The following is a 101,110-nucleotide window of genomic DNA, read 5'->3' as shown; positions in this document are numbered from 1 at the left end:
CCCCCAACCCCACCCCACCACCAACTACGCAACCCCGTACTCCCCCACCCCCTGTGAGCACCCTCACCCAACCACCACCCCAAATGTCCGAAATGCCCCCCACGGAGAACGCCTCGCCGGTCGGTTCACGGGTCCGGAAGCGCTCCGAATCGTCCCGAAGCACCCGCGCGAGTCCCTCGCCATGCACCTCGGCCACGCAATCGGCCCCCTGCCCCACCCTTGCGGGCGGGACCGGGGGCCGAGAGCAGGAAGAGGGAGAGGGGATGAAGGGAGAGGGGGAGAGCGGCGCGGCGCCGCTCAGGCGTCGACGACGCCCGCGCCCAACAGGCCGAAGAGCAGCACGCCGACCACGATGCGGTAGATGACGAAGGCGTTGAAGGAGTGCTTCGCGACGTACTTCAGCAGCCAGGCGATCGAGGCGTAGGCCACCACGAACGAGACAACGGTGCCCACCGCCAGCGGCAGGAAGCCGACACCGCCGCCCAGGGCGTCCTTGAGCTCGTAGATCCCGGCACCGGTCAGTGCGGGGATGGAGAGGAAGAAGGACAACCGGGTGGCCGCGACCCGGTCGAGGTCACGGATCAGGGCGGTGGACATGGTGGCGCCCGAGCGGGAGAAGCCGGGGAACAGCAGCGCGAGGATCTGCGAGGAGCCGACGATCATGGCGTCCTTGAGTGTGATGTCCGCCTCGCCGCGCCGGTGCCGGCCCATCTGGTCGGCGGCCCACATCACCGCACTGCCCACGATCAGCGAGCCGGCCACCACCCAGAGCGAGGCGAGCGGGCCGTCGATGAGGGGCTTGGCCGCCAGGCCGACGACCACGATCGGGATGGTCGCGTAGATGACCCACCAGGCGAACTTGTAGTCGTGGTTCGCGCGCTGCGCCGGATTGGCCAGACCGCGGCCCCACGCCGTGGCGAAGCGGACGATGTCCTTGAAGAAGTAGACGAGGACCGCAGCGATCGCACCGACCTGGATGACGGCGGTGAAACCGACGACAGCCGGGTCGTCGACGGGGATGTCCATCAGACCCTCGGTGATCTTCAGGTGGCCGGTCGAGGAGATCGGGAGGAACTCCGTCACTCCCTCGACGATGCCGAGAATGACGGCCTGGCCTACACCGATTGCGCTCATCTGCTGTGTCCTCGCGGTGGTCTGGACGGTCGGGAACCCGGACGGTCCTGAATCTGGGCCGCGGGAACGCAGCCCGGCCCGCACGACCGGGCTGATGCCGGTCGCGCGAACGTCTACAGGCTTGTAGATGCTAGGGGATGATCCTTCGGTCCCGACCCCGGGGTCCGACTCGTCCGGCCGAGGCCCGCGCCGACCCCCCACCGGCTCCGCGAGGAGCTCGTGGATCACCCTCGCGATCGAGCGCGAGGGCGGTCACCTGAGGGAGTTCGGCTTCCCCGAGGGCGAACTCTACCGTCGCCCACCGGCCGTCAGACCCGGCACCGATCTGTCGCATGGCCACGGACACGCGACGGCTCCGAAGGCGGAGAAGCCCACGGGCGCACGGCATCAGGACGTCGGAGCACCGGGACACCCGGGTATCAGGCTCCGGCCGTCGAAGGGCGCCGACCCCCGTCAGCCCAGGTCATGGCCGTGCGCCGAGCATCCGCAGCACCAGCTCGCCGTAACGCCGGCCGAGTTCCTGCGGGGTCTCGCTGCTGCGGTCGGTGTACCAACGGGAGACGTCGATACCCAGTGAGGTGACGGCCCGAGCGGCGGTCTTCACCTCGGCGACCTCGAACACGCCCGCCTCGACACCGGCGGCGATGATCCCGCTCACCGTTCGCTCGATGTCCAGGCGGAGCCCGGCGACCACGGTGTAGTCCTCCGGCGGCAGCGCGTGCAGCTCGTAGTTGACCACCCGGCCGACCGTACGGCCCCTGGCGTGCCAGACGGTGAAGTCCTCGACCAGGCGCCGCATCCGCGCCACCGGGTCGTCGCCGCTGTCGGCGGCCGCGCGGACCAGGGCGAGGGTCGCGGCGTGGCCGGCCCGGCTGATCTCGGCGAGCAGCGCGGCCTTGGAGGGGTAGTGGATGTACAGCGCGGCGGGGCTCATCCCGGCGGCGGTGGCGATGTCGCGAGTGGTGGTGGCGTGGTAGCCGCGTTCGGCGAAGGACTCGACGGCCGCCTCCAGCAGCCGGTACGCGGCCTCGGGGCGGGCGTCCGCGCCGGGGGGCGGGGTGGGCCAGAGGTCGGCGATCGGCGTGCTGCTGGTCATGGCGCCATCCTCCCAGAAGGGTCGTGCGGGCTTTTGACCGGCACGACTGCCGGGCTCAGGGGGCATCCGGGCCTCTGCCGAACCCCCGGCGGCGGGGTACGGCGGGTCATTGCGACGGGGGCTTAGACGAGGGCGCCGCAAGGGCTCTGCGGGGCTTCGACGAGGGCTGGGGCAGGGGTTTCGGCGGGGCCGGATTGTTGACAGGGTCCCGCACTCGCACCATGCTAAGCAAGCGCTTAGTCATATCCTCCCGCTCACGGGCAGCACGCCGTGAACCCGCAACCGCCCGGCAGGCGCCGCACTCCCCCCGGCCCGCCGGACGCGAAAGGACCCTCAGTGGTGCACTCGTTCAAGGGCCAGGTGGCCGTCGTCACCGGAGCCAGCCGGGGCATCGGCCTCGGCATCGCACGGGAACTGGTCGCCCGGGGCGCCAAGGTCTGCATCACGGCCCGCAAGCCCGAGCCGCTGGCCCAGGCGGTCCTGGACCTCGGCGGGCCCGAAGTCGCGATCGGCGTAGCCGGTAAGGCCGACGACACCTCGCACCAGGACGAGGCGGTCACCCGGACCATGGAGGCCTTCGGCCGGCTGGACCACCTGGTCAACAACACCGGGATCAACCCCGTCTACGGCCCGGTGCTGGAGACCGACGAGGCGGCCGCCGCCAAGATCCTCGCGGTGAACGTGCTCGCGCCGCTCGCCTGGACCCGCCGGGTGCACGCCGCCTGGATGGGCGAGCACGGCGGCTCGGTGGTCAACGTCGCCTCGATCGCCGGCATCCGCACGTCCGCCGGCATCGGCATGTACGGGGTCAGCAAGGCCGCGCTGATCCGGCTGACCGCCGAGCTGGCCGGCGAGCTGGGCCCGGACATCCGGGTCAACGCCGTCGCCCCCGCAGTGGTCAAGACCAGATTCGCCGAGGCGCTGTACGAGGGCCGCGAGGAGAAGGTCGCCGCCGCGTACCCGCTCGGCCGGCTCGGCGTGCCCGAGGACGTCGCGGGCGCCGTCGCGTTCCTGCTCTCCTCCGACGCGGCCTGGATCACCGGGCAGACGCTGGTCGTCGACGGCGGAGTGACCCTCGGCGGCGGGCTGTGAGCCCCGCCGCGGGCCCGGGTCCCGAGGGGAGCCTCGCCGGGCAGGGCGTGGTGGTCACCGGTGCGGGCCGCGGCATCGGCGCCGCGCTGGCCCGGGCCTTCGCCGCAGCCGGCGCCCGGGTGGTGGTCAACGACCTCGACGCCGAGGCGGCGGCCGCCGTCGCCGAGGAGTGCGGCGGGACGGCCGTACCCGGCGACGCGGCCGGCGAGGCCGGAGTCGAGGCCCTGGTCGGGCGGGCCCGCGCCGTGCTCGGCGAGATCGACGTCTGGTGCGCCAACGCCGGCGTCGCCCCGCTCGGCGGCGCCGACGCGCCCGCCTCGGCCTGGAGCACGGCCTGGGAGGTCAACGTACTGGCCCACGTCCGGGCCGCCGACCGGCTGCTCCCCCGCTGGTTGGAGCGCGGCGGCGGCCGCTTCATCGCCACCGTCTCCGCGGCCGGGCTGCTCACCAGCCTCGGCTCAGCCCCGTACGCGGTCTCCAAGCACGGGGCCCTCGCGTTCGCCGAGTGGCTCTCCGCCACCTACCGGCACCGCGGTCTGCGGGTGCACGCCGTCTGCCCGCAAGGGGTGCGTACCGACATGCTCACCGCCACCGGCGCGATGGGCGAGGCGCTGCTCGCCCCGACCGCGATCGAGGCCGAGGAGGTCGCCACCTCCGTCCTGGCCGCGGTACGGGAGGAGCGCTTCCTGGTACTCCCGCACCCCGAGGTCGCCGACTACTACGCCGTCCGGGCCACCGACCCGGACCGCTGGATCGCCGGGATGAACCGGCTCCAGCAGGGGCTGGAGAGGAAGGGCGAGGCATGAGGGCCTGGCAGGTCGACGAACTGGGCGAGCCTCGCGAGGTGATGCGCCTGCGGGACGGGCTGCCGCTGCCGGCGCCCGGCCCCGGGCAGCTGCTGGTGCGGGTGCGCGCGGCCGCCGTGAACTTCCCCGACGCGCTGATGGTCCGCGGCCAGTACCAGGTGCGTCCGCCGCTGCCCTTCACACCCGGCGTCGAGCTCTGCGGCACCGTCGAACGGACGGGCGCGGAGGTCGGCGGGTGGTCTGCGGGCGAGCGGGTGATCGGCAACCCCGTACTGCCCGGCGGGGCGTTCGCCGAGTACGCGCTGCTGGACGCCGCAGCCGCCTTCCGCGCCCCGCAGGCGCTCGACGACGCCGAGGCCGCCGCCCTGCACATCGGGTACCAGACCGCGTGGTTCGCCCTGCACCGGCGGGCCGCGCTGCGCCCCGGTGAGACCCTGCTGGTGCACGCGGCGGCCGGCGGTGTCGGCAGTGCGGCCGTGCAACTGGGCAGGGCCTCCGGCGCCCGGGTGATCGCGGTGGTCGGCGGCGCCGAGAAGGCGGCGGTGGCGCGGGAGTTGGGCGCCGACCTGGTGGTCGACCGGACGGCCGAGGACTTCGTCACGGTCGTCAAGGAGGCCACCGGCGGGCGCGGCGCGGACGTGGTGTTCGACCCGGTGGGCGGCGACGCCTACACCGGCTCGACCCGCTGCGTCGCCTTCGAGGGGCGGATCGTTGTGGTCGGCTTCGCCGCCGGCCAGATCCCGGCCCCGGCGCTGAACCACGCCCTGGTGAAGAACTACGCCATCCTCGGCCTGCACTGGGGCCTGTACAACACCCACGACCCGCAGGCCGTCCGCGCCACCCACGAGCAGCTGACCGAGCTCGCCGAGCAAGGCGTCGTCCGCCCGCTGGTCAGCGCCCGCCTCCCGCTCGGCGAGGCGGCCGCCGGCGTCCAGCAGGTCGCCGACGGCCGCAGCACTGGCCGGGTGGTGATCCTCCTCGACACCTGACGGGGTGTCGGTGCGGAGTGGGAAGTCGGCCGGTCCGGCTTCCCACTCGGGGCAGCTGTCAGACTGGTGGGTCAGCGGGCGTACTCCATCTCCGGGTATCGTGCCGAGGGCCCGTCCAGCAGGTGGTCGTCGTGGCCGCGCAGCCAGCGGTCGAAGAAGGAGGCGACGTACGCGCGGGTCGCCGTCACCGCGCGCTGCGGCGCCACCGTGCCGATGTCCTCCGTCAGGCGGTCCGCCGCGATCGCGCCCTGTTCGGCGAGCTGCGGGAGCAGCGCCTGGGCGTCGGTGTACGAGCCGTGCTGCGACCCGGTGAGCGTCACATCGGCGTGCCAGCCCCGGGTGTTGCTCCAGAACGCCTGCCAGGACGGCTGGTGGTGGTAGTCGCCGGAGTCCGCGCTCTGGGTGCCCATCAGCAGGAACGGCCGGTCCAGGCCGTCGCGGGCCACGGTGCTCAGGGTGCTGCCGCCGGCGTCGGGGCCGGGGAATTCCAGCTGCCCGTCCAGGTTGATCCCGGCCTTGATCCGGGGGTCGTCGTGCATGGTCTGGGCGGCGGTGAAGCCGCCGGCGGAGTGGCCGGCCATACCGATCCGCCCGAGATCGAGGGCCGTCGGCAGACCGGCAGGCAGACCGCTCGGCGGAGTGCTCGCCGCGGCGGCACCGGCGCGCCCGCCCTTGAGCTCGCCCAGCTGGTCGAGCACGAAGCGGGTGTCCTCCACCCGGGTCCGCATCACCTTGCGCAGCAGCGCGTTGACGTCGAGGTCCGGCTGCTTCGCCAGCTCGGGGAGGACCGACTCCACCAGGTGCCCGTCGGGGTACTGCACCTCGGACGCGTCATAGGGGTGGTCGACGGTGACGACGACGTAGCCGCGCGAGGCCAGGTCCTCGACCAGGCCGGTGTTCCAGGTCCGCGGGTCGCCGAGGCCGGCTGAGTAGAGGATGACGGGCCGGGGGCCGCCGCCGCGCAGCACGGGCGCGCCCTCGCGGGCATGGGTGCGGGTCGCGGACCAGTCGGTGCGGCCCGGCAGCACGTGGTAGTTGAAGACGCCCGCGCCGCGCTCTCCGCCGAAGTGCACCCCGGCCTCCGGCGTCATGTACGCGGCGCGGTCCGCGGGGCCGTTGCCGCGCTCCGCCGGGTACCAGAAGCTGATCATCAGCTCCCGCGTCTGCCCGGGCTGCCACGGGTCCTGCCGGCTGTCGTCGCGCAGCCGGAGCGTGGTGGTGCCGATGGCGTACGGCCCACCGGGCGCGGGCAGGCTCACGACGGCCTGCCGGTCGGCCGTACCGGCCCCCGCCGCGCCCGGCGACGAAGCGGCCGGCCCGGCGGCGGCCGCGTCGAGCGCGGAGCCGAGCACGACGCCCGCCGCGAGGAGGCCGGCGACGAACGCCCGGCCCCGCACCCGACGCGATGGGCGGCTGTCCCCGGGGCGGGGGTGCCGGTTGAGACCGGCGTGGCCCGTGAGGTGGTGGTGGTCCCCGAGGTGGTGGTCCGTGAGGTGGTGGTGGTCCATGAGGTGGCTCTGCTCCTCCCGTCGCCCGCCGCGAGTCGGCGGGCCGCTGACACGGACCCTACGAATCAGGTACGGGCGACGGCGTCATACCCGGGTGCCAACACGCGGCCGGTACCCGGGTATGACGGTGGCTCAGGCCGCCGGGGCGGGCAGCTCCACCAGCGCGGCCAGCGCCTCGCGGTGCCGGCCGGGGGTGCCGAGTGCCAGCTGGTCGGCCTTGGCGCGCTTGAGGTACAGATGAACGGGGTGCTCCCAGGTCATCCCGATGCCGCCGTGCAGTTGCACGGCCTCCTCCGCCGCCCGGACGGCCACCGCGCCGCAGTGCGAGGCGGCGACGGCCACCAGGACGGCGGCGTCGTCGGTCTGCCGGGCCAGCGCGTCCGCGGCCGCCCTGGCCGCCGCCCGCGCCCCGGCGATGTCCAGCCAGAGTTCGGCGAGGCGGTGCTTGAGCGCCTGGAAGGAGCCGACCACCCGGCCGAACTGCCGCCGCTCGCGCAGGTGGGAGACGGTGGTGTCCAGGCACCACTGCGCGACGCCCAGCTGTTCGGAGGCCAGCAGGCCGGCGCCGGTGAGCAGCGCCCGGCGCAGCACGTCCGCCGCCCGGTCGGGGCCGGCCAGCAGCCGCCCTGGGGCGCCGTTCAGCGCCAGGTCGGCGAGCGGGCGGGTGAGGTCCAGGGCGACGCGTGGCCGCACCGTCACCCGTGCCGTGTCGACGGCGTACAGGCCCGGGCCGTCCGGCCCCCGGGCCGGGACGATCAGCAGATCGGCCGCCCGGGCGTCGGCGACCGAGGTGACGGTACCGGTCAGCTCCCCCGCGGCACCGGCCCGGACGCCGCCGGGGAACGGCCCGTACGGCGAGTTCGAGAAGGGGACGGCGAGCGCGGCGGTGCGCTCGCCGGCGGCGAGCGGGCCGAGCTCCTCGGCGCCGGTGGCCAGCAGCACGCTGGTGGCCAGGACCGCACTGGTGAGGTAGGGCGTCGGGGCGCAGGCCCGGCCCAGTTCCTCCAGGACGACCGCGCTCTCGCGCAGTGAGGCGCCGGCGCCGCCGAGTGCCTCGGGCACCTGGAGGCCGGCGGCCCCGATCTCGCGGGCCAGCGCCCGCCACAGGGCCGGGTTGTAGGGCTCGGGCCCCTCGCAGCGGGCCGGCAGGGCCTGCGGCGGGCAGTGACCGGCGAGGGCGGCCCGGACGGCGGAGCGCAGGTCCTGCTCCGCCTGGGAGTAGAGCAGGTCCTGGTCCGGCTGGAGCACGTCGGGGTCGGTCATCGGGACAGCTCCTTCCATGGCACGTCCTTGTCCGTGCGTGGCTCGGCGGGCAGGCCGAGGACGCGCTCGGCGATGATGTTGCGCAGGATCTCGGAGCTGCCGCCCTCGATCGAGTTGCCCTTGGCGCGCAGGTAGCGGTAGCCGGCGTCGCGGCCGGTGAAGTCGACCAGGTCCGGGCGGACCATCGTCCAGTCCCCGTAGCCCAGGCCCTCCTCGCCGAGCAACTCGACCTCCAGGCCGCTGAGTTCCTGGGCGAGCCGGGCGAAGGCGAGCTTGGCGGCAGCGCCCTCGGGGCCGGGCTGGCCGGCGGCCAGCTGCTGGCCGAGTCGCTCGCCGGTCAGCCGCAGCACCTCGGCGTCCACCCAGCCGGCCAGCAGTCGCTGGTGCAGTTCGTGGGTGCGCAGGTCGGGGCGTTCGCGCCAGATCCGGGCGAGGATGCCGATCATCCCGCCCTCGCGCGGGGTGCGCCGGCCGCCGATGGCCACGCGCTCGTTGTTGAGGGTGGTCTGGGCGATCGTCCAGCCCTGGCCGACGGCGCCCAGGCGGTGGGCGTCGGGGATGCGGACGCCGGTGAGGAAGACCTCGTTGAACTCGGCCTCGCCGGTGAGCTGGCGCAGCGGCCTGACCTCGACGCCGGGGTCGCTCATGTCGCAGAGAAAGTAGCTGATGCCCTGGTGCTTGGGTACGTCCGGGTCGGTGCGGGCGAGCAGGATGGCCCAGCGGGCGACGTGGGCGCTGGAGGTCCACACCTTCTGCCCGGTGACCACCCAGTGGTCGCCCTCGCGGACGGCGCGGGTGGCGAGCGCGGCGAGATCGGAGCCCGCGCCGGGTTCGCTGAACAGCTGGCACCACACCTCCTCCCCGGTCCAGAGCGGGCGCAGGAAGCGGGCCTTCTGCTCGTCGGTGCCGTAGCGCAGGATGGTGGGGGCGGCCATGCCGAGGCCGATGCCGATCCGGCGGGGGTCGTTGTCGGGGGCCGCCGCGGCGGCGAGCCTGGCGTCGACCCGGGCCTGGAGGGAGCGCGGTGCGCCGAGGCCGCCGAGGCCGGGTGGGAAGTGCACCCAGGCGAGGCCGGCGTCGAAGCGGGCCCGCAGGAAGTCCAGCGGTGCGGTGCCGGCCGGGTCGTGGGCGGCGAGCAACTCGTCGACCAGGATGTCGAGTTCCCGGGTGCTAGTCATCGGGCGCCGCCCGCGTACCGCTTGAGCTCGCGCCGGGCGAGCGAGCGCTTGTGCACCTCGTCGGGGCCGTCGGCCAGGCGCAGCGTGCGGTTGCCGGCCCAGAGTTGGGCGAGTGGGGTGTCCTGGCTGACGCCGGCCGCGCCGTGCGCCTGGATGGCCTTGTCCAGGATCCACTCCACGGCCGTCGGGGTTGCGATCTTGATGGCCTGGATCTCGGTGTGTGCGCCGCGGTTGCCGACGGTGTCCATCAGCCAGGCGGTCTTGAGCACCAGCAGCCTCAACTGCTCGATCCGCACCCGGGATTCGGCGATCCAGTCCTGTACCACGCCCTGCTCGGCGAGCGGGCGCCCGAAGGCGACACGGTCCAGGGCGCGGCGGCACATCAGCTCCAGCGCCCGCTCGGCGATGCCGATGGCGCGCATGCAGTGGTGGATCCGGCCGGGGCCCAGGCGTGCCTGGGCGATGGCGAAGCCGGAGCCCTCCTCGCCGATCAGGTTGGCCGCGGGCACGCGGACGTCCTGGAAGAGCACCTCGGCGTGGCCGCCGTGGTCGGCGTCGTCGTAGCCGAAGACCCGCATGCCGCGCCTGACGCTCACTCCGGGGGTGTCGCGGGGCACCAGGATCATGCTCTGCTGCCGGTGCGGCGCGGCGTCGGGGTCGGTCTTGCCCATCACGATGAAGATCTTGCAGTCGGGGTTCATCGCGCCGGTGATGTACCACTTGCGGCCGTTGACGAGGTACTCCTCGCCGTGCCGCTCGATCCGGGTGGCGATGTTGGCGGCGTCGGAGGAGGCGACCTCGGGCTCGGTCATCGCGAAAGCGGAGCGGATCTCGCCGTTCAGCAGGGGCTCCAGCCACTGCTTGCGCTGGTCGGCGTCGGCGAACTGGGCGAGCAGTTCCATGTTGCCGGTGTCGGGGGCGGCGCAGTTGAGCGCCGGCGGGGCCAACTGCGGGCTGCGGCCGGTGATCTCGGCGAGCGGGGCGTACTGGAGGTTGGTCAGGCCGGGGCCGCCCTCCCCCGGCCGGCTGTGCGCGTCCTGGAAGAACAGATTCCACAGCCCGCGCCGGCGTGCCTCGGCCTGGAGCTGCGCGACCACCGGCGGCACCGCCCAGGGCTGGCGGGCCGGGTCTGCGAGCTGCGCCTCCAGGACGGCTTCGGCGGGGTACACGTGCTCGTCCATGAAGGCGAGCAGCCGTTCGCGCAGTTCGAGCGTCCGGGCGTCGTAGGAGAAGTCCATGTCAGCGCTCCTTGAGGGAGGTGAGGCCGTGTCCGACCAGGATCGGTGCCATCTCGCCGGCCTTCTCGAAGCCGGCGCCGAGGGTGCGGCCCTGCCGGTAGCGGAAGTGGATGCCCTCGGCGACGACGGCGAGCTTGAACGAGGCGAAGGCGACGTACCAGCCGAGGTCGGCGACCTCGCGCCCGGAGCGCCCGGTGTATCGGGCGAGGAGTTCGCCCGCGGCGGGGAACCCCTCGGCGGTGGGCGCGGCGGGGATGATGCCACCGCCGGCGCCGGCGAGTTCGGTGTACATCACGAGCAGTCCGAGGTCGGTGAACGGGTCACCGAGGGTGGACATCTCCCAGTCGAGTACGGCGGTGATCCGGTCCCCGTCGTCGACGAGGACGTTGTCCAGCCGGTAGTCGCCGTGGACCAGGGTGGGCGCCGGCGAGGCGGGCAGCCGCTCGGTGAGCAGGCCGTGCAGTTCGTCGATGCCGGGCAGCTCGCGGCTGCGCGAGGCCGCGAGCTGGGTGCTCCAGCGGCGCAGCTGGCGCTCCAGGAAGCCCTCGGGGCGGCCGAAGTCGGCGAGGCCCACGGCGACCGGCTCGATGTCGTGCAGCCGGGCCAGGGTGTCGGCCAGGCCCAGGCCCAGCGCGTGCACCCGGTCGGGGCCGAGGGCGGCGAGAGCGGTGGGGTCGCGGTGCGCGACGCCGGGTACGTACTCCATCAGGTACCAGGGGGCGCCGAGCACCTCGGGGTCCTGGACGAGCAGCAGGGTGTCGGGGACGGGCACCGGGGTGTCGCGCAGGGCGCTCATCACCCGGTACTCGCGGCCCATGTCGTGGGCGGTGGCGAGCACGTGGCCGAGCGGGGGCCGGCGCAGGACCCAGCTCTGGACGCCGTCGGAGAGGACGTAGGTGAGGTTGGAGCGGCCGCCCTCGATCAGCTCGGCCCGGAGCGGGCCCTTGACGGTACCGGGCAGCTCGCGGTCCAGATGGGCGCGCAGCCGCGCCAGGTCCAGGCCGGGCGGGTCGGCGGTGGTGTCGGGCATCGGCTCACTCCGGGGCTCGGTGTCGGGGGTCGGTGTCGGGGGTTGGTCGGGGTTGGGTCGGTGTCCGGGTCGGCTAGGCGTCGGGATCGGTCAGCGGGCCGAGGTCGGGCTCGGTGCCGCACCCGGCCGGTGACTAAGCGCTTGCTTAGCATTCAGCCGATGGGCCCGGCTGTCAACGCCCGCCCCCGCGACCGGCGGCCGCGTCGCCCCCGGAACGCCGCCGAGCGCCACCGCCACGCCGCCGCCGAGCAACCACCTGGCCGCCACCCGCGCCGCCCTGTCGGCCCCCGATCATCACCGGGCCGCCCGCCGACCTGGACAATGACGCCATGAGGTTGATCTACACCCTGCTCGGCGTGGCGCTCCTGCTGCTCACCATCGCCAGCATCCTGCGCACCCTGGTGGTGCCGCGCGGCCTGTACACCGGCCTGGTCTACCGGCTCTGGGCGGTGCTGCGCCTGCTGCTGCGGCTCGCCGCCGGGCCCCGCGGTGCGTACCGCGCGCAGGACCGCGCCCAGACCTGGCTCGCGCCACTGATCCTGATCGGCATGCTCGGGGCGTGGCTCGCCTCGATGCTGCTGGCGTACACGCTGCTGATGCACGGCACGTCCGAGCTGGCCTGGCGGGTGTCCTTCCGGGAGGCCGGATCGAGCCTGTTCACCCTGGGATTCGCCAGCGGGGACCGGCTGAACCTGTCCGCGCTGGACTTCCTCGCCGCCGCCAGCGGCCCGCTGGTCATCGCGCTGCAGATCGCCTACCTGCCGACCCTGTACGCCGCCTACAACCGCCGCGAGGTGGAGGTGACGCTGCTGCAGTCCCGGGCCGGCGAGCCCGCCTGGGGCCCGGAGCTGCTGGCCCGGCAGTCCCTGGTGGACACCGAGAAGGCGCTGCCCCAGCTGTACCAGAGCTGGGAGCGGCTGGCCGCGGACCTCGGCGAGAGCCACTCCACCTACCCGGTGCTGCTCTCCTTCCGCTCCCCGCAGCCCAACCGCAGCTGGGTGGTCGGCCTGGTCTCGGTGCTGGACGCCGCCGCGCTGCACCTCGCGATCAGCCCGCGCTCGGCCCCGCCGGAGGCCCGGCTGGTGCTGCGCGCCGGGTTCACCGCGATGCGCGACATCGCGCGCTCGCTGCGCATCGACTTCGACCCCGACCCGCACCCGGAGAGCCCGATCCGCCTCACCTACACGGAGTTCGACGCGGCGGTGGCCATGGTCGCCGCCGCCGGCTTCCCCAAGGAGCGGTCGGTGCAGGAGGCCTGGCCGCACTTCAAGGGCTGGCGGGTCAACTACGAGGCACTGGCGTACGAGCTTGCCCGCCGCACCGACGCCGTACCCGCGCTGTGGACCGGCCCGCGCGACTTCACGGCGGCCCCCATCCCACCGCGCCGCCCGGCGGACCGCCGGCCGGACGGCGTCGGCGGAGGCAGCGGCACCCGCTGACCGGACGGCCGCAGCGGCCGCTACCCGTGGCGCGGGTACCGGCCGGGGCGGGTACCGGTCACAGCCCCCACAGGCCTTGCCCAGGGTGGTCAGCCCGCTGCCCAGGGCGAGCAGCAGCACCAGCCGCCTGGCGGGCCGCTCCGGCACCCGGGCGGCCAGCACCCGGCCGATCCCCGCGCCGGCCCCGATGCCCGCCACGACCAGCGGCCAGGCCTGCGCGGCCAGCTGCGGCACGCCCTCCCGGCGGGTGACCGCAATCACCGGCCAGGCTGTCACACCGCCCGCTCAGACCTCCACCGGCCCGCCGTCCGCCAGCGACCGCTCGGCCCCGGCGAGGATCTCCACCACGCGCAGACCGAAGGCCGCGTCGCAGGGGTGCGCCTGCCCCGTGTCCGCCGACCGGAGCAGCGCGTCGACGGCCCGGTGCAGTGCCCGCACCGGGCCCTCACCGCGCTCCGGCAGCTGGACGACCCCGGCGCTGCCGCGCAGCTCCATGCACGTCCCGCCGGCCTCGGCGGGCGCGGTCAGGCTGAGCGCCAGCGTGCTGGAGGCGCCGCCCGCGTGGCGCAGCACCAGATGCACGGTGTCCCTGGGTCCGCGGACGGCCGTCACCTGGACCGCGTCGCCGAGCACCGGCAGCAGCAGGGACAGCGCGTGCGGGCCGACGTCCCACAGCGCGCCCTTGTCCGCCCGCCAGGGCGAGGCCGCGTACGGGCTGGTGCTGCCGGCGGCGAACACCGAGCCGAGCCAGTCCGAGCGGCCGGTGAACCAGCCGCCGGTGGCCGCCTGCTTCTCGATCCAGGGCATCTGCTCGCCGCCGAAGCGCACGGTGAAGAAGACCACCGAGGCCAGGCCGTGCCGCTCGACGGCCTCCGCCACGCGTCGCGCGTCCGGGACGGTGAGGGCGACCGGCTTGTCCAGCAGCAGGTGGCAGTCGGCCTGCGCCGCGCGCACCGCGAGGTCCGCCTGGACGGTGGGCGGCAGCGCGATGGACACCGCGTCCACGTCGGCGAGCAGCTGGTCCAGGTCGGCGTACGGCCGTGCGCCGTGCGCCCGGGCGAGGGTCTCGGACGCCTCGGGGCGCCGGCCCCAGACGCCGGCGAACTCGATCCCGGGGTGCTCGGCGAGGACGGGCGCGTGCACCCGCTCCGCCCAGGGCCCGGTGCCCAGCAGTCCGATCCGCACGTGCCACTCCCTCCGGTGGTTCAGCCCTGTACGCGGGCCAGCGTGAATCCGTCGTAGCCCTTGGTGCCGACCGTCTGGACGGAGGTCGCCGACACCCGGGGGTCGGCGGCGATCAGGTCGTGCAGCCGGCGGGTGCCGATCACGGAGGGGTCGGTGCTGTCCGCGTCGGCGACCACGCCGCCGCGCACCACGTTGTCCACGATGATGAGCGTGCCCGGGCGGGAGAGCCTCAGCGCCCGGGCGAAGTAGTCCGGGTTGCCGGGCTTGTCGGCGTCGATGAAGACCAGGTCGAAGGGTGCGGCGCCCTCGCGCTCCAGCGCGGCGAGGGAGTCCGCCGCGCGGCCGAGCCTGACCTCGGCGACCTGCTCCAGGCCGGCGGCCTTGAGGTTGCGGCGGGCGACCTCGGCGTGGGCGGGGTCGATCTCCAGGGTGATCAGCCGTCCGTCGGCGGGCAGCGCCCGGGCCAGCCAGATCGCGCTGTAGCCGCCGAGGGTGCCGACCTCCAGGATGCGGCGGGCGCCCTGGGCGAGCGCCAACAGGTGAAGCAGCTTGCCCTGGTTGGGGGCGACCGCGATCGGGGGAAGTCCGGCGGCCGCCGAGGCGGCGAGCGCGCCCTCCAGCACCGGGTCGTGGCCGACCAGCGTGTCCGAGAAGTACGCGTCCACCGCGTCCCACTGCTGCTGGCTCACAGGGCCCTCCACGTGCTGCGACGTCACCGCCGGGGGTACGCCCCGATGCTACAACGGCGCCCCTGCCGGGCCGTCAGTCCGTCGCGGGCGCGGCGAGTGTCGTGGCGGGCCCGCCGCCCGGCGCGGTGGTGTCCGCAGCGGTGGTGTCCGCAGCGCCGTCCGCGATGGCGGTCTCCGCGGTCGCGGCGGCCTTCTCGGCGTCGATCTCGGCCTTGACCTTCGCGGCCCGGCGCTTCATCAGCCAGGCCATCAGCGCGCCGCCGAGCACCGCCACGATCAGACCGATCCAGGAGAAGCTCTTCAGCCACTTCTCGGCGACCTTGCCGACCTGGTACACCAGCAGCGTGGTACCGCCCGCCCAGATGACCCCGCCCAGCACGTTGGCGATCAGGAACTTCCAGTACGGCATCCGCAGGGCGCCCGCCAGCGGCCCGGCGAAGATCCGCAGCAGGGCGACGAAGCGGCCGAAGAACACCGCCCACATGCCCCACTTCTGGAACGCCCGCTCGGCCGTCTCCAGGTGCTCGGGCCCGAAGTGCCTGGGGAACTTCCGGCCGAGCTTGTCGAACAGCGGCTTGCCGCCCTTGCGCCCGATGGAGTAGCCGATCGAGTCACCGATGATCGCGCCGAGGATGGCGCAGAGCGCGATCCACTCGGGGCGGACCACTCCCTGCGCCGCGAGCAGCGCGGCCGTGACGAGCGCGATCTCGCCGGGCAGCGGGATGCCCAGGCTCTCCAGCCCGATGATCAGACCGATGAGGGCGTACACCGAGCCCGGTGGGACGCTCTCGATCCAGGCGTCAACGTGCAGCAAAGCCGGTACCTCCGTGGCAGGACGAGACGGCGGTCTCGACGATCCGAATAGCGGTGGGGCCGCTCCCCCCGTCAGGGCAGCCTAATCCCCCGGGCCGCCCGGCGGCGCCGTCAGCCCAGGTGTGAAACGCCTCGGAGGGCTTTCCGGTTCCTTGAAGATCCTTTGACTTCCGCTTGCCCCGCGCGGAGCCGCCACCCGGCGCTGCGCCGCCCTACCGCCGGGTGCCGAAGCGCAGGGCCACCACCGACGGACGCCTGGCCGAGAGCACCGGCAGCCGGCCGGCGACCGGCAACAGCCGGCGCAGCACTCCCCGGCCGCCCACCGGGTACACGTCGCGGATCTCGGTGATCGCCGGGTGCGCGGTGGCCAGCTTGTGCTGCTCGTCGGCGTCCATGCCGAAGGGCATCGGCGGGGCCTGGTAGTGCCGGTCGCGCATCTTGCCCCGGACGGTCAGCCGGCTGAACCAGCGCGGTACGGAGTCGAAGACGAACGTCGCACCGGGGAAGCGCTCGGCGCAGGCGGCGATCAGCTCGCGCACCTCGGCCGGGCGCAGGTACATCAGCAGGCCCTCGGCGGTGATCAGCAGGCCGCGGGCCGGGTCCACCTCGTCCATCCAGCGCGGGTCGGTCGCGGAGCAGGCCACCGAACGCCGGCGCGGGTCGGGCGGCAGCAGCCGCTCGCGCAGCGCCACCGACTCCGGCAGGTCGACGCCCAGCCACCGGGCGCGGCCGTTGTCCACCCGCCAGAACTGCGTCTCCAGCCCCTCGCCCAGGCAGACCACGGTGCCGCGCGGATCACGGGCCAGGAAGTCCGCCACCTCGCGGTCGAAGCAGGCCGCCCGCAGCGCCTGGAGCTGCGCCGAGAGACCGCCGCCGGGGCCGAAGCGCTCCTCGAACGGGAAGTCGAGCCGGTCCACCAGTTCGACGGCCATCGGGTCGGAGAGCACCGAGTCGGGGCGGCGGGCCTCGACGGCGCGGTGGTAGAGGGTCCAGAGCGCGGTCTCGGGGACGGCGTCCAGCTCGGCTCTGACCGGCATGCCGTCGGGCGGGACGGCCGGGGCGGAGGAGGACGGGCGATCGGCAGTCATGGTCGTGCGCTCCTTCGGAGGGGGCTCGATCGGAGAGGGCTCGATCGGGGCTGGCCGGACCCGCCGATTCTGGCACCACGGGTACCGGGCTCCCGCACCCGGCACCCCGACGCGCCGACGAACCGTCAGCCGTCAGCCGTCAGCCGTCAGCCGATGCTGAACGCGCCGTCCGGCGGTGGCGGCGACGGCCGGGCCTCGGAGTCCAGGACGGGGGCGGTGCGGCCGACCAGCTCCGCCAGCGCGTGCGCGTCGCACAGCCGGGCCGGGAAGGGATCACCGGCCAGGCTGCGGCTCAGCTCCTCGACGGGCAGCGGCCGGTCCGAGCCGATCAGCAGGATGTTGCCGTAGCGCCGGCCGCGCAGCACCGAGGGCTCGGCCACCAGGCAGGTCTGCGGGAAGACGGCGCGCAGCGTCGCCGCCTGCGCGCGGGCGAAGTCCAGCGGCGGGCCGTCGGCCAGGTTGGCGGCGTAGCAGCCGCCGGGGCGCAGCGCGGCCGCGGCCAGCCGCAGGAACTCCACCGAGGTGAGGTGCGCCGGGGTCCGCGAGCCGTGGAAGACGTCCGCGATCACCAGGTCCGCCGAGCCGGGCGGCGCGGCGGCCAGCGCCTCGCGGGCGTCGCCGGGGGCGGCGGTGATGTCGGCGCCGGGGCCGTGCCACGGCAGCTGCTCCTCGATGAGGGTGAGCAGCGGGCCGTCGATGTCCACCACCTGCTGGCGCGATCCCGGCCGGGTGGCGGCCAGGTAGCGCGGCAGGGTGAGGGCCCCGCCGCCCAGGTGCAGGGCGTCCAGTGGCTCCCCGGCGGGGGCCAGCGTGTCGACCAGATGGCCGAGCCGCCGGACGTACTCGAACTCCAGGTGGGTGGGCTCGGCGAGGTCGACGTAGGACTGCGGGGTGTCGTCCAGGGTGAGCAGCCAGCCGCCCTCGCGGTCGAGGTCGGGCATCAGCTTGGCCGTGCCGAGCGCCACCCGCCGCTGGACGGGCAGCGGATCCGCCGGGCTCACTTCGGCACCGGCAGGTACGCGGTGAGCCAGCGGTCGAGTTCGGTGAAGAGCTGCTCGCGCGCGGATTCTCCGGACAGCACGAGGTCGTGCATGCCGCCCTCGATCCGGACGGTGGTGACGTGGCCGCCCAGCCGGGGGCCGAGCGCGGCGATGTCGTCGGCGCGCAGGACGGCGTCGGCGTGGTGGAGCGCGGCCTGCCACTTGCTGGTCGCGACGGAGGCCGTGGAGGCCATCAGCAGCACCGGGCAGTCGATCGCCAGGCCGCGCCGGACCTGCCGCTGGCCGCGGTCGATGGCGGCGAGCCAGCCGGCGTACAGCGGGAAGCCCTCGGCGGGCTTGAGGGCGAGGTCGAAGTCCCAGGCGCCGCGGTGGTCGCGGTGCAGGCTGTGCACGTAGTGCGGGTTGAGGGTGGAGGGCAGCTTGCGGGTCGCGGACACGCGCGCGAGGGCCTGCACGGCGGGCGCGCTCAGGGCGCGGACGGGGGCGGCGGCCGGCATGGAGAGGAAGGGGCTGTTGAGGAACAGCGCGTCGACCAGGCCGCGCCCGGCGCGGCGGTCGGCCCAGAGCGCGGTGACCAGACCGCCGGTGGAGTGACCGTTGACCAGCAGCTGCTGGTGGCCGTCGACCTCGCGGATGATCCGGACCGCCTCGTCCAGCTCCTCGTCGTACGCGCGGAGGTCGCGGATGAAGTTCGGCGAGTGGTGCGGACGCAGCGAGCGGCCGTACTTGCGCAGGTCGAGCGCGTAGAAGGAGTACCCGAGGCCGACGAAGTGGTCGGCGAGGTGGGTCTGGAAGAAGTAGTCCACGTAGCCGTGCACATAGAGCACGGCGCGCCTGGGCCCACCGGTGTCGGGGGCGAGCCTGCGGACCAGGGTCGCGCTGACGGCGCCCTCCTCGTCGGCGGCGAGCGGCAGTTCGGCGGCCTCGTAGGGGGCGCCCAGGATGTCTGTTCGGAACTCCACGGCCCGACTGTACTGGCTGGTACGCCCCTTCGCCGCCGCACCACGGACGGTGACGATGTGACGTCAGCGATAGTCGCGGCGGGCGGGGCCGTGGGGTGCCCGTCCGGGCCCCGCACGCGCTGCTCGCGTGCGGGGCCCGGACGGACGGCTCGGGTCACCGGGCCGCTCGGGTCGGCGGGCGGCTCGGGTCAGCGGGCGGGCACGCCGGTCAGGGGGCGGTGATGCCCGGCTGGGCGCCCGCGCCGAAGGCCCAGCCCTCGACATCGCCCGGGGCGGGGTCGTGGCTGCCCGCCCCGAAGGTGCTGTAGGACCAGGCGCCACCGTGCGCGGCGTGCCAGTACGACCAGTAGGCGGTGGCCGGGGCGCCGTTGCACGGGTTGGGCAGGGCGTTGATCCGGCACACCATGCCGGGGAAGCGCGGGTGGAAGGCGTAGCCGAAGCCGGCGCCGGTGAGGGCCGCGAGGCCGGTGGCGGGGTCGCCGGGGGCGCAGCCGGTCTGGATGCCACCGCCGAGGGCGGTGAAGTCGACGACGACGGTGACGCCGGAGGTGCCGGTGCAGGCGGCGGCCTGGGCGGCGGGCGCCGTGGTGACGGCGGTGCCGAGCAGACCGGCGGTCAGGGCGGCAGCGGCGGCGGCCGAGCCGAGGGTGCGGCGCAGCGGGCGGCGCGTCGGGGTGCGGGTGTCTCTCACGGGTGGGCCTTTCGGTGAGGTCGCTCGGGCGCGGGGCTGCGCAGGGGTCGGGCAGGCGGCGCGGGTGGTACGGGTAGTACGGGTAGTACGGGTAGTACGGCTGCCGGGTGGTCAGCTGCCGTTGGGGCAGGCGAGGGCCGGGGCGGCGGGGCGGGAACCGTGGGCGGTCAGCTCGGCGAGGCCCGTGCCGGCCAGGCCGAGCACCGCCTGGGTGGTGGCCCGGGGCGCGGTGGCCGCGTTGAAGCCGGTGCCGTCGTACGCGACCGCGCCGCGGTCGGCGGGCGCGGCGGCGCAGCCGAGCTGGAGCTTGGTGAGGTAGCTCCAGGCCTTGAGGCCCGCGCCGAGGCGCCCGGCGGAGAGCAGGGCCTGCGCGGCGAGCCCGGTGCTGTTGGCGTTGGCGGTGGCGGCCCCGGTGGCCGCGAAGCCGCCGTCGGCGCCCTGGTGGGCCGTCAGCCAGCCGAGGCCGGCCTGGGCCTTGGCCTGACGGCCGGTGGCGGCCAGCGCCTGGGCGGCGAGGGCGGTGGCGTCCACGTCGGAGGTGCAGGTCGGCTGGCCGAAGGAGAGCGGGTAGCCGCCGTCGGGGCACTGGCTGGCGGCGAGGAAGTCGGCGGCCTCGGCGGGGGCGCCGCCCGGGGTGCGGTCGAGGGCTATCAGGGCGAGGGACTGGCCGAAGGAGTTGCTGTAGTCGCCCCACTGGGAGCGGTCGGAGAAGCGTCCGCCGGTGCTCTGCAGGGAGCGCAGCCGGGCGGGGAGGTCGACCCCGCCGAAGGTGGTCGGGTCGCTGCCGCGGACCTCGGCGGCGAGCAGGAGCTTGGCCGTGGCGCCGGCGTACGCCTCGGTGGTGCCGTCGCCGAGGTAGCCGGTGAGGACTCCGGCTTGGCGAGCCAGGTGGTGGCCTTGGTGGCGTACTGGTCGCCGGTGCGGGAGGCGGCGAGGGCCAGCACGGCGTCGACGGTGAGGCCCTGGTCGGGGTAGGTCACACCGTTGAAGGTGGCCTCGAAGTGCTCGCCGTCGACGAGCTGGCGGGCGAGCCAGCCGGCGGCCGCGGCGTCGGGGCGGTGGGTGGTGGCGTCGGCGCCTGCGGGCGCGGCCTGCGCGGTGGCGGCGGGCAGCAGCGCGGTCAGGGCCAGGGCGGCGGCGAGCAGGGTGGTGGTCCGGTGACGGACGGGCATGGTGGGCCTCTCCGGGCCCGTGGCACAGCGCGCCCGGGCTGCCCCTGGCGGCCGGCAGCGCCGTGGGGAGATGCCCGGGGGCTCCGACCCGCGGACCGCGACGGGATTGGGGGAACCGCTACTCCGGCGATGGGCATTCGGGCTCGCCGCCGACCTGGGTCGGTGGTCCTACCGTTGCGGGTCAGCGCCGGATTTGGACCGGACTTCCCCCATTGTCGGATTCGTCATCATTTGTGACGCTTCATCATCCCGTTCGACCGGCGGACCGTCAAGTCCCTTGCCGTGGGCGGGAACCGGTACCACCGCGGGCTCGGGGGACGCCGTCCGCAGGATGCGGATCGGCGCTCCGAAGGCGGCCCGGTCCATGGCCCGGCGCAGGGCCTGGAGCAGCCTGGGGCCGGCCAGCAGGACGAGCGAGGCGTTGAGCACACCGCGCGGGAGGTCCCAGCCGAGCGAGGTGGTGGCGTAGAAGGCCGCGTACCGGTGCAGGTTGCCGAGCGGCCCGGCCTGCGGGTCGTAGGCGACCGCCGAGGCCGGGTCGATGCTGAGCGGCCAGAACCACAGGTTCATCACGATCCCGTAGCCGAAGCCCGCCACGACCGCGTAGCCGGCGAGCATCGCGACCTCCCGGCGCCCGCTCACCCGCCGGGGCAGCAGGCCCGCGCCCAGGCCCACCCAGGAGGCGGTGAGCATCTGGAACGGCAGCCAGGGGCCGATGCCGGAGGTGAGCAGCGCGGAGGCGAACATGGCGGTGCTGCCGAGCGCGAAGCCGAACGCCGGGCCCATCACCCGCCCGCCCAGGATGAAGATGACGAACATCGGCTCCAGCCCGGCGGTGCCCGCGCCCAGCGGGCGCAGCGCCGCGCCCACGGCGGCCAGTACGCCGAGCAGGGCGACGGCCTTGGCGTCGGCGGCGCCGTCCAGCAGTGCGGTGAGGACCACCGCGAGGACCAGCACGGTGAGGGCGGCGAACAGCCAGGGCGCGTCGCCCTCGTGTGCCACCTTGGAGTCACGGTCGGCCAGGAAGGGCCAGCCGAAGCCCGCGATGCCGACCAGGGTGGCGAGCAGCAGCGCGAGGACCGAGCGCGGGCCGAGCCGGGGAAGGTCCGGGGTACTGGCCGCCAGGTGCAGCCGGTGCGCGGGGTGGTCGGTCGGGGCGCTCATGTGCGCTCTCCCTCCAGGCCGGGCAGTACGGCGCGGACCTCGTCGACGGTGAGCAGCTCCGCGGGGGCCAGGATCTTGGCGGTCTGCGGTGCGAAGGCGGGTGAGGCGGCCAGCGCCGGGGCGGTGTCCTCATCGGTGACCAGCTCGCCGTCGGCGAGCACGGCCACCCGGTCGGCGGCCGCGGCGGCGAGTTCCACGTCGTGGGTGACGAGCAGCACGGCGTGGCCCTGCGCCGCGAGGTCGCGCAGCAGCCGGGTCGTCCGGCGCTTGGCCGGGTAGTCCAGCCCCCGGGTCGGCTCGTCGAGCAGCAGCAGACCGGGGCGACGGGCCAGCAGCACGGCCAGCGCCAGGGCGAGGCGCTGCCCGCTGGACAGGGCCCGGGGGTGGGCCGCCGGGTCGATGCCCGGTACGAGGCGCTCCAGCAGGGCCGCGGTGGTGCCCCGGGTGGCGCCGGCCTCGCGGTCGGCGGCGGAGCACTCGTGGTCGACCCGGTCGGCGAGCAGCAGGTCGCCCGGGTCGGCGGGCACCATGCCCACCAGGGTGGCGGCCTGACGGCGCCGCAGCTCGGCGGGCTCCAGTCCGCCGACGCTGACGGTGCCGCCGCTCGGGCGGTGCAGTCCGGCCAGGCAGGCCAGCAGGGTCGACTTGCCCGCGCCGTTGCGCCCCATCAGGGCGGTGATCCGGCCGGCGTGCAGGGTCAGGTCCACGCCGCGCAGCGCGGGCACCGGGCCGTGGTGCGCGACCAGGCCCCGCACCACCGCAACCGGCTCCCCGGCGGGGGCGGCCGGCCGGCGGACGGGGGCGGCGGCACGCAGCGGGTGACCGGCGGCGCGGCGGCGGGCATCGCGGACACTGAGTGCGACGGGCTGCCAGCCGAGCAACCGGGAGAGCTCCACGACGGGCGGAGCCACCGGCGCATCGGCCAGGACGTCGGCGGGCGCGCCGTAGCGCACCGGCCGCCCGCAGCCCGGGACCAGCAGCGCGCTGTCGGCGTACTGGGCGATCCGCTCCAGCCGGTGTTCGGCGAGCAGCACCGTGGTGCCGAGGTCGTGCACCAGCCGGGTGAGCGCGGCGAGCACCTCCTCGGCGGCCGGCGGGTCGAGCGCACTGGTGGGCTCGTCCAGCACCAGCAGGCTCGGCTGGGCGGCGAACGCGGCCGCGAGCGCGACGCGTTGCTGCTGCCCGGCGGAGAGCGCGGTGAGCGGGCGCGAGCGCAACTCGGCGAGCCCGAGCAGGTCGAGGGTCTCCTCGACCCGGCGGCGCATCACCTCGGGCCGGAACGCCAGGCACTCCAGGCCGTAGGCGATCTCCTCCTCGACGGTGTCCGCGACGAAGGCGTCGGCCGGGCGCTGCGGCACCACGCCGACGGCGTCGGCGAGCTCGCGCGGCGGATGGTCGGCGGTGTCCCGCCCGGCGGAGCGGACCCGGCCGTACAGGGTGCCGCCGGTGGAGTGCGGCACCGCGCCGTTGACGGTGCGCAGCAGGGTGGACTTGCCGCTGCCGGTGGCGCCGAGCACCAGGCACAACTCGCCCTCGGGCACGGCGAGATCGATATCGGCGAGGACGGGGGCGGTGGCCCGCGGGTAGCTGAACGAGACCTGCTCCCAGTGGACGGCGTTCACGGCTGCTTCCTCGCTGGGGTCGGCTGGTGGTCGCTCTCGTCGGGCGGCGGCGGGGTGAGGTGGGCGGGCAGGAGGGCGAGCACGATGCCGGCCACCGCGAGCGGCGGCAGGCCCGGGAGCTGAAGGCTCCACGGGTCGGGTGTCAGGCCCGCGTCCGGTCCGCCGAGCGTCCCGGTGAGGAGGAAGCAGGCCGCAGCGGCGATGCCGCTCAGCGCGGTGAGCCACTCGGGGGCCACGAACGGGTCGGGCCGGTAGCGGGTACGGCGTACCGCGCTGCCGCCCAGGCGCATCCCGGCCACGCAGCCGACCAGGCCGAGTACCAGCAGCACCGGGCCGGCGCCGCCGGTGGTCACCGTGCCGAGCCGGCCGGCCGGGATGGTGGTGGAGGAGTCGAGCAGCCCGTACAGGCCGACCACGACGGCCGTCAGACCGCCGAGCAGCAGCAGGTGCACGGCGGCGCGGCGGCGGGCGGGCACGGCCTCGCGGCGCCCGTAGCCCCGTGCGTCCAGGGCGGCGGCGGTGACCAGCGAGCGGTCCAGGGCCTCCTCCAGGACGGGCACGACGATCGACAGCAGGCCGCGGAGCCCCTTCACCGGCAGCGCCCGCAGCCGACGGGCCCGCCGCACCCGGGCCACCGCGGTGACCAGCTGGGGTGCGGCGCTCAGCGCCACCGTCACGGCGACGCCGAGTTCGTGCAGGGCGCGGGGCAGCGCGCGCAGCAGCCGCGCGGGGCTGGCCAGGGCGTTGGCGGCGCCGAAGCAGAGCAGCATGACCGCCAGCTTCGCGCCGTCACCGAACGCGCCGTACGCCGCCTCGGCGGTGATCGGGCCGCCGAGCTTGACGCCGGCCATCCAGCCGGGCAGTGGGATCTCCGGCAGGTCGAGCAGCACGGTGGCACCGCCGGAGCCGACCAGCAGCGACTGCAGCACCACCCGCAGCACCACGATCGTCACCGCCAGCCGCAGGAACACTCCGTACGCCCGGGCCCAGGGCGCGGCGGTGCGGCGGGAGGCGACCACATAGCCGGCCGCGGCGGCCAGCAGGACCAGCAGCAGCACGTTGGTGGTGCGTCCGGCCGCGGCGGCGAGCCCCAGGGCCCACACCCACCAGGCGACGGGGTGCAGCTGACGGGGCAGCAGCAGCCGGGCGACGCCGGGCAGGCTCACCGGGCGCCGCCCGGGGAGCGGCCCCGGTTACGGGCGCGGTGGTAGGCGGCCACCCCGAGGGCGCAGGCCGCGGCCAGGCCCAGCGCCACCGGCCACCAGGACGAGCCGGCCGGACGGTTCACTTCGAGTGCCTGGGAGCCACCGTCGCCCGGTGGGGCCGGTACGGGCTGGGAGGCCTGCGCGGTCGGCTCGGCCGGTTCGGACGGGGTGGGGGCGCCGGTGCCGGACGCCGTCGGATCGGCGGTGGGCGAGGCGCCGGCGGACTCGCTCGCCGTCGGCGGCCCGCTCGCGGCGGAGGCGTCGGGCGCCGGCGCGTCCTGCTGGGCGGGCTGCCCCGAGGGCTCGGCTGGCACGGGCTCGGGTGCGGTGCCGGGGGCGGAGGTGCCCCGGGTGGGCCGCGCGGGCCGGCCCGGGGCCGGGCCGCCGGTGCCGCCTGCCGTACCGGTGCCGCCGGTGGTGGTGGATCCGCCGGAGCCCGCGCCGGCGGTGCCACCACCGCCGGGCTGCGGGGGCTCACCGGCCGGCGGGGGGTCACCCGGGCCCGGCGGCGGCGTGGCAGGACCGCCGCCCGTCCCGGGCGGGGGCGTGGCGGGGGCGGTGGAGGGCGCCGGGGCGGGCGGCAGGGCCGAGCGGGGCTGCGGCGGCCCGGGGCTCCCCCCGCTCTGCCACACCCAGGCGTCGATGCTGCCGCGCGGCGGCGTGCGGTTGCCCACGCCCAGGTCGCTGAACACCCACTCGCTGGTCCCCGGCAACATGTACCAGTACGACCAGTACGTCTCCAGGGTGACGGCTCCGCAGCCGTTGCGCGGCGCGCCGTCGAGCGCGCAGACGAAGCCGCCCGCGTACGGGCCCGTCCCCAACCGCACCGCGAAGCCGGCCTGTTGGAGTGCCTGGATGCCGGTGCGCGGCGAGTCCGAGCAGCCCGTACGGGACTGGTAGCCCGGGTTGTCGGCCACCGCCCGGGTCTCGACCACGACCAGCACACCGTCACAGCCCTCGGCCGCCGACGCCGGCCGGGCGGCCGGCCCGGCCAGGGTGGCGCCGAGCGCCGCGAGCGCCGCCAGCGCGGCGCCACCCCGGCGGATCATCGCTCCGAGCCCTGGGTCCGACGGCGGCGGGCGTACCCTGCGCAGGCTCCGCCGGCCAGCAGCAGGGCGGTGGCGGCCGCCGCCACCGGCAGCGGCGAGGAGCCGGTCGAGGCGAGCGGGCCGCTGATACCCGTCGCGGTGACGGCGTAGTCCGTGCCCGAGTAGCCGGTACCACCGAGGTCGCCCGCGCCACCGGCGCCGCCGTTGCCCACGCTCAGGCCGCGCGGAGCGGGGCGCGAGGTGGTCGCGGACGGTACGGGCGTGCCGGTCACGGTGGGCACGCCGGGGGTGGGCGTGCCAGGGGCGGTGGTCGCCGTCGCCGGCGCGGAGGGGCCGGCAGTCGGGGTGGCCGAGGCCGTCGCCGAGGCCGAGGCCGTCGCAGTGGCCGTGGCGGTCGCCGAGGCCGTCGCAGTGGCCGTGGCGGTCGCGGACGCGGTCGCGGTGGCGGTCGGTGACGGGCTCGGTGCGGCGCAGCCGAGCGTCGGCAGGCCGATTGCGGCGCCGGCGCCGTCCACCGCGGCGAGCGGGACACCGGCGAGCGCGGGGATCGCCTGCGCGGTCGCCCGCAGCGTCGCGCCGTCCACCAGGGGCTTCTGGTAGCCGATCGCGCCCCGGTCCTCCGCCTTGCCCGTGCAGCCGATCTGCTGGGCGAGCAGCCAGGCCGCGCCCTTGTCGGCGGCGCCGGCGTGGCCGCCGGCCCGCAGCGCCTGGGTGGCCAGCGCGGTCGAGTTGGTGTTGGAGGCGGCCGTCGGGCCGGAGCCGCCGAAGCCGCCGTCCGGAGCCTGCCGGCTCTCCAGCCAGCCGAGGGCCTTCTCCGCCTCGGCCTTCCGGCCGACGGCCAGCAGCGCCTGGGCGACGATGCCGGTGCCGTCCGCGTCGGAGCCGCAGTTGGCGGGCCTGTCGGGGAAGGCGACCGGGAAGCCGCCGTCGGCGCACTGGCTGGCGAGCAGGAAGTCCACCGCCGGCTGCGGGACGGCCTGCGCGCCGCGGCGCTCCAGCGCGAGCAGCGCGAGGGACTGCGAGAAGGTGTTGGAGTAGTCGGAGACCTCCTCGCCGCCGAAGGTGAAGTGGTCGGTGTAGCGGCCGTTCGGCTGGAGGCGGCCGGCGAGCGTGGCGAGCAGGTCGAGCTGTCCGAACGCGGCCGGGTCGCGGTGCTGGGTCTCGGCGACCAGGGCGAGCTTGGCGGCGGAGCCGGCGCTCACGTCTCCCGGGGTGTCACCCGTGATGTACGAGGAGGCGTTGGCGGCGAGCCAGTCGGTGGCCGCGGCGCTCTCGCCCTTCCCGGCGCCGACGGCGGACAGGGCCAGCACCAGGTCGGCGGTGAGGCCGAAGTCCGGCCCGAACGGGCTCTCCACGTGGGTGCCGCCGGTGAGTTGACGGCCCGCCCAGCCGGCTGCCGCAGAGGCGGCGTCGGCCGGCACGGCGGTGGACGGCAGGGCGGAGGCCGGTGCCGTGGGCACGGCGACGGCGGCCGCCGCGGCGGCGACCAGCAGGGCGGCGGCGATGTGGGATGTTCTGCGCACGGGAACTCCTGGGGGCGTCTCCTGGACGCACCCCGGCGGTGACGCGCACGGCCTGGCGGCAACGGCGTCAGCACCAGGCATCGTCCCGTAGACCACGACGGATGAGAGCCGGTTACCCGGGCAGGCGATCGGGCTCGCCGCGGACGACACCTGGGTGCCGCGCGGCCCACCGTTGCGGGTCAGCGCCGGAATTCGACCGGACTTCCCCTGCCAGAGCGAGTCGAACGGTACTGCCGCCGGGCCCCGGTCTCAATCCCGGCGGCCGTTATGTGACACGCCCCACGTCCTGGGGTGCAGTCGCCGGGCGGGCACGCTCGCAGGGGCGCCGGACAAGGGAGGTGATCCGACGTCAGGGTCCGGACGCCTTCCGTCCGGCGGACCGGGCCGGCCGACGGCGGGTCCGGGTGTTCGCGCGGCACGGCGGCGGCACGGCGGCTCGCCGCCCTGCGGGAGTGGCGGTAGCGCGAGTCGGCCGCCCGCGCGCGCTGTCGTGTGCGCCGGGCGCGGGCTGCGGCCTCACCCGTTCCCGCCTGGCCTTTTGCAAGCCAACGGATCCGGTGACCGGCCGGATCGCCGGGCATCGACCCCGGCAGTGTGGCTTCGTCGCCCGGCCGGCCCGGGCGTGAGGGCCGGCCGGGCGACGGCGGCGGGTTCAGCCGTCGAGGCTGTCCAGGAAGCCGACCAGGGCCTCGTTGACGTCCTTCGGCCGCTCCTGCTGGGTCCAGTGTCCGCAGTCGGGCAGCCAGCGGACCTCCCGCAGCCCGGGGACGAAGTCCGCCAGCTCGGCCAGCCCCGCCCTGGCGTGCGGGCTGGAGACCACCAGGTCCTTCTCCCCCACGATCAGCAGCGCCGGCGGCGTGATGCGGGCCGCGTGCCAGGCCGCCGTGAGCTCCCAGTTGCGGTCCAGGTTGCGGTACCAGTGCAGCGGCTGGGTGAAGCCGTTGGGCTCGAACTCGGCCGTGAAGACGGCGATGTCCTCCTCGGTGAGCCAGTCGGGCAGCGCGGTCGGGTCGCGGAAGAGGTCGAGGAAGCCGCCGCCCTCCGGCACCAGCGGCGGGGCGTCCGCGCCGAGCACGGCCGATCCGGCCAGCAGCCGCCGGAACGTCGTCGGGATGTCCCGGGCCAGTTCGGCCTCGGGCAGGTCCGGCTGCTGGAAGTAGAGCATGTAGTAGGAGTCGCCGAGCAGTTCGCGCAGCACCGTGGTCGAGGCGCGCGGGCCCCGGCGGAACGGCGGCACCGAGAGCCCGACGACACCCCGCACCACGTCCGGGCGCAGCATCGCGGTGTGCCAGGCGACCGGAGCACCCCAGTCGTGGCCGACCACCACCGCCCGCTCCTCCCCGAGCGCGTGCACCAGGCTGATCACGTCGCCGGTGAGGTGCAGGATGCTGTACTGGTCGACCTCCTCCGGCCCGCCCGTGCGGCCGTAGCCGCGCTGGTCCGGTGCGACGGCGTGGTACCCGGCCTCGGCGAGCGCGGTCAGCTGATGGCGCCAGGAGTACCAGCTCTCGGGGAAGCCGTGCAGCAGAAGCACCAGCGGGCCGGCGCCGGCCTCGGCGATGTGCATCTTCAGACCGCCGGCCGTCTCGACGAATCGGTGCGAGATGAAGGTCATTGACGCTCCCTCGGTAGTCGTGCCACGGGCCGTCGGCGGCGGCCCGGGGTCAGGTCTACCTCATTCGGCGGCCCGGTTGAAGGCCGCCGCCGGCGCGGGCCCGTCGGGCCTGCGGACCGCCCTGGGCCGGGGCCGCGCGAAGGTTCGGCTCGGCCAGCGGTCCGCCGGGGCCGGTCCTAGACTGGCAGGGACCGTCGCCAGAGGGAGGGTGCCATGCGCCGCCCGTACAGCTTTCACCGGGACCACTGCGGACACTCGATCACGGTGAACATCCGCGCGGGCCGGATCACCGAGACCGAACTGCTGGTCGACGGCAAGGAGGTCGGCTTCCAGCGCGAGCACGGCCTGGGCACCCTGCCGCGGGTGCTGGCGGGTGAGCTGCCCAACGATCCGGCCGGCGCGTTCCAGGTGCGGATCGACCGGCCCGCGCGCGGATCCACCGGGCTGGCCTGCGTCCTGGTGATCGGCGACGACGAGTTGCCGATGGCGGACCGCACCGTACCGCCGCACGACAACGCGATGATGCTGTAGCGGCGTTCAGTACCTGGGCGCTCGGTACCTGGACCTCCGGGACCTGGGGGAGGCTCCGCGTCAGAGCTCCGAGGTGTCCTCCGTGGTCCGGAGCGGCTCCGTGCGCCGCGCCGCGCCCGGTGAGCGATCCCAGTAGAGATCGTCGGGCCCGGGCCCCGTCTCCTCCTCGGGGGACGTACCCGGCTCCGCCTCGCCGTGCGCGCCGGAGCGCCCCTGGAAGAGGTCGTCGTCGGCGAGTTCGTCGAGGCTCTCCAGGGGCGTCGACGATCCGTCCCGATTCCGCTGACCGGTCATCGCCACTCCCGCAGCTGGACGCCCCGGACAGGGCAAGCCTACCTCCGGCCGATCCGCCCACCGAGTGCTCCTTCCGGCCTGCCAACCTCACCCTGACACCCATCGCTCTCCGGAATCAAGCGATCACTCCAAGTGTGACGTAGCACACAGTTGCGATTCGGTTGCGGTGTGCAATACTCACCACGGCAAGACCCAAGGCCTTCATTTCCAAGGGAGTTGATGAAGTGCGCGCTCAGATCGCAGCTCTGACGGTCGCAACGGCAGGCATACTGGGAGCGATGGCCGTTCCGGCCTCGGCCACCCCGAGCACCGGCGCGGCGGTGGTGAAACCCGGCTGTACCACCGTCGCGAACCAGCCGTGCGCCTGGCTGGAGCGCGACGGCGGATCCGTCACCGGCCTCGCGCACGTCGCGGCCCCCGACCCCGGCCAGCTCACGCTGGCCCGGGTCGAGATCAAGGTGCAGCGCGCCTGGGGCAAGCCCTGGGAGACGGTGGCCTCCTCCACGCTGGTGCGGGCCGGCTCGATCCAGCTGGCCACACCGAAGATCACGACCGACTTCCGTGTCATCGTCTGCGCGACCGGCGGCCCCGCCCTGGACGCGACACTCCAGGCGAGCACCTGCACCTCGCCGTTCTGACCTCGGGCAACCCGCCCTCGCGGCACCCCGGAGCCCGCGCCGGTCCACCCCCGCGCCGCTCCCCCGCCCGGCCGGGCGCCGCACGCCGCAGCGCCGCGCAGCCCAACCCCGCGCCATCACAGCCGATCTGACGGCGCGAGGTGACCCGCGGCGAGGCGGCGCACAGGATTCCCGATGCGAGCGCCATGTACATGCTCGGCTACAGTAGGTAGTGTCAGCCTCTGTCAATCAGAACCTCTGTCAACCAAGGAGGGGACCACCGTGGCTGACCTGCCCTCGACACCCCGGCGGATCGTGGCCGGACCGACCTTTGTGACCGACCCGGAGGAGGACCAGAACGCGGCCACCGCGTTCGACTGCCCCCGGGCCTGCTGCCACAAGGACGCGCCGGACGACTCACCGCCGCGCTACTGGGGCTGGCGCCGCGAGAAGTAGCCGGGCGTACGAGGCAGCGAGACGGCCTCGGTACGACGAATCCGGGTGCACGAAGCAGCCCGGTGTACGACGAAGCTCCGCCCGCCGGTCCGGGGGCGGAGCTTCGCGCCGTCCGGCACCCGGGGGGCTGCCGGGCCGCCTGCGGCTGCGGATGCCCCGACCGGGTGCGCAGCCATGCAGGCGGCACGCCCGCTGGATAGACTGGCCGGGCTTTCCAGCGCGACCACCGAGCCGCCGGCCTCGGCCGAGCGGCCACCGTCAGCGGTGCCCACCCGGGTGTGGGCACCCGGCAAGAACCCGACCCCGGCCCGCCCCGACCCGGGCCGCGCGGCCACCACCGGGTACCGGGTGGTGCGGCCCGGCCGTACCACCCGGTCGGGACAGTCCCGGCGAACATCGGGACAGTCCCGGCGAACAGGAGCTCAGGCGCCAAGGCGAGCAACCGGCCCTCGGCGCACATCCCGGGCCGATCGAGCGGTGCCGGCACCCCCGGTACCACGAGCACATGGACTGCTTCGAGTACTTCGAGCGCCTCGCCCGGCGACCGGCCCGGCCACCGGCCATCCATCCCCTGGGAGCGGCCATGGCGGAACCCACCGCGTCTTCCCTGGGCGGCTACGACTACGACCCCCGTACCGTGCCCGCCCCTACCGGCCCTGCCCTGCGGCCGCCCGAGGACGCACCGACCGCCGCCACCGACCGGCTGGCCCTCAACGGCATGGGCAGCTTCGACTGGGACCTGGACACCGGCACCTACCAGCTCGACCAGGTCGGCCTGGAGGTGTTCGACCTGCGGGCCGACGAGTTCGACGGGCGGCCGGGCACGCTGGCCGCCCGGCTGCCGGCCGAGGACCGCGCCCGGCTGGACGAGGCCGTCTCCCGGGCACTGCGCCAGGGCGACCTCACCTTCGCGTCGTACTTCCGCCTCACCCGCCGCGACGGCAGGCCCCGCTGGGCACACACCCAGGGCCGCATCCTGCGCGACACCGAGGCCCACCCGTACCGGATCGTCGGCATCATCCGCGACGCCGAGGAGGAGCTCGCGCACGCCGCCGCGATGCGCACCCTCGCCGCGGACCGGCGCCGGCAGACCGACTCGGTGCGCAACACGACCGAGGCCCTGGCCCGCGCCCTGACCGTCAAGGACGTGACCGGCGTGCTCACCGACAGCGAGGGACTGCGGCGGTTCGGCGCCGACGGGCTCGCCCTCGGCCTGGTCGAGGGCGGCACGATGCGCCTGGTCGGGGTGACCCAGCAGCCCTCCCCCGCGCTCAGGGCCCTGGACGACCTCTCCGTCACCCGGTTGGAGGACCAGCTCGGCCTGGCCGAGGCGGTGCGCCGAGGGCGCCCCCGGTTCATCGGTACCGTCGCCGAGCTGACCGCGCGCTATCCGCGGATGCGCCCGTACGCCGACCAGATGGGGATCCGGGCCGCCGCCTTCCTGCCGCTGGCGGCGCAGGCCCGCTCGATCGGCGCGCTGGGTCTGTTCTACGGGGAGGAGCAGCGGTTCAGCAGCGAGGAGCGCAACATCTGTATCGCGCTGAGCAGCGCCGTCGCGCAGTCCTTGCAGCGGGCGATGCTCTTCGACCAGGAGCGGGAGTTCGCCACCACCCTGCAGACCACCATGCTGCCGCGGCGGCTGCCGGAGATCGTCGGCGGCGAGGTCGCCGTGCGCTACCGGGCCAGCCGCAGCGGGCGGGCGGTCGGCGGTGACTGGTACGACGTGGTCTCGCTGCCGCGCCGGCGGGTGGCGGTGGTGATCGGTGACGTCGAAGGGCATGACAGCCATGCGGCCGCGATCATGGGCCAGCTGAGGATCGCGCTGCGCGCGTACGCGGCCGAGGGGCACACCCCCGCGACGGTGATGGCGCGAGCGTCCCGGTTCCTGGCCGAGCTCGACACCGAGCGGTCGGCGACCTGCATCTACGCCGAGGCGGATCTGGAGACCGGCACCCTGCGGCTGGTCCGGGCCGGGCACCTGGAGCCGCTGGTGCGGCACAGCAGCGGGCGGACCAGCTGGCCGGCGGTACGCGGTGGCCTGCCGCTCGGGGTCGCCACGCTGTTCGCCCAGGACGAGTACCCGGAGACCCGGCTCGACCTGAACCCCTCCGACACCCTGCTGATGTGCACCGACGGTCTGGTGGAGCACCCGGGCCGGGACATCTCCGAGGGCCTGCGGGCGTTGGCGGCCGCCGCGCGCTCGGGGCCCTCGGACGCCGAGGAGCTGGCCGACCACGTGAGCACCACGCTGCTCGAACAGTTCGGGCCGGACGACGACGACATGGCGCTGCTGCTGCTGCACCGGGCGGCCGTCCCGGGGATGCACGCCGAACGCCGGATGATCCAGCACCTCCACCAGGCCGACCCGGAGGGGCTGGTGGAGACCCGTACGATGATCCGCCAGGCACTGGCCGCCTGGGGGGCCGCCGCCCTGAGCACCGACATCGAGCTGGCCGCGGACGAACTGCTCACCAATGCGCTGGTGCACACCGACGGCGGCGCGAAGCTCACGGTCGAGCTGCTGGGCCGCCCGACCCGGCGGATCCATCTGGAGATCCAGGACCGCTCCAGTGAGTGGCCGCACCGGCGGATGCCCGGCGAGACCGCCACCTCGGGGCGCGGTCTGCTGTTGGTCGACGCGCTCGCGACCAGTTGGGGCGTGGAGCCGCGCGGTACCGGGAAGAGCATCTGGTGCGAGTTCGCCCTGCCGGGCGACGGCTTCGGGGCGCCGGCTGCGGAGCCCGCCGGGCCCGCGAACGGGCCCGGCGGCTGAGCCGGCCACCGGCCCCGGCGGGCCGGGTGGGGGTCGGGCGGAGTGAGCCGAGGCGGGGCGGGTCGAGGTGGGGTGGGTCGGGGGCTCAGCCGGCGGAGCGGCGGCGCGCGCGCATCGCCGCGATGATCGCCACGGCGCCGGCCAGGCCGGCCGCGGCGGCGACGCCCGCGAGGATCCAGTCACCCGCCGAACCGCCGGAGGACTGGGCCTCGGCGCTCGGCGCGGCGGAGACGGACGGGGCGGCGGCCTTGGCCGCCGCCGGGGCGCCCGGCTGGGCGGAGGCGGAATCAGCGGCGGGTGCGGCGGCGGAGGCAACGGCGGAATCGGCGGCGGGGGCCGAGGGCCCGGCCACCGCCGGCGCGCTCGCGCCGGACGCCGCCTCCACCGTCAGGTCACCCTCGCCGCGCCCGAGCGAGGGGAACGCGGACTCCACCGTCACCTTCCACTGCCCGGCGGGCAGCGCCTCGCTCGTGGTGTACATCCCCGTGCCGCCCTGGACCGGGATCAGCCGCCACGGCCCGACCGTACGGCCGTCCGCCGAGACCGCGCTCAGCGTCGCCGAGACGGCCTCGTCCACCGCGTCGCCGTCGTTCGCCCAGCTGGCCGCAGCCTGGGCGTGCCCCTGCTGCTGGCCGCCGATCTTGAACTTGATGGTGTCGCCGTGGGCGCCGGCGGGGGCGGCGAGCCCGAGGACGAGCAGGCCGGACAGCAGCGGGGCCGCGAGCAGGGCGGTACGGGGGGTACGCATCGAGGGATGACTCCTCATCTGGTGCAGGGAGGGTGGAGCAGCAGACGCGCCGCCCGGTACGGCTCGGCGGGGAGCCGAGCCGTACCGGGCGCGCCGGCCACTACGGCGCAAGCCGCAGGGCCTGGGGTGGGCCGGACCTCAGATCAGGAGGTCGGCTGGACGGTCCAGTTCTGGTAGCCCTGGCTGTCGGGCTTCTGGAGCTCCAGCAGGCGGCCGCCGTAGTACCAGCGGCTGCTCTCGCCGAGGACCACGTCGGAGCCCTTGGCCGTGAGGGTGTACCCGCTGCCGCTGGCCGTCAGCTTCCACTGCTGGGTGGCCGCACCGGTGTTGCACGGCTGCTGCATCACGTACTGGCCGGCGACCGCCTGGCCACCGATCTGCAGGCACTTGCCGGAGACCGCCGACTTGATCCGCAGGTAGCCGTCACCCGCGTCGTCGAACAGCCACTGCTGGTTGGCGTAGCCCGTGCGCTGGTAGGCGATGAGGACGGCACCGTCGTTGGTGGAGCTGCCCCACATGTCGGCCGAGTGGCCGGTCAGGCTGTTGAGCATCAGGTAGCGCTTGCCGGGCTGGGTCGGACCGGTGCCGCCACCGGCCGCCAGGGTACGGAAGGCCGCGGCGCGGCCCGGCTTGGAGACCTTGCCCTGCTGGTCCTTCACCGCGATCGCGAAGGAGTACTGGGTGTTCGGCTGCATCTGGACGACGCGCACGACGGTCGAGGTGACGGTGGCGAGCGCCTTGCCGTTCAGCTGGATCTCGTAGCCGGCGACGCCGTCGACCTTCGGCCAGCTCAGCACGGCCGAGTTCTGGGTGATCTGGCTCGCGGTCACGTCAGGGCCGGTGCTGGGGGTACCGGTCGGCGTGGAGGTCGGGGTCGGGGTGGGCTGGGTCGGGGTGGAGGTCGGCGTCGGCGTCGTGGTGGGCGTCGGCGAGCCGGTCGGGTTCGGCTTGGTCGGGGTCGGGCTGGGGGTGGTGGTCTTGGTGGGGGTCGGGGTGGGCGTCGGGTTGGGGTTCGGGTTGGTGCCGTTGCCCGCGATCAGGAACTGGTTGTTCGCGACGTTCCAGTGCGTGGTGAGGTAGCTGCCGGGCTGCGGCGAGGTGTTGTAGTAGTCGTCGTGGTTGCAGTCCAGCCGCTCGTCGTGGCCGCGGTCCGGGCAGAGGGTCTGCATCTTCGGGTAGTACGGGGTGTCCGAGTAGCACATGATGTCCCACTCGTCGACGCAGTGGCCCGCCCGGCTGGTGTGCGGGGCACTGTTGTTGACCGCGCCGAGGTTGTGGCCGAGCTCGTGGGCGGCGGTGGAGCCACCCCAGCAGCCGGAGTCGGTACGGCCGTAGGACGGGCCGAAGTTGCTGCGGTTGTCCTGGCTCGGGCGCTCGTCACCGGCGAAGGTGCCGATGCCGCAGTACACCTGGGCGTCCGCGAAGATCATGTACTTGCGGTCGCGGCGGTTGAAGCCCTGGGAGGCGAGGGCGTCGTTGGCGGCACCGAACTCGCGCAGCGCCCCGGCGGAGACCTCGACGTTCAGCACCGACACGGTGCAGTCCGGGCCGGTCACGTAGCGCACGTGGCGCACGCCGCCGGTCTCACCGGCGCTCGCGTTGTAGATGGCGTCGGTGTCCGCGGCCCACTTCTTGAACGAGGGCAGGTACTGGGCGAAGCGGTCCTGGCCGGGGGCGTGGACGTAGAGCACCTGGACGCGGTTGCCGGTGGTGCCGTCACCGTCGCACTGGACGCTCGCGTCGGCCGCGGGGCTGGTGCTGCCACCGGCCGGGCCGGCGGCCGGAGCAGCGGCGGCGGCAGCCGCAGCGGCCGGCTTCGGGGTGGAGTCACCGACGGTGGCGCCGCTCTGGGCGTCGAGCACCGGCGGCAGGTCCTTCAGCAGGTCCGAGGCCGAGGGCGCGGGCGCCTTGCCGTCGCCCTGCAGCACCGGGGCCTTGTCCGTGGCGGCGACGGCCGGCGCGGTGTCCTTGTGGATGTCGACGCCGGACGGCGGCTCGTCGGGGCCGTGGGTGCAGAGGGCGGCCTGGGAGACCTTGTAGACGCCCTCGCACGGGTCGTCCTTGGGCGCGGCCTGGAGGCCGGCGTAGACCAGCCCCTTATCGGGCTCGCTCTTTGGTATCTCCTTGATCGGCGTCGCCGCCTGGTTGTGCTGCGGCTTCGCCGCCGGCGTGGGGGCCTTCGTCGCTACACCCGACACCGCTTCGCCGAGCGCCGACGCGTCCAGGTCCGGCACGCCGCCGGCCTGGTTCCCGCTGCCGAGCGCGTCGGCCGAGACGGTGCCCGGGCGCTGGGCGCCGGTCACGCTCTGGATCCCGAACACGCTCGCCGCCAGGGCGGCGGTCACCGCGACCGCGGTGATGGCCAGCTTCCGGTTGTTACGGCGTTTGCGATCTGCACGCCTTCGCGCCATGTCAAATGGTCCTGTCTGCTTGTTCGGCAACTGGTCAGGGCAGGCCCGACCAGGAGGGGTTGGCCAAGAGGCAAGGTTCATGGGTGGGCGGCCGGGCCGTGGGGGCCGGTCCGCCGTGCTGCTACGGGCAGCTTCCGGTCAGCGGGGGGTGCCGAAGTCCTGTGTCCACCAGGGCCCGCCTGGGCCGAAGCGGACGCCGACACCGATGTCCTTGAAGGCGCAGTTGAGGATGTGCACCCGGTGGTCCGGAGTGTTCATCAACTCAGCGACCAGGACTTTGACGTCCGAGCGGCCGTAGCCGATGTTCTCGGCGTAGTTGCTCCAGCGGTAGCCGGCGGCGGTGATCCGCTGCGGGGCGGTGACCCCGTCGGGACTGGCGTGGTCGAAGAAGCCACGGGCCGCCATGTCGTCGGAGTGCCGCTGGGCGGCGGCGTGCAGCTGCGGATCAGGCCGCAGCGGGGCACAGCCCGCCTTCGCCCGCTCACTGTTGATCAGGTCGATGACCTCCTGTTCGAAGGGGCTGAGCAGCACCACCGGTGCGATCTTCGGGCTCGCGGCCGGGCTGCTCGCCGGTGGTGCGGTCGTCGCCTTGCGGGCGGCAGACCGTGAGGCGGCCGGCGTCGGCGACGGGCTCGGGGGCGGCGTCGTCGGTGCCGGTACGGGGGTGGCTGTGGGGGCGGCGACGGGCGCCGGGGGTGGCGGCTCGCTCGCCTCGGTCGTCGGCGGCCAGCTGGTCGGGGCGGGTGGCTCGGGCACGGTGGCCGCGCGGGCGGCGGGCGGCGCGGTGGTCTCCGGGGAGATGAGCGCCACGGCGTCGGTGGGCGCCGGCGTCTCGGGGATCGCGTACGTCAGGCAGGCGAGGGCCGCCACCGCGGCGACCCCGGCGAGCACCGCCGGTACGGCCGGGGCGCCGCCGGCGTGCCAGAGCACGCTCCGCCCGAGGCGGGCGGCGCCGCTGTGCGCGGAGTGGCCCGGTCCGGACAGCCGGCCGGCGAAGTGGCCGTGGTGGCCGGGGACTGACGACCCGTGCGGGAGGGACGACGCGGAGCCGGGGTCGACCGGGCCCGCGGAGCCCGGGTCCACCGGGGCCTGGTGGGCGGGAGCGGCGGCGTGCACCGGCGGGGCGGCCGGGGCCGCGGCGGGCGCGGCCAGGTGCGGCGGCAGCGGGACCACGGCCAGGCCGGCCAGCAGCCCCTCCGCGGGCACCAGGCCGTCCCGGTGCTCGCCACAGGCGTCACAGTCCCGGGCGTGCCGGGCTATTCGCTTGCGCCACAGCGGCCCCGGGTCGCCGTCCCAAGTGGCCGTCAGCGTCTCCAGCTCCGGGCAGCCGGGCACCGCCGACAGCGCCCGGACGACCATCCGGGCGGTCTCCAGCTGCGTCTTCATCCGCTGGATCCGGACGGTCACGTGCTGCTGGGACTGCTCCAGCGCGGTGGCGACGTCCGCCCGGCTCAGCTCGCCGGCGGCCTCCAGCCACCACAGCGAGAGCAGCTCCCGGTCGGTGTCGTCCAGCCAGCGGGTGGCCTCCGTCACCTCCCGGCGCTGCCCGGACAGGCCCAGCCGGACGATCGTCAGACCCACGAAGTCCGCTGCGGGATCGGCGACCTCCTGGGCCTCGTACAGCCCGTCGCAGGGCACCTCCGCGCGGTGGGCGCGCTGGTGGCGGCGGACCTCGTTCATCGCGACGGCCACCAGCCAGGAGCGGAAGCTGCCGGCCTCGCGCAGGCTGGGGAGCCCGTCGATGACCCGCAGCATGGTCTCCTGCACGACGTCGTCGACGTCGGGGTGACCGCTCAGCGCCCGGCCGACGATGTTGTAGACCAACGGCAGGTACTCCGCGATCAGCTCGTCCTGCGCCCGCTCGTCCCCGGCCTGCGCTGCCGTGACCGTAGCGGTCCCGTGTGCACTGTTCACCTGCGTCCGCTCCCCGTGGGCCTGCCCGAAAACGCTCCGACACTTAGGAGACCTCCGGGCGGGACGGGGATAACAGAAAATCCGGTTCCGCTTTCAGATTGGTTGAGATCGACCCCTCGAACAGGGTTTGACGAGGCGTTTCGCGGGCACATGGGTCGGCCCCCGGACCGTGGTCCGGGGGCCGAGGCGTGCGGCAGGGGTGGTGAGCGGGTCAGCCGGCGGGCCGGCGGAAGCTCGCCAGGATGCGCTCGGCCGCCAGGGTGGCGGTCAGCGCGCCGTCGCGGACCTGCTGTTCGAGCCCGGGGGCGAGGCTGCGGACCTCCGGGTGCTCGCGCAGCTGGGAGAGCAGCTGGTCATGGACCATCGCCCAGGTCCAGTCGACCTGCTGGGCGCGGCGCTTGGCGTCCAGCTCGCCGGTGGCCTCCAGGATCTGCCGGTGCTGCTGGAGGCGCTCCCACAGCACGTCCAGGCCGGCGCCGTCGCGGCCGCTGCAGGTCAGCACCGGCGGGGTCCAGGAGGCGTCCGGGGCCTGGAGCAGGCGCAGCGCGCCGGCGAGTTCCCGGGCGGCCGCGCGGGCGTCCAGCTCGTGCGGGCCGTCCGCCTTGTTGACGGCGACCAGGTCGGCGAGCTCCAGGACGCCCTTCTTGATGCCCTGGAGCTGGTCGCCGGTGCGGGCCAGGGTGAGCAGCAGGAAGGAGTCGACCATGTTCGCGACGGTGGTCTCCGACTGGCCCACCCCGACCGTCTCCACCAGCACGACGTCATAGCCGGCCGCCTCCATCACCACCATGCTCTCGCGGGTGGCGCGGGCCACCCCGCCGAGGGTGCCCGAGGTGGGCGAGGGGCGGACGAAGGCGGCCGGGTCGACGGCGAGCTTCTCCATCCGGGTCTTGTCACCCAGGATGGAGCCGCCGGTTCGGCTGGAGGAGGGGTCGACGGCGAGCACCGCGACCCGGTGTCCGAGGCCGGTGAGCATGGTGCCCAGGCCCTCGATGAAGGTGGACTTGCCCACGCCGGGCACCCCGGTGATGCCGACCCGGACGGCCTTGCCGGAGTGCGGCAGCAGCTCGATCAGCAGCCGCTGGGCGAGTTCGCGGTGGTCGGGCCGGGTGGATTCCACCAGGGTGATGGCCCGCGCGATGTACGCGCGCGAGCCGTCGAGCACACCCTGGAGGTACTGGTCGAGGTCGATCGTGCGGGCCGCCATCGGCTCACAGCTCGTGGCCGAGCGACGCGGCCAGCGTCCTCAGCAGGTCGTGGGCGGCGTCCGGGATCACCGTGCCGGGCGGGAACACCGCGGCGGCGCCGGCCTCGTAGAGGGCGTCGAAGTCCTGCGGGGGGATGACCCCGCCGACCACGATGGTGACGTCCTCGCGGCCGGCCTCGGCGAGTTCGGCGCGCAGCGCGGGCACCAGGGTCAGGTGGCCGGCGGCGAGCGAGGAGACGCCGACGATGTGCACGTCGGCCTCGACGGCCTGGCGGGCCACCTCGGCGGGGGTCTGGAAGAGCGGGCCGACGTCGACCACGAAGCCGAGGTCGGCGAACGCGGTGGCGATCACCTTCTGGCCGCGGTCGTGGCCGTCCTGGCCCATCTTGGCGACCAGGATGCGCGGGCGGCGGCCCTCGGCCTGCTCGAACGCCTCGACCAGGTCGCGGGTGCGCTGCACGGCGGTGGATGTTCCTGCCTCGTCACGGTACACACCGGAGATGGTACGGATCTGGCCGGAGTGCCGGCCGTACACCTTCTCCAGGGCGTCCGAGATCTCGCCGACGGTGGCCTTGGCGCGGGCGGCGTTCACCGCGAGGGCCAGCAGGTTGCCGTCCAGGCTGCCGCCGCGCTGGGGGCCGGCCTCGGCCGAGGCGGTGAGCGCCTTCAGGGCGTCCTGACAGGCGGCCTCGTCGCGTTCGGCGCGCAGCCGGCGCAGCTTCTCGATCTGCTGGGCGCGCACCGAGCTGTTGTCGACCTTGAGGACGTCGATCTGCTCGTCGTTGGCGACGCGGTACTTGTTGACGCCGATCACGGGCTGGCGGCCGGAGTCGATCCGGGCCTGGGTACGGGCGGCGGCCTCCTCCACGCGCAGCTTGGGGATGCCCGCGTCGATGGCCTTGGCCATGCCGCCGGCCGCCTCGACCTCCTGGATGTGCTGCCAGGCGCGGCGGGCGAGGTCGTTTGTGAGCTTCTCGACGTACGCGCTGCCGCCCCAGGGGTCGATCACCCGGCAGGTGCCGGACTCCTGCTGGAGCATCAGCTGGGTGTTGCGGGCGATCCGGGCGGAGAAGTCGGTGGGCAGCGCCAGCGCCTCGTCGAGGGCGTTGGTGTGCAGCGACTGGGTGTGGCCCTGGGTGGCGGCCATCGCCTCCACGCAGGTGCGGGTGACGTTGTTGAAGACGTCCTGCGCGGTGAGCGACCAGCCGGAGGTCTGCGAGTGGGTGCGCAGCGACAGCGACTTGGCGTTCTTGGGCTCGAACTCCTTGACCAGCTTGGCCCAGAGCAGGCGGGCGGCCCGCAGCTTGGCGATCTCCATGAAGAAGTTCATGCCGATCGCCCAGAAGAAGGAGAGCCGGGGCGCGAAGGCGTCCACGTCCATGCCGGCTTCCAGGCCCGCGCGCAGGTACTCCACGCCGTCGGCGAGGGTGTAGGCGAGCTCCAGGTCGGCGGTGGCCCCGGCCTCCTGGATGTGGTAGCCGGAGATGGAGATGGAGTTGTAGCGCGGCATCTTCTGCGAGGTGTACGCGAAGATGTCGGAGATGATCCGCATCGAGGGCTGCGGCGGGTAGATGTAGGTGTTGCGGACCATGAACTCCTTGAGGATGTCGTTCTGGATGGTCCCGGCGAGCTTCTCCGGCGCCACCCCCTGTTCCTCGGCCGCCACGATGTAGAGCGCCAGCACCGGCAGGACGGCGCCGTTCATGGTCATCGACACGGACATCTTGTCCAGCGGGATGCCGTCGAAGAGCTGGCGCATGTCGTAGATGGAGTCGATGGCCACGCCCGCCATGCCGACGTCGCCGGTGACCCGGGGGTGGTCGCTGTCGTAGCCGCGGTGGGTCGGCAGGTCGAAGGCGACCGACAGGCCCTTCTGGCCGGCGGCCAGGTTGCGCCGGTAGAAGGCGTTGGACTCCTCGGCGGTGGAGAAGCCGGCGTACTGGCGGACCGTCCACGGCTGGTTGACGTACATGGTCGGGTACGGGCCGCGCAGGTAGGGCGCGACGCCGGGGTAGGTGCCCAGGAAGTCGAGTCCGGCGAGGTCCTCGGCGGTGTAGAGCGGCTTGACGCCGATGCCCTCGGGGGTCTCCCAGAGGAGCTCCTCGGTGGCCTTGCCGGTGGCCTGCTGCCAGGCCTCCTGCCACTGGTCGCCGGTGGTCGCGGGGCGCTCGGCCCCGTCGAGTCCGATCTCGGTGAAGTCGGGGATCATCACACCGCTCCGATCTCGTCGAGGGCCGAGGTGAGGACGGCGACGGCGTCGCAGCCCGCGTGGATGTAGCCGTCGATGCCGGCCTGACGGTAGGCCTCGCCCTGGTCTCCGGGGCGGCCGGCGAGCAGCACCCGGCGGGCGCCGGCCGCCTTGAGCGCGGCGGCGAGGGCTTCGGCGTGCTCGCCGTACAGCTTGTCGCTGGAGCAGATGCACGCGACGGGGGCGCCGCCGGCGGTGAACGCCTCGGCCAGGGCGGCCGGGTCGGCGCCCTCACCGAGGACGGTCTCGATGCCGCCGACCTGGAACAGGTTGGCGGCGAAGGCGGAGCGCGCGGTGTGCGCGGCGGCTGGCCCGATGGCCGCCAGGAAGAGCCGCGGCCGCTGCCCGGTCTGCGCGAGGGTCGCGTCGGAGCGGGTGCGCAGCGCCTCGAAGGCCTCGGCCCGGCGCACTCTGGGCAGGCCGCCGCCGGGGGCGGCGGGGGCCGGCTCGCGGACCACCGGCTGCTCCTGGAGGTTGGGGAACTCGCTGACGCCGGTGATGGGTTCGCGGCGGTGCGCGAGGTCGGCGGAGCGGGCGGCCCAGGTGGCGGCGATCCGCTCGCGCACCAGGCCGGAGTGCAGCGCCGCCTGCTGGCCGCCGGCCCGCTCGATCTCCTGGAACCAGGCCCAGGCGGCGTGGGCGAGCTCGTCGGTGAGCTGTTCGACGTACCAGGAGCCGCCCGCCGGGTCGATGACCCGGGCCAGGTGGGACTCCTCCAGCAGGATCGCCTGGGTGTTGCGGGCGACCCGGCGGGCGAAGGCGTCGGGCAAGCCGAGGGCCGCGTCGAACGGAAGGACCGTCACCGCGTCGGCGCCGCCGACGCCGGCCGCCAGGCAGGCGACGGTGGTGCGGAGCATGTTCACCCACGGGTCGCGCTCGGTCATCATCACGGCGGAGGTGACCGCGTGCTGGCGCTGCGCGGCGGGCGCCGGGTCGGCGCCGCAGACCTGGGTGACGCGCGCCCAGAGCCTGCGGGCGGCACGGAACTTGGCGATGGTGAGGAACTGGTCGGCGGTGGCGGCGTAGCGGAAGTCGATCTGGGCGGCAGCCTCGTCGACGGTGAGGCCGGCGGCGGTGAGCTCGCGTAGGTAGGCGAGGCCGGTGGCGAGCGAGCAGCCGAGCTCCTCGGCGGGGGAGGCGCCGGCGTCGTGGTGGACGAGGGCGTCCACGGTCAGGGCGCGCACGGCCGGGTACTCACGGGCGCAGCGGCCGGCGAGGGCGGCGGCGGCGGTGAGCTGCCGGGCGGTGTCGTCCTCGCGTCCGGTGCGGGCGAGCAGGCCGAGCGGGTCGCCGCCGAGGCTGCCCGCGGCGTCGGCGGCGGGTACCTCGCGCCGGGCGTACAGGTCGAGCAACTGCTCGGCGGCGGGCACGAACTCGTCGCCGGCGTCGAGGGCGATCGGGGCGAGGTCCAGGTAGACGCCCTCCAGTACCTCGGGCAGCGCCTCGACGGGCAGCGCGCCCTCGCCGACGGCCAGCCAGAGCGAGCCGACGCCGTTCTCCAGGTCCGCGAGCACGGCCTCGTTGGAGCGCTTGGGGTCGGGGTGGGCGTGGCGCTGGCGTACGTCCCAGCCGGCGAGGGCGGAGCCCTGGGGGCGGTTGCCCCGGACGAAGGGCGGGAAGCCCGGGTAGCCGGGGTCGGCCGTGGTGTCCTCGGCGGTGTAGAGGGGACGGACGCGCAGTCCGTCCTGAAGGCCGGTGGAGAGCGCGGTCTCGGCCTGTGCGCCGACCGCGTCCTCGATGCCGGACTTGCGCAGGACGCCTTCTACAAGGCGCTGCCACTGCTCCCGGGAGGTATCCGGAAACTCGGCAGCCAGGGACAGCTCTTCGGGCGGGACGCTCATGAGGGAAGGCTAGAGGTGCGGGGCGCGAAGCAGCAGGTCCAATCGGTGTGACCTTGCCCTCGCTGCACTCCGCGCGGCCTGGAGTGCAGCGTCGTCAGGTGGGCGCGGGGGCGGGCCCGGCGGCTCCAGGGACGGGCGCCGCCGGGGGCGCGGAGACGGCGCGTCAGATCGGTGGGGGCGCGGGTGCCCGGCGCGGGGTGCGGGGCCACGCCCGGGCGCTCTCCGCGCGCCGGGTCAGGCGCCGAAGGGTCGTCCGCGAGGTCAGGCGGCGAGGGGCAGCGGGGGCAGGGCGCCCTCCCGCAGCCAGGCGTCGAAGAGGCCGTCCAGCGGCCCGGCGGCGTAGTGCCGGGCGTGCGCGGTGAAGTCCGCGGTGCTGACCACCCCGTGGCGGTGTATCGCCGCCCAGTCCCGGACCATCGGGAAGAACGCGGCGTCGCCCAGCGCGCAGCGCAGCGCGTGGATGGTCAGCCCGCCGCGCTGGTAGAGCCGGTCGTCGAACATCAGCTTCCGGCCCGGGTCGCCCAGGCGCAGGTCCTGCGGGAGCCTGCTGAGCAGGGCGTGCGCGGTGGCGGCGTGCGCGGCGGCGGGCAGGCCGCCGGACTGCTCCGACCAGAGCCACTCCGCGTACTTGGCGAAGCCCTCGTTGAGCCAGATGTGCCGCCAGTCGGCGATGCTCACGCTGTTGCCGAACCACTGGTGGGCCAGCTCGTGGGCGACCAGGCGCTCGAAGCCGCGGCCGCCGTCCACGTGGTTGGTTCCGAAGGTGGCCACGCCCTGCGCCTCCACCGGGACGTCCAGCTCCTCGTCGGCGACGACCACCGCGTACTCGCCGAACGGGTACGGCCCGAACACCTCCTCGAAGAAGTGCATCATCTGGGGCTGGCGGCCGAAGTCCCGGGTGAACTCGGGCAGCAGCCGCGCGGGCAGGTAGGCCGTCTGCGGGACTGGTCGGCGCGGGTCGGCGACCGGGAAGGCCCCGGGGGCGGACCCGGTCAGCCGCACGGCCTCGTACTGGCCGATCGAGACCGTGACCAGGTAGCTGGAGGTGGGTGCGGCCTGCTCGTACACCCAGGTGGTGCTGCTGGCGCGGGTGGTCCGGGTGAGCAGCCGGCCGCCGACCACCACGGTGTACGGCGAGGGCGTGGTGATGGAGATCTGGTAGGTGGCCTTGTCGGCCGGTCGGTCGTTGCACGGGTACCAGGACGGCGCGCCGACCGGCTGGCTGGCGACCAGCGCGCCGTCGGTCAGCTCCTCCCAGCCGAGGCCGCCCCATTGGCTGCGGACGGGCTTGGGGTTGCCGGTGTAGTGCACCTCGACGGTGAACGCGGCTCCGGCCCCGAGCGCCTTCGCCGGGCGTACCCGCAGCTTGCCGGCCCGGTGGGTGTAGTGCGCGGCGCGGCCGTCCACCAGGACCCGGCCGATCCGGAAGTCGGCCAGGTCGAGGGCGAACTCCCGCAGCGGCGCCCCGCCGGCCACCGCGCTCAGCCGGGCGGCGCCACCGAGCCGGTTGGGCCCGGGGCGGTAGTCCAGGGCCAGCTCGTAGCGGTGGACGCGGTAACGGGCGTCGCCGTGGTCGGGGAAGTACGGGTCGACGCCGGGAACCGGCAGCTGCTTGGGACTCACCGGTTCGTACGCTCCCTGCGATCTACGACGTGCGTTGTGCGACGTGCGTTGTGCGACGCGCGGGCAGCGGCGGCCGCACGCACGGGGACGTGGGAGCCGGCGCCGCTAGGCCTGCCAGGCCTCGATCGGGTTGCCGAGCCACCGGGTGTCGGCCGGCACGGACTCGGCGCGCATCACCAGCGAGGCCGGCCCCAGCGTGCTGCGGGCCCCGACGGTGCTGCCGGGCAGGACGATGCCACCAGGGCCCAGGGTGGCACCCTCACGCAGGACCACAGTATCCATCCTCATGATCCGGTCGTGGAAGAGGTGGGTCTGCAGCACGCACCCGCGGTTGACGCTCACGCCGTCGCCGAGGGTGACCAGGTCCGCCTCGGGCAGCCAGTAGCTCTCGCACCAGACGCCCCGCCCGACCCGGGCGCCCAGCCCCCGCAGCCAGAGGTTGAGCACCGGGGTGCCGGGCACCGCGCCGATCAGCCACGGCACGGCCAGCACCTCCACGAAGGTGTCGGCCAGCTCGTTACGCCACACGAAGCTGCTCCAGAGCGGGTGCTCCACCGCGCGGAAGCGACCCACCAGGATCCACTTGGCGGCGATCGACACCAGGCAGGCCGCCAGGCCGGCGCCCAGCAGCACCAGCCCCGACAGCAGCGCGGCCAGCGCCGGGGAGCCGGCCTCGGCCAGCCGGGCCAGCGCGGCCACCGTCAGCACACCGAGCGCCGCGGAGGCCAGCACCGGCACCAGCCGGCAGACCTCGACCAGCGCGCGCGCCCAGAGCAGCCGGGCCGGGGGGTCGTAGGTCAGGCTCTGGTCGCCGGCATCGGCCGAACGCGGCAGGCGCATCGGCGGCATGCCCAGGTACGAGCTGCCCTTCTTGGCCTTCTTCGGGGTCGCGGACAGCACGCCCACCAGGCCCCGGTCCGGCACCGCGCGCCCGGGCGCGGTCATCCCGGAGTTGCCGAGGAAGGCGCGCTCGCCGATCTCGGCCTCTCCGAGGTGCAGCCAGCCGCCGCCCAGCTCGTACGGGGCGATCAGGGTGTCGTCCGCGAGGAAGGCGCCGTCACCGACCGTGGTCAGGCTGGGCAGGGCCAGCACCGTGGAGACCTCGGCCCCGGTGCCCACCTTCATGCCCAGCGCGCGCAGCCAGACCGGGGTGATCAGGCCCGCGTACAGCGGGAAGAGCGTCTCGCGGGCCAGGTCCATCAGCTGGCTGACCGTCCAGGCCTGCCAGCCGACCCGCCCGTGCAGCGGGTGGTGGCCGGGCCGCAGCCCCACGCTCAGCAGCCGGACGGCGGCCAGCAGCAGCACCGCGTACGTCAGCCCGAAGGCGAGCGTGGCGGGCACCACCGCGGCGAGCGCGCCGAGCAGGGCCTCGCCCAGGCCCTCGCCGGGCCGGACGAAGTGGATCAGCACGGCCAGTGCGGGCAGCGCCGCGAGCACCGGCAGCAGGCTCAGGCCCAGCCCGGCCGCGCCGTACGCGGCGGCCCACCGGGCCCGGCGCGGCGGGCGCTGCTCGGGCCAGCCGCGGTCGGCCTTGCCCAGCTTGGCGGCCGGCGCGCCGGCCCAGCGCTGGCCGGTCGGGATCTGGCCGGTGACGCCGGATCCGGGCGCGACCTGGGCGCGCTTGCCGACCCGGGCACCGGGGAAGAGCGCGCTGCGGGTGCCGACCACCGCGCCGGAGCCGACCCGGACCTGGCCGACCTCCAGCCGGTCCCCGTCCAGCCAGTAGCCGGACAGGTCCACCTCGGCCTCGACCGCGCAGCCGCGGCCCAGCCGGAGCATGCCCGTGACGGGGGGCAGCGCGTGCAGGTCGACCTCGGGGCCGATCCTGGCGCCGAGCGCCCGGCCGTAGCGCACCAGCCAGGCGCCGGAGAGCGCGGTCGCGCCGCTCAGCTCGCTCAGCCGCTCCGCCGTCCAGAGCCGCAGGTGGACGGCGCCGCCGCGAGGGTAGCTGCCGGGCCGCAGCCCGCGCAGCAGCAGCCGGGCGCCGCCGGCGGCGATCGCCAGCCGGCCGGGCGGGCTGAACAGCAGCAGCGCGCCGGCGCCGACCAGCCACCAGGACGCGGTCGGCGCCCACGGGTAGCTGCCGAACCAGGACAGCACATTGCCCAGCGCCAGCAGCCCGATCGTCCAGCGCAGGCCGACCAGCGTGAACAGCGGCACCAGCAGGAGCAGCTGGATCAGCTTGGCGCGGGCCGGGACGAGCTCGATCGTGCGGGCGGCGCCGTCGCCCTGCGCCGAGCGCTCCAGGTGGCGCGCCAGCTTGCGCAGCACGGGCTGCTGGTAGATGTCCAGGACGGCGGCCGCCGGGTAGCGGCCGCGCAGCAGTGTGGTCAGGCGGGCGGCGGCCAGGCTGGAGCCGCCGATCGCGAAGAAGTCGTCCTGGGCGCTGTTCACGGGGACGCCGAGGATCTCGCTCCACTGCTCGGCGAGCCAGGCCTCCGTCCCGTAGAGGTGCTCCGCGGGGCTCGCGCCCCCCAGGTCGGGCAGCGGCCAGGGCAGCGCGGCGCGGTCGACCTTGCCGGAGGTGCGGGTGGGCAGCGAGTCGACGGGGGCGAGCAGCGGCACCAGGGCGGCGGGCAGCTCGGCGCGCAGCCGTTCGACGGCCTTGGCGTGGTCCCAGTCGTCCTGGATGACCAGGTAGCCGACCAGCAGCTGGTTGCCGCCGCGGGCGGTCCGTACGGCGGCGGCGGCGCCCGCCACGCCCGGCAGGGCCTGGAGGGCGGCGTCGACCTCGCCGAGCTCGATCCGCCGGCCGCCGAGCTTGACCTGCTCGTCGCCTCGTCCGAGGAACAGCAGCCCCTCGGGCTCGGCCTGTACCAGGTCGCCGCTGCGGTAGGCGCGGTCCCAGTCGAGCGACTTCAGCGGGGCGTACTTCTCGGCGTCCTTCTCCGGGTCGAGGTAGCGGGCCAGGCCCACCCCGCCGATCACCAGCTGGCCCGCGGCGCCCATGGCGACCGGGTCGCCGGCCTCGTCGACCACGGCCAGCTCCCAGCCGTCCAGTGGCAGGCCGATCCTGACCGGGCCGTCGGCGCTCAGCAGTGAAGCGCAGGCGACGACGGTGGCCTCGGTGGGACCGTAGGTGTTCCACACCTCGCGGCCCTCGGTGACCAGGCGCTGGACCAGCTCGGGCGGGCAGGCCTCGCCGCCGAAGATCAGCAGCCGGACCTCGATCAGCGCCTCGGCCGGCCAGAGCGCGGCGAGTGTGGGCACCGTGGAGACGACGGTGATCTCCTGATCGGCGAGCCAGGGGCCGAGGTCGGCGCCGCTGCGCACCTGGGAGCGGGGCACCGGCACCAGGCAGGCGCCGTGGCGCCAGGCCAGCCACATCTCCTCGCAGGAGGCGTCGAAGGCGACCGACAGGCCGGCCATCACGCGGTCGCCGGGGCCGATCGGCTCCTCCTGGAGGAAGAGCGCGGCCTCGGCGTCGACGAAGGCGGCGGCATTGCGGTGGGTGACGGCCACGCCCTTGGGCTTGCCGGTGGAGCCCGAGGTGAAGATGATCCAGGCGTCGTCGCCGGGGCCCGGGCGGCCCGCCGGGCCGGCCCGGCCCGGCGCGGTGGCGTCGCCACCCGTGGGGGCGGTGAGGGCGAGGCTGCGGTCGGCGCCCAGGACGGCGCTCACGGCCGCCTCGCCGAAGACCAGCGCCGCGCGCTCGTCCGGGTCCTCGGCGTCCACCGGGACGTAGGCGGCGCCCGCGGCGAGGACCGCCAGGATGCCGATGTACAGGTCGTTGGTGCCGGACGGGACCCGGACACCGACCCGGTCACCCGTGCCGATGCCGGCCGCGGCCAGGCGGCGGCGCAGCGTCTCGACCTCGGCGGCCAGCGCGCGGTAGGTCAGCGCGGTGCGGCCGTCGTCGAGGGCGGGCTCGTCGGGGTGGGCCCGGACGGTCGCCTCCAGGACGTCCACCAGGGTGCGCGGCGCGGTGGCCGGGCGGCCGGGGAACAGGGCGAGCGGCCCCGCGCTCCCGTCGGTCCGGAGATCCCGGTCCTGCGGTGTGCGGCTCTGCGTCATGGTGGCCGTTCGCTCCTCGTCCCTCATCCCTGCCCGTGGCGGGTGCCAGGCCTTGAGGGCTGCGGGGTGGGCCCGAGTGGGCACCGCGCATCCGGGCCGGAGCAGGGCAACCCAATCGATGGTAGCTCCGTCGGGCGGCCGGCGAAGGCCCGTGCTGCGCCCAACTGGTCGAGAACCGATCCTGACTGACTGTTCGTCAGTCGATGGTGGGCATGCCACGTAGGTCATATGACTGATGGTCAGTCGATCCGCACCGGCTTTCGAGAAGCCCCGAAAGAGTGACCCACGCCACTCCCGGGCGGCTCGATGCAGTCGAACGGATGTTCGGGGGTGGACGATCTGCCGTCCCCACCCCGAACATCCGGGCCCGGCGGCCGGTACGGCGGGCGCCGGGTGAGGGCGCCGGCCGGAGTCAGCCCGCCGGGCTCGGTTTGCGCACCGGGCTCAGTGCGCCGGGGGCACCGGGGCGGCGCTACCGCCCAGCAACGGCCACTCCCGGTGGAAGACCGGCAGCGGGATCTTCTTCTCGATCAACGGCGTCCCGAAGATCTTCAGGTGCGCGGACAGCGCGCCGTTCAGGTCCACGCCGCCGTAGAGCGCCCAGGCGCCCTTGACCTTCGGCGGGGCACCGGAGGTGTCCACCGACAGCGAGCCGTCCACCTGCGCGCGCAGGTACGGTTCGAGGGTCGCCTCGACACCCACAGTGTCGTACAGCCCGACGCTCACCTCGGCGCCGAGGCCGGCACGGACGGCGGCCTTGCCGTCCAGCTGGAAGCGGACCGGGGAGACCTTGGTGTCCCCCGGGTCGGTGGTCGGGGTCCAGCCGCTGCCGCCGGTGTAGTCCGCGCGGACCGCCCAGGCGCCGGTGAACTCCTGCTCGGCCGACATGGTGACCTTGCCGTCCGCGCTGATCTCCAGGAAGCAGGTCAGCCCGAGGTTCACCACGATCGGCATGCCGGCGACGGTGAGGACGGGGCTGGCGTGCAGCTCCGCGAAGGGCACCTTCAGCGGGGCCGCGCCGGTGCCGCGCTCGAACTGCCCGTTGATCTTCCACTGGGCGTGGGCGCCGAGGTCGAAGCCGATGGACGCCGTCCGCGGGCTGCCCGGGCCGGCCCCGTGGTACGCGAAGCGGACGGCGGGGTGCAGCTCGACCGAACCCGAGGCCTCGGCACTCGCGCCGCCGGGCAGCGGGATCGGGGCCTTCACGTCGACCGCCAGGGTGCCGGAGGCATCCGCGGTGGTCGTGCCGTTCTGCCGGCCGAAGGACGCCTTCACGTCCTTGACCAGCGGCGTCACCTGGACCGCGTGCGGGTCCACGGCGACCTGGCCGTCCGCCTCGGCGCCGCCGAGCAGCTCGGCCACGGTGGCCGGGCGGGTCGAGACGCTCACGCTGTCGGCGCTCGCCGGGTGCACCTCGGTGACGGCCACCAGTGCGCCCTTCGGCGCGGCGGCGGTCGGCGGGCTGGCGATCAGCTGGCCCGGCTTCACCGCGGCGGCCGGGCTCGACGCCTCGGCGGCCGACGGCGCCGCGGACACCGAGGACGCCGACGGCGCCGCGGAGGCGGCGCGCGCCGGGGCGGCCGGGCCGGACGACGATGCGGCGGCGGACGGCACGGCGGTCGGCACCGCGGATGGCGTCGTGGGCTGGGCCTGCCCCGCGCCCGGCGCCGCCGTTTGCGACTCCGGGGCGGGCGCGGTGGTCAGCACCGCGGTGCCGGCGCCGGGGTCGTAGGAGGCGAGCCGGATGTTCTTGGGCGCCGGGGCCACGGCGGGCCCGGCCTGCCCCGGGGTGCCGATGGCGAGCTGCTGGCTGCCCGGCTGGGCGGCCGTCACCGGCAGCACGCCCGCCGCGCCGGCGCGCGAGGGCGCGGCGGAGGACGGGGCCGCGGTGCCGGCCCGGGCCGCCGGCGATGCCTGTGCGGCACGGCCGGACGGTGAGGCCGCGCCGGTCGGTGTGGCGGAGTCCGTCACCGTCGAGACGACGAGCGCCGAGTTCTGCGGCACGGTGGCGGGGGCCGCGCAGGCGGCGCCGCCGAACACCAGCAGCGTGGCGATGGCAGGGCGAACGCCCGTACGTATGGAGCTGTTCAACAAGTCCCCTTCGGAGCGGCGGGCGAGACACACCGCCCCAGGTCGGTGGGCGCAGGCGGCACGGGAACGGCCGCCGCACGCTATGTTACTGACGAGTCATAAGCTTGTCGAAGACATGCAAAGTGCCCCGAGGGCCACCGGGTTCACCAAAGCGCCGATGGTGTAATGATCCTGAGGAGAGGTCAGAACGGGCTCACCCGGCGGGCTCGACCAGACCCCACCTTCGGCGGGTGTCACCGGCACCCACCCCCGCCGGACGGCGGGCGCGCAGCCCCCCGCACAGCGGGTCCGCGCGGTGATCGGCCGGGCCGTCGGCGCGAGGTGGCCATCGGTCGAGGTCCACACGGTCACCCCGGTCAACATTCGGTCAAAAGAGTGTGTTCATACCGTAATCGTGCACCGGGGCCCCTGACCCACCAGGTGGTCCAGTCCAACTCTGGGGGCAGCCGCCGCGTCCGGACCCACGCGCGCGCTCCCCCGGGGCAGGCAGCCTCCCCCACGCCCGCCTCCCGGGAGGTGCCCCCGTACAACGGGACGGACCACCCGTGACACCGCCACCCCCGGACGGGTCGTCACCGCCGACTCCACCCGCCCGGCGCCGCCCCGCCCGGCGTCACCAGCACATCCCGTCCCACCTCCGAAGCGCCGCCAGCGCGGCCTCCCGCCGCTCCGGGGTGACCCGCGCCCGCTCGGTGAGCAGGTAGTCCCCGACCGGTGTCAGCAGCAGCTCCCCCTCGCCGGAAGCCGCCTCCTCTCCCCCCTCCTCGCCGCGCTGGGACCCGTACCCGGCACCGCCCTCGCAGGCGCACCCGAACGGGAGCAGCCGGGCCTGGTCCCAGCCCTCGCGGGTGACCGTACGGCGCAGCAGCACCCCGCGCCGGGGGGCGATGACCCGCTGCGCGCCGGTCCGCTCCCGGCGGCGCAGCTCGGCCGCGATCTCGGGCTCCAGCGCGTTCCGTACCGCGGCCAGCGAGCCGAGCGGTACGTACCCGGCCGCGAGGTCCAGCAGCCGGGCGGCCTCGGGCGCCAGCCGGTACGCGGCCACCACCGGGGCGGTCTCGGGCAGCGCCGCCAGGGTGCCGCGCACCACGTGCCGCACCAGATCCTCCACCAGCTGGACGATCTGCTCCCGGGAGGCACCCGCCACCTCCACGTCGAGCTGGTGGAACTCGGCCAGGTGCCGGTTGGTGCCGGCCGTCTCCAGCGGCTCCAGCCGGACGTTGGGAGCGATGCAGAAGATCTTGTCGAATGCGCGCAGCGAGGCCTGCTTGTAGAGGATCGCGCTGGTCATCAGCTTGTAGCGGTGCCCGTAGTAGTCGATGTCGACCTGCTTGGACCCGCGCGCGCCGGGGTCGGTGACCGGCCCGATGATCGGCGGCAGCAGCCCCGCGTCTTCGCCGGCCTGAGCCATGTCACTTGCGGCACTGGGGATCGGACCGGCCGTCATACGGTCGGCTCTCGCTCCGGCCGGGGCGGTGGCCGCCGTCCGGTTTCCCTGAGAGGTGATGCTCCACGCCCCGGCTCTACGCCCGATCAACGGCCGATCACCGTGCCCGGGGCACGCCGGCGGCCGCCCCCGGCCCGCTCCCCGAGGGCCGTTCGACGGCGCACCGCCCCGGGTGCGCCGTCCGGGCGGGTCGCCACCCGCCGCAGCGCCCGTCACGGTCGGTGAGCGGCCACCGGTATGGTCCGCCCCCGCACCCGGGCGCCGCCGGGGCGATGATTGAACTGGCAGGCTGGCGAACCGGAGGCTTGAGCATGGCCGGCTGGCATGTGCGCGACTTCACCCCGGACGACCTGGAGGCCGTGGTCCGGCTGGACGCCGAGAGCGGCACGACCGACGCGCCCGCGGTGTTCGGCCTGTCCGACGTCGTCGCGGCCCTGCACGCCCTGCACCCGTGCGTGGTCGCGGTGGCCGACGGCCATCTGGTCGGGGCGGCGGTGGGCCGGGTGGAGGGGGACCGCGCCTGGGTGCTGCGGATCTGTCTGCACCCCGCCTGGCGCAACCTCGGCATGGGCACCGAGCTGCTGTCGGCCCTGGAGCACCGGATGCAGGGGGCCGGGGTGCGGACGCTGGCGACGGTGCTCCCGCCGGACGAGACCGGTGCCACCGCGCTGCGCAACGCGGGCTTCCGCCCCCGCGAGGGCCTCACCTACTTCGAGAAGGCCCAGGCGGTCACCGCCCAGGACGTGGTGCTGCTGGCCTCACTCGGCGCGCTGGTCCCGCCGAGTGGGCTCTGGCGCCGGCTCGCCGGGATGAGCGCCGAGAAGCGGCTCATCGAGCGCCGCCTGGTGCTGCCGCTGACCCACCCGGAGCTGGCCGCCCAGCACGGCGTCGAGCCGCCGCAGGCCGTGGTGCTGTTCGGCCCGCCCGGCACCGGTAAGAGCACCTTCGCCCAGGCGGTGGCCGGCCGGCTGGGGTGGCCGTTCATGGAGCTCTTCCCGTCCCGGCTGGCGCTGGAGGGCGGGCTGGCGGGCGGCCTGAGCCGGCGCTTCGGCGAGGTCGAGCAGCTGGACCACGTGCTGGTGTTCATCGACGAGGTGGAGGAGGTCGCGGGCCTGCGCAGCGAGGCGGACCCGGCGTTCGTCGGCGTGGTCAACGAGCTGCTGAAGTCGATCGTGCGCTTCCGGGACCGCGACGGCCGGCTGCTGGTCTGCGCCACCAACAACGTGGCCGCCCTCGATCCGGCGTTCCTGCGGCACGGCCGCTTCGACTACGTGCTGCCGATCGGGCCGCCCGACCACGAGGCCAGGTGCGCGCTGTGGTCCAGCTACCTGGCCAGGGCCGGGGCCGAGGTGGACGTCGCCGCACTCGCCGACGCCAGCGACGGCTTCACCCCGGCGGACATCGCGCAGGCCGCCCGTACCGTCGCCCAGGCCACCTTCGAGCTGACCATGGACACCGGCCGCCGGGCCCGCCCCACGACGGAGGACTACCTCGCCACCACCCGGCGCACCCGCCCCACCGTCACCGACGAGATGGCGGTGGAGTTCGCCGACCACACCGTCCGCTTCGGCCGCACCTGAGCACGGCGCGGCCCGGGGCGGCCGCCGTGCGCCGCACCCGGGCCGGCCCGGGGCCGCTCAGCAGATCCGCGGCAGCTGCTCCCCGATCGGCAGGTCGACCACCCGGGTGCCGCCCAGGCCGGTGCGGGCCACCACCATGCCGGGGTGCTCCGCCACCGCCTCGCCGATGACCGCCGCCCCCGCGCCCAGCGGGTGCGCCCGCATCGCCGCCAGGACGGCCTCCGCGTGCTCCCGGGGGACGAAGGCGACCAGCTTGCCCTCGTTGGCGACGTACATCGGGTCGAGGCCGAGCACCGCGCAGGCATTGGCCACCGGCGGCGGTACGGGCACCGCGCGTTCCTGGACGACCACGCCGACCCCGGCCGCCGAGGCGATCTCGTTCAGTGCGGCCGCCAGCCCGCCCCTGGTCGGGTCGCGCAGCACGTGCAGGTCGGGGGTGACGGCGAGCATGGCGTCCACCAGGCCGCCCAGCGCCGCGCAGTCGCTCTCGATCTCGACGCCGAACTCCAGGCCCTCGCGGACGCTCATGATCGCCACTCCGTGGACGCCGATTGCGCCGCTGACGATCACCACGTCCCCGGGCACCACCCGCTCCGGGCGCAGGTCCACCCCGGCCGGGATCAGGCCGATGCCGGCCGTGTTGATGTAGACGCCGTCCCCGTGCCCTGCCTCCACCACCTTGGTGTCGCCGGTGGCCACCTCCACCCCGGCCGCGCGGGCGGCCGCCCCGAGCGCCTGCGCGACCCGGGCGAGGACGGAGATCTCCACCCCCTCCTCCAGGATGAACCCGCAGGAGAGGTACGCCGCCCTGGCGCCGCTCATCGCCAGGTCGTTGACGGTGCCGTTGACGGCCAGGTCCCCGATGCTGCCGCCGGGGAAGAACAGCGGCCGTACCACGAAGGAGTCGGTGGAGAAGGCCAGCCGTACTCCCCCGAGCGTCAGGGCGGCGCAGTCGCCGAGCTGCGCCAGCACCGGTCCGCCGAAGGCCGGCGCGAAGACGTGCTGGACCAGCTCGGCGGACATCGCGCCGCCGCCGCCGTGGCCCATCACCACCCGGGGCTGGTCACGCAGCGGGACGGGGCAGGTCCACGCCAGGATGTCCGCGGCCTGGGCGGACCTGGGCAGGGTGGTGTCAGACAACGGGGGTCGCCTCCAGTCGCGGCGCGGCGACGTCGAGCCGCCGGTAGAGGTAGTACGCGGCGCAGGCACCCTCGCTGGAGACCATGGTGGCCCCCAGCGGGTTGCGCGGGGTGCAGGTGGTGCCGAAGGCCTCGCACTCGTGCGGCTTCAGCAGGCCCTGCAGGACTTCGCCGCTGCGGCACGCGGCGGGTTCCTCGGTACGGATCCCGGTGACGGAGAACCTGTGCTCGGCGTCGAACTCGCGGTAGCGGGCGGAGAGCCGCCAGCCGCTCTCGGGGATGACCCCGATGCCGCGCCAGGCCCGGTCGGTGACCTCGAAGACGTCCTCCAGCATCGCCTTGGCCGCCGGGTTGCCCTCGGGCCGCACCGCGCGCCGGTAGGCGTTCTCCACGGTGTGCTCGCCGCGCTCCAGCTGGCGCACGGTGCGCCGCACCCCCTCCAGGATGTCCAGCGGCTCGAACCCCGTCACCACGATGGGCACCCGGAACCGCTCCGCCAGTTCCGGGTACTCCTCGACGCCCATCACGCTGCACACGTGCCCGGCGGCGAGGAAGGCCTGCACCCGGCAGCTCGGGGAGCGCATGATCGCCTCGATCGCGGGGGGCACCCGCACATGCGAGACCAGCAGACTGAAGTTGGTGATGCCGAGCTTGCGCGCCTGGTACACCGTCATGGCGTTGGGCGGAGCCGTGGTCTCGAAGCCGATGCCGAAGAACACCACCTGCTTTCCGGGGTTCTGCTGGGCGATCCGCAGCGCGTCGAGCGGGGAGTAGACCACCCGGACGTCGCCGCCCTCGCCGCGGACCCGGAACAGATCGCGGTCGGTGCCGGGCACCCGGAGCATGTCACCGAAGGAGCAGAAGATCACCCCGGGGCGCGAGGCGATCTCCAGCGCCTTGTCGATCACCTCCAGCGGGGTGACGCACACCGGGCAGCCCGGGCCGTGGATCAACTCGACCTGTTCGGGCAGCAGTTGGTCGATTCCGTGCCGGATGATGGTGTGCGTCTGCCCGCCGCACACCTCCATCAGGGCCCACGGCCTGGTCACCGTGGCGTGGATGTCGTCGAGCAGGCGCCGGGCCAGCTCGGGGTCCTGGAACTCGTCGATGTACTTCACTGCCGGGCCTCCCGCACTGCCGCTGCCTCCACTGCCTCCGTCTGCGCCACCGGCTCCGCCTGCACCGCCGCCTGTTCCGGTGCCTGTTCCGGCGCCTGTTCCGCCGCCGCCCCGACGTCCCCCGGCCACGGCGCTCCGAGCTCCTGCGCGGCCTGCTCCCACGGGTCGCCGAACTCCTCCTGGAGCAGCCCGAGATTGGCGAACAGCTCCAGGGTGTGCCGGGCCGACTCCTCATCCAGCCGTTGCAGGGCGAATCCCACATGGACGATGGCGTACTCGCCGACCTGGAGGTCGGGGAGGTACTCCAGGCACACCTCCTTGACCACTCCGCCGAAGTCGACGGTGGCCATGCGGGTGCCGTCCCGCTCCTCGATGTCCAGCACTCGGCCGGGTACCGCCAGGCACATGGGTGGTTCTCCTCGCTGTGGGTACGATCCGTGGTCCGGCGCCACCACGCCGGGTACCGGCCGGCGATGGCCGGCCGGACATCGGCGGCCGGTGACGGACGGCCGGCACGGTGGTCAGTGGGCGGGCGCGCCCTGCGCGCGGGCGGCGACCATCAGCTGACCGAGCGCCAGCCCGCCGTCGTTCGGGGGTACGAGCCGGTGGCGCAGTACGGTGAAGCCGTCCTCCCGCAGCCCGCTCGCGCAGGCCGAGGAGAGCAGGGTGTTGGCGAACACCCCGCCGGTCAGGGCCACCACACCGAGCCCGTGCCGCTCGCGTGCCAGCGCGCAGGCCTGCCGCACCAGGCCGGCCACCGCCGCGTGGAAGCGCGCCGCGATCACGCCGGGCGGTACGCCCGCCCGCAGGTCCGCGACCACGGCGGCCAGCACCGGCGCCGGGTCGGCGGCCCGGGACGCCCCGCCCGGCTCGAACTCGAAGGTGTAGCCCGCCCGGCCCGGGCCGCCACCGCCGGGGCCGGGGCCGGCCAGCGCGGCCGCCTCCAGCTCGATCGCGGCCTGCGCCTCGTACCCCGCCAGGTGGCACACCCCGGCGAGCGAGGAGACCGCATCGAACAGCCGCCCCATGCTGGAGGTCGGCACACAGTTCAGGTCACGCTCCAACTGCCTTGCCAGCAGCCGCCGTTCCTCGGCCGGGCAGGCCGCCGCGCAGGGCAGGTCGGCCGTCCAGGGGATGCCCGCCGCCCGCAGATGGGCCAGCGCCATCCGGTACGGCCGCCGCACGGCGGCATCCCCACCGGGCAGCGGTACATGGGCCAGGTGCGCGAAGCGCCGGTACCCGTCGTAGTCGGCCAGCAGGATCTCACCGCCCCAGACCGCCCCACCGTCGCCGTACCCCGTCCCGTCGAAGGCGACGCCGATCACCCGCTCCCGACCGTCCAGGCCGTGCTCCGCCATCGCCGCCGCGACATGCGCGTGGTGGTGCTGCACCCGCATCAGCGGCCGGCCGTCGGCCCGGCGCTGCGCCCACTGCGCGGAGCGGTAGCGCGGGTGCCGGTCGGCCGCCAGGAGCTCCGGCCTGACGCCCGTGATCGCCTCCAACTGCCGTACGGCGTGCCCGAACGACTCCTGGGTGCGCAGGTCGTCCATGTCCCCGATGTGCGCGGACAGCCAGGCGCGGCGCCCCTCACCCAGGCAGAAGGTGTTCTTGAGGTCCCCACCGGCGGCGAGCGCCGCCCGCACCGGTAGCGGCAGCGCCACCGGCAGCGGCGCGTACCCGCGCGAGCGGCGGACCGTCAGCTGCTCGCCGTCGCAGACCCGCACCACGGAGTCGTCGCAGGGCACCTGGATCGGGCGGTCGTGTGTCAGCCAGGCGTCGGCCAGGTGGGCGAGGCGCTCCAGCGCCTCGCCCTCGTCGGTGACGATCGGCTCGCCGGACAGGTTCCCGCTGGTCATCACCAGCAACCGGGGCCCGGGCGGATCCCCCGGCAGCCCGAGCAGCAGGTGGTGCACCGGGGTGTACGGGAGCATGATGCCGAGGTCGGCGCTGCGCGGTGCCACCGCGTCGGCGGGTTGCGGCGCCCCGGGGTGCGTGCCGCGGGAGTCCGCCCGGCGGCGCAGCAGCACGATCGGGCGGACGCTGCCGGTGAGCAGCGCGCGCTCCTGCGGGTTCAGCCTGACCAGGTGCTCGATGTCACCGATCGCCCCGGCCATCAGCGCGAACGGCTTGTCGCCGCGCCCCTTGCGCCGGCGCAGCAGCTCCACCGCCTCGGTGTTGGAGGCGTCGCAGGCGAGGTGGTAGCCGCCGATGCCCTTGACGGCGAGGATCGCCCCGGCCGCGAGCAGCCGCCGGGCCTGCGCGATCGGGTCGGCGCCGAGGGCCGGCAGCGCGGGCCCGTCGTGCTCCGGGCGGGCGACCAGCAGGCTCAGCCGTGGTCCGCAGGCGGGGCAGGCGACGGGCTGGGCGTGGAAGCGGCGGTCGCCCGGGTCGCCGTACTCGCGGGCACAGTCGGCGCACATCGGGAACCGGGCCATGGTGGTGTGGGCCCGGTCGTAGGGCAGGCCGGTGACGATGGTGAAGCGCGGCCCGCAGTGCGTACAGGTGATGAAGGGGTGGCGGTGGCGGCGGTCGGCCGGGTCGGCCAGCTCGGCGAGGCAGTCGGCGCAGGTGGCGACGTCCGGGGAGACCAGGGTGCGGGCCCGGCCCTGCGCCCGGGAGAGGTGGATGGCGAAGCCGTCCTCGCCCCGGACGGGGAGCGGGCGGTGGTCGACGGACTCCACCAGGGCCAGCGGCGGTGCCTCGGCGGCGATCCGCTCGCAGAACCGGGCGACTGCGTACGGCGGGCCCTCGACCTCGGCGATCACCCCCTCGCCGGTGTTGGCGACCTGCCCGCTCAGGCCGAGACCGGTGGCGAGCGAGTACACGAAGGGCCGGAACCCGACGCCCTGGACGACGCCCCGCACCTCCACCCGCCTGCGCTCGACCGGTTCGGCGGCGGAGGCGCGCGCAACCACGGCGGTCGGCGGGCCGGCCACCGGCTGCGGGGCCGTCACGAACGCGGCTGCGCGAGGCCGCCGGGGACGGCCGGCACCGGGGACGCCGACGGGCGGTGGGAGTGCGTGCGGCTCGGGCCGGGCCCGTGCACGTGATCGTGCGAGTGCGAGTGCGAGTGCGAGTGACCGCCCTCGTGCTCGTGGGCATGCGGCGTCATGGCCATCACCGGGCGGTGGGCGGGAGCGCCCGCGCCGACGGCCAGCGCCCGGTCGAGCAGAGCGCCGAGGCCGGCGCCGCCGCGCGCCGAGGTCAGCAGCACCTCCACACCGGGGTTTACCTGCTGGACGTTGGCCCGGAAGGCCGCCTCGTCGAAGCCCACCGCCGCCGCGATGTCGGTCTTGGTCACCACGACCAGCTGCGCCAGCCCGAACGCGGTGGGGTACTTGAGCGGCTTGTCCTCCCCCTCCGTCACCGAGGCGAGCGCGACCCGCAGCGTCTCCCCGAGGTCGTAGGAGGCCGGGCAGACCAGGTTGCCGACGTTCTCCACGAACAGCAGCCGGGTGCCCGCGGGGAGCCACCCCTCCAGGTGGCGTCCGAGCATCCCGGCCTCCAGGTGGCAGAGCCCGTCGGTGAGTACCTGCTTGACCGGCACTCCGGAACGGGCCAGGCGCACGGCGTCGTTCTCGGTGGCCAGGTCGGCGGTCAGCGCCGCGACCGGCACCCCCCGCTCCCGGGCCAGCACCAGCTCCTGTTCCAGCAGCGCGGTCTTCCCGCTGCCGGGGCTGGAGAGCAGATTGACGACGACGGTGCCACGGGCTGCCAGCTCGGCGCGCAGCCGCTGGGCGCAATCGTCGTTCTTGGCGAGTACCGCCTGCTGAAGGTCGACCACACGACACATGGTTCAGCGCTCCTCGTGGATCCGTTGGCGGGCGTACTCCTGGGCCGGGGCGCGGTGTTCGTCCATGCCGTGCTCCGCCGCACCGCATGCGGCGACGGCCTGCCCGTCGTCCCACTGCACGCTGAGGATCTGCAGCTCGCGCCCGCAGAGCAGTTCGGCGGCGGCCGCGCCGCAGTGCGGGCAGCAGAGCTGCGGTGGCATGCCGACCGCCCACTCGTCCGCGCAGGAAGCGCAGCGGGCGCGGCCGGGCACGGTCTCGGGCAGCAGCGTGGCGCCCTCCAGTACCGTTCCCGCGCAGGCGAGTTCGAAGCAGAACTGCAGCGCGTCGGGCACGACCCCGGCGAGCTCTCCGACCTGGAGACACACCGAGCGGACGGCGGTGGCACCGCCCGTGCGGGCCGCCTCCTCCACCTGGCCGACGACGGCCAGCGCGATGGACATCTCGTGCATCGGGTGCCCTTCTGCCGCGCGTCCCGTCCGGGGACGGCCCGGCTCCATTACAGGGCGGGCCGCCCGGGGCGGCGGCCCGCCACGCCGCGCCGGCGGGCCCGGGCTACCCCGTTCGGTGCAGCCCGGGCCCGGCCCGGCGCTCACATCCGGCTGATCTTCAGGTACCGCTTGATGTCCGGCAGGAACAGCGCCGCCGCCAGGACCGCCAGGGCGGTGGCCACCCCGCAGAGGAGGGTCTTCTTCATGATGGTCTTCTCTCTTCTCGTCGGTTCACGGCCGACTCGTCAGGTCGTGCCCGCGCGTCGGTTCACAGCGTCGGTTCACAGCCGCTCGGCGGGTGCCGGCCGGCCGCCGGTTCGCGGCCGCCGTACCCGCCGTCCGGTCGGCGGCCTCAGTTCGCCGCCGGTCCGGCCAGGGCATCGGGCAGCAGCCGCGCCGGCCCGTCCTCCTCCAGCAGCCGGAGCACCAGTTGGACGGCCTCCGGCACCGCCTGGGCCACCGGGGGGCTGAGCCCGATGCCCTCCTCGACGCCGGCCGGCTCGCAGCCCACCACCAGGATGCGCCTGGGCGCGGTGCCACCGGTGCCCGCGCAGAGGGTGCCCAGCAGGGCCAGCACCGCGTCCGGGGACATCCGGTGCCCGTCCAGCAGGGCCTGGTCGGGTTCGATGTCACCGGGTGCGGCCGCCTCGATCAGGTAGAGGGTGCCGGGCGGACCGCCCCTGGCGGTGGCGTCGACCAGGATCAGCGTGTCGTACCCGTCCAGCAGCTGGTAGGCGAGATGGACGCCGCGCACTCCGACGTCCACCGTCTCCACACGGCCCGGCAGCGGCAGCGCGGCCAGACGGCGGACGGTCTCGACACCGAAGCCGTCGTCGCCGAGGAAGATGTTGCCGACCCCGGCGACCAGGGTCCGCGGGTGGTCCTGCGCGTTCACGCGTCCTCCAGGGGTGACACCTCGTCGGGCTGGAAGTAGAGGAAGCGGCCCTGCTCGCGGCGGATGTCCGCACCCGGGTCGCCATCGACGGTGACGGCCAGGTGCACCCCGCCGTCCACGTCGTGCAGCACCGCCTCGACCTGGGCGTCCAGCCCGTGCAGGAAGAGGTCCTGGGCGTCGGTGCGGCGGTGGCCGGGCAGCAGCCGTACCCTGCTGCCCGCGCCGACCGTCCGGCCCTCGACCAGCACGGTGTCCCGGGCGGGGTCGAAGCTGCCATCGCTCGCCGGATCCCACCACGGGGTCTCGGGCATCACCAGGTCGACCTCGTCCACCGAGGCGGCGGCCGAGGGCACCACCGTGGGACACGAAGCGCCGGGTTGGGTGACCTCGCGCAGCGTCCGGACGGCGCCGTGCAGCCGCTCCAGCACCTCGGGGGGCATCGAGTCGGCGAGGTCGATGACGGCCGCCGCCCGGTCGTCGGTGCCGCGTGCCTCGCGCTTCTCCTGGTCGGTCAGCGCGGCGGTGCGCAGGGCGAGGATCTCGTCGATCTCCAGCGCGTCGTAGAGCGCACCCGGGCTCTCCGGGGCGATCGCCGGGTGGTCCTCCAGGATGATCGGCGAGGAGAGCACCACGTCCGCCCGGCCGCACTCACCCGCCAGCACCGGCCAGGTGTGCAGGTTCTCGCAGGACGCGGCGGCGACCCTGGCCCATTCCGGCGGGTCGGCCATGGAGAGGAACGAGCCGCTGCTCAGGCCGAGCATCAGGTGCGCCGAGACCAGCGAGTGCGGCAGCGCCGCCTCACGGTCGGCCCCGGCGCCCTCACCCTGCGGTGCCCAGTCACCGGTGTTCTCCACCACGGCCGTCAGGCGCTGGACGGCGTACGGCCCGGGCAGCTCGGCGGCGCTCAGCCGGACGACGCCGTTCACCTCCTCCCGGCGGCGCAGCAGGCGGCCCACCGGGTTCCCAGCGCCGTCGCGGACGGCCTCGCTCTCCTCGTGCGCCGAGCGGGTGAACGCCAGGGTCCGTCCGTCGCCGGCCAGTTCGGCGACGGAGACGGCCAGTTGGATGCGCTCCTCGACGCCCTCGTCCCAGGGGGTCAGCACCCGGTCGGGCAGGTCCAGGGCGGGCACCGTCTCGTACCCGCCGTCGGGCAGCAGCCGCTGGACCGTCCGCCGCTGGGCGTGCAGGAAGCGCAGTTCGACATGGAGGGTCGCATCCACCCTGGGCTCCATCAGGCACTCGGTGCGCTGGAGGACGTGCTCGCCGCTGTCGGCGCCCCAGCCGGGCGGCACCAGGACGCCGAACTGCCAGCGCATCCGGTTCTTGGCCGCGGAGGCCCGGTAGGGGTACAACACGTAGCCCTCGAAGAGCACCGCGTCGGCGACCTGCCGGGCGGCGGCGAACCGGGTCTCCGGATCCGGGGTGAGGGTGGAGGTCGTCACGACACCGTCCTCTCGGTGACCAACGGCACCGAGGTACCGGAGAGCGTGCAGGCCTCGCCGCCCCGGGCCTGGTCCTCGCCGGCTCCCGCGGTGTCGAGCAGCGTCCGGAGGGTCTCCTCCCAGGAGGGCAGCGCCCGCCGGGAGCGGAAGGCCAGCAGTGCGTCCATGGTGTCCCTGGGCAGCCTGATCCAGCCGCACCCGGGAAAGTGCTGCTCGATCATCTCCTGCCAGACCGGGACGGGCAGCCGGCAGGTCGTCTCGCGGTCCCACGGCACCGGCTCGACGTTGAACCCGGCGGCGCCGGTGAAGGCGGTGCCGGAGAAGAGCATCAGCAGCGGCACCTCACCCTCGCTCAGGGCGTGGAAATACCGGCTGGCGGCGATGTCCAGGTCGTAGCTGCACGGCACCGGGAGGTCGATCTCGGTCTCCCCCGTGAAGCCGGGCACCACCATCGAGACCTGCGCGAACTGCAGCGGCTGGAGTGTCCTGCTCCAGCGCGAGCGTTCACCGAACAGGTCGGCCAGCGCGTCCGCCTCGGCGGGCCCGTAGCCACGCCGGGCCGGCTCGATGCGCAGCTGGCAGCGGAGCGCGATCGCGTGCACCCGGGCCGGCTGGGAGGGCTCCTGACCCGTGGCGGTGATCCGCAGCCGGAACAGCAGGGTCGGTCCGGCGGCGTAGCGGTCCGCCCGTACGCCGGTGCAGCTGAAGGCGAACTCGGTCACGTCCGGACCTCCCGGTCGGCCGCGCGCACCCTGCCGGTGACGTGCTCGAAGAAGCCGTCCAGTTCGGCCCGGGCCCGGGCGCCGCCGTCGAAGCCCTGCCAGTGCAGCCGCATCCGGCCGACCAGTTCATAGCAGATGTCGATCGGCACCAGGAAGCACTCGATCCGCCCCTCGGTGCGGCGCAGCAGCAGCGCCTCCACGTCGGGTTCGAGCAGTTGGGCGAGCCGGCTGGCGCCGAGCACGTGCTGCCAGGTGTCGGGGTCCAGTTCGCTCTCGGTCGCGCCGGCCGGGCTCGGGTAGAGCGCCACCAGCCGGTCCAGGTCGGCGTTGCGGAAGAAGAACACCACGCCGACCGGGATCTGGAGCTGCTCCCAGGCGGTGTCGTCCAGGCTGTGGTCGGGGTCGACCAGGTAGCGGCCGGGGACGGTGCGAAAGCGCCCGCCGGCCGCGCCGGTGCTCTCGAAGAGCAGCGCGCAGGGCGTGCAGGCGCAGGCCAGCGCGCGCTTCTCGGTGTCGACCAGATGCCGGTGGCCGTGACCGGCCAGCGGCACCGCGCAGAGCTCGCAGCGCTCCTCCCTGGGCGGCTTGGGTGCCACGAACCTGCGCAGCGACCAGTCCTGGCGGGCCGTCATGAAGCGTGCACCGAACCGGCGGCGACCACCGGCCGGGTGGAGATCTGCAGCAGCGCGGGCTCCTTGCCGCTGTCCTCCAGTTTCACCTGCGTCACTTCCGGCGCGAAGCACGCCATGGCGTCCTGGACGGCCTGCCGGGCCCCCTCGCCGGTGCTGGGGCAGCCGCAGCCGCCGGCCGAGACCAGCCGTACCCGCAGGGTGCCCGTGGCGTCGTCGTAGCCCGCCTGCTCGACCGAGTGGCCGCGTACGCTCGCCATGGCGCGGGAGATCCGCCGGGCGGTGTCCTCGGGGTGCAGGTCGTGCAGGACGAGCAGGCCGGCCGTCAGTTCGTCGCCCAGCAGCGCCGACACGGCCGGGCCGGTGCCCAGCAGCTCCACCATCCGGGCGAGCGCCGCGCCGTAGAAGTCCATCAGGACCCGGACCAGTTCCTCCGCGCTGTCGCGGGCCTCGCGCTCGCCGCTCGCCGCCAGCCGGTCGAGGATCTCCTCGACCCGCCGGCCGGCCTCCGCCGCGGCGCTCATCCGCCCAGCCCGCTCAGGCCGGTGGGCACGTGCATCTTCTGGACGCTCTTGCCCTCGCCGAGGTACATGTGGACGCCGCAGGGCAGGCAGGGGTCGAAGCTGCGCACGGCCCGCATGATGTCGATGCCCTTGAAGTTCTCCGGGGTGTTCTCCTCGAAGATCGGGGTGTTCTGCACCGCGTCCTCGTACGGCCCGGGGGTGCCGTAGGTGTCCCGGGTGCTGGCGTTCCAGGGGGTCGGCGGGTAGGGGTGATAGTTGGCGATCTTGCCGTCCCGGATCACCATGTGGTGCGAGAGCACGCCGCGGACCGCCTCGGTGAAGCCGACGCCCAGGCCCTCGTCCGGCACCTCGAACTTCTCCCAGGTCTGGGTGCGTCCGGCGCGGACCTCGGCCAGCCCCTTCTCGGCGAAGTGCAGGGCCACGGCGGCGGCGTAGGCCTGGAAGTACGTGCGGGCGCGGTTGCGCTCCAGCGCGTTGCTCCACTGCGGGATCTTCCACTCGAAGGTGGTCTCGGGCTTGGTCATGGTCTTCGGCAGGTTGATCACCACGCTGTGCCCGGTGGCCTTGACGTAGCCGATGTCGACCAGGCCGGAGAGCGCGGTGGACCACAGGCGGGCGATCGGGCCGCCGCCGGTGTCCAGCGCCAGGTAGTCCTTGCCGTCGAACCAGCGCGGCGACATCACCCAGCTGTACTTGTCGTTGAAGTCCCGCTTCTGCGGGGCGGGGATGGTGTGCTGGTTCCAGGGGTGGCGCGGGTCGACCGGGTTGCCGAGCGGGTCGTGGGTGACGAACTGCTCCTTGCCCTCCCAGTCCTGGTAGTACGAGCTGCCGAGCAGGATCCGGATGCCGAGGTTGATCTCGGTGAGGTCGTTGGTGACCAGCTTGCCGTCCACCACGATGCCGGGGGTGACGAACATCCGCCGGCCCCAGTCGGTCATGTTGCGGTAGGTGAAGTCGCAGTACTCGGGGTCGTTGAGCGCGCCCCAGCAGCCGAGCATGACCCGCCGGCGGCCGACCTCCTCGTAGCCCGGCAGCGCCTCGTAGAAGAAGTCGAACAGGTCGTCGTGCAGCGGGACGACGCGCTTCATGAACTCCACGTACCGCATCAGGCGGCTGAGGTAGTCGGTGAAGAGCTGGACGGAGGCGATGGTGCCGGTGCCACCGGGGTAGAGGGTGGAGGGGTGCACGTGGCGGCCCTCCATCAGACAGAACATCTCCCGGGTGTAGCGGCTGACCTGGAGGGCCTCACGGTAGAACTCGCCCTCGATCGGGTTGAGCGAGCGCATGATGTCCGCGATGGTCTTGTAGCCGTGCTCACCGGCGTGCGGCGCCGGAGTACGCTCGGCCTTCTCCAGCACGCCGGGGTTGGTCTCGCGGACCATCCGCTCGCAGTAGTCGACCCCGACCAGGTTCTCCTGGAAGATGTTGTGGTCGAACATGTACTCGGCGGACTCGCCCAGGTTGATGATCCACTCACCGAGGTTCGGCGGCTTCACCCCGTAGGCCATGTTCTGCGCGTACACCGAGCAGGTCGCGTGGTTGTCCCCGCAGATGCCGCAGATGCGGCTGGTGATGAAGTGCGCGTCCCGGGGGTCCTTGCCGCGCATGAAGACGCTGTACCCGCGGAAGACCGAGGAGGTGCTGTAGCACTCCGCGACCTTCTTCTGCTTGAAGTCGATCTTCGTGTGGATGCCGAGGCTGCCCACGATCCGGGTGATCGGGTCCCAGGACATCTCCACCAGGCCGCTGCCGTCTCCGGCCTTCGTCGTCTGAGTCATCGTGTCTGCCGTGCCCTTCTTGGTACGGGGAGGTCTGCGGTGAGATCTGCGGGGCGGTTCGGGTGCGAGCCCGGTCCCGGGCGGGGGCCCGGGGCCGGGCTCGGCCGGCCGGTGCTGACGAGGTGACCGCGCCTCACCAGGGCGGCCGGTAGCCGGTGGCCAGCTTCTTGCCCGTGTGGCGCCACTTGGGCTCCTTGTCCACCGTCCGGGCCGTGACCGCGCGCAGCGTGCGGATCACCGAGCCGTACGCGGCGCTCGCGGTGCTGGAGACCTTCGCCCCGGGCGGCTCGTCCATGAACGGCATGAACTTGTCCGGGAAGCCGGGCATGGTGCAGGCGATACAGATGCCGCCGACGTTGGGGCAGCCGCCGATGCCGTTCATCCAGCCACGCTTGGGCACGTTGCACTTGACCACCGGGCCCCAGCAGCCCAGCTTCACCAGGCACTTGGGAGAGTCGTAGGTGGTGGCGAACTGGCCCTGCTCGTAGTAGCCGGCCCGGTCGCAGCCCTCGTGCACGGTGGCACCGAACAGCCAGGTCGGGCGCAGGTGGTCGTCCAGCGGGATCATCGGGGCCTGGCCGGTCGCCTGGTACAGCAGGTACACCAGCGTCTCGGAGAAGTTGTCCGGCTGGATCGGGCAGCCCGGCACGCAGACGATCGGGATGCCGGCCTTGGACTTCCAGTTCCAGCCCAGGTAGTCCGGCACGCCCATGGCGCCGGTCGGGTTGCCCTCCATCGCGTGGATGCCGCCGTAGGTGGCGCAGGTGCCGATGGCGACCACGGCCAGGGCCTTGGGCGCGAGCCGGTCGATCCACTCGCTGGTGGTGATCGGCTGGCCGGTCTCGGGATTGTCGCCGAAGCCGCACCAGTAGCCCTCGGGCTTGATCGCCTCATTGGGGATCGAGCCCTCGATGACCAGTACGAACGGGTCGATCTCACCCCGCTCCCCCTTGAAGAACCACTCGATGAAGGTGTCGGCACCCTGGACCGGCCCGCACTCGAAGTCGATCAGCGGCCAGTGCACCGCGATCTTGGGCAGACCGGGCAGCGCGCTGAGTGCGATCTCCTCGATGCTGGGCTGGGTCGCGGCCGTCAGTGACACAGAGTCACCGTCGCAGCTCAGGCCGGCGTTGATCCAGAGGATGTGGATGGGGGGCTCCTCCTCGACGGATCGGGATGAGCCGGTGGTCTCGGCCGTGGTCGGAACTGTGGCACTCATTGCGAGGCCTCCTCGGGGAGGTGTGCGGGGAGGTGCGTGAGGACAACCCACACACCAGCCCCCAGCGTGCGCAACGGCGGGCCGCCGTGAGACATCAGAGACCGCCATTCCGGTGATGTGCCCCGGCCCGCCCGGGCAGCGGGACGGTCGCGGTACGGGCGCCCGGCAGCAGCTGCGCGGGCGTCCCGGGCTGTGCCTCCTTGCGGACGAAGGCCCGGCGCAGCGCGTGGTAGGGCTGCTCGGGATCGAAGAAGATCCGGCGCATCCGGGCCAGCTCCTGGGCGCGGTAGGAGGCCAGCGGTTTGACGGCCTCCTGGCGCTCGCGCTCCGCCTTCTTCGCCGCGATCCGGGCCTGCACGGCGGGCAGCGCCGCCGTCAGCGCGGCGAGGCGGGCCACCTCCGCGGCGAAGTCCTGCGGGCCGCACTCCACCAGCCGGTCGACCAGCCCGAGCCGCTGCCCGGTCGCGGCCGAGACCGGCAGCGCGCGACGCACCAGTTGCTCGGCCACGGCGTCACCGACCCGGCGGGGCAGCGAGTACGTCCAGTACTCCGAACCGTAGAGGCCCATCAGCCGGTAGTGCGGGTTGAGCACCGCGCCGGCCCGGCACCACACCTCGTCCGCGGCCAGCGCCAGCATCACCCCGCCCGCGGCGGCGTTGCCACCGAGCGCGGAGACCACCAGGCGGTCGGTGGTGGTCAGGACGGCCTCCACCAGGTCGTCCATGGCGTTGATGTTCGCCCAGGACTCCTCGGCGGGGTCGGCGGCCGCCTCGATCACGTTGAGGTGGATGCCGTTGGAGAAGAAGTCGCGGGCGCCGCCGAGCACCAGCACCGAGGTGGGCCGGGCACAGGCCGTGCGGTAGGCGGCCAGCAGGCGCCGGCACTGGGTGGTGCTCATCGCGCCGCCGGGGAAGGCGAAGGAGAGGAAGCCGGCCGGGCCCTCCTCCCGGTAGCGGATGTCCGTCCAGGTCCCCCCCGGCGGGTGGGGATCCGGCGGCGCGGGCACCTCGGGCAGGGCGGGCAGCCGGTCGACCAGCGCCAGGGTGGCGGGGAGCTTGAAGGTGGCCGGCCCGCCCGGGGAGCGGCGCGGGCGCAGCTGGGGGATCCACACCGCGCCGTCGGTGGTGGCCCGGCAGATCGCGCCGGCCCGGGTGGCCAACAGTTCACCTGGCCGGCCGCGCAGTTCGTCCTCCGGGTGACCGCCGTGCAGAAACCATTCGGCGCCGAGGAGTTCGTCCAGCACACCGGGATTGGAGTCACCCGCGCGCAGCTTGCGCAGCACCGTCCCGGTGGGGTCCGACTGCCAGTCGATCCGGCGCTGCTCCTGGCGCAGGTACGGCCGGGCGTGGCAGACCGTACCCTCCTGCGACTGCGGGACGTAGCTGCCGGAGGCGAATCGTTCCACCGCCAGCAGGACGGCGGTGAGCGCCGCGTCGGACACCTCGTTGCGGTACAGGTCGCTCTTGCCGACCGGCGGCACCGCGAGCTCGGCGGTGGCCCAGACGGGGCCGGCGTCCAGCTCGGCGGCCGCCTGGAGGACGGTGACGCCCCATCGGCCGGCCTCCTCCTGGACGGCCCAGTCGAGCGAGGAGGGTCCGCGGTCGCCCACCGGACCCGGGTGCACGACCAGGCAGGTGTGCGCGGACCAGACCTCCGGGGGGATGGCGGTCTTCAGCATCGGGGCGATGACCAGGTCCGGCTCGTACCGCTGGACGGCCTCGGCGAGTGCGCCCTCGCCGGAGTCCAGCACCACGGACACCGCGTGACCGCGGTCACCGAGTTCGGTGTGGACACGCTGCGTCAGACTGTTGAACGCGCTTGCGACCAGCAGGATGTGCAATGCATCCTCCCAAACTGCCCGCCGGCCCCGGGCGGGCCGGCCCGTGACCGGTTGTCGGCGGGGCGGTCGTCGCGCCCGGCCACCGGCGATCCTCATCCGGCCCGCGCGGGCGCCGGTCAAGGCGGGCCGGGATGTCACCCGAAAGCGGGCGGCCCGGGGAGGCCAGTTGGCGGTGGGGCCGGTGGAGCCGCAGAGCCGGTCCCGCTTCCGTGCGCCCTGTGCGCGCTCCGGTGTCTGTGGCAGGCTGCGAGGGCCGTGCCCCGGGTGCGGCAAGTTCTCTCTCACCGTCCGCGGCCCGCGCCGCACCAGATCGAGATGAGGAGCCGTGATGAGCGATGCCACCCGGAGCGACGGCGGGCCCGAGCACGGGCCGCAGGAGAGACGGCACACCGACCCGACGCTGTACCGCAGCCCGGCCGAGGCCGTCGCGGCGCCGCCGGAGAAGCTCGCCTACGTCGCCGGGTTCGACCGCTCGGCGAGCCGGCCGGACGCCCTCATCACCGTGGACACCGACCCCGGGTCGCCCACGTACGGGCAGGTGCTGAACCTGGCCGAGCTGCCCGGGCCGGGCGACGAGCTGCACCACTTCGGCTGGAACGCCTGCTCCAGCGCGCTCGCGCACACCTGCCACGACCGGCCCGAGCGGCGCTACCTGCTGCTGCCGGGCCTGCGCTCCTCCCGGCTGCACGTCATGGACACCCGGCCCGACCCGGTCCGCCCCCGGCTGGTCAAGGTGGTGAGCGCCGAGGAGCTTGCCGAGCGGGCCGGCTACTCGCGCCCGCACACCCTGCACTGCGGGCCCGGCGGCGTCTTCCTCTCCTGCCTCGGCGGCGCGGACGGCGCCGACGGGCCCGGCGGCGTGGCGCTGCTGGACCACACCACCTTCGAGGTGCAGCGCGCCTGGGAGAGCGAGCGCGGGCCACAGCGCTTCGCCTACGACGTATGGTGGCACCTGGGCACCAACACCGCCGTCACCAGCGAGTGGGGCACGCCGTCGATGGTCGAGGACGGTGTCGTGCCCGAGCTGCTGCTCGGCCGCAAGTACGGCCACGCGCTGCACTTCTGGGAGCTCGACTCCGGCCGCCACCTCCAGCGGGTGGAGTTCGGCGACGAGCACCAGATGGTGCTGGAGGTCCGCCCGGCGCACGACCCGGAGCAGGAGTGGGGTTTCGTCGGGGTCGTGGTCAGCGTGGAGGACCTCTCCGCCTCGGTGTGGATCTGGTACCGGGACGGCGCCGCCTTCGCCGTCCGCAAGGTGATCGACATACCCGCGCGGCCCGCCAAGAGCGAGGATCTGCCGCCGGCCCTCCAGCCCTTCGGCGCGGTGCCGCCGCTGGTCACCGACATCAACCTCTCGGTGGACGACCGCTGGCTCTACGTCTCGGCCTGGGGCACCGGCGAGCTGCTGCAGTACGACGTGCGCGACCCCTTCCACCCCCGGCTGACCGCGACGGTCCGGCTCGGCGGCATCGCCGCCGGCGCCCCGCACCCCACCGCGCCCGACGTTCCGCTCACCGGCGGACCGCAGATGGTGGAGCTGAGCCGGGACGGCCGGCGGGTCTACCTCACCAACTCGCTGTACGGCTCCTGGGACGACCAGTTCTACCCCGGCGGGATCGACCCGTGGATGATCAAGCTGGACGCCGACACCACCCACGGCGGCCTGGTGGTCGACCCCCGCTTCTTCCCGCACGGCGCGGACTTCCACGGCCTGCGGGTGCACCAGACGCACCTGTCGGGCGGTGACGCCTCCTCGGACTCCTACTGCTACCGCTGACGATCGCCCGTTACCGGCCCGGCCCGGGGGCCGGTACGGGCGCGACAGTCGGTCGTCACCCGCCCAGCACCGGCGCGGCCACGCTGACCAGCGAGTATCCCCACTTGCCGGGCGGCAGATGATGCCGGATGCGCACCGCACCAGGATGATCGGAGGAGTTCCACTCGCTGAGGAGGACCTCGATGAGCCCGAACCAGCCCACCGCCGTCGGCGCCGTGCCGCACCGCACCCCCGAGGAGCGCGCCGAGCGGGGCCGGGCCGCCCGCAAGCAGACGCCCCGCTCCAGCCACGCCGACTTCGAGCCCGCCGCGAAGCGCCCCGACCCGGTGGACGTCCTGGAGCGCCAGTCGGCGGCCAGGCTGCCCGACCTCGTCCCGATCCGCTACGGCAGGATGACCGAGTCGCCGTTCCGCTTCTACCGCGGCGCCGCGGCCATCATGGCCAACGACCTGGCGGACACCCCCCGCTCCGGCATCAAGGCGCAGCTGTGCGGGGACGCCCACCTGCTGAACTTCCGGTTCCTGGCGTCCCCGGAGCGCAACCTGCTGTTCGACATCAACGACTTCGACGAGACGCTGCCCGGCCCGTGGGAGTGGGACGTCAAGCGGCTGGCGACCAGCATGGTCATCGCCTCGCGCGCCAACGAGTTCACGGACGCGGAGCGCCATGCCATCGTGCTCACCACGGTGCGCTCGTACCGCACCTGGATGCACACCTTCGCCGGGATGCGCAACCTGGACGTCTGGTACGCCAGAGCCGACGAGGACCGGCTGCGGGCGGCGGCCGCCGAGCAGTTGAAGAAGCGCGGCCGCAAGGTGCTGGATCGGGAGATGGCAAAGGCCCGCACCCGGGACAGCCTGCAGGCCTCAGACAAGCTCACCGAGGTGGTCGGCGGGCAACGGCGGATCGCCGCGGACCCGCCGCTGCTGGTGCCGATCACCGACCTGCTGCCGGACGTCGAGCGCAGCGCCCTGGTGGCCGAGCTGACCACGCTGCTGGACCACTACAGCCACTCGCTGCCCACCGACCGCCGCGCGCTGCTCGGGCAGTTCCGGGTGGTGGACGTCGCACGCAAGGTCGTCGGGGTGGGGAGCGTGGGCACCAGGTGCTGGATCATCCTGCTGCTCGGCAGGGACGGCGACGACCCGCTGTTCCTCCAGGCCAAGGAGGCCGACACCTCGGTGCTCGCCCCCCACACCGGCGCCAGCAAGTACCAGAACCAGGGCGAGCGGGTGGTCGCCGGGCAGCGGATGATGCAGGCCGCGAGCGACATCTTCCTCGGCTGGGAGCGCGTGGACGGCATCGACGGCAAGCGGCGCGACTTCTACATCCGCCAGCTGCGCGACTGGAAGGGCATCGCGCAACCGGAGCAGATGCTGCCACGCGGGCTGGAGGCATTCGGCGAGCTCTGCGGGGCGACCCTGGCCCGCGCCCATGCCAGGTCCGGCGACCGGATCGCCATCGCGTCCTACCTGGGCCGCAGCGACAGCTTCGAGCGGGCGCTGACCCGCTTCGCCGAGAGCTACGCCGACCAGAACGAGCGCGACCACCAGGCCCTGAAGGAGGCCGTCCGCTCCGGCCGCGTCACCGCCGCGCCCGACCCGGACTGACGGGCGGCGGGCGCGGCGGGCGCTCAGCGGTGGTGTTCCACCGGCGCGCGCGGGCGGGCGCTCAGGCCGGTGCGACGATGGACTGCTTGTGGTGGAACACGTTCCCCCGGTCCCAGTCGCGCTTGACCTGCTGGAGCCGCGGATAGTTCTCCTTGTAGTACAGGCGCGGGTAGCTCGGCGCCGGGTCGGTGGCGATGCCGAGGTCGACGTCCGGGTAGTTGACGTAGGCACCGTCCGTGCCCAGGTCGCGGGTCGCGTCGCTGATCTCCGGAACGCCGCCCGTCTCCCGGTAGACGTCCTGGTAGAAGCCCCGGAGGAACTCCAGGTGGGCCTCGTCCTGGGCGGGGACGGTCCAGTACGTCTGGTACTGCAGCTTCATGCAGGAGTCGCGCTGGGGTACGGCGGTGGTGCACGGGTCGACGGCGTTGATGCGGCAGCCGTAGGAATCGATCTGGACCAGCGTCTGGGTCAGGTCCAGTCCCGGGACGTCCCTGGTCAGCCAGGTCCAGGTGGCGGCGATGTTCTCGTCCGAGAACGGCTTGCGGTGGTAGGCGGACTTGTACTTGCCGCGCTGGTTGGCGCCCGACCCGTTGAGCGTCTGGGTGGCCTGGAGCCAGGGCATCTGCCGGCGGCGGTCCGGGTAGGGCAGGAACAGGCCGCCGGCCTCGGCCAGTTGGACGGTCGCCGGGGTGTCCAGGCCGGACTCGATCGCGGCCAGGAACTCGTCCAGCGGGCCGGTGTCCTCCCCCACCCACTGGCTGAACAGCGCGATGTTGCCGTTGGTGCGGTGGGTGAGCTTGAGGATGCTGAACAGCCGGTGGTAGACGGGCTCACGCGCGGAGCTGTGCGCGGCGAAGAACTCGCCGAAGTTCTTCATCAGCCGGCTGAAGTCCTCCGGCTTCTTCAGGATGTCGGCCCACGGCCAGGCGATACTGCTGAGCCAGACCCGGGCGGGCGGCTTCGGCAGCTCGGCGAAGTAGTACCGCAGCACCACCCCGAAGTTCCCGCCCCCGCCGCCGGTGTGCGCCCAGAACAGCTCGGCGGTGGCCGAGCCCGCCTCGTCCGAGCGGTGCGCGCTGGTGACCTCGACCCGGCCGCCGCGGACCGTGACGACGTCCACCTGCACCAGGTGGTCGACGGTCAGCCCGTCGCGCCGGCTGAGGACGCCGTAGCCGCCACCGCAGATGTGGCCGCCGGCGCCGACCGAGTAGCAGGACCCGGCGGGCAGCGTCACGTCGTACCGGCGGAACAGCTGGGTGTACACGTCCCAGTTGGTGGCACCCGCCTCCACGCAGTAGGTGGTGGCACCGTACTTGTCCTTCGTCCGGTACACGCCCTTCCTGGTGCTCAGGTCGAGGATGGCGCCGCCGGTGTTCTCCACGAAGTCCTCGTAGCAGTGCCCGCCGCTGCGCACGGTGGGCCGTAGGCCTCGGTCGAGGGCCTCACGGACCGCCGACACCGCGCCCGCGTCGTGGGCGATCAGCTGGATGTAGCGCGGCTCGCTGGTCCAGCGCTGGTTGAAGCCCTGGCTGAGGGTCTCGTACCGGCCGTCCCCCGGCAGCACCCTCAGGTCGCCGGGATCGCCCGGGGCGGCGGCGTCACCCGTCGCGGCTGCGGCCCACGCCCGGCCAGGGGCCAGCGCGGTGATGGAGGCGCCGGCGGCGACCGCACCGGCGGCGCCCAGGAGTCCGCGTCGTGAAACCTCGTGATCCACTGTCGACTCGCCTTCAGCAGGGGATGGGGAGCCGGTGGACCACCGAGGGCGGAGCAGCACAGGAGGTTCGCTGACGAACCTTCAGCTCACCCGGATCCCCGGCGCACCGAGGCTAGCACCGGGCCCGCGCCGGCCGGCCCCACGACACTCCGCCGCGCGAACCGCCGCGGGCGCACACCCGGGAGGCCGGTCCGCGCCCGTACGCGGAGCACGCCCCGCCGACCCCGCGCCTCATCTGAGCTTGGGGTCATAGGCGTCGCGGACGGCGTCGCCGAGCAGGATGAAGCTCAGCACCGTCGCCGACAGGAACAGCGCCGGGAACAGCAGCAGATGCGGGAAGTCCAGGAAATAGCTCTGCGCGGCGTTGAGTTGCAGCCCCCAGGAGAGGGCGGGGTACTGCAGGCCGACGCCGAGGAAGTCCAGGGTGGCTTCCCCCGAGATCACGTTCCCGATGTTCAGCATCGCGACCACCACGACGGGGGTGACGGCGTTCGGCAGGATGTGACGAACCATCAGGCGCACCGGGCCGGCCCCGGTGGAGCGCGCGGCCTGCACGTAGTCGGCGTCCTTCACCCCGATCACCTGGGAGCGCATCACCCTGGTCATGGTGGTCCAGCCGAGCGCGACCAGGACGAGGGTCATCGCCCCGAGGCCGTGGTCGGGGAAGGCGACCAGGATCACGGTGGCGCCGAGGATGAACGGCAGCCCGAAGAAGACGTCGGTGAGCCGGGAGAGCAGGGTGTCGACCCAGCCGCCGTAGAAGCCCGCGAGCAGGCCGAGCAGGACGGAGAGCAGCAGCGCGCCGGCCGTGACGGCGAGGCCGGCGACCAGCGAGGGGCGGCTGCCGCGGACGACCTGGGCGAGGTAGTCGCAGCCCTGGAGGTCGAAGCCAAAGGGGTGCTGCGCGCTGGGGCCGACCCGGGAGTCGGCCAGTTCGCAGCGCCCGCTGTCGTCGGTCAGCACCGCGATGAACGGGTCCGGTACGGCGGCCATCAGCACGATCACCAGGACGACGGCGAGGCACGCCCAGACCACCGGGCGCTCGCGCAGCCGGCACCAGGCGTCCCGGCCGAGCGAGGCGGGCGCGGCGGGCCCGGCCGCCTTCGCGGGCGCCGGCTCGGGCGCGGGCGGCCCGGCGGGCGGGGCGGGCTCGGCGGCCCGCTGGAGGCTAGTCATGGCGGATCCTCGGGTCGAGCAGACCGTACAGGAGGTCGACGAGCAGGTTGGCCGTGATGAAGACCAGTACCAGGGCGGTGGTGATGCCGACCACGGTCGGGCCCTCGCGCAGCTGGATGGACTGGAAGACCTGCTGGCCGATCCCGGGGAGGTTGAAGATGTACTCGGTGACGACGGCTCCGGCCATCAGCGAGCCCAGCTCGATCCCGAGGAAGGTCACCACCGGGATCAGCGAGTTGCGCAGGGTGTGCAGGACGACCACGCGGCGCCGGGAGAGCCCTTTGGCGTCGGCGGTGCGGACGTAGTCGGCGCGCAGGTTCTCCACCAGCGAGGTGCGGGTGAGCCGGGCGACGTAGGCCAGTCCGAAGGAGGCCAGCACCAGGCCGGGCAGCAGGTAGGCGAGCGGCCAGCCGTCCTCCGCGCCGGAGACGGGGAACCAGCCGAACCGTACGCCGAGGACGAGCTGGGCGAGGTAGCCGACGATGTAGACCGGGACGGCGATGACCAGGGTGGTGCCGGCCAGCACCAGGTTGTCCGCCCAGCGGCCCTTGCGCAGCCCGGCCCAGACGCCGAGCGCCACCCCGAGGACGGTCTCGAACAGCCAGGCGGTCAGCCCGAGTCTGAGTGTCACCTGCCAGCGCTCGGCGATCACGTCGGAGACCTGTTCGCCGGTGAAGGTCCGGCCGAAGTCGCCGGTGAGCAGCCCGCCGAGGTACTTGAGGTACTGGACGAGCAGCGGGTCGTCCAGGTGGTAGCGGGCGTGCAGCTCGGCGAGGACGGCCGGCGGTACCGGGCGGTCGCCGGCCAGGCCCTGGATCGGGTCGCCGGGCAGCACGAAGACCAGCGAGTGGATCAGGAAGGTGGTGGCCAGCAGTACGGGGATCGCGTGCAGCAGGCGGCGGGCGACGAACCTGCCCATCAGAGCTGCCCCTCTCGGTCGGGTGCCGGTGCCTGGGGAGGCGGTGGTCTCAGTGCCGGACGGTGACCTTGTCCAGATGCAGCCCGGTGATGTACGGGTCGATCAGGACGTTGCCGACCCGGGTGCTCCAGGCGGACTGGTCCTGCCAGTTCCAGAGCGGGATCAGCGGCAGCTCGCCGAGTGCGATGTCCTCCGCCCGGTGGTACAGCTCGATGCTCTGCTGCGGGGTGGGGGCCGCGTTGCCACGGGCGACCAGGTCGTCGAAGGCGGGGTTGCTCCAGCCCATCCGGTTGTCCCGGTTGTAGAGGCCGGCCAGGTAGTTCTGCATGCTCGGGTAGTCGATGACCCAGTTCTGCCGGTAGGGGCCGCTGCCCTTGCGGCCGTTGAGGATCGGGCCGAGGTCGGCGCCGGGCATCTTGCGGAAGGTGATGTCCCTGATGCCCAGGTTCTGCTTGAGCTGGTTGGCGACGGCGGTCATCCACTGCTCATAGGTGGGGTCGGAGTTGGCGAAGTACAGCTCCAGCGGCCCGGAGAAGCCGCCGGCCCGGTCGAACAGGCGCTTGGCCTCGGCGGGGCGGTAGGCGCAGGTCTCCCCGCAGGCCCCGTCGCGGTGGCCGGGGATCATCGCGGCCACCACCGAGTCGGCGGGCAGGTAGACCTCGTTGTAGATGGCCCGGGTGATGCCGTAGCGGTCGATCGCCATCGACAGGGCGCGGCGCAGGTCGGGGCTGGCGTAGCGCCGGTCCCACAGCGGCAGGCCGAGGTAGTCCATGGTGCCGCTGGGACGCACCGAGTAGCGCTTGCCGAAGGTGCGCCTGGCCTCGAAGGCCCGGGCGGCCGGCACGTTGGTGAGGAAGTCGACGTGGCCGGCCCGGAGTTCGGTGAAGGCGGTGTCCTTGCTGGTGAAGATCTTGAAGTGGACGGCGTCGGCCATCGGCGGGCGGGCGCCGGTGTAGCCGGGCGCGCGTCTGAGGCTGACCAGCCGGTTGTGCTGCCAGTCGCCGTCCATCTCGAACGGGCCGTTGCCGACGGGGTGGACGTCGAAGCGCTCGGGGTCGCCCAGCGCGCCGGAGGGCAGCGGCGCGAAGGCGGGGAAGGCCAGCAGCATCGGGAACTGGCTGAACGGCGCGCCGAGGGTGATCTGGAGGGTGTTGTCGTCGAGCACCTTGAGGCCGGAGAGCCGCTCGGCCGCCGGCGGCCGGCCGCCCTCGGGGTTGAGCTCGGGGTAGCCCTCGATCTGGGCGAAGTAGTAGTTGCTCTCCCAGGCGTTGGGGCCGTACGCCGCGGCGTTCCAGGCGTCGGCGAAGCTGCGGGCGGTCACGCGCTCACCGTTGTGGAAGACGCCGTCGGGGCGCAGCCGCATCGTCCAGACCTTCTGGTCGGCGGAGTCGAGCGAGGTGGCGGCGAGCGGGAGGACGTGGCCGTCGGCCGGGTCCAGGGTGACGGGGGTGTCGAACAGGCCCTCGATGATCTGCAGTGCGTAGCTGCTGGTGGTGCGGCCGGGGGTGAGGTGGTCGGGTTCGGCGAGGGCGATGGAGTACGCCCCGCCGGGCACGGCCGGGATCTCACCGCCGTCGCCGTCGGTGGGGCGGCTGCACCCGGGCGCGGCGAGGGCCAGTAGCGCCAGCGCGGCCAGCACGGCGGCCGGCCGACGGCGCGGTGACGGCCGGTGCGGGGGCCGGGCGGGCCGGCCTGCCGGTGTCCTCATGGCCGCCGGCTCCTCTCCGTTGCTGTTCCGGGCGGCTGCCCGGCTCGGCGCCGGGCCCTCGGGCCGGCCATCGCACACGAACCGATACCGGCTCAGCAGGCCCTACCCTCCGTGCAGTTCTCCCAGTCCCGGGTGCTGCCACCGAGTCGGCCGCGGGTGCGGGAGAGCGCCGGGTCGTCCTGCGGCGCGGGCGGGGTGACGGCGGCCGCCGCGCTCCCACCCGCCAGGCGTACGGCAATGCGGTCGATCACCGCCCGGGGGCTGGCGCCCGCGAAGTCGTTCAGCAGCACGGTGAAGGCGAGCGTGCGCCCGTCCGTGGTGTCGACATAGCCGGTCAGCGCGTCCGCCCCCGTCATGGAGCCGGTCTTGGCGTGCACCCGGCCGGCGGCGACGGTGCCCGTCATCCGCCTGCTGAGGGTGCCGCCGACCATCCGGCGCGGATCCCCGGCGACGGGCAGCGCGTCGTGCCAGGCCGGGAACCAGGTCTGCCGGCGGGCGAAGCCCAGCAGCGCCGTGAACCGCTGGGCACTCATCAGGTTGTGCCGCGACAGCCCCGAGCCGTCGGCCTGGCGGGCGGGTGTGGCGTCCAGCCCGGCGCGGTGCAGGAAGGCGGTGACCTCGGCGAGGCCGGCCTGCCAACTGCCCGAACCCGCCCGGACCTTGCCGATCTCCTTCACCAGGTGCTCGGCGATGGCGTTGTTGCTCAGCTTGAGGAAGGGCACCAGCAGGTCGGCGACCGGCGCCGAGTCGTGCCGGGCGAGCACCGTGGCGTCGGCCGGGGCCCGGCCCGCGTCCACGGGGTGCCCGACGGCGACGCCGTGCCGGGCGAGGGCGGCCGCGAAGACGGCGGCGGTCACCCGGGCCGGGTCCTCCACGGTGACCCACTCCTCGGCGGCGCCACCGTCCGCCGGCAGGCTGCCGGCCAGCACGATCTCGTTGCCGCCGAGGCGGCGGGTGACGTCCACGCCGTAGTCGCCGCCCGCCGGGCCGGTGGAGATCCGGCCGGTCAGCCGGACGGGAGCCTCGGCCGGCGTCACCCGGACCTCGGCGGGCTGCCCGGGGGTGGCGGCAGGCGTCACGGTGAGCCGGACGGTGCCCGCGTCGAAGTCGGTGTCGGTGGCCATCGTCAGCGCGGAGATCTGCGGGCTGTAGTAGTACGGCTGGTCGTCCCAGGCCCAGTTCTCGCCGAGCGGCACGCCGTCGTAGCGGGAGGCGTCGGCGAGCACGGCACCGGAGACGCTGGTGATCCCGCTCTGCGCCACCTGCCGGGCGAGGGTGTCCAGGTCGGCGGGCAGCAGGCTGGGATCGCCGCCGCCGCGCAGCACCAGGTCGCCGTCCAGCGCGTCGCTGCCCGAGCGGTGCCCGGCGACGAGGACCTCGGTGGTGAACCGGTGCTCGCCGCCGAGCAGGTCCAGGGCGGCGGCCGCGGTGACGGTCTTGAGCGTGGAGGCGGGCAGCATCAGCGCCTCGGGCGAGCGCTGGTACAGCACCTCGCCGGTGGCGGCGTCGGCGACCTCGGCGGAGATCTGGGCGCCGGTCAGCAGCGGGTCGGTGAACAGCCGGTCCAGGTCCGCGGCCAGCTCGACCCCCGCCCCGGCCGGCGACAGGACGAGCGCGGGCGGCCGGTGCGGCCCGGAGCCGGTGAGCAGCACGGCCACGATGCCCGCCGCGACCGGGACGGCGAGCCGGCGGAGGGAGCTGGTACGCACAGGGCCTCCAGGGCGGGGGAGGGAAGCGGGGCCGCGCAGGGCAACGGCCCGTCGACCGCCACCACCTTCGCGGCAATCGGCGGGGATCGGCGCCGGCTGACACGCGGCGGGCCGAAATTCCTCCGCTCGGAGCATCCGAACCGGCGGAACCGGTGCGGCGGACGCGGTGGGTACGGCGGACGCGGTGGGTGCGGCGGGTGCGGCGGGTGCGGCGGGTGCGGCGCCCTGATGGTACGTCAGCCCGCCCTCGGCGCCCCGGTAGCCCACCCGGGTGGCGTCCCGGCGCGGGCCTGGAGTGTCGCCCGCCCGCGGGGCGCACGACGCGGGAGATGTCCGATCATGCGCTGTATGACGAGTCGAGAGTGTGCCGCGCTGGCGCTGAGCGTCACCTGCGCGACGGCCCTGTTCACCGCGGCCCCGGCCAGCACGGCCCCGGCCACCGCCGCCCCGGTCGTTGCGCCGCTCGGGGGCGATCAGGGGCAGACGCGGGCCCGCGACCCGTACTTCCCGCTGTCGGGGAACCAGGGGTACGACGTCCAGCACTACGACCTCGGCCTCGACTTCACCCCCGCGAGCCACGAGCTGGCGGCCGAGGCGACCATCACCGCGCGGGCGGAACGCCGCCTCGCCCGGTTCACCCTGGACTACTCCGGCCCGCCGATCCAGCGGATCACCGTCGACGGCAGGGAGGCGGCGTACCGGAGGGAGGGCCAGAAGCTCACCGTCGTACCGGCCGAGGCGCTGCGCCCGGGCCGGGACTTCACGGTGCAGGTCCGGTACGGAGGGCGGCCGGAGCCGATCAACGATCCGGCCCTGGGCCTCTACGGCTGGATCAACACGGACGACGGCGCCGTCACCCTCAACGAACCGGACGGCGCCAGGACCTGGTATCCCGTCAACGACGACCTTCGGGACAAGGCCACCTACACCTTCCGCATCACCACGCCGACCGGGGTGACGGCCCTGGCCAACGGCGAACCGCAGGGCCGGCCGCGGGCCGGCAACGGGCGGACCACCGCCACCTGGACCATGGCGAAGCCGATGGCCAGCTACCTGGCCATGGTGGCGATCGGGAACTTCGACGTGACCCGGACCCAGGTCGACGGGATCCCCAACATCACCGCCTACGACCCGGCGATCCCGGGGGACGACTCCTTCCTGCACAGCGCGACGGCGGCGGCCGAGCAGTGGGGCGTGACCAAGTTCGGCCGGTACCCGTTCGACTCGATGGGTGGGGTCATCGACCCGAGCGACGCCGGCTACGCCCTGGAGACGCAGAGCCGTCCGGTGTACGACAGCCCGCCGGACGAGAGCGCCGTCGTCCACGAGAGCGCCCACCAGTGGTTCGGCGACAGCGTCACCCCCACGTCGTGGCAGGACATCTGGCTCAACGAGGGCTTCGCCACCTACGCGGAGTGGCTCTGGCAGGAGGAACACGGCGGACCGTCCGCCCAGGAGACCTTCGACGGCCTCTACGCGACTCCCGCGGGGGACCCGTTCTGGCAGCTGAAGACCGGGGATCCGGGCCGGGACGAGATGTTCAACTACGACGTCGTCTACCTGCGGGGCGCGATGACGCTCCAGGAGCTGCGCAGCACCATCGGCGACGACGCCTTCTTCCGGCTGCTGCGCGAGTGGAACGAGCGGTACCGCTACGGCAACGTGGGGACCTGCGATCTGATCCGGCTCGCGGAGGAGATCTCCCACCGGGATCTCCAGCCGCTGTTCCAGGCCTGGTTGTACACCGCCGCCAAGCCGGCCCGCTGAGCCGCCGGGCGGGCTCCAGGGGGCGCGGAGTCCCGGAGCGCGCTGCGCAATGGCCACTTGACGCCCCCTCGACAGCCCACGGCACAGTGGTCGGCACGGTCGCGGGCGACCTGCCCGGCCGGCGCGCTGCGGCCCGCCCCGCACTCCCACCCGAGGAGCCCCCATGTCCCTGGCCCCCACGCCCCGCTCCGGGCGCCGGACCTTCCTCGCCGCCCTGGGCGGCGGTGCGCTCGGCCTGGCCGCCACCGGGATCGGCCCGGTCGCGCACGCGGCGGCCCCCGGGCGGGCGGCCCGGGCGACGCGCGCCGAAGTGCGCCCCGGGGCGTGGGAGGAGCCGACGGCCGTGAAGCGCGCGCTGCGCGGGGTGTGGATCGCGTCGGTGGCCAACATCGACTGGCCGTCCGCCCCCGGGCTGCCCGCCGAACGGCAGCGCGCGGAGTTCACCGCGCTGCTCGACCGGGCCGTGGCGATCAACCTCAACGCCGTCTTCGTCCAGATCCGCCCGACCGCCGACGCCTTCTGGCCCTCGCCCTTCGAGCCGTGGTCGCAGTGGCTGACGGGCACCCAGGGTCAGGACCCGGGCTGGGATCCGCTGGAGTTCATGGTCGGCGCGGCGCACGAGCGCGGCCTGGCCCTCCACGCCTGGTTCAACCCCTACCGCGTCTCCACCCAGCCCGACGCCACCCGGCTGGCGCCCGGCCACCCGGCCCGCCGCCACCCCGACTGGACGGCGGTCCACAACGGCGGGCTGTACTACAACCCCGGGGTGCCCGCGGCCCGTGCCTTCGTCCAGCAGGCGATGCTGGACGCCGTCATCCGGTACGAGATCGACGGCGTGCACTTCGACGACTACTTCTACCCGTACCCGGCCGCCGGGCAGGAGTTCCCCGACGACGCGGCCTTCGCCGCGTACGGGCGCGACTTCGAGCACCGGGCCGACTGGCGGCGGTACAACGTCGACCTGATGGTCCGGCAGATGAGCGACCTGATCCGGGCCGCCCGCCCGGAGGCGGCCTTCGGCATCAGCCCGTTCGGCGTCTGGCGAAACGCCTCCACCGACCCGGCGGGCTCGGCGACCGCCGCCTTCGAGTCCTACGACGGCCTGTACGCCGACAGCCGCGGCTGGGTCCGCCGGGGCTGGCTCGACTACGTGGCGCCCCAGCTCTACTGGCACCTGGGCCATCCCTCCGCCGACTACGGCACGCTCGCCCACTGGTGGGCCGCCCAGACCGCCGGCACCGACACCCAGCTGTGGGTCGGCCAGGCCTCCTACCGGGCCGGCGCCGCCGGGCAGGCCGCAGCTTGGCAGGATCCGGCCGAGCTCTCCCGCCACCTGACCCTCAACGCGGGCCTGACGACCACCGCGGGACTGCCCGCGGTCGGCGGCGACATCCTGTTCAGTGCCAGGGACCTCGCGGCCGACCGGATCGGCTCGATCAGCCGGCTGGCGGCCGACCACTGGCAGCGCCCGGTGCTCGGCCCGCTGCTCCCCCGGCTGAGCGCGGGCGCGGGGCCCGGCACGCCGCAGGTCCGGGCACAGGGGTCCGAGCTGGTGATCGCCCCCGGGCCGGACGGCCCGCCGCCGTTCCAGTACGCCGTGTACCGCTACGCCGGCGATCCCGGGCCGCTGCCGCCCGCCGATCCGGCGCTGCTCGCCACACTGCTGCCGGCGGCGACGGCCGACCGCTACCGGGACGCCGACCCGGGCGAGGACCTGCGGTACGCCGTCACCGCCGTCGACCGCGCCGGGCGGGAGAGTGCGCCGTCCCCGGTGGTGGGGCCGCTCTGACCCGCCCGCGCACCCGCGCCGGCGCCCGCCGCAGCGCCCTGCAGCGCCCCCGCAGCGCGCGCCCACCGACCCAGGAGGACCCGTGCGACGCAGCTCCCTCGCACCGGTGCTCGCGCCCCTGCTGGCGCTGGCACTGGCCGCCACCGCCGCGTGCAGCCCGGCTTCCTCCGGGCGCACCGCACCGCAGGCCCCCGAGGACGGGCCCGGCAAACTGGTGGTCTGGCTCCAGACGGACGCCAGGACCACCTGGCCGAAGTCCGTGGAGGCGGCGACCGCCGAGTTCCGCAGGGTCTACCCGCAGGTGCAGGTGAGCGTCGCCTACCAGGCCTGGGCCGACCACCTGGCGAAGTTCGACGCCGCCGCCCAGGCCGACACCGTCCCCGACGTGATCGAGCTGGGCAACAGCGAGACCGCGCTGTACAACGGCGCCGGCGCCTTCGTCGATCTCTCGGCCCGCAGGGCGGACTTCGACGGCAGCTCCGGCTGGCAGAAGCCGCTGCTGGACGCCTGTTCGCTGGGCGGCAGGCTGTACTGCGTGCCGTACTACGGCGGCACCCGAGCGGTCGTGTACCGCCGGGACCTGCTCGCCGACGCCGGGATCGAGCGGCCGCCCGCCAGCTGGACCGAACTACTGGACGCCGTACGGGCGCTGGCCGACCGGCACCGGGACGAGCCGGGGTTCTCACCGTTCTTCCTGCCCGGCCAGCACCCGTACGGCGCGCTGCCGTTCGTCTTCGACGCGGGCGGGGCGATCGCCACCCGCCGGCCGGACGGCCGCTGGCACTGCGAGCTGTCCTCGCCTGCGTCGGTTGCCGGGCTGAGGAACTGGAAGGCGCTGGTCGACGCCGGGATGCGGGGCGACCGCACGGCCAACGACCTGGGCGCGGCCCCCGCCCTGGCGGCCGGCACGGCCGCGATGTCCTTCAGCACCAACGGGCAGCTGGTGAAGGTGTTCGGCAAGGAGGGCGACCCGGCGCTGAAGGACCGAATCGGCTCCTTCCCGATGCCCAGCCCCACCCGGGCGGGCCGGTACGCGCCGCCGTTCCTCGGCGGCTCGGTGCTGGCCGTCCCGGCCAAGAGCGGGCACCAGCGCTGGGCGACGGAGTGGATCCGCCGGTTCACCTCCACCGAACGGGAGAAGGAGTTCCTGGCCGGCGGGTTCCTCGCCAACACCATGGCCCTGGCCTCGGACGACCCGCAGCGGGCCGGGTACTTCACCGGGCTGGAGGACAGCTGGAGCGTGCCGCCCGCCGACAACTGGGCCGCCGTGGAGAAGGCCAACCTGCTGCGGCAGCTGCTGGTGGACATCGCCACCGGCAGATCGAGCCCGGAGGACGCCACCCGGCGCTACGGCCGGCGGATCGAGGACGTGCTCAACACCTCCTGACCCCCTGACCCCCCGACCCCCCGACCCCCCGACCTCCCGACCCCTCCCGTGGAGGAGACCTCTCCTTGCTCACCACCCCCAGCACCACCACCCCGCCCCGGGCCCGGCCCGCACCCGCCGCACGCGCCCGAGGGCGGCGACAACGCCGCGACCACGCCCCGTACCTGCTCCTCGCCCCCTCCGTGCTGATGCTGATCGCCGTCCTCGGCTTCCCGCTCGGGCGGGTGCTGGTGCTGTCCGTACAGCACTGGGGTGTACGGCAGATCTTCAGCCCGGACGGGCCCGCCTTCGCCGGCCTCGACAACTACGCCACACTGCTGGGCGATCCGGAGTTCTGGACGGTGCTGGTGCGCACCGTCGTCCTGACCGCGGCGATGGCCGGCCTGTCGATGGCGGCAGGCACCGGGATCGCCCTGCTGATGCGGCGCGTGCCGCCGTGGTGCCGGCGAACCGTCACCTTCGCCCTGGTGCTCGCCTGGGCCGTCCCCAGCTTCGTCTCCACCGAGATCTTCGCCTGGATGACCGACTACAACGCGGGCATCGTCAACCGGGCGCTGGGTATGCAGGCGCACAACTGGTACGCCGACCCTGTGCAGGGCCTGGCGGTGGCCACCGCCGTGGTGGTCTGGGGCGCCGTCCCGCTGATCGGCGTGACGGTGTACGCCGGGCTCGGCCAAGTCCCCGCCGAGCTGGAGGAGGCCGCCCGGCTGGACGGCGCGCAAGCCCGGCAGGTGTTCCGGTACGTCACCCTGCCCGTGCTACGGCCGCTGCTGGCGCTGCTGGCCACGCTCTCGGTGATCTGGGACTTCCAGGTCTTCAACCAGATCTGGATCCTGCGCCAGGGAGCCCCCGGCCCCGACTACTTCACCCTCGGGATCTACGCCTATGTGAAGGCCTACGCCGGCCACGACTACGGGCTGGCCTCGGCGAGCGCGGTACTGACGGTACTGCTGTTGCTCGTGGTGATGGTGGTGTACCTGCGTCAGATCGCCAGGATCGGAGATGCCCCGTGAACCACTCCCGGCTGCGTACCGCCGGATGGAGCGCCCTGGCCCTGGCGGTGGCCGCGCTCTGGGCCTTCCCCGTGTACTGGATGGCAGCGACGGCGCTGCGGCCCGGCGCGGAGATCCGGGCCGCCGACCCCCGGCTCTGGCCGCGCCACCCGACTCTGGCGCACTTCGAACAGGTGGCCGCCGACCCGCTGTTCTGGACGGCGTTGGGCAACAGCGCCGTGGTGACCGGCGCCACGGTGGCAGCGGCCGTCACGCTCGCCTTCGCCTCGGCGCTGGCCGTCGCGCGGTTCCGCTTCCGGGGCCGTGGCGCGTACCTCGCGGTGGTGCTGCTGGTGCAGCTGGTGCCGCATGTCGCCCTGGTGATCCCGCTGTTCCTGACCCTCAGCGACGTCGGCCTCACCGACTCGGTGCCGGGCCTGGTGCTGACGTACCTCGCGTTCGTCCTGCCGTTCGCGCTCTGGACGCTGCGGGGCTTCATCGCCGCCGTACCGCGCGAGTTGGAGGAGGCCGCGCTGGTCGACGGGTGCAGCAGGTTCGGGGCGTTCCGGCGGATCATCCTGCCGCTGGTCCTGCCCGGCCTGATCGCCACCTCCGTCTACGCCATGGTGCTGGCCTGGAACGAGTACCTGTTCGCCTACTTCCTGCTCGCCTCCCCCGAGCAGTACACCGTGCCGCTCTGGCTGACCCACTTCGTCACCTCGGAGGGGACCGACTACGGCGCGCTGATGGCCGGGGCGGTCATCGTGGCGCTGCCGGTGGTGGTCCTCTTCGCGCTGGTGCAGCGGCACCTGGCGGGCGGTCTGACGGCGGGCGCCGTCAAGGGGTAGTCGCCGGCCGGGCAGCTGCGCGGACGGCCGCAGGGGCCGGGTCACGCGCAGACGGTCACGGGCGCTGGATCACCCGCAGCAACGGGGCCTCGGCCGGCCAGGGCAGGTCGCCGACCGCGGCGGCCGCGGCCAGGCGGACGGCCCCGAGCAGCGGCGGGCCCTCCGCCGGGACGAGCCGGGCGTCGTCCAGCCCGGCGCCGAGGTGCTGTTCGACCGGGCCGCGCAGCAGCGGGCCGAACTCGAAGAGCCGGCCCGTGAGGGCGACGTACCGGGGCCCCTCGATCCGCGCGGCCGCGGCGATGGCGGTGGCCGCGATCTCCCTCGCCGCCCGCGCCAGGATGTCGAGCGCCACCCTCTCGCCCGCCTCGGCGGCGGCCGCCACATCCGGGGCCAGGCTCGCCAGCAGCCCGGCCCGGTCGGAGCGTTGTACGGCGGCGGGCAGGCCGGTGACCGGGCCGAGTCTGCGGACGGCCAGGTCGAGCAGGGCGGCCGAGCCGCCGGCGCGGCCGTCGTGGGCGCGCAATGCGGCGTCCAGGGCGGCGCGGCCGATCCAGGCGCCGCCGCCGCAGTCGCCCAGCAGGTGACCCCAGCCGTCGGCGCGGTGCCAGCCGGTGGCGAGGTCGGTGCCGAGGGCGACCATGCCCGTCCCCGCGGCGACCACCACGCCGGGACGGGCTCCGAGGGCGCCCGCGTAGGCGGCGACGGCGTCGCTCGCGAGGATGAGCCGGCGGGCGCCGCAGGCCTCGGTGAGGGGATCGGGGAGCCGGGCGGCGAGGTCCCGGCCGAGCAGCGCCATCCCGCTCGCACCGACCGCGACGCTGTGCACCGCCGCCGTGCCGACCTGGCCCAGCAGGGCGCGGACGGCGGGCAGCAGCGGATCGAGGAGCGCGCCGGCGTCGATGCCGTCGGCACCGGTGCGGGCGGGCGAGCGCAGTTCGAGCTCCGCGGCGATCGCGGGCCAGGCGGCGGCGGGCCTGGGGGCGGGTGCCCCGGTGGTGGCCGGCCGGCCGGCCGGGCCGTCGGCCGTCAGCCGGGCTGCGGCCAGGCGGACGCCCGTACCGCCGATGTCGACGCCCAGCACCCAGTCACCGGCGTGGGCGGGCTGCGCATCGAGCTGTTCGGCCGTCATGTCGGTATCCCTATCGCCCCGGTGCCGTGGAAGAATCCTCGACACCCCGGCTCCGCCGATTCAATCGGCTCCGCGGCGTTGCAGGTGCCGCCGCGACCGCTCCGCGTGCTAGCCCTGCCGGTCCGCCGACCGCTGACCGCTGCCCGCTGCCCGCTGCCCGCTGCCCGACTGAACCGCCGCCCGCTGTTCGCCGACCGCCCGCGAGGTGCCGTGAACCCCCCGACGGACTCCCCCACCGAGGCCCGCAACCCGGCCTCCACCGACCTCGACCGGCTCCCCGCCCTGGAGATCCTGCGGATCGTCAACCGGGAGGACGAGCGGGTGCCCGCCGCCGTGGCCGCCGCGCTGCCCGAGCTGGCGCGCGCGGTGGACGCGGCCGTGGCGGCGCTGCGCGCCGGGCGGCGGGTGCACTACGTCGGCGCCGGATCCTCGGGCCGCTACGCCGTGCTGGACGCAGCCGAGCTGGCCCCGACGTACGGGCTGGAGCCGGGCAGGATCACCGCCCATCTCGCCGGCGGCGAGCGCGCGCTGACCCGGGCCGTGGAGGGGGCCGAGGACAGCGAGGAGGGCGGGCGGCTGGCCGTCGCCGAGGTGGGCAGCGGGGACGTCGTCATCGGACTGGCGGCGAGCGGCCGCACCCCGTACGTCGCAGGCGCGCTGCGCGCGGCCCGGGCGGCCGGCGCGACCACGGCGCTGGTCAGCTCCAACCCCGCCGCACCGCTGGCCCGCCTGGCCGACCTGCACATCTGTACGCCGACCGGCCCCGAGGTGGTCACCGGCTCCACCCGGATGAAGGCGGGCACGGCGCAGAAGCTGGTGCTGCACAGCTTCTCCACCGCCGTCATGGTCCGGCTGGGACGTACCTACTCCAACCTGATGGTGGACGTGGCGGCCACCAACGCCAAGCTGCTGGACCGCCGGCTCACCATCCTCGCCCAGGCCACCGGCGCCGGCCCGGACGCCTGCCGGGCCGCGCTGCAGGCCACGTCCGGGGAGCTGAAGCCCGCGCTGCTGGTCCTGCTCAGCGCCGCCGGCCCCGAGGCGGCGCGGGCCGCGCTCGCCGAGGCCGGCGGTGTGGTGCGGACGGCGCTGGACGCGCTCGCGCCGCGCTGAACGGGGCTGTCCTCGGGCCCTGCCGGCGGTGGCCGCGAGCGGTAGCACGTGCGCGCGGCCGGGTCCCCTCGACGCGTCGGCGCCGCCCCGTCCCACCGCCGCCGTACGGCCGGAGTGCCCGATGCCCGTCAACCCCGTCCCCCCGTTGCGGCCCTCAGCGGCCCAGTCCGGCATCTGGGCCGGCCAACGATTCCTGCCGGGGGACCCGCTCTACAACCTCGGCCAGTGCGTGGAGATCGCCGGCCCGCTGGACCTCACGCGGTTCGAGCGCGCGCTGCGCGCGACCGTCGCCGAGGCCGAGACGCTGCACTGCCGGTACACGCCCGACGGGCCGGGCGGCGGCGCCGGGCTGACGATCGCGCCCTCGCCCGGCTGGCCGCTGCCGGTGCTCGACGTCGGCTCCGAGCCCGATCCGTACGGCGCGGCCGAGGCGTGGATGCGTACCGACCTGGCCGTACCGGTCGATCTCGCGGCCGGGCCGCTCTTCGCCCACGCCCTGTTCCGCCTGGGGGAGAACCGGTTCCTCTGGTACCAGCGGGTACACCACATAGCGCTGGACGGCTTCGGGCTCGTGCTGCTGATCCGGCGGGTCGCCGCGCGCTACACCGCGCTGGTCGCGGGCGCTACACCGGCGGGCCGGCCGTTCGGCCCGCTCGCCCCGGTGCTCGACGAGGACCACGCGTACGTGGCCTCGCCGGACTTCGAGCGGGACCAGGCGTTCTGGACGAGCCGCTTCGGCGACCGCCCTGCGCCTGCTCCCCGCGCCGGGCGGCGGCACCCGGGAGGCTCCCGACCCCCTGGAGCGCCTCGTCCTCGCCGTCTGGGAGGAGGTCCTCGGACGCGGCGGACTCTCCGTCCACGACGACTTCTTCGAGCTCGACGGCCAGTCACTGCATGCCCTCCGGGTGGCCGGGCGGCTCGCGGACCGGCTCGGCCGGGAGGTCGCGGCGCACGCCGTCGTGCGGCACCCGACGGCCGCCGCCCTGGCCGGGCTGCTGCGCTGCGAGCCGGCGGCCACCGCCGAGCGCGACGCGGATCCGTCCCCGGGGGACCTCCCCGCCGACGCCGTGCTGCCCGCCGAGGTGCGGCCGGCGGGCGGGCCCGCACGGGTCCGCCGGGCCGCCGACCGGGTACTGCTCATCACCGGCGCCACCGGCTTCGTCGGAGTCCACCTGCTGCACGAACTCCTGACCGGCACCGATGCGCGGATCGTCTGCGCCGTCCGGGCCGATTCCTGCGGTGAGGGACTGAACCGGCTGCGCCGGGCGATGGCCGAACGGGGTCTGCCCGACCCCCGCTCACCCGGCTGCTGGGAGGACCGCGTCCAGGTGCTGCCGAGCGACCTGGCCCGGCCCCGGCTGGGGCTCGATCGATCGGCGTGGGAGCGCCTCGCCTCGGACTGCGACGCGATCTACCACAGCGCCGCCGCCGTCAGCCTCACCAGCGACTACCGGAGCATACGGACCGTCAACGTCGGCGGGACATCGGAGCTGCTGCGGCTGGCGGCTGCGGGCCGCCCGACCGCCCTGCACCATCTGTCCACCCTCGCCCTCTGCCCGCCCGGCCTCGGCGAATCCGGGCGGGAGGGGTTCCTGGCGCCGCATCCAGGCCTGACGGGCGGCTACCTGAAGAGCAAGTGGGCGGCCGAGCACCTCCTGGCCCAGGCGGCCGCACGGGGCCTGCGGGTCGCCGTCTACCGCCTGGGCCGGGTCACCGAACCGCCGACCACGGCGGGCGTCGACGGCGCGGACGTGTTCTGGCGGCTGCTGTGCGAGGTGGTCCGCGCAAGAGAACTGCCGCGTGTGCCCGGCGTGGCTGGTGCGCTCGGCATGCCCGGCGCGCCCGGTGGCGGACTCGGCGGGGTACGTGAGGTCTGGACGCCCGCCGACTACGTGGCGCTGGCCGTCGTCCGACTGTCGGCCATGGGGACGGCCACGGGCACGGGCGCCGTGTTCAACCTCGCGCCGCACCCGCCTACCGACCTCTCCGAGATCCTCGACTGGGTGGCCGACTACGGCTTCGCGATCCCCCGCCTGCCCGGGGGGCTGCCCCTCCCAGCCCGGGACAACCTGGCGGCCGACACCCGCCCCCCTCCACGCCGGCCCTGCGGCCCGCGCGGTGGCCGCGACCGGCGCCCTCTGCCCCCGCATCGACCGCGAGCTGGTCCACCGCTACCTGGACACCTGTGTCCGGACCGGCCTGCTGCCACCCCCCGGCCGATTCTGAACCTCCGTCAGGCGACGTCGCGCACCACGGGCGTGCGCGACGACGCCGCCTACTTCTACACAATGGTTGCAGTTACGGCCGGGCCAGTACGGGACGGAAGGCTGCCCGGGCGCGCCGTGGCGGCCAGCATGGACGAGCACGCCCGCCTCGGCGGCGTGGCGCCCGAGAGCGCCGCCCGGGCGCATGTGCACGCCGTCGCACCCGGATCCAGGAGGCGCTGGAGTGGCGCGAGCCCTCCGCCCCGCTGGAGTACACGGCACTGACGCCGGGACCGGCGTCAGCACCGGCGCCGTCCCGCTGGACTCAGGTGTAGAGCAGCGATCCCGGCGTGGTGAGCAGCTCGCCCGTCTCCAGCCAGGTCTTCAGGCCGGAGAGGATCATCGGCCAGCCGCCGTAGAGCTCGTCGTTCGCGCCCTCGCGCAGCTGGTCGTGGGTGACGGTCAGCCGGCAGGAGTCGCCGACCGGCTCGATCTCCCAGGTGACCCGGGACGTCCCCTCGCTCTTCACCTCGTCGCTCCAGAGCGCGATCATGCTCTGCACCAGCCGGCGGGGCGGGTCGATCTCCAGGATCTCCCCCTCCCCCAGCAGCCCGCCCGCCCGCGGACTGCTCATCTCGTAGCGTGAGCCGACCTTCCAGTCCGAGGAGACCCCGGCGCCGAAGTTGTACTTGCTCCTGATCTCGGGATCGGTGATCGCCTCCCAGAGGCGCTCCGGGCTGGTGCGGATGTAGATCTCGAACACCTTCTGCATCGGACTCTCCAGTCGGCTCTTGAGACCGCTGAGCCCGGCGGCCCAGGGTTCCGCGTACTTGCTCACCCACCGGTCGTGGACGAGCCGGATGGGCACCGGATTCAGGTAGTGCAGCTTCTCCCGCCCCTGCCGCCTGGTCACCACCAGGCCGGCCGCCTCCAGCAGCTTGAGGTGCTTCATCACGGCGAAGCGCGTGATGTCGAAGCGTGCCTCCAGCGCGCTGAGCGTCTGCCCGTCCTCCCGGAAGAGTTCGTCGAGCAGGCTGCGCCGGGTCGGATCGGCGAGGGCCTTGAACACGATGTCCATACCTCGAAAATAGGTGACCATTTGGTCACATGTCAATGTCCGCGAGGGCATCCCGGGGAGCGTTCACCCGTCCGGAGCGCCGCCGGCACCGCGCCGCCCGTCGCCGCCGTCAGGCCGCCGGAGCGGCCGGCTCGGACACCGGCCCCGGACCACCGGCCCCCTCGTCCGGCCAGCGGCCCTCGATGTACAGCCGGATGAGCGCGGCATGGGAGAGCGGGGTGGCCGGGTCACCGACGTCACCGTTGGTGGTGTAGTCGAGCAGAACGACATCTCGCTTCACGCGCAGCCGCTCGACCAGGTCCGCGACCCGGTTGTCGAGGACCCAGCGGTACGCGGGCAGGTAGATCCGCCGCCGGGCCGTCTCGTACGGGAGCAGCTCGCCGCCGTGCAGCCCGGCGCGGTGACCGCGGACAGGGCCGAAGCGGCGGACCGTCCGCTTCAGGCCCTTCATCGTGGCCACGGTGAGCTTGGCGGGGTCGACGTCCACGCCCTCGAAGACCTTGAGGGCCTGCCAGATCCCCTCCACGGACTGGCTGGTCACGCCGCCCGAGAGAGGCACGGGTATGCCGCCGTGCGGATAGAACGGGCTCAGCCGCACCCACGGCTCGACGGCCCTCGACGTCACGTCGATGATCTCGGCGGCCGGGAACTCCGCGGCCAGGGAGGCCGGCGCCCGGCGGCGGCCGGCAACGTGGATCGGCATGGCGGGGGCGCTCCTTCTCCGGCGGACCGAGCCGTCAGCATCTCGGGCACCACTGACAATCCGACCTCGGCTCCGCGTCAAGTTCCGATTGCGCCCCCAGACACCGGCACCGACACCGGCACAGGCACCGGCGGAGATGCGGGCGATCGGGGCGCCGCGCACGATGGGCGGAGGGATCTTGCGCGCTTGGGCGCTTGCTCAGCGCCGCGTCGGCCTGGCTCCGGCCTGGCGCCGGCCTCGCCCCGAGAACAGGCCCACCGGCGAACACCTCGCCCGACGAATATGTCGGACACAGAGCAGATCCCCGATCGAACTGGTCCGGCAGTGAACGGATCCCCACGGAGTCGGCGCCGGCACCGCCACCCGGGCGAACCCGGTTTCAACCCGGACGGCCGGGACATACGCGCAGTGCCGGACGAGGAGACCGACCAGGGCACCGGCCCGGTGCGACCATGACCCACATGACCATGACCGTCCACGTGATCATGACCTAGAGGAAGGCACGGCCATGAGCGAGAGCCTGGCGCTGGATGTCGAGCGTATCCGCCGAGAGGCCCGGCAGACCATGGCCGCAGGGCCCGTGACCAGCGGCCAGGGTATGGACACCGAGCGGCTGATCAGCGTGCTCAACGACGTGGTGTCGGCGGAGGTGGTCGGCTGGCTGCGGGACACCCGGCACGCCGTCGCCACCAAGGGCATCGACCACCCCGCCGTCAGCGCCCGGCTGAGCACCCATGCCGACGGGGAGATGCGGCATGCCGTGAAGCTCGCCGAACGTATCGTCGAACTCGGCGGGCGGCCCAACTTCGACCCCGCCACACTGGCCCAGCGCCGCCAGACCGACTACTCCGTACCGGACAGCGCCGAGCTCAGGGTGATGCTGGAGGAGAGCCTGGAGGCGACGCGCATCGTCATCTCCGCCCAGCAGGAGATCGTCCGGTGGCTCGGCGACCGCGACCCCGACTCCCGGCGCCTGATCGAGTCCGTCCTCGCCGACGAGGAGCGGAACGCCGACGCCCTGACGAGCCTGCTCGCCGTGTGACGGGCTGTGTCACCAGGTGAGCAGCGAGGAGGTCCGAGCCAAGGTCGCGCGGCTGCTGGAGGAGGACGGCCGGACGTACGCCGAGGAGGCCGGCATCACCCTGCGCGACCGGCCCTCCCCGCTGTACCGGTTGCTGGTCCTGGCCCTGCTGTGCTCCACCCGGATCCGGGCGGACATCGCGACCGCGGCCGCCCGCGAGATCTCCCGCGCGGGCCTGCGCACGGCCCCCGCCACCGCCGGTGCCGACTGGCAGGCGATCGTCGACGCGCTGGGGCGGGCCCACTACCGACGGTACGACGAGAGCACCGCGACCGCGCTGATCAACGGTGCGAAGCTGCTCCTGGACCGCTGGCACGGCGACCTGCGGCGGTTGCGGGCGGAGGCCGGGGGCGATCCGGAGCGGATCCGGACCCTGCTGCGGGAGGTGCCGAGGATCGGCCCGGTCGGAGCGGACATCTTCTGCCGCGAGGCACAGGGCGTCTGGCCGGAGCTGCGGCCGTTCTTCGACGAGCGCGCCCGCACGTACGCCGCCTCGTACGGCCTGCCGGACAGTTCACCGGCGCTGGCGGAGCTCGTCCCGGACGCCGAGCTGCCCCGGCTCGCGGCCGCCCTGGTCCGCGCCGGGCTTGAGGGCAGGGACAGGAGCAAGGGCGAGAGCAGGACGACGGACGAGGGGACGGAGGCGGCGACCGGCTGAGGGCGGCTCGCGCCCGTCCGGGATCGGTCCGACTCGCCGAGCGTCAGCCGCCGCGCGGACGTGTCGCACCCGCCGCCGGGCCACCGTGCGCTATCCCTGGGTCTGATCACTTCGCCGGCCCGCAAACGCCCCGTCCCCGCCCCGCCGCGCCCGACCAAACCAAACCGAACCGAACCGAACCGAACCGGATCCAACCCAACCGAACGAATGGAGCCACCACCATGCTCACCCTGGGTCTGCTCGCCACGCTGGAGGCCAAGCCCGACCACATCGACGAACTCCAGGAGCTGCTCACCAGCTCGCTCGCCCTCGCCGAGCGGGAGGAGGGCACCGTCGTCTGGTTCGCCCTGCGGCTGGGGCCGACGACCTTCGGGATCTTCGACGCCTTCGGCAGCGACGCCGACCGCCGGGCTCACCTGGAGGGGCGGATCGCCGCCACCCTGCTCGCCGAGGCCCCTCGGCTGCTGGCGCGTGAGCCGGACATCCGCCCGGTGGACGTCCTCGCCGCCAAGGTACCCGGCCGGCGCTGACAGCGGCCCGGCCCTCGCCCGGGGCCGGCCCACCTGCCGCAGGCGTCGGGCGGGCGGGCCGGCCCCGGGCGAGGACTGCTCGCGCCGCCGCACCCTCATCCTCGAAGGGGTCGGCTCAGCAGCACTGCCAGGTGAACAGCGCCTTGTCGAAGCGGCGGGCCGCGAGATCCTCCGGGCTGATCAGCCAGTACAGGACGCCCATGTCGCCCCACATCATCCGCGCGCGGTAGTCGCTGTCGATCTGGGCGAGCAGCACCAGCCGGTCCGCCATCGCGCGCACCCGGGGGTCGTCCCACTGCGTACCCGGGCCCAGGGCCGCACGGGCCGCCTCGTACTGCACCGACCCCTGGACGGGGTGGGGGAAGCCGCCGATCCGGTGGCGCGGGCCGGGTCGGGCCGCGTGCACCGCAGCGGTGAAGTCCTCGCCACAGACCGGGTGGTCCAGCATGTGCTCCGGGTCCTGCCCCTCGGTCCCGAAGGCAGCGGCGAGCGCCGGCTCGTCGTACTCCGGCGCGGTCGCCTCCGGCTGGGCGGTGAGCGGTAGGCGCGGGTAAGCGGTGAGACCGTCCGGCAGCGGCCGCTCGACGGTCTCCACGCCGGCCGGGACATAGAGCACCCGGGCTCCGGCCTGGCTCTCCTGGTCACTGTAGATGACCAGCGCCTGCCCGCCGTCGAGCTGCCCGTCGAAGTAGAAGAACAGCAGGGTGCCGCCCGTGGGCAGTTCCAGGTCGAGTTCGCCGTGCGGCAGGGCCGCACAGTCGACGGAGGCGATGAAGGTGAGCGGCCCGTGTCCCGGCCACTGCGGCCACGGCACGCCCGGCGGCAGCTCGGGCAGGCCGCCCAGCTGCCCCGCCCCGGCCTGCTCCACACCGGCCTCGGCAGCGCCATTCGCAGCGGAGGCGGTGGCATCAGGGGCAGTGGCATCGGGGGCGGTGGACGCAGCGGGAGCGACGGCCAGCCGTGCGGCGGGACGCAGCACGCCGATCCAACGCTCGGCCACGGCGGGCGGCAGGTGCTGGTGCGCAAGGTCGCTGAGGCCCGAGTTCCAGGAGGTCATGTGCCGATCATCGGCCATGGCAGTGACAGCCCGTGCGGCCGGGTCGCATCCACATGACGGTTACGCCTGCTCGCCCCTCAGCCGCTCGACGGCCACCCGGACCGCGACGCGGCCGACCCCCTTGAAGGCGAAGATGTTGGAGTCCGTCGGGTGCAGCTTGACGGCGCGGACCACCACCAAGGTGTCGGCGTGGTACTCGGGGTGGTTCTCAGCCAGCTCCTCGGCGACGCCCTCCGCGAGGTGCGTGAGGTACTCCAGCGGCAACTCCTCGTCATCGAGCCAGGAGTCGATCACCAGCCCCTGGGAGATCGCGACCCGGACGCCGCCGCCCCACCCGCCGAACCTCCTGAAGTCGAGCAGGACGTCCGCGTAGTAGGAGGGGCAGGAGGCCTGCCGGGCATAGCAGGCGTGCACGCCGTGCACGGTGTGCGGCGGAAAAGGGACCGGATCGGCGCTCACCGCGCCCTTGTCGTTCACCGCGCCAATCTAGGGAGCAACAGCTCTCTCTCGCCAACGATTTGAAACGCCGAAGGGCCGGCACCTGAGTGCCGGCCCTTCGGTCCTACTGGTAGCGGGGACAGGATTTGAACCTGCGACCTCTGGGTTATGAGCCCAGCGAGCTACCGAGCTGCTCCACCCCGCGTCGGTGAACCTGACCCTACGGCACGCGGGCGCCCAGGGGAAATCCATTACCGCAACCGTCCACCCACTCGGCCGTCCATCGCCCAGCACCCAGCCACCCGGACATCCGCACACCCGGCCGCCCGCGCAGCCGCGCGCCACGCCCGTACCGACCCCCGCCCCGGCCACCTGCGGCAATCGCCCGAGCGGCCCCCGGCAGACGGCGGCGATAGAATCCGGATATGGGAGAGCGCGCCGGCGCGCCCACCGCGCCGCCTCTGATCTTCGCCACCGACACCGACTCGCAGCTGATCGTGCCGAGCCGGTCGTACCACGTCGGCCGCGACCCGACGAGCGAGATAGTCCTCGACGACCCCCGGGTGTCCTGGCACCACGCCATCCTGCACACGGACGACGGGCACTGGTTACTGGACGACGTGGGCAGCACCAACGGCACCTTCGCCGACGGTCAGCGGGTCCAGCACTGGGACATCGGCCCGGGCAGCAGCATCCGCTTCGGCAACCCCGCAGACGGCCCCGCCGCCAGCTTCACCGGTCTGCCCGAGCCGGCCGTGTACGACCGGCCGTCCCTGGTCGCACCACAGGCTTCCGGCATCTTCCGCCAGCCCACCACCGTACGGCCGCTGCCTGACCTGACCAGCCGGACCATCCGGATCGGCCGCACCGACGACAACGACCTCGTCCTCGACGACCTGGTGGTCTCGCGCCACCACGCGGAGCTGCGCGCCCTCCCGGACGGCGAGTACGAGATCGCCGACCTGGAGAGCCACAACGGCACCTTCGTCAACGGCCGCGCGGTCGTCACCGCCCGGGTCGGGCCCACGGACATCATCGGCATCGGGCACTCCGCCTTCTGCCTGGTGGGCGGCGAACTCGTCGAGTACGTCGACACCGGCGAGGTCTCGCTGGACGTCCACGGCCTCACCGTCCGGGTCGGCCCGGACAAGCGGGTGCTGCTCGACCAGGTCACCTTCCCGCTGGGCGAGAAGGCCCTGCTGGCCGTGGCCGGCCCGAGTGGCGCGGGCAAGTCAACCCTGCTCAACGCCCTCACCGGCCTGCGCCCCGCCGACGACGGCACGGTGCTCTACGACGGCCGTGACCTCTACCGGGACTACGCGGAGCTGCGCCAGCGGATCGGTCTCGTCCCGCAGGACGACATCCTGCACACCCAGCTGACGGTGCGTCGAGCACTGCACTACGCGGCGGAGTTGCGCTTCCCAGGCGACACCGCGAAGTCCGAGCGGGAGGCCAGGGTCACCGAGGTCATCCACGAACTCGGCCTGGACAAGCGGGCCGAACAGGTCATCTCCAGCCTCTCCGGCGGCCAGCGCAAGCGGGTGAGCGTGGCGCTGGAGCTGCTCACCAAGCCGTCCCTGCTCTTCCTGGACGAGCCGACCTCGGGCCTGGACCCGGGCATGGAGCGCTCGGTGATGCAGATGCTGCGCGGCCTCGCCGACGACGGCCGGACCGTCGTCGTGGTCACCCACAGCGTGCTGAGCCTGGCCGTCTGCGACCGCCTGCTGGTACTCGCCCCCGGTGGCCGGGCCGCGTTCTTCGGGCCGCCCGCCGAGGCGCTGCCCTTCTTCGGCTTCACCGAGTGGCCCGAGGCGTTCGAGGCGTTCGAGAACGACGAGCACCGCGCCTGGGCCGGCCAGTTCCGTGAGTCCGCCGAGTACGAGCAGTACGTGGCCTCGGCCGTCGCCCAGCCCGGCCGGTCGGCCCCCGAGCCCGCGGGCGTGGGCCGGCCCGCCAAGCCGCAGAGCTGGCCCTCCCAGCTCAGTACGCTGGTCCGGCGCTACTCGTCCGTGCTGGCGGCCGACCGGATGTTCCTGACCATCATGATCGCGCTGCCGTTCATGATGGGCCTGATGTGCCGCGCCATCGTCGGCTACCGCCTGAACTCGGAGAACGCCCTCAACGTCCTGCTCACCCTGAGCGTCGGCGGTGTGCTGATGGGAGCGGCCAACGCGGTGCGCGAAGTGGTCAAGGAATCGGCCATCTACCAGCGAGAACGGGTGGTCGGGCTGTCCCGCTCGGCCTACGTCGTCTCGAAGGTGGTGGTACTCGGGTTGATCACCGTCGTCCAGGCGCTGGTGCTGACCGCTGTCGGGCTGACGGGGGTCAAGCTGACCGCCGGCGCGCCCGCCGGGGTGTTCCTGCCACCACTGTTCGAGATCGCCGTGGCCGTCGCGCTGCTCTCCTTCACCGCCATGATGCTCGGCCTACTGGTCTCCACCGTGGCCACCCAGGAGGAGGCCACCATGCCGATGCTGGTCCTCCTCTCGGTCGTGCAGATCGTCTTCAGCGGCGCACTGCTGCGGGTGCACGGCGCACCGGGGCTGGAACAGTTCGCCTGGCTGGTGCCCTCGCGGTGGGGTCTGGCCGCGATGGCCGGGACGGTCGACCTGCACCGGATCGTGCCGACCGGGTTCACCGCGGACCCGCTGTTCCGCCACACCCAGAACGCCTGGCTGCTCGACATGGGGATGCTGGTGGTGATCTCACTGGTTCTCGGCGTCCTGGTCGCCGTCCTGCTGCGCAGACACGAGCCCGCGATCATGCGGAAGTAGCCGCTCCGTGCACCTGTCCGAGTGGCGGGCTCCCGGGTGGCCGGATAGGACCGGTGTATGAACGAGTTCGCGTTCCGTCCCACCCATGTGGCCCCCCAGGAGGGGATGCCGACCTGGACGGCCCCGGACCCGTCGCAGCCCTCGGCCCGGCTGGACCCGCTGCTGCCCGTACAGATCCTGGAGCAGCAGGGCGACTGGAGCCGGATCGTCTGCTCCAACGGCTGGTCCGCCTGGGTGGACGGCCGCCTGCTGATCAGCCTGCCGAGCGAGCCCCGGGAGGCCGGCCAGCCGATCAGCCGGACGGCAGACCCGCGCCCGGCGGTGGCCGACGCGGAGCGTGCGCTGGCCCGCCACCGCGCCCTGCTGGAGGATCTCGCCGCCGGTCGGCTGGACCTGGAGAGCTTCCGCCGCAGCTCCCACGGCCAGCGGCTCGGGGTGGTCGTCGACGGTGACGCGCTGTGGGTGTTCGACGCGGTGCACGACCGGTGGTGCTACTGCGACGGGCTCCAGCTCCAGACGTACGCCGCGACCGCCCGTCCGGCCCGGGCCCGGCCGGACTCCGGTGGCGCGGGTGCCGGTGCGGGCGCGGGTGCCGGTGGTGCGCCCGCCGTCCCCGGGGACTCCCGCGACTCCGGGGGCGGCGCCCGGCCGCCGATCGTCTATCCGCCCACCCAGGCCGGTGCCCCGTGACCTCGGACGACTGGGGAGCGGCGGGCAGGGAGCCGGACCCCGAACGCAAGCCGACGCTGCCGGCGGACCGGTTGGCGACTCCGCAACCGGACCCGCCACCGCCGCAGGAGCGGGCGGACCCGGGACCGGTGGAGTCGCAAGCCGTGGCACCCCAGGCGGCGGAGCCGGAAGCGGTGACGGAGCCGGAGCCGGAGCCGGTGCGTGCGCCGGAGTCCATGCCCGGGCTGCCCTCCGGCATGGTCGGGCGCCAGATCGCCGGCTACCGCCTGGAAGCCGAAACCGGCCGCGGCGGCATGGCCGTCGTCTACCGCGCCAAAGACCTCC

Annotated in this window: 80 protein-coding genes, 1 tRNA gene, 4 pseudogenes and 2 riboswitches; of the genes and pseudogenes, 25 read left to right on the top strand and 60 right to left on the bottom strand. The window is 74.2% G+C overall.

Annotated elements, in window-relative coordinates:
* Nucleotides 1–297 precede the first annotated feature (297 nt).
* Both ACIBH3_RS27150 and ACIBH3_RS27145 read right to left on the bottom strand, forming a co-directional pair.
* Nucleotides 298–1,134 carry an undecaprenyl-diphosphate phosphatase gene (locus ACIBH3_RS27150; RefSeq protein WP_396314698.1) on the bottom strand — a complete coding sequence of 279 codons (837 nt, stop codon included), beginning with the start codon at nt 1,132–1,134 and terminating at the stop codon, nt 298–300.
* A gap of 463 nt (nt 1,135–1,597) precedes the next feature.
* The gene (locus ACIBH3_RS27145; protein WP_396314697.1) at nt 1,598–2,230 is read right to left on the bottom strand and encodes a TetR/AcrR family transcriptional regulator; all 633 of its coding nucleotides are present in this window, start codon (nt 2,228–2,230) and stop codon (nt 1,598–1,600) included.
* 336 nt (nt 2,231–2,566) lie between these two features.
* Between ACIBH3_RS27145 and ACIBH3_RS27140 the strand changes: the two genes are divergently transcribed.
* From ACIBH3_RS27140 to ACIBH3_RS27130, 3 genes are read left to right on the top strand one after another with little or no spacing between them, the layout of a single operon-like run.
* Nucleotides 2,567–3,322 (top strand): SDR family oxidoreductase, encoded by a 756-nt coding sequence (locus ACIBH3_RS27140; RefSeq protein WP_396314696.1) that lies wholly within the window; start codon nt 2,567–2,569, stop codon nt 3,320–3,322.
* Entirely contained in the window at nt 3,319–4,128 is an 810-nt protein-coding gene (locus tag ACIBH3_RS27135) for an SDR family oxidoreductase (protein ID WP_396314695.1), read from the top strand. Before ACIBH3_RS27140 ends, ACIBH3_RS27135 begins: the two co-directional genes overlap by 4 nt.
* Complete coding sequence (locus ACIBH3_RS27130; RefSeq protein ID WP_396314694.1) at nt 4,125–5,117, top strand: NADPH:quinone oxidoreductase family protein; 993 nt, start codon at nt 4,125–4,127, stop codon at nt 5,115–5,117. The genes ACIBH3_RS27135 and ACIBH3_RS27130 overlap by 4 nt, the downstream gene beginning before the upstream one ends.
* Nucleotides 5,118–5,188: 71 nt before the next feature.
* Here ACIBH3_RS27130 and ACIBH3_RS27125 read toward each other — a convergent pair whose 3' ends face one another.
* The 5 genes from ACIBH3_RS27125 to ACIBH3_RS27105 form a co-directional block, all read right to left on the bottom strand.
* Entirely contained in the window at nt 5,189–6,625 is a 1,437-nt protein-coding gene (locus ACIBH3_RS27125; protein ID WP_396314693.1) for an alpha/beta hydrolase family protein, read from the bottom strand.
* A gap of 132 nt (nt 6,626–6,757) precedes the next feature.
* Complete coding sequence (locus tag ACIBH3_RS27120; RefSeq protein ID WP_396314692.1) at nt 6,758–7,888, bottom strand: acyl-CoA dehydrogenase family protein; 1,131 nt, start codon at nt 7,886–7,888, stop codon at nt 6,758–6,760.
* On the bottom strand, nt 7,885–9,066 hold the full coding sequence (locus ACIBH3_RS27115) for an acyl-CoA dehydrogenase family protein (protein ID WP_396314691.1): 1,182 nt from the start codon (nt 9,064–9,066) through the stop codon (nt 7,885–7,887). The genes ACIBH3_RS27120 and ACIBH3_RS27115 overlap by 4 nt, the downstream gene beginning before the upstream one ends.
* Nucleotides 9,063–10,304, bottom strand: coding sequence for an acyl-CoA dehydrogenase family protein (locus ACIBH3_RS27110; RefSeq protein ID WP_396314690.1), 1,242 nt, complete (start codon nt 10,302–10,304; stop codon nt 9,063–9,065). Before ACIBH3_RS27110 ends, ACIBH3_RS27115 begins: the two co-directional genes overlap by 4 nt.
* 1 nt (nt 10,305) lies before the next feature.
* Nucleotides 10,306–11,334 carry a phosphotransferase family protein gene (locus ACIBH3_RS27105; RefSeq protein WP_396314689.1) on the bottom strand — a complete coding sequence of 343 codons (1,029 nt, stop codon included), beginning with the start codon at nt 11,332–11,334 and terminating at the stop codon, nt 10,306–10,308.
* 329 nt (nt 11,335–11,663) lie between these two features.
* On the opposite strand from ACIBH3_RS27105, the gene ACIBH3_RS27100 reads away from it, so the two are divergent.
* A complete protein-coding gene (locus tag ACIBH3_RS27100) occupies nt 11,664–12,773 on the top strand; it encodes a hypothetical protein (protein ID WP_396314688.1) in 1,110 nt (369 codons plus the stop codon).
* Between the two features lie 285 nt (nt 12,774–13,058).
* On the opposite strand, the gene ACIBH3_RS27095 is transcribed toward ACIBH3_RS27100, so the two are convergent.
* The 16 genes and pseudogenes from ACIBH3_RS27095 to ACIBH3_RS27020 all read right to left on the bottom strand — a co-directional run bounded on the left by ACIBH3_RS27095 (nt 13,059) and on the right by ACIBH3_RS27020 (nt 28,552).
* Nucleotides 13,059–13,958 carry a Gfo/Idh/MocA family protein gene (locus ACIBH3_RS27095; RefSeq protein WP_396314687.1) on the bottom strand — a complete coding sequence of 300 codons (900 nt, stop codon included), beginning with the start codon at nt 13,956–13,958 and terminating at the stop codon, nt 13,059–13,061.
* A 20-nt stretch (nt 13,959–13,978) separates the two neighbouring features.
* Entirely contained in the window at nt 13,979–14,647 is a 669-nt protein-coding gene (locus ACIBH3_RS27090; protein WP_396314686.1) for an O-methyltransferase, read from the bottom strand.
* 73 nt (nt 14,648–14,720) lie between these two features.
* Nucleotides 14,721–15,458 carry a DedA family protein gene (locus ACIBH3_RS27085; protein WP_396314702.1) on the bottom strand — a complete coding sequence of 246 codons (738 nt, stop codon included), beginning with the start codon at nt 15,456–15,458 and terminating at the stop codon, nt 14,721–14,723.
* Nucleotides 15,459–15,672: 214 nt separating this feature from the next.
* The gene (locus tag ACIBH3_RS27080; RefSeq protein WP_396314685.1) at nt 15,673–16,548 is read right to left on the bottom strand and encodes a class I SAM-dependent methyltransferase; all 876 of its coding nucleotides are present in this window, start codon (nt 16,546–16,548) and stop codon (nt 15,673–15,675) included.
* Nucleotides 16,549–16,694: 146 nt separating this feature from the next.
* Nucleotides 16,695–17,489, bottom strand: a complete 795-nt coding sequence (locus tag ACIBH3_RS27075) for a spermidine synthase (protein ID WP_396314701.1) — start codon at nt 17,487–17,489, stop codon at nt 16,695–16,697.
* 56 nt (nt 17,490–17,545) lie between these two features.
* Entirely contained in the window at nt 17,546–18,511 is a 966-nt protein-coding gene (locus ACIBH3_RS27070) for an alpha/beta hydrolase (RefSeq protein WP_396314684.1), read from the bottom strand.
* 208 nt (nt 18,512–18,719) lie between these two features.
* On the bottom strand, nt 18,720–19,202 hold the full coding sequence (locus ACIBH3_RS27065; protein ID WP_396314683.1) for a flagellar hook-length control protein FliK: 483 nt from the start codon (nt 19,200–19,202) through the stop codon (nt 18,720–18,722).
* 111 nt (nt 19,203–19,313) lie between these two features.
* Nucleotides 19,314–19,733, bottom strand: a complete 420-nt coding sequence (locus tag ACIBH3_RS27060; protein WP_396314682.1) for a hypothetical protein — start codon at nt 19,731–19,733, stop codon at nt 19,314–19,316.
* Nucleotides 19,734–19,745: 12 nt separating this feature from the next.
* Nucleotides 19,746–19,853: pseudogene (locus ACIBH3_RS27055) on the bottom strand (hypothetical protein); the annotation flags it as partial.
* Entirely contained in the window at nt 19,853–20,374 is a 522-nt protein-coding gene (locus tag ACIBH3_RS27050; RefSeq protein WP_396314681.1) for a hypothetical protein, read from the bottom strand. The gene ACIBH3_RS27050 and the pseudogene ACIBH3_RS27055, both read right to left, overlap by 1 nt.
* Before the next feature lie 110 nt (nt 20,375–20,484).
* A riboswitch (cobalamin riboswitch) is annotated at nt 20,485–20,615 on the bottom strand.
* Nucleotides 20,616–20,710: 95 nt separating this feature from the next.
* Nucleotides 20,711–21,538: pseudogene (locus ACIBH3_RS27045) on the bottom strand (ECF transporter S component); the annotation flags it as partial.
* Nucleotides 21,535–23,160 carry an ABC transporter ATP-binding protein gene (locus ACIBH3_RS27040; RefSeq protein WP_396314680.1) on the bottom strand — a complete coding sequence of 542 codons (1,626 nt, stop codon included), beginning with the start codon at nt 23,158–23,160 and terminating at the stop codon, nt 21,535–21,537. The pseudogene ACIBH3_RS27045 and the gene ACIBH3_RS27040, both read right to left, overlap by 4 nt.
* Nucleotides 23,157–24,326 carry an energy-coupling factor transporter transmembrane protein EcfT gene (locus ACIBH3_RS27035; protein WP_396314679.1) on the bottom strand — a complete coding sequence of 390 codons (1,170 nt, stop codon included), beginning with the start codon at nt 24,324–24,326 and terminating at the stop codon, nt 23,157–23,159. The genes ACIBH3_RS27040 and ACIBH3_RS27035 overlap by 4 nt, the downstream gene beginning before the upstream one ends.
* On the bottom strand, nt 24,323–25,414 hold the full coding sequence (locus ACIBH3_RS27030) for a hypothetical protein (protein WP_396314678.1): 1,092 nt from the start codon (nt 25,412–25,414) through the stop codon (nt 24,323–24,325). Before ACIBH3_RS27030 ends, ACIBH3_RS27035 begins: the two co-directional genes overlap by 4 nt.
* Entirely contained in the window at nt 25,411–26,937 is a 1,527-nt protein-coding gene (locus ACIBH3_RS27025; protein WP_396314677.1) for a prenyltransferase/squalene oxidase repeat-containing protein, read from the bottom strand. The genes ACIBH3_RS27030 and ACIBH3_RS27025 overlap by 4 nt, the downstream gene beginning before the upstream one ends.
* Before the next feature lie 101 nt (nt 26,938–27,038).
* A riboswitch (cobalamin riboswitch) is annotated at nt 27,039–27,193 on the bottom strand.
* Nucleotides 27,194–27,589: 396 nt separating this feature from the next.
* Complete coding sequence (locus ACIBH3_RS27020) at nt 27,590–28,552, bottom strand: alpha/beta fold hydrolase (RefSeq protein ID WP_396314676.1); 963 nt, start codon at nt 28,550–28,552, stop codon at nt 27,590–27,592.
* Between the two features lie 213 nt (nt 28,553–28,765).
* Here ACIBH3_RS27020 and ACIBH3_RS27015 point away from each other — a divergent pair, with 213 nt between their 5' ends.
* The gene (locus tag ACIBH3_RS27015) at nt 28,766–29,083 is read left to right on the top strand and encodes a hypothetical protein (RefSeq protein ID WP_396314675.1); all 318 of its coding nucleotides are present in this window, start codon (nt 28,766–28,768) and stop codon (nt 29,081–29,083) included.
* A 60-nt stretch (nt 29,084–29,143) separates the two neighbouring features.
* Here the strand turns inward: ACIBH3_RS27015 and ACIBH3_RS27010 are convergent, their stop codons facing one another.
* Complete coding sequence (locus ACIBH3_RS27010) at nt 29,144–29,377, bottom strand: hypothetical protein (protein WP_396314674.1); 234 nt, start codon at nt 29,375–29,377, stop codon at nt 29,144–29,146.
* A 278-nt stretch (nt 29,378–29,655) separates the two neighbouring features.
* Between ACIBH3_RS27010 and ACIBH3_RS27005 the strand changes: the two genes are divergently transcribed.
* The 3 genes from ACIBH3_RS27005 to ACIBH3_RS26995 all read left to right on the top strand — a co-directional run bounded on the left by ACIBH3_RS27005 (nt 29,656) and on the right by ACIBH3_RS26995 (nt 33,223).
* Complete coding sequence (locus tag ACIBH3_RS27005) at nt 29,656–30,015, top strand: hypothetical protein (RefSeq protein ID WP_396314673.1); 360 nt, start codon at nt 29,656–29,658, stop codon at nt 30,013–30,015.
* 261 nt (nt 30,016–30,276) lie between these two features.
* Entirely contained in the window at nt 30,277–30,450 is a 174-nt protein-coding gene (locus tag ACIBH3_RS27000; protein WP_396314672.1) for a hypothetical protein, read from the top strand.
* Nucleotides 30,451–31,033: 583 nt separating this feature from the next.
* Nucleotides 31,034–33,223: a SpoIIE family protein phosphatase gene (locus tag ACIBH3_RS26995; RefSeq protein WP_396314671.1), complete on the top strand. Its 2,190-nt coding sequence runs from the start codon at nt 31,034–31,036 to the stop codon at nt 33,221–33,223.
* Between the two features lie 85 nt (nt 33,224–33,308).
* On the opposite strand, the gene ACIBH3_RS26990 is transcribed toward ACIBH3_RS26995, so the two are convergent.
* The 10 genes from ACIBH3_RS26990 to ACIBH3_RS26945 form a co-directional block, all read right to left on the bottom strand.
* Complete coding sequence (locus ACIBH3_RS26990; protein ID WP_396314670.1) at nt 33,309–33,971, bottom strand: hypothetical protein; 663 nt, start codon at nt 33,969–33,971, stop codon at nt 33,309–33,311.
* Between the two features lie 143 nt (nt 33,972–34,114).
* A complete protein-coding gene (locus ACIBH3_RS26985) occupies nt 34,115–36,382 on the bottom strand; it encodes an RICIN domain-containing protein (RefSeq protein ID WP_396314669.1) in 2,268 nt (755 codons plus the stop codon).
* Nucleotides 36,383–36,520: 138 nt separating this feature from the next.
* On the bottom strand, nt 36,521–38,296 hold the full coding sequence (locus ACIBH3_RS26980; RefSeq protein WP_396314668.1) for a sigma-70 family RNA polymerase sigma factor: 1,776 nt from the start codon (nt 38,294–38,296) through the stop codon (nt 36,521–36,523).
* 211 nt (nt 38,297–38,507) lie between these two features.
* Nucleotides 38,508–39,503, bottom strand: a complete 996-nt coding sequence (gene meaB / locus ACIBH3_RS26975) for a methylmalonyl Co-A mutase-associated GTPase MeaB (protein ID WP_396314667.1) — start codon at nt 39,501–39,503, stop codon at nt 38,508–38,510.
* A 4-nt stretch (nt 39,504–39,507) separates the two neighbouring features.
* Nucleotides 39,508–41,715, bottom strand: a complete 2,208-nt coding sequence (gene scpA / locus ACIBH3_RS26970; protein WP_396314666.1) for a methylmalonyl-CoA mutase — start codon at nt 41,713–41,715, stop codon at nt 39,508–39,510.
* Nucleotides 41,712–43,592, bottom strand: coding sequence for a methylmalonyl-CoA mutase small subunit (gene mutA / locus ACIBH3_RS26965; protein WP_396314665.1), 1,881 nt, complete (start codon nt 43,590–43,592; stop codon nt 41,712–41,714). The genes scpA and mutA overlap by 4 nt, the downstream gene beginning before the upstream one ends.
* A gap of 261 nt (nt 43,593–43,853) precedes the next feature.
* The gene (locus tag ACIBH3_RS26960; protein ID WP_396314664.1) at nt 43,854–45,215 is read right to left on the bottom strand and encodes a M1 family metallopeptidase; all 1,362 of its coding nucleotides are present in this window, start codon (nt 45,213–45,215) and stop codon (nt 43,854–43,856) included.
* A gap of 105 nt (nt 45,216–45,320) precedes the next feature.
* Nucleotides 45,321–49,229: a Pls/PosA family non-ribosomal peptide synthetase gene (locus ACIBH3_RS26955; RefSeq protein ID WP_396314663.1), complete on the bottom strand. Its 3,909-nt coding sequence runs from the start codon at nt 49,227–49,229 to the stop codon at nt 45,321–45,323.
* Nucleotides 49,230–49,673: 444 nt separating this feature from the next.
* Entirely contained in the window at nt 49,674–51,320 is a 1,647-nt protein-coding gene (locus tag ACIBH3_RS26950) for a hypothetical protein (RefSeq protein WP_396314662.1), read from the bottom strand.
* Nucleotides 51,321–51,933: 613 nt separating this feature from the next.
* Nucleotides 51,934–52,731 carry an amino acid--tRNA ligase-related protein gene (locus ACIBH3_RS26945; protein WP_396314661.1) on the bottom strand — a complete coding sequence of 266 codons (798 nt, stop codon included), beginning with the start codon at nt 52,729–52,731 and terminating at the stop codon, nt 51,934–51,936.
* A 347-nt stretch (nt 52,732–53,078) separates the two neighbouring features.
* Between ACIBH3_RS26945 and ACIBH3_RS26940 the strand changes: the two genes are divergently transcribed.
* Nucleotides 53,079–54,347 (top strand): ATP-binding protein, encoded by a 1,269-nt coding sequence (locus tag ACIBH3_RS26940; RefSeq protein ID WP_396314660.1) that lies wholly within the window; start codon nt 53,079–53,081, stop codon nt 54,345–54,347.
* Nucleotides 54,348–54,404: 57 nt separating this feature from the next.
* Here ACIBH3_RS26940 and hypE read toward each other — a convergent pair whose 3' ends face one another.
* The 15 genes from hypE to ACIBH3_RS26865 form a co-directional block, all read right to left on the bottom strand.
* Nucleotides 54,405–55,487: a hydrogenase expression/formation protein HypE gene (hypE, locus tag ACIBH3_RS26935; protein WP_396314659.1), complete on the bottom strand. Its 1,083-nt coding sequence runs from the start codon at nt 55,485–55,487 to the stop codon at nt 54,405–54,407.
* The gene (gene hypD / locus ACIBH3_RS26930; RefSeq protein ID WP_396314658.1) at nt 55,480–56,604 is read right to left on the bottom strand and encodes a hydrogenase formation protein HypD; all 1,125 of its coding nucleotides are present in this window, start codon (nt 56,602–56,604) and stop codon (nt 55,480–55,482) included. Before hypD ends, hypE begins: the two co-directional genes overlap by 8 nt.
* Nucleotides 56,601–57,011 (bottom strand): HypC/HybG/HupF family hydrogenase formation chaperone, encoded by a 411-nt coding sequence (locus tag ACIBH3_RS26925; protein WP_396314657.1) that lies wholly within the window; start codon nt 57,009–57,011, stop codon nt 56,601–56,603. The genes hypD and ACIBH3_RS26925 overlap by 4 nt, the downstream gene beginning before the upstream one ends.
* A 114-nt stretch (nt 57,012–57,125) precedes the next feature.
* Entirely contained in the window at nt 57,126–59,540 is a 2,415-nt protein-coding gene (gene hypF, locus ACIBH3_RS26920) for a carbamoyltransferase HypF (RefSeq protein WP_396314700.1), read from the bottom strand.
* Nucleotides 59,541–59,554: 14 nt separating this feature from the next.
* On the bottom strand, nt 59,555–60,397 hold the full coding sequence (gene hypB, locus ACIBH3_RS26915) for a hydrogenase nickel incorporation protein HypB (protein WP_396314656.1): 843 nt from the start codon (nt 60,395–60,397) through the stop codon (nt 59,555–59,557).
* 3 nt (nt 60,398–60,400) lie between these two features.
* Nucleotides 60,401–60,847, bottom strand: coding sequence for a hydrogenase maturation nickel metallochaperone HypA (locus tag ACIBH3_RS26910; protein ID WP_396314655.1), 447 nt, complete (start codon nt 60,845–60,847; stop codon nt 60,401–60,403).
* Between the two features lie 140 nt (nt 60,848–60,987).
* Nucleotides 60,988–61,092, bottom strand: a complete 105-nt coding sequence (locus tag ACIBH3_RS26905; protein ID WP_396314654.1) for a DUF6893 family small protein — start codon at nt 61,090–61,092, stop codon at nt 60,988–60,990.
* 146 nt (nt 61,093–61,238) lie between these two features.
* Nucleotides 61,239–61,781, bottom strand: coding sequence for a hydrogenase maturation protease (locus ACIBH3_RS26900; protein ID WP_396314653.1), 543 nt, complete (start codon nt 61,779–61,781; stop codon nt 61,239–61,241).
* Nucleotides 61,778–63,223: a hypothetical protein gene (locus ACIBH3_RS26895; RefSeq protein ID WP_396314652.1), complete on the bottom strand. Its 1,446-nt coding sequence runs from the start codon at nt 63,221–63,223 to the stop codon at nt 61,778–61,780. Before ACIBH3_RS26895 ends, ACIBH3_RS26900 begins: the two co-directional genes overlap by 4 nt.
* Nucleotides 63,220–63,945 carry a DUF6084 family protein gene (locus ACIBH3_RS26890; protein WP_396314651.1) on the bottom strand — a complete coding sequence of 242 codons (726 nt, stop codon included), beginning with the start codon at nt 63,943–63,945 and terminating at the stop codon, nt 63,220–63,222. Before ACIBH3_RS26890 ends, ACIBH3_RS26895 begins: the two co-directional genes overlap by 4 nt.
* Complete coding sequence (locus ACIBH3_RS26885; RefSeq protein ID WP_396314650.1) at nt 63,942–64,577, bottom strand: DUF5947 family protein; 636 nt, start codon at nt 64,575–64,577, stop codon at nt 63,942–63,944. The genes ACIBH3_RS26890 and ACIBH3_RS26885 overlap by 4 nt, the downstream gene beginning before the upstream one ends.
* A complete protein-coding gene (locus tag ACIBH3_RS26880) occupies nt 64,574–65,098 on the bottom strand; it encodes a hypothetical protein (RefSeq protein WP_396314649.1) in 525 nt (174 codons plus the stop codon). Before ACIBH3_RS26880 ends, ACIBH3_RS26885 begins: the two co-directional genes overlap by 4 nt.
* Nucleotides 65,095–66,876: a nickel-dependent hydrogenase large subunit gene (locus ACIBH3_RS26875; protein WP_396314648.1), complete on the bottom strand. Its 1,782-nt coding sequence runs from the start codon at nt 66,874–66,876 to the stop codon at nt 65,095–65,097. The genes ACIBH3_RS26880 and ACIBH3_RS26875 overlap by 4 nt, the downstream gene beginning before the upstream one ends.
* 133 nt (nt 66,877–67,009) lie before the next feature.
* Nucleotides 67,010–68,095: a hydrogenase expression protein HypE gene (locus ACIBH3_RS26870; protein WP_396314647.1), complete on the bottom strand. Its 1,086-nt coding sequence runs from the start codon at nt 68,093–68,095 to the stop codon at nt 67,010–67,012.
* 94 nt (nt 68,096–68,189) lie between these two features.
* The gene (locus ACIBH3_RS26865) at nt 68,190–69,935 is read right to left on the bottom strand and encodes a hydrogenase maturation protein (protein ID WP_396314646.1); all 1,746 of its coding nucleotides are present in this window, start codon (nt 69,933–69,935) and stop codon (nt 68,190–68,192) included.
* 328 nt (nt 69,936–70,263) lie between these two features.
* On the opposite strand from ACIBH3_RS26865, the gene ACIBH3_RS26860 reads away from it, so the two are divergent.
* Nucleotides 70,264–71,712 (top strand): selenium-binding protein SBP56-related protein, encoded by a 1,449-nt coding sequence (locus tag ACIBH3_RS26860; RefSeq protein ID WP_396314645.1) that lies wholly within the window; start codon nt 70,264–70,266, stop codon nt 71,710–71,712.
* Between the two features lie 182 nt (nt 71,713–71,894).
* Nucleotides 71,895–73,322, top strand: a complete 1,428-nt coding sequence (locus tag ACIBH3_RS26855) for a DUF2252 domain-containing protein (RefSeq protein ID WP_396314644.1) — start codon at nt 71,895–71,897, stop codon at nt 73,320–73,322.
* 61 nt (nt 73,323–73,383) lie between these two features.
* On the opposite strand, the gene ACIBH3_RS26850 is transcribed toward ACIBH3_RS26855, so the two are convergent.
* The 5 genes from ACIBH3_RS26850 to dacB form a co-directional block, all read right to left on the bottom strand.
* A complete protein-coding gene (locus tag ACIBH3_RS26850) occupies nt 73,384–75,036 on the bottom strand; it encodes an FAD-binding oxidoreductase (protein ID WP_396314643.1) in 1,653 nt (550 codons plus the stop codon).
* Nucleotides 75,037–75,267: 231 nt separating this feature from the next.
* Complete coding sequence (locus tag ACIBH3_RS26845) at nt 75,268–76,212, bottom strand: ABC transporter permease (RefSeq protein WP_396314642.1); 945 nt, start codon at nt 76,210–76,212, stop codon at nt 75,268–75,270.
* On the bottom strand, nt 76,205–77,131 hold the full coding sequence (locus ACIBH3_RS26840; protein WP_396314641.1) for an ABC transporter permease: 927 nt from the start codon (nt 77,129–77,131) through the stop codon (nt 76,205–76,207). The genes ACIBH3_RS26845 and ACIBH3_RS26840 overlap by 8 nt, the downstream gene beginning before the upstream one ends.
* 49 nt (nt 77,132–77,180) lie before the next feature.
* Complete coding sequence (locus ACIBH3_RS26835) at nt 77,181–78,839, bottom strand: ABC transporter substrate-binding protein (protein ID WP_396314640.1); 1,659 nt, start codon at nt 78,837–78,839, stop codon at nt 77,181–77,183.
* Nucleotides 78,840–78,931: 92 nt separating this feature from the next.
* A complete protein-coding gene (gene dacB / locus ACIBH3_RS26830) occupies nt 78,932–80,548 on the bottom strand; it encodes a D-alanyl-D-alanine carboxypeptidase/D-alanyl-D-alanine-endopeptidase (RefSeq protein WP_396314639.1) in 1,617 nt (538 codons plus the stop codon).
* 348 nt (nt 80,549–80,896) lie between these two features.
* Between dacB and ACIBH3_RS26825 the strand changes: the two genes are divergently transcribed.
* The 5 genes from ACIBH3_RS26825 to ACIBH3_RS26805 all read left to right on the top strand — a co-directional run bounded on the left by ACIBH3_RS26825 (nt 80,897) and on the right by ACIBH3_RS26805 (nt 87,331).
* Complete coding sequence (locus ACIBH3_RS26825; protein ID WP_396314638.1) at nt 80,897–82,315, top strand: M1 family metallopeptidase; 1,419 nt, start codon at nt 80,897–80,899, stop codon at nt 82,313–82,315.
* Between the two features lie 163 nt (nt 82,316–82,478).
* The gene (locus tag ACIBH3_RS26820) at nt 82,479–84,104 is read left to right on the top strand and encodes a glycoside hydrolase family 10 protein (RefSeq protein ID WP_396314637.1); all 1,626 of its coding nucleotides are present in this window, start codon (nt 82,479–82,481) and stop codon (nt 84,102–84,104) included.
* 82 nt (nt 84,105–84,186) lie between these two features.
* The gene (locus ACIBH3_RS26815) at nt 84,187–85,491 is read left to right on the top strand and encodes an extracellular solute-binding protein (RefSeq protein ID WP_396314636.1); all 1,305 of its coding nucleotides are present in this window, start codon (nt 84,187–84,189) and stop codon (nt 85,489–85,491) included.
* 65 nt (nt 85,492–85,556) lie between these two features.
* Entirely contained in the window at nt 85,557–86,504 is a 948-nt protein-coding gene (locus tag ACIBH3_RS26810; RefSeq protein WP_396314635.1) for a carbohydrate ABC transporter permease, read from the top strand.
* Nucleotides 86,501–87,331 (top strand): carbohydrate ABC transporter permease, encoded by an 831-nt coding sequence (locus ACIBH3_RS26805; protein ID WP_396314634.1) that lies wholly within the window; start codon nt 86,501–86,503, stop codon nt 87,329–87,331. Before ACIBH3_RS26810 ends, ACIBH3_RS26805 begins: the two co-directional genes overlap by 4 nt.
* Nucleotides 87,332–87,386: 55 nt before the next feature.
* On the opposite strand, the gene ACIBH3_RS26800 is transcribed toward ACIBH3_RS26805, so the two are convergent.
* Nucleotides 87,387–88,460, bottom strand: coding sequence for a BadF/BadG/BcrA/BcrD ATPase family protein (locus ACIBH3_RS26800; protein WP_396314633.1), 1,074 nt, complete (start codon nt 88,458–88,460; stop codon nt 87,387–87,389).
* A 210-nt stretch (nt 88,461–88,670) separates the two neighbouring features.
* Here ACIBH3_RS26800 and murQ point away from each other — a divergent pair, with 210 nt between their 5' ends.
* The 3 genes and pseudogenes from murQ (at nt 88,671) to ACIBH3_RS26785 (ending at nt 92,062) form a co-directional block, all read left to right on the top strand.
* The gene (gene murQ / locus ACIBH3_RS26795; protein ID WP_396314632.1) at nt 88,671–89,573 is read left to right on the top strand and encodes an N-acetylmuramic acid 6-phosphate etherase; all 903 of its coding nucleotides are present in this window, start codon (nt 88,671–88,673) and stop codon (nt 89,571–89,573) included.
* 121 nt (nt 89,574–89,694) lie between these two features.
* A pseudogene (locus ACIBH3_RS26790) lies at nt 89,695–90,252 on the top strand (condensation domain-containing protein); the annotation flags it as partial.
* Between the two features lie 67 nt (nt 90,253–90,319).
* Nucleotides 90,320–92,062, top strand: a complete 1,743-nt coding sequence (locus ACIBH3_RS26785; RefSeq protein ID WP_396314699.1) for a thioester reductase domain-containing protein — start codon at nt 90,320–90,322, stop codon at nt 92,060–92,062.
* A 40-nt stretch (nt 92,063–92,102) separates the two neighbouring features.
* Here ACIBH3_RS26785 and ACIBH3_RS26780 read toward each other — a convergent pair whose 3' ends face one another.
* Together ACIBH3_RS26780 and ACIBH3_RS26775 are read right to left on the bottom strand one after the other, a co-directional pair.
* Nucleotides 92,103–92,855: an ArsR/SmtB family transcription factor gene (locus tag ACIBH3_RS26780; RefSeq protein ID WP_396314631.1), complete on the bottom strand. Its 753-nt coding sequence runs from the start codon at nt 92,853–92,855 to the stop codon at nt 92,103–92,105.
* A 109-nt stretch (nt 92,856–92,964) separates the two neighbouring features.
* Nucleotides 92,965–93,558, bottom strand: a complete 594-nt coding sequence (locus ACIBH3_RS26775; protein WP_396314630.1) for a DUF6939 family protein — start codon at nt 93,556–93,558, stop codon at nt 92,965–92,967.
* Between the two features lie 508 nt (nt 93,559–94,066).
* Here ACIBH3_RS26775 and ACIBH3_RS26770 point away from each other — a divergent pair.
* The 3 genes from ACIBH3_RS26770 to ACIBH3_RS26760 all read left to right on the top strand — a co-directional run bounded on the left by ACIBH3_RS26770 (nt 94,067) and on the right by ACIBH3_RS26760 (nt 95,827).
* Nucleotides 94,067–94,600: a bacterioferritin gene (locus tag ACIBH3_RS26770; RefSeq protein ID WP_396314629.1), complete on the top strand. Its 534-nt coding sequence runs from the start codon at nt 94,067–94,069 to the stop codon at nt 94,598–94,600.
* Between the two features lie 16 nt (nt 94,601–94,616).
* The gene (locus tag ACIBH3_RS26765; protein ID WP_396314628.1) at nt 94,617–95,297 is read left to right on the top strand and encodes an endonuclease; all 681 of its coding nucleotides are present in this window, start codon (nt 94,617–94,619) and stop codon (nt 95,295–95,297) included.
* 221 nt (nt 95,298–95,518) lie between these two features.
* Nucleotides 95,519–95,827, top strand: a complete 309-nt coding sequence (locus ACIBH3_RS26760; protein ID WP_396314627.1) for a putative quinol monooxygenase — start codon at nt 95,519–95,521, stop codon at nt 95,825–95,827.
* A 115-nt stretch (nt 95,828–95,942) separates the two neighbouring features.
* Here ACIBH3_RS26760 and ACIBH3_RS26755 read toward each other — a convergent pair whose 3' ends face one another.
* The 3 genes from ACIBH3_RS26755 to ACIBH3_RS26745 form a co-directional block, all read right to left on the bottom strand.
* Entirely contained in the window at nt 95,943–96,884 is a 942-nt protein-coding gene (locus tag ACIBH3_RS26755) for a YwqG family protein (protein WP_396314626.1), read from the bottom strand.
* Between the two features lie 60 nt (nt 96,885–96,944).
* On the bottom strand, nt 96,945–97,298 hold the full coding sequence (locus tag ACIBH3_RS26750; RefSeq protein ID WP_396314625.1) for a hypothetical protein: 354 nt from the start codon (nt 97,296–97,298) through the stop codon (nt 96,945–96,947).
* A gap of 152 nt (nt 97,299–97,450) precedes the next feature.
* Nucleotides 97,451–97,527 (bottom strand) — tRNA-Met (locus tag ACIBH3_RS26745).
* A 220-nt stretch (nt 97,528–97,747) separates the two neighbouring features.
* On the opposite strand from ACIBH3_RS26745, the gene ACIBH3_RS26740 reads away from it, so the two are divergent.
* From ACIBH3_RS26740 to ACIBH3_RS26730, 3 genes and pseudogenes are all read left to right on the top strand, one after another.
* A complete protein-coding gene (locus ACIBH3_RS26740; RefSeq protein WP_396314624.1) occupies nt 97,748–100,096 on the top strand; it encodes an FHA domain-containing protein in 2,349 nt (782 codons plus the stop codon).
* 57 nt (nt 100,097–100,153) lie between these two features.
* On the top strand, nt 100,154–100,786 hold the full coding sequence (locus ACIBH3_RS26735; RefSeq protein WP_396314623.1) for a hypothetical protein: 633 nt from the start codon (nt 100,154–100,156) through the stop codon (nt 100,784–100,786).
* Nucleotides 100,783–101,110, top strand: a pseudogene (locus tag ACIBH3_RS26730) (hypothetical protein); the annotation flags it as partial. The gene ACIBH3_RS26735 and the pseudogene ACIBH3_RS26730, both read left to right, overlap by 4 nt.

Origin of the sequence: Kitasatospora sp. NPDC050543, from assembly GCF_044457565.1 — a bacterium.
Classification (GTDB): domain Bacteria; phylum Actinomycetota; class Actinomycetes; order Streptomycetales; family Streptomycetaceae; genus Kitasatospora.
Note: the sequence above shows the minus strand (reverse complement) of the source record. Positions and strands in the feature narration are given on the sequence as shown.

Coding starts and splice junctions, on each gene's coding strand:
- ACIBH3_RS27150 (WP_396314698.1), bottom strand. CDS start 1,134: ATGAGCGCAATCGGTGTAGGCCAGGCCGTCATTCTCGGCATCGTCGAG.
- ACIBH3_RS27145 (WP_396314697.1), bottom strand. CDS start 2,230: ATGACCAGCAGCACGCCGATCGCCGACCTCTGGCCCACCCCGCCCCCC.
- ACIBH3_RS27130 (WP_396314694.1), top strand. CDS start 4,125: ATGAGGGCCTGGCAGGTCGACGAACTGGGCGAGCCTCGCGAGGTGATG.
- ACIBH3_RS27125 (WP_396314693.1), bottom strand. CDS start 6,625: ATGGACCACCACCACCTCACGGACCACCACCTCGGGGACCACCACCAC.
- ACIBH3_RS27120 (WP_396314692.1), bottom strand. CDS start 7,888: ATGACCGACCCCGACGTGCTCCAGCCGGACCAGGACCTGCTCTACTCC.
- ACIBH3_RS27115 (WP_396314691.1), bottom strand. CDS start 9,066: ATGACTAGCACCCGGGAACTCGACATCCTGGTCGACGAGTTGCTCGCC.
- ACIBH3_RS27110 (WP_396314690.1), bottom strand. CDS start 10,304: ATGGACTTCTCCTACGACGCCCGGACGCTCGAACTGCGCGAACGGCTG.
- ACIBH3_RS27105 (WP_396314689.1), bottom strand. CDS start 11,334: ATGCCCGACACCACCGCCGACCCGCCCGGCCTGGACCTGGCGCGGCTG.
- ACIBH3_RS27100 (WP_396314688.1), top strand. CDS start 11,664: ATGAGGTTGATCTACACCCTGCTCGGCGTGGCGCTCCTGCTGCTCACC.
- ACIBH3_RS27080 (WP_396314685.1), bottom strand. CDS start 16,548: ATGACTGCCGATCGCCCGTCCTCCTCCGCCCCGGCCGTCCCGCCCGAC.
- ACIBH3_RS27075 (WP_396314701.1), bottom strand. CDS start 17,489: ATGCCCGACCTCGACCGCGAGGGCGGCTGGCTGCTCACCCTGGACGAC.
- ACIBH3_RS27050 (WP_396314681.1), bottom strand. CDS start 20,374: ATGCCCGTCCGTCACCGGACCACCACCCTGCTCGCCGCCGCCCTGGCC.
- ACIBH3_RS27030 (WP_396314678.1), bottom strand. CDS start 25,414: ATGATCCGCCGGGGTGGCGCCGCGCTGGCGGCGCTCGCGGCGCTCGGC.
- ACIBH3_RS27020 (WP_396314676.1), bottom strand. CDS start 28,552: ATGACCTTCATCTCGCACCGATTCGTCGAGACGGCCGGCGGTCTGAAG.
- ACIBH3_RS27015 (WP_396314675.1), top strand. CDS start 28,766: ATGCGCCGCCCGTACAGCTTTCACCGGGACCACTGCGGACACTCGATC.
- ACIBH3_RS27010 (WP_396314674.1), bottom strand. CDS start 29,377: ATGACCGGTCAGCGGAATCGGGACGGATCGTCGACGCCCCTGGAGAGC.
- ACIBH3_RS27005 (WP_396314673.1), top strand. CDS start 29,656: ATGGCCGTTCCGGCCTCGGCCACCCCGAGCACCGGCGCGGCGGTGGTG.
- ACIBH3_RS26995 (WP_396314671.1), top strand. CDS start 31,034: ATGGCGGAACCCACCGCGTCTTCCCTGGGCGGCTACGACTACGACCCC.
- ACIBH3_RS26990 (WP_396314670.1), bottom strand. CDS start 33,971: ATGCGTACCCCCCGTACCGCCCTGCTCGCGGCCCCGCTGCTGTCCGGC.
- ACIBH3_RS26985 (WP_396314669.1), bottom strand. CDS start 36,382: ATGGCGCGAAGGCGTGCAGATCGCAAACGCCGTAACAACCGGAAGCTG.
- meaB (WP_396314667.1), bottom strand. CDS start 39,503: ATGGCGGCCCGCACGATCGACCTCGACCAGTACCTCCAGGGTGTGCTC.
- mutA (WP_396314665.1), bottom strand. CDS start 43,592: ATGAGCGTCCCGCCCGAAGAGCTGTCCCTGGCTGCCGAGTTTCCGGAT.
- ACIBH3_RS26955 (WP_396314663.1), bottom strand. CDS start 49,229: ATGACGCAGAGCCGCACACCGCAGGACCGGGATCTCCGGACCGACGGG.
- ACIBH3_RS26945 (WP_396314661.1), bottom strand. CDS start 52,731: ATGGCTCAGGCCGGCGAAGACGCGGGGCTGCTGCCGCCGATCATCGGG.
- ACIBH3_RS26940 (WP_396314660.1), top strand. CDS start 53,079: ATGGCCGGCTGGCATGTGCGCGACTTCACCCCGGACGACCTGGAGGCC.
- ACIBH3_RS26925 (WP_396314657.1), bottom strand. CDS start 57,011: ATGTGCCTGGCGGTACCCGGCCGAGTGCTGGACATCGAGGAGCGGGAC.
- hypB (WP_396314656.1), bottom strand. CDS start 60,397: ATGTGTCGTGTGGTCGACCTTCAGCAGGCGGTACTCGCCAAGAACGAC.
- ACIBH3_RS26910 (WP_396314655.1), bottom strand. CDS start 60,847: ATGCACGAGATGTCCATCGCGCTGGCCGTCGTCGGCCAGGTGGAGGAG.
- ACIBH3_RS26905 (WP_396314654.1), bottom strand. CDS start 61,092: ATGAAGAAGACCCTCCTCTGCGGGGTGGCCACCGCCCTGGCGGTCCTG.
- ACIBH3_RS26885 (WP_396314650.1), bottom strand. CDS start 64,577: ATGACGGCCCGCCAGGACTGGTCGCTGCGCAGGTTCGTGGCACCCAAG.
- ACIBH3_RS26880 (WP_396314649.1), bottom strand. CDS start 65,098: ATGAGCGCCGCGGCGGAGGCCGGCCGGCGGGTCGAGGAGATCCTCGAC.
- ACIBH3_RS26875 (WP_396314648.1), bottom strand. CDS start 66,876: ATGACTCAGACGACGAAGGCCGGAGACGGCAGCGGCCTGGTGGAGATG.
- ACIBH3_RS26870 (WP_396314647.1), bottom strand. CDS start 68,095: ATGAGTGCCACAGTTCCGACCACGGCCGAGACCACCGGCTCATCCCGA.
- ACIBH3_RS26860 (WP_396314645.1), top strand. CDS start 70,264: ATGAGCGATGCCACCCGGAGCGACGGCGGGCCCGAGCACGGGCCGCAG.
- ACIBH3_RS26855 (WP_396314644.1), top strand. CDS start 71,895: ATGAGCCCGAACCAGCCCACCGCCGTCGGCGCCGTGCCGCACCGCACC.
- ACIBH3_RS26845 (WP_396314642.1), bottom strand. CDS start 76,212: ATGACTAGCCTCCAGCGGGCCGCCGAGCCCGCCCCGCCCGCCGGGCCG.
- ACIBH3_RS26840 (WP_396314641.1), bottom strand. CDS start 77,131: ATGGGCAGGTTCGTCGCCCGCCGCCTGCTGCACGCGATCCCCGTACTG.
- ACIBH3_RS26835 (WP_396314640.1), bottom strand. CDS start 78,839: ATGAGGACACCGGCAGGCCGGCCCGCCCGGCCCCCGCACCGGCCGTCA.
- ACIBH3_RS26825 (WP_396314638.1), top strand. CDS start 80,897: ATGACGAGTCGAGAGTGTGCCGCGCTGGCGCTGAGCGTCACCTGCGCG.
- ACIBH3_RS26820 (WP_396314637.1), top strand. CDS start 82,479: ATGTCCCTGGCCCCCACGCCCCGCTCCGGGCGCCGGACCTTCCTCGCC.
- ACIBH3_RS26800 (WP_396314633.1), bottom strand. CDS start 88,460: ATGACGGCCGAACAGCTCGATGCGCAGCCCGCCCACGCCGGTGACTGG.
- ACIBH3_RS26780 (WP_396314631.1), bottom strand. CDS start 92,855: ATGGACATCGTGTTCAAGGCCCTCGCCGATCCGACCCGGCGCAGCCTG.
- ACIBH3_RS26775 (WP_396314630.1), bottom strand. CDS start 93,558: ATGCCGATCCACGTTGCCGGCCGCCGCCGGGCGCCGGCCTCCCTGGCC.
- ACIBH3_RS26770 (WP_396314629.1), top strand. CDS start 94,067: ATGAGCGAGAGCCTGGCGCTGGATGTCGAGCGTATCCGCCGAGAGGCC.
- ACIBH3_RS26760 (WP_396314627.1), top strand. CDS start 95,519: ATGCTCACCCTGGGTCTGCTCGCCACGCTGGAGGCCAAGCCCGACCAC.
- ACIBH3_RS26755 (WP_396314626.1), bottom strand. CDS start 96,884: ATGACCTCCTGGAACTCGGGCCTCAGCGACCTTGCGCACCAGCACCTG.
- ACIBH3_RS26740 (WP_396314624.1), top strand. CDS start 97,748: ATGGGAGAGCGCGCCGGCGCGCCCACCGCGCCGCCTCTGATCTTCGCC.
- ACIBH3_RS26735 (WP_396314623.1), top strand. CDS start 100,154: ATGAACGAGTTCGCGTTCCGTCCCACCCATGTGGCCCCCCAGGAGGGG.